Source organism: Roseobacter litoralis Och 149 (assembly GCF_000154785.2).
Taxonomy (GTDB): domain Bacteria; phylum Pseudomonadota; class Alphaproteobacteria; order Rhodobacterales; family Rhodobacteraceae; genus Roseobacter; species Roseobacter litoralis.
In genome coordinates this window covers 3,212,684-3,328,026 of record NC_015730.1, presented here as the reverse complement: position 1 = coordinate 3,328,026, position 115,343 = coordinate 3,212,684, and the positions used below count along the sequence as shown (strand labels likewise).

The following is a 115,343-nucleotide window of genomic DNA, read 5'->3' as shown; positions in this document are numbered from 1 at the left end:
CAAAGAAGACGGCGGGGAGGAAGCAGATGAGAACTTCCCAGTCTAACATGGCGCAGGCGCGAAGATCATTCGTGCCGTTCGCCCAGCGAATGCGCAATTCGGAGTACCTGGCGTGGAAAGGCTTGCCCCCAACCCGGGACTTTATCTGATGTTTTCGAACCGCCCACCGCCCGTCTCCGTGAGTTTTACGAGAGGGTTGGTGGCGTTGGGGGTGTAAGCCAAAAGCATGCAGCAACAAAACGGAGCAGCGAATATGCGAAGAACAAATTTGGCCTTGCTTGTGCTCAGCAGCACCTTTTTGGTGCTGGCGTCATGTACGAGCCCGGACGGACAAAATGAAGCGATGCCCACCCGGGCTGACGGCGCGGCGTTCTTCGCTGCAAACTGCGTGTCTTGTCATGGCGCGGGTGGCCAAGGGGTGGGCACCACCGCAGACGGGCTTGCCGTCTTGCCCCCCAATCTGACGTTATTGAGCGCAGAAAACGATGACCGGTTTCCAGCGGCACGTGCACTGAGCTACATTTATGGCGACCCGCAAAACAGCCATCTTGCGCGCGTCATGCCGCAGTTTGGCGGAGAGATGGCTGAAGATCTTGTTCCGGTGGACATAGAAGGTGTGCTGACACCAACACCCAGAGAGCTTGCTGGCTTGTTGGTCTATTTGGAAAGCATCCAGCAGTAGAGCAACACGTACAGGTCAGAGGCAGGCCATTGAGAAAGATGCTTCAAGCGACAGCCGGCCATTCTGCCAACTCTGGATGCCGCGCCGATGTTCTGCGAGGCGATCAACCCTTTACGGCCATTGAGACACGGACGGACCAAAGCTGACATTTGCCGATTGTCTGGTATGCTGCGGCGGCACTCTTCATAGTCGCCTTTCGCTGCAGCTACTCGATTTGGGTGCTGCCGAAGGTATCAAGAGCGGGACAAAACGAGTTTTCGCTGGGACCGCGCCAATGTCTCCTTTTCACTATCCTCTAGCATTTGAACCGTTTGCTTTTGCAAGTTTGATTAGAAGTTGGTTCAGCTTACGAGCCGCCGTACTGATGATCTTCTCATCGAACGCCGCATAACCAAGGACAAGGCCTTGTGGAGGCTCGGGCAGGATGCAATGCGAAGACAAAGCCTTCACATGCAGACCCTTTCCCCGAGCAGTGTTTGAGATCAACTTGTCCGTTGCGTGATGTCGAAGACTTGGCAAAAGGGATGCGCAAATGTGCATACCCGAAGGATCTGGCGCAACATTGATCAGACTTGCGGACTCCTGCAACTCTGCAATCAGATGTGCTTGTCGCCTCGCATAGGTGCGTCGCATACGTCTCAGGTGAACGGCAAATTCTCCGCTTTCCATGAATGTGGCCAAAGCAGGTTGCGGTACAAGGGACGCGCGCGACCCAAACTGGGCCAGATAGTCCTGCGCGGACGATATCAGCGCATCTGGCAAAACCAAATAGCCAAGACGCAACGCAGGGCTCAGCAATTTCGAAAAACTGCCGAGATAAATTGATCGTTTCAAGCCATCCAGCCCAGCCAGCGACGGCAGGGGGTGGCCCTGATACCGAAACTCACTGTCATAATCATCCTCGATGATAAGCGCGTTTGCCCGCGCGGCCCAGGCGAGCAGCGCCGTTCGTCTCGGCATTGGCATGGAAATCCCTGTCGGATAATGTCGCGACGGCGTGACAATCGCCACTGAAGCTGCGCCTGTAATCTTGTCGGCATCAAATCCATGCTCATCAATGCGAATAGGGTGTACTTGCGCCCCAAGCGAGCCAAGAACGTGGCGCAATGTGTGCCAACCGGGGTCTTCGATGGCGGCATGTGCATCCGATCTGTGCACGCCGCGAAAGATGATCTCGAATGCCTCCGATGCGCCGGACGTCACTAAGACCTGCTCGGGCCGGCAGTCAAGCTCGCGCCAAGCAGACAGGTGATTGCTGATCGCTTGCCGCAAAGGATACCAGCCAAACGGATCGGGCTTGCCAAGCAAAGCGCTGTCAGGCTTCGCCCATGCCTTTTCGATATGCCGGGACCAAAGCCGGTGCGGAAACAGCGACTGATCGGGGATGCCTGATTGAAAGGGCACCCACGCTTGCAGCGGCTCCGGGCGGTCGTTCGAGGTACGCACCGGTGGCGCAAGGTGCGGTATTTGATCCGCCACATACGTGCCGCCGCCCATTTTCGTGTGCAGATAACCTTCACTGATCAACTGGTCATACGCCCCGACAACAGTTGTCCGGGACACCGATAATTCCAGTGACAGGACGCGGCTTGACGGAAGGCGTAGACCAGATGGGGCCTGCGTCTCGTTCAGCAAAGTTCGCAGAGCGCTGATGAGTTGTGCCTGAAGGCTCATGTGCGACGAACGCTCCAGATTGAGCCGAAATAGGGCAGCATCCAAATTGGACTGATTTTTATTTACGATATTGGACATTTCTAAGTATCCAATGAAGCGCTACCTGTCGTCAAGGAAATCAAACTAAAAGGCCCCGTTATGGATGACACCCTGAACGTCACAGAGAAGTCCCGCCTGCGCCGCATTCATCAGCGCGGGCACTTTGATCGCAAGACGATCAACGCCATTCTTGACGCCCAACCCATGTGCAGCGTCGGTTACATCATCGACGGACATCCGTATGTGACACCTACCTTTCAATGGCGTGAGGGAAACCGCATTTATTGGCACGGTTCCTCGGCCAGTCGTGCGTTGCGCCAGTCAAAAGACGCAGAGGTCTGTTTGACGGTGTCCATTCTTGATGGCTTTGTTCTGGCCCGCTCGGGCATGCATCATTCTGCAAACACGCGCTCAGTTATGTTGTTCGGCAAGGCGCAAAAAGTCGAGGATCCGGCGGCAAAGCTGGAACATCTTCGACGTTTTGTGAACGGCCTCTTCCCCGGCCGCTATGACACTCTGCGGCCCGATCACGCACAGGACCTGAAGGCGACGATGGTGTTGGGCATGGATATCACCGAAGGAAGTGCGAAAGTCAGAACAGGTCATCCGGGGGATGAAGAAGAAGATTACGCATTGCCCATCTGGGCGGGGGTTATTCCGGTGACGACCCAGATCGGAACACCGATCCCCGATCCGCGCAATCTGGCCAGCGTGAACCTGCCCGACCATGTGCGCAACTTCCGACTGGAATGAAGCGATGACGCACTTGTCTGTGAATGTGAATGTTGCCGCACTCCTGCGCAATCGCCGCGATCATGCGTGGCCGGATATCGTCGGGCTGGGTCGCACAGCGCTTCAAGCCGGAGCATTCGGCATCACGGTGCACCCGCGGCCCGATCAGCGCCACATCAGGCCGTCTGATGTCTGGGACCTTCGCACGATGTTGGATGCTGAATTTCCTGACCGGGAGCTCAACGTAGAAGGGTTTCCGACCTCCGATTTTCTCGCTTTGGCTCACGACGTCCGGGCGGATCAAATCACACTGGTCCCTGATGATCCGGCGCAAGCGACCAGCGACCATGGGTGGGATTTCACGGCCGAAAAGGCGTTTCTGATGCCCATCATTGCTGATCTGAAATTCAACCGGCACCGCGTCGCTCTATTCGCAGACCCGGATGCGACGCATATGAAAGCTGCAGCCGAAACAGGGGCAGATCGTGTTGAGCTCTACACCGGACCCTATGGAAGTGCTTATGACGATCCGGTCGCTCAAACCCGTGCGCTTGACCGTCTTGAGGATGCGGCGCGTGCTGCTGCAAATGAGGGGTTGGGCATCAATGCCGGCCATGACCTGACAGTTGAGGGAACAGCCCGATTGGTTGGAAGAGTGCCGTCGATTGATGAGGTGTCGATAGGGCATGCGCTCTTTTGCGACGCGCTTTCGCATGGGATGGCAGAAACAGTACGCCGGTATTTGGTGTCCTGTGATGGGCAAATGAACCCCTCGACGAGAGACTGCAGTTGATGACCGATGGTATCGTCATTCGGGATGCAGCCGAGCAGGACTTTGATCTCTGGTGCAACCTTTGGACCCAGTACAACGCATTCTATGGGAGGGAGGGCGCGACCGCCCTTTCGGAAGAAATCACCCTGACAACGTGGCAGAGGTTTCTCAGCCCACAGACGCCAGTGCATTGTCTCGTGGCGCAGCAAGACGGCAGACTGCGGGGGCTTGCCCATTATGTGTTTCATCTCAATACAATCATGATTGACGACACATGTTACCTTCAGGATCTGTTTACAGAACCATCTTCGCGAGGGGGCGGCCTTGGGCGTAATCTGATCACCGAGGTATTCGAACGCGCAAGGCAAGCCGAAATCCACAGTGTTTACTGGCATACGCATGCGTCAAACGAGACCGCGATGCGCCTCTATGACCAAGTTGCCATAGACACCAGTTTTACAGTCTATCGAAAATCGCTCGATACAAGCGCAGTTTGAGGTCATCCAGTCTGACACATCTGCTTGCTATGGAAAAAGAATACTATGCAGACTATCGCATTGGTGGATCCTGACGATCAAGCCTGCGCCACCTTTTCTGCCTACAACGCAGCGCGCTCCGCCTGGAATTGGAAAAGCTACCTTTGCGTTATTCATCAGCACGGGCAAATCGTGGCGGGCGAACGGGGCATCATCAACAAGGGTGCTCACTCAATGCACGGCGTCAGAGTTAAACCCAACAGCGCAGCAGGGACCTTGGAAATCATTCAATCAAGGTCCCAGATGCTGCGTTCGCGGCTCGCACAGCGGGGTTGTTCCGACCTTTGGCGCAGTGTTCCGAATGTCTGTTGCGCCGAGGATGGTCGTGGCCACCTCTCGAACTCAGCCTTGTCTCTCAACATCTTGAATGCGCGCTGCGACATACAATAGAGTGAAAAATCCTACGCCGTAGATCGCTGACGTTGTGAAAAGTAGCGTGCCATGACCGGATGTCTCCAGAACGGACAACAACAAGGGCGTTCCAATAAGATTTCCCAAGTTGCCTGTTTGAGCCATCACACCATAGCCAAGCGTCCGCGCATTGGTTGTATGATTGAGTTGAGCCACCGCTGCGAATGTTCCGCTTTGGATCAGACCTAAGATCGCGAAAAGCATTATTGCGTGCATCGTGGGATCAATCCATACGCCGATGGCTGCGGTTATGCCCGCCAATAGGAAACCCGCAAACACCAGTGTTGTGGCCTTGAAACGTATCAAGGCAATCGGCAGTATGATCAGACCTGCGGCAATTCCGACCAGGGACATCGCCGTCGTGAGTTGTGGCCGCAGTTCTTCGGACAGTTGGGATGGCAAGATGGTCAGCAAGGCCAGAAACGTCAGTGTATAGAAGAGCCATCCGACACCAGGCCAAATGACCCTCGCATCTTGAAAGGCCAAGAACGCAGACATGTGTTTCGGATGTGATCCGCTGCCCGAACTGTCAGATACGTTATGCGTTCTGAGCAGAAACCAAATGAGGGTCGCCACGACAAACAGGCTGACGCCGTGAAGTTGGAGCAGTCCGCTGATACCGAACTCATCTACAAAAGGGATGCCAAACCACCCAAATGCCGCAAAAGAAACGCCAAAAAAAGTGCCCCACAGCGCCATGCTGGTCCCGCGCCACCTTTCGGAGCTGATCTCGGCCATCAAAGCTGGCGCAGTCACGACTATGCCGAGATGTGTGATACCTTCGATCACCCGTGATGCAGCCATGAGCGCAAAACTGGGATAGGTGGATTGCCAGCAAGACAGGCCACCAGCCGCTATCAGTGATGCAATAAGAACGTGTCTTAGTCCAAATCGGTTCGCCAGACTGGCTGCTGCCCCTCCAAAAATGGCACCAACAACGCTTACGAGCGTCAGTAACCATGCGATTTGATCGGTCTGTTCAGGGTACAGCGATCGAAATTCGGGAAAAATGACTGATACTTTTGCAAACTGCCCGCCCGCCAGAATACCAGCGACCCACAGCGCGATGATCAGCGCAATCTTGTTAGAAACTCCAGCCATGTGCGCAAACTACAAGTGTTTGGGCCGCCGACCCACGCATAAATTATGCAGCGTGGCTCCGGCCACTGACGAGCCGTGCCGGAGTGCCGTCTGACAGGTAGACGCGTTCCCACAGGATCTGACCCGCACTGATGCTAATGTCGCGATAATTGGCTTGAGAGGTCTCAAACAATCTGGGTTCTGGCGATACCACTGACCACCAATCAGAGGCCCCTAATTCATGCTCCGCCTTCTGGATCTCCTCAGTGGCAAACTGCCAGAGCGAGATACCTAACATGTCCCTCTGTCCGACCTGCCAGTCGCGGGCGCGAACAGCAGAATAGGCGAGACAGACATGGGTTGCTTCATCGACCAGATGAACACACTCAGGAGACGTTTCGACCAAGCGGCGCAATGCTGCATCATCTGAACGATAAGGCAATAGTGTTTGGAAAACCTTGGCTTGCAAATCAGCCTCTGGCGTTTGGACGCCTCTTTCCCATCTGGACACGGTCGCCTGATCAACGCCAAGCAGCTCAGCCAACCCGTCCTGCTTCAGCCGCACGGCGGTGCGCACGCGTCTCAGCCGCGTGCCAAACACTGGGAGAGCCGCCGATCCCTTCATGCAAGCGTCGCTCCACTGTCAATCACGTTTCATTCCTCCGGTTCTCTTGCAAACATACAATTCAAAGAAACATTTCCCAGCGAAATCTCTGGATGCGGAAAATTGTGCAACGCGCAGCATCCGGAATAATGGGCTCACTACCGTCACCGGAGCAAGCGCAGCATTTAGGCGCTAGGCGTAATTCGCTCGGATGAGGGCGGCCCATTTCAGACCTTGGTCGTGGTCTTCAATTGCTGCGGTTGCACCGCGCTTAGCCGACATTCGTGGCGTGCGCGTATCTAAGTGAAAGGTGAACCAACAACGTGCGGGGCCAAGCAGCCTTATGCGGATGCGGATGCGGCTGTTGCTGTCGCAGAAAACACTCGCATTTGCAGCAACGCTCAATTGGCAGTGCGGCAGATTTCACCAGACCGGTCGTCTGGTCGTTTCTGTCCGATGATCCAGCTCTTGTTCCAAGGCTTTTTTTCGAGGTGGCTCTGAAATGTTGGAAACTTGGCATGGTTGCCCTCCAATTCCCTCCCCCATACATCAGCACTAAGCTGACACTAAGATTGCATCCGCCTGCAAATGACATCCCAGCATCAACTTCGATGGTACTGCTTGGTTGGTGGTTTCCAACACGTTTTGGACGGTAAGCGTTGTGCTACCTCTGGTGTTGGATGAAGCTACCGCACTAGTATGAAAAGGCTGAGTTTCTTAGCTGTTCTCACTCACCTTCTCGAAAATCGACATGCAGGTGATTGCCCATAGGGTCTGTCAGGTTGAACTGCACAATATTGGTGCCGGGGACATCTCGCCGATCAAATGGAACCTCCGATGAGATCAGCTTTTGTTCAAACGCAGCCATTCCCTGTGCCCGAAATGCGAAATGTTCCAGTGAGGACGGATCGCGCGACAAAGGTTGGGTGTCCACGACCAGGTGAATGACCGGCGTGTCATTCAAATACAGCCACACGCCGGGCACCGGAAAATCGGGACGATAGCCCTGTTTTAGACCCAGGACGCTTTCATACCAATCGATCATTTTCTCTGGATCAGGCGTGCAGAGGTTCACGTGGTCAAGCGCTGTCAGCATCAAAGCCTCCTGTTTATTGCGTTAAAAGTGACCGTTAATTTATTTATTGTACGTATGTATAAAAAATGCAAGTGTTTTAAAGAGAGCGAGTCGAAATCCAAATTGGGAGGCTTCGGATACATGTCACAAACATTTTCAATCGAATGCCTGATCCCTTGTGAAAACCATCTGGGAGAAGGTCCTTTATGGGACGGCGAGACGGGTGTGCTTTATTGGGTGGACAGCACGGGTCCGCGCGTTGGCAAGGACGCGATTTGGCGGTTCGATCCCAAATCCGGCGAGGTGACATCTTGGCCGCTGCCCAAAGATGTCGGTGCCATGGCATTGCGTGAAAACAATGGGGCGGTTCTGGCCTTGTCGGACGGGTTCTACGCTTTTGATTTTGTGACCGGAGCGATCGACCTGATCGCCAGTGTGGATGACGATCCAACACGCGCCCGTCTGAATGATGGAAAATGCGACCGGATGGGCCGTTTCCTGGCGGGTGGCATGGACGACAAGGAAGAACTGGGCATTTGCGGGCTGTGGCGTCTGGACCCGGACCTTAGCCTGCACAAAGTCGAAGACGGCATCATTTGCTCAAACGGCCCCTGCTGGAGTCCGGATGATACGACATTCTATTTCGCAGATACGTTCAAGAACGAAATCTGGGCCTATGACTACGATATAAAGACAGGAACCCCCAGCAACAAACGCATCTTTGCCTCAACTGATGACGACGCAGGTTTCGCAGATGGGTCCACCGTTGATGCCGAAGGCTACCTGTGGAATGCGCAAGTCATCTCGGGGGATCTGATCCGCTATGCGCCGGATGGCAGCGTGGATCGCAAAATTTCCATGCCGGTGCGCAACATTACCTCTGTGATGTTTGGCGGACCAGACCTGATGGATATTTACATCACATCGATGGCGCGGGTCAGCCACCCTGCGACGCACGATGGTTTTGCAAAACAAACCAAGCCGCAGTTTGGCGCAGGAAGCCTGTTCCGCATTCGCGGGCTCGGGATCAAGGGTGTGCCGGAGCCGCGATTTGCCGGTTAACCAAGAAGGGGAGAAAGAGTGAAACCATCCGCATTTGAATATGAGTGTCCCACCGATCTAAAGGCCGTTCTGGCGTTCCTGGGGGACGGAACGGATACACGCATTCTGGCAGGTGGGCAGAGTCTGGTTCCGATGATGAATTACAGACTGGCCACACCAGAGCGTCTGATTGATATCAATCGTTTGCCCGACCTCGACTATATCCGTGAGGAAGACGGCGAAGTCGTGATCGGCGCGCTGGCACGTCACGGGGATATCAAAGCGTCACGCCTGATACTCAAGCATCTGCCCATCATGACCGAAGCCTATGCGTGGATCGCACACGCGGCTGTTCGCAATCGTGGGACGCTTTGCGGTAACCTGTGTCATGCGGATCCGGCCTCGGAAATGCCCGCGCTGATGCAAGTGTTGGGGGCGACCATGGTTGTGTCCAAAGCTTCTGGCGCGCGGCACGTCAACGCGCGGGATTTCTTTCTGGGGACATATGAGACGGTGTTGGACGCGGATGAAATGCTGACAGAAATACGCATTCCCATACCCCAACCGGGCACTGGCTGGGGGTTTGAAGAGGTCGCTATGCGCAAGGGTGATTACGCTTGGGCCTCGGTTGCAGCAACGTTGCGGATTGTCGACGGGCGCATCACTGCGCCATGTATTGCCGTCGCCGGGTTGGGCGATCACGCCTACCGGCTTGAAGCGCAGGAAACCGCTTTGGAAGGTGAGATGCCCGACGCGAACGTCTTTGAGGCCGCCGCCAAAGCCGCCGCAGAGGCTGCCGATCCACCTGATGCAGAACATATCAGCGCCGAATACCGTCGTGATCTTCTGCGGGCCTTGCTGCCACGCGTTTTGAGCGCCGCAACACAGCGGGCAGGCCTATAGATGGAGGGGAAGATGACCAAAAAAACGATCAACCTCACAGTGAACGGACGCAAGCGCGCGGCTTTCGTCGCTCCGCGCATGCTGCTGTCTGATTTCATCCGCCATGAACTGGAACTGCCCGGCACGCATGTGGGCTGCGAACATGGTGTCTGCGGGTCGTGCAACGTCATCGTCGATGGCAAGGCCGTGCGTTCCTGCCTCATGTTTGCTGTGCAAGCCGATGGATCAGAGATTACCACCGTCGAGGGTTACAGCACTGAGGGCGGATTGCACCCCATTCAGCAGGCCTTTTGGGAAGAGCATGGGTTGCAATGTGGGTTCTGTACGCCGGGCATGCTGGCCGCGGCCAAGGAACTGTTGGAGGCCAATCCCGATCCAAGCGACGAAGATATTCGCGAGGCGATTTCGGGCAATCTGTGCCGCTGCACGGGCTATGAATTCATCATCAACGCCATCCGTTCTGCCGCCAAGGCGATGCGGGATGCAGATATCAAAAACACGCTTCAGCCCGTCTGAAGCACCCAACGGAGAGATCTTCATGGCATCGCATCTTGATACAAACGTCATTCCACCCAGCCGCCAACGCGAAGCACCGCGCGCGGGCCTGACATGGATCGGTCAAAGCATCAAACGGGTTGAAGACCCACGCATTTTGACGGGCAACGGCGGCTATATCGACGATTTCAAAATGCCCGGCATGGCCCATGCCGCGATGGTGTCCAGCCCGCATGCCCATGCACGCATCATCAGTATCGACACCTCCAAGGCCAAAGCGCTGCCCGGTGTGATCGGGGTTTACACCGGTGCGGACTTGGCCAGCGTGGTTGACCCTTGCCCCAGCTTTGCCTCGCCGCCGGTTCCGCAACACGCAATGGCGATAGGCAAGGTGCGCCATGTGGGCGAAGTGGTTGCCGCCGTCGTCGCGGATGATCGATACATCGCCGAAGATGCAGCGGAGTTGATTGAAGTCGAGTGGGAGATCCTGCCAGCAAATGTCGATCTGGAAGCCTCGGCGGCGGCAACCGGTGATGCTCATTTGCATCCTGACGACCGCGAAACCAATGTCGCTTTGGATGAAAGCTTTAGCTTTGGCCCGGTGGAAGAAGATTTTGCCGCCGCAGATCATATCATCAAGCGCCGTCTACGCTGGCATCGTTCGTCCGCTCAGGCGATTGAAACCAGTGGTGTCGTCGCGCATTACGACGAATTCAAAGGTGGCTATACGATCCACTGCAACTCGAACTTCTATAACTTCATCCCCTTTGTGATTGGTGGCTCGCTGCGCGTTTCGCCGGGTGAGTTGCGCATCGTGCCTGCCCTTACAGGGGGCAGCTTTGGGTCCAAGGTATTCTCGCACAAGATCATCATCCTGACGGGTGGGCTTTCGCGCCTTGCAGGTGTGCCGGTGAAATACATTGAGGACCGGCTCGAGCATTTTACGAACTCGGACAGCCACGGGTCGGACCGACTGTATGATGCCGAACTTGCGGTAGAAAAGGACGGCACGTTCAAATCGCTGCGCTTTACCGTGCTTGATGACTATGGCGCTTACCTGCAATTCGGCGTCGGCACCCATGGCAATGCTATGGCACAGGTGACCGGGCCCTACACAATCGGCAGCTTTGGCATGCGCGTCGTGGCGGTGCTGACCAACAAATGTCAGCAGGGCCCTTATCGTGGGTTTGGCTCCGAGGTGACCAACTGGGTGATGGAACGCATGGTAGATGCCACCGCAGACGAGTTGGGTCGCGACCCGGTTGAGCTGCGCGAACAGAACATGATCCAGCCCGATGCGTTTCCCTACATGATCCCGACAGGTAACATCTATGACAGCGGCAACTTCCAGAAAGTACTGTCTGAGGCCAAGGAGATGTTTGATTTCGACGGCTGGCGCGCAAAGGCCAAGGCGATGCGCGCCGAGGGTCGATGTGTGGGCGTTGGTCTTGCCACCTGTATGGAGCGCAGCGTCTATGGACCAACCGAGTGGTGGTCCCTGAACAACAAAGCGACGCCCGGCTTTACCCTGACCTCCACGCCCGAAGGCATCACTGCGCGGTTTGATCCGTCGGGCAAGCTGTTCATTACGCTGAATTCTCCGATGGTCGGCAATTCGCCCGAAACCGTTGTGACGCAAATCCTTGCAGAGCGTCTGACTGTCGCCCCTGAGGACATCGTGTTCAACTACTCTGACAGCCAATCGGGCTTTAACGGAGTGGGACCGCAAGGCAGTCGCTTTACCGCCATGATCGCGGGCGCATGTGTCAGTGCGTCGATCAAGCTTGAAGAACGGCTCAAACGGTTTGGGGCGCATATGCTGCAACGCCGACCCGAAGACCTAGAACTGCGGGATGGCATGGTGGCAGTGAAAGGCTTGAAAGATCAGGAGAAGAGTTTTGCCGAAATTGCCCTGACCTCCAGCTTTTTCCGCCTTAGCTTTCCCGATGGTGAGGAATTTGACAGTGGTCTGGAAACCACCGCTGTCTATGACCACCCGCTGTCCACAGATCCGGATGAAGACCGAAAGCACCTTGGCATTTTCTATCCCATCGTTGGGCATATCTGTCACATCGTGGCCGTCGAAGTGGACCCCGGCACTGGCAAGGTTGAGATGCTGGACTATGCGGCGGTCCATGACAATGGCACCATCGTCAACCCGCGCACGCTGGCAGGGCAGGTCTGGGGCGGCACGGCAAATGGCATCGGCACGACGCTTAGCGAGCAATTCCACTACAATTCGGATGGTCAGTTTACCAACCCGAACTTTGCAGAATTTGCCATGCCAACCGCCAATGAAATGCCGCGCAACTTCAAGCTGGGGCACGTGGAAACCCCTTCCCCTTATACCGAATACGGCATCAAGGGAGGCGGCGAAGGCGGACGCTTGGGCGCGCCATCTGCCCTGACCAGTGCGATCGAGGATGCACTTCAGGATTACGGCGTTAGAATTGCGGCGTTGCCTGTCACACCGCCCGTTCTGCGTGGGTTGATCCGAGATGCAGAACAGGTTGCGGCCGAGTAGGAGTACGCCCATGGCAAAGCGTCGGCCCGTCATAATAACCTGCGCGATCACAGGAGCAATCCACACTCCGTCGATGTCGCCGCACCTGCCGGTGACATCTGAGGCGATTGTCAGTTCGGCAGTTGAGGCATCACAGGCGGGGGCCGCGATACTGCATCTGCACGCGCGTGACGATGAGACGGGCAAACCTGATCAGAGCGTAGAAGGGTTTGAACGCATCGTTCCCGCTATTGCCCGGCAGACAAACGCGGTGCTCAACCTGACAACTGGCGGCAGCCCCTATATGGATGTTGAGGAACGGGTCAGACCTGCGGCGCATTTTGCGCCACAGCTTGCCTCGCTCAATATGGGATCGATGAACATGGGGCTGTTCCCGATGCTCAAACGCCACGAGGACATCACCGGATGGGAAAGGGACCATCTGGAAGGATCACGCGATCTGGTTTTTCGAAACAGCTATATAGATATAACCTACGTGCTTGAGACATGCCGCGAAAATGGCACGCGGTTCGAGTTTGAGTGCTATGACACGGCCCACCTCTACAACCTTGCGCATTTTGCTGATCAAGGCGCGATTGAACCGCCGTTCTTTGTCCAGACAGTGTTCGGCTTGTTGGGTGGCATTGGGGCGCATCCTGATGACATCTCTCACATGCGCCGCACGGCAGTGCGCTTGTTTGGCGATGATCTGGTCTGGTCGGCACTTGGTGCAGGTGCGCACCAGATGCGCGTGGCGGCAATGGTGGCAGCGTCTGGTGGGCATGTGCGCGTGGGATTGGAAGATTCACTTTGGTCCGCACCCGGCACTCTGGCCTGTTCAAACGCGGATCAAGTGCGCGTCGCCATATCGATTATCGAGGGTGCGGGCGCGCGCGCAGCCACACCTGATGAAGCCAGAGAGATTTTAATGCTACGCCCGCTTAAGGAGCAGACATGAACAACGACATTTCCCATGCCAGCCTGATGCTCGAGACGGCCATCGGGCAGAGTGTCGATGACGGACCGCGCAAACCGGGGCGCCCCAAAGGAGGACGGTCGGAACAGACACGCGAACGTATCCTTGATGCCGCTGAACACCTATTTGCCGATCGCGGCTACGATGGCACGTCGATCCGCGATGTTGCGGCAAAAGCCGGATTGCAATTGCACTCTATCGGGTACCACTTTGGTCCCAAGGAATCGCTGTTTGATACGGTTGTCGGCCGTCGGGCCGAGATCATGACCCGATTGCGCAGCGATGCACTGAATGCGTCGCGCCAAAAGGCTGGCGCGCAAACTATTCCGGTGTGCGACCTCATCCGCAGCTATGTTGGCCCGTTTATCAAATCGGCCAGTCACGGTGACGAGGGATGGCGCAACTATGCAGCTCTGATGGGACGATTGGCCAATTCATCATTGGGCACCGAAATCATTGCAAAACACTACGACGAAACAGCGCGCGACTATATTGCCGAACTCAAACGTTCCTTGTCTGGCGCAGATCCCGAAGACGTCGTTGAAGGATTTTCGGCGATGGTCGCGGCGATGCTGGGAATATGTGCAGCTACGGGCCGTCCAGAACGGCTTTCAGGACGTGCCGCTCCGCGCACGCCAGAAAGCAGTTTCGAAACCCTCGTTCGTTTTCACACAGCCGGCTTTTTGGCGCTGGCGATGCCTTGATGTCAGGATATCCAATGAAACAAGACCTTCAGATTGGTCAGAGCCATACTCTGACATCGACCGTGGACGCCGCGCGCACGGCCGAAGCGCTGGCGGCACAGGGAGAGGCTTTGCCCGAGGTCTTTGCAACACCCTTCATGATTGCTGATCTCGAACGCGCATGTGCAGCGCTCTTGGGCCCCCTCTTGTCAGATGGCGAGGTGTCTGTCGGTGCACGCATCGAGGTCTCGCACACAGCACCTACACCCATTGGCGGGCAGATATCGGCCACAGCAACATTTACGGAGCAGGTTGGCGCGCTTTACTGGTTCGATGTCGTTGCCGCGGATGCAGCAGGACAGATTGGAAAGGGCCGGATCGCCCGGGCCATCGTTGATCGCGCAAGGTTGATGACAACAGCGGCGGGCCGCGCATGACGGACCAAGAGATGCTGCGCGCCCTGTAAAAAAAGGCGCTTTGGCTGGCTTGTTGGATTGTCCATCATGCGACCCACTTGCGCGAACCGGATGAGGTTACGGTCGACGGATATCAGGCGTTGTCTGCCTCGACGGTGTCAATAATGACAGCGCTATAATTTTCAGTACTGCGGCCTGACGGCCGGATCGCGGTCAAGCACCATGGGGGCGCACGAGGTGCGGGACGCGCTGAACCTTCGGGTCAGTCCCGACAACGAGCAGCAGGTCCACCGGATGATCATGACTGGCGCGCTCGCCTAAATCGGGTTGCTGGCTCTTCCTTTCGGTCCGGCCATCGCTCCGATAATCTATTTCTGCACCGTGGCATCCATGATTGTTGCCTAAATCGCGGGGCGGTTTCTGCCCATAGACTTCTTGCAACGCGCTCTTTCGACTTTGCGAATGTACCGCGCCGCTGATCTCGTCGCCCATGCCGCTTCCTTGTCGGGCGACGACCGTGTGGCGATGTTGCTGGATGGAAAATAGTGTCAAAACCCAAAAGCCCATCGATCTTGTTTAGCAGATGGTCTTGGGGATATGTCCGTCAATCCCGAACCGATAGAACAGGTTTCCCTGCGCTTCCAGCCGGACAGCCATCGCCTGATCCCCCCCCCCCCACAATTTTTGGCGACTGGATCACTGTTTTCGGCCCCGATCAAGGGTAGCGTTCTTCACCTCAATCGAGGGTTTCAGGTCGCGACCGATGTGTCTTAGCAGTGGGAGAATTACGTTGCCTTCTTTGTAGAATTGCGTTCTGGATGGTTAACGTAGGTTGCACTGCTTGGCATACTTTGGTGCTGGTTCCTTCGAACACAGACGATCACGTGCAAATAATCTAAAAATAAGTCAACGATTTGAGAGGTTGCGCCCAATGCCCAGTAAATCTGACGATGTCATTGCGTATCTTGCGGGTGGAGCTGGGCCATGGCCTGCCAACGGGTCACCAGCTAGCCTGTATAGGGCTTTGGAGCAGGCGTCAGCGGCTGGCGAGACAGCCGATACGGACGGTGATGGGTTTGCGCTTCAGATCAATCTTGTCGATACGGCCACAGGCGATGTTCTGGGACAGCTATCGGATTTTGGAACGATAGGTCGCGGTGCATTTGAGGAGCGCGGCTTTGAACTGCAAGTCCAGGCAGTGGGTCCGCGCGCGGCTTTTGCGGAAAACATTCAGGTCCATGTCGCGCAGTTAGTGGCGAATGGGGAACCGGCCGAAACACGCCAATTTGAAATTGGGGATACGATCCCGTTTTCGACTTTTCAGGACGGAAGTGCTCTCGATGAAAGCGTCTACCGGATTAGCGCTGAAGGAGCGGCGCGCGGTGGGAAAGAGGCGTGGTCAGAAGAGGTTCACTTTAGTGTCGTTGCGGATCTTGCACCTTATCTCGAAGGGGATGCCGAACCTGCCGCGCGCGACGTCGTCAATCAGTTAGCAACTTTGCGCAATGAGGAAATCGCGGATTACGGTCCCGCAGACGCCCGACCAGAGACGCTGGACCTTGATGGTGATGGCGTCGCGATGGAAATCCGTGTGCGCGACGCGCGCACCGGTGAGCAGGTCACGGCCGTCAGCGATTTTTCCGTCATAGACGTCAGCATGTTTCAAAGCGGGCGATTTATACTTGAAGTGGCAGAAGCCGGGCGCGCGGGAAGCGAGGTTGAGTTTGACCGCTTTGTCTTTGAACGGATCAACAAGAACGAGGTTATTACAGAGACCGAGTTTAAAATTTTTCGACACCGTAACGAAGTGAATATGACTTACTTCGAAGATGATGGAGCCCTTGACGAGGGGCTTTACCGGATCCGGTTTGAAGGGTTGGCGGACAACGAAATCATCGGCCGTGAAGTCGTTACCTTTGCGGTGGTCGGAGATCTGGCAGAGCACGTTCCCGAAGACGGTCCACAAAGTGAGCTGATCGCGAATTTGCAGGTGCTGCGCCATGAGGCCGTGCGTGGGGCTGACGACGATGGCGGAAAGGGTAGCCACCCCCATGACAGCACTGATTTTGTCATTGAGAATAACAACGCGTTTCTGATGGCGATGGGCGAAGGAAGCCGTATCGAAATCCACGCGGCCGATGCGGCAAAAGACAGCTGGAGCAACCTTGCGCGCACCGCCGAGGCCGGATCGAACCGCCTGACGGTGGAAGAGCAGACCGGTTGGGAAATCGGCGATCAGATCGCGATCACATCATCCGATTATGAATATGAGCAGGACGAGACGTTTACCATTACGGATGTCTCGCTCGACGGTCTGACCTTCACACTCGATAACCCCTTGGCGTATATGCACTACGGCGAGACGGAGACCGAAGACAACGGCCTCAACGGCGCGGATTTCCGGGAATGGGTGATCGACGAACGCGCGCAGGTCGCACTGCTCAGCCGCAACGTCAAAATCCAAGGCGACGAGGATGCGCACATAGACGGCTATGGGGGTCACAGCATGGTCATGCGCGGCGCTGAGATGCATATCTCCGGCGCTGAATTCGCCAACATGGGGCAGGAAGGGATACTCGGGAAGTACCCCCTTCACTGGCATCTGCTGGGGGAAACGGGCGCCGGACAATATATCGCGAACAGCTCGATCCATCATTCCTTCAACAAGGGCCTCACTGTGCACGGCACCAGCCACACTGTGGTATCTGACAACGTCGTTTTCGACACGATTGGTCACGGGTATTTTCTGGAGGACGGTTCGGAAACCGGCAACCTTTTCCAAGGCAACATCGCGTTTGGCCAGCATATGGCCTCCGAGGACGACGCGATAATCCAGTCGGATATTCTGAACGTGTCCAGCTTTTGGATCACGAACCCGAACAATGATTTCGTCGGGAACGTTGCGGGTGGCAGTGCAGACGGCGGTTTTTGGTATGCTGTGGGCAGTGAGTTCACGGGCGCCTCGACGGGCAATGCGTTGTTCGACGACCTCACCAAGCCGAATGTTTCTGAAGCCGGGTTGTTTGTAGATAACAACGCCCACTCAAGTTTCTCTGCCCTGTTTCGAACGAAGAACCCGGATCAGGAATTCTATGGCTGGCACAACAGCACTTATGAACTTGAGATTGATGGCTTCAACGCTTTTCGCAATTTCAATTGGACCGCGGATTTGGGCAAGGACGAGGGCTATACCCAGTTTTTCAACTCGACGTTCGGTGCAGCGATTGAGGGGCTGAACTTTCAGGAAAACACGTCGATCCATGGGTCGCTGTCCTATGCAACCAGTGGCAACATTGGCAACCCAAACAGCGCTGCTGAAATCGCAGCAGGTTGGTCCTTTGCCGATGATGATGCGAAACCGAGCGATGGGCTTCTGGGGCTTGCGTTTTATTCGGGCACTTTCCACCTGACCGATAGCCATTTTGCGAATTTCGAAGGCGATGCGCACATCGCACTGAGTTCCAGCCGAGGGACCGGCATTACAAACTATGTCAATGGGATCACGACAGACGAGGGCTTTGTTGCGGCCGAGGACATCGACTTTCCGGTCACCAGAGGGTTTCGGTTTTCGCGCGGGATCTACGATGAAGACGGGAGCCTTTCCGGGATTGAGGGCGCTTGGCTCACCGATGGCGCCTTAGCCTCAAATGCAAGTGCCAAGTCCTATATCCATCCCGACTTTGACGCGCACGTTATTACGGATGCCCGGCTGGCCATCTTGGCCGAGGCAGGGTCGGTGGGTAATGACGGTCCCGCCAGTATCATACGCTTTGAGGCGGTTGATGGTCCTCGCACAGACGGTGATGCCGGGAATGGCACCCGCAACCAGATTGCGGTGATGGGTGATGGCAACGACTACGTCTATGTCTATGATTTCGGTGACCGCGCACTTGAGGACAATCAGAACAAAATTTCTTTTGATGCGGGAATTGCGGGCGAATACGTTTTTATCGAAAGTCCGAACGCAAGCGAAAATCACGCTGTGCAAGGCGCGATCCGCGTTGGTTCTATGGATCAGCTGAAGGTGTCGCCGGTCAAGGCGTACTATTACGAAGACGGGCGCATCTTCACCAAACTTCACGTCGGAGATGGTACACGGTCAGACGATGCCCCGAACCGGCTTAACTATGTCGTGCGTGACGTGCCCGACGATATCACGCGCGTGCCCGATGTCCCTTATACGCCTTTGAAATACAGCGCCGCAGAGTTGCTAAGTTTCTTGCCCGACACGACACGGCCTGAGTTGAGTGATGTGCAGGATCGCACAGCCCATGATCTTGAGGGGATGGACCTTGCGACCTCGGATACCGTCGACATCCGCGCCAGCGATGCACGCTGGTCAGATGAAAACACCTGGAGAGATGGCGTTCCGGATGCGGGTAGCATCATCGTTATCGGCGAAGGCGAACGGGTGATCCTTGATCAGGATGTTATCGTCAAGGCGATCCTCATTCAGGGTGGTGAACTGATTGTCGAAGATCTGCAGGATCTGTCGCTGTCGGCCGATTGGATCCTTGTCAATAATGGCGGGCTGTTTCAGGTCGGAACAGAGGAGCATCCGCACGTCCACGCCTTTGATCTCACGCTTGAGGGGGATGACCCGACCAATGATATTGATGTTGGCGCGCTGCTGCGCGGGGAGGTCGCGGAAGTTGTATTTTTGGCTGACGAAGTTCCTGCGGGCACCGATGCGTCCGAGACCATCAACGGTGGTCCGAATGATGATGTGATCAATGCGCTTGGCGGCGATGATCGAGGCAACGGTGGCGACGGTGACGACACGATCCTGGCGGGTTGGGGCGATGATCGTTTTTGGGGGGGCGCGGGCGATGACCGGCTGTTAGGCAATTCTGGCAATGATTTTCTGTCGGGCCAAGACGGCGCGGACTGGATTTCAGGCGGTCGGGGCAATGACGAGGTGCTCGGCGGTGTCGGAGAGGACCGTCTTTTTGGAAATTCTGGCAATGATTTTCTGTCGGGCCAAGCTGGCGCGGACTGGATTTCCGGTGGTCAGGGCAATGACCAGATGCGCGGTGGTGCCGGGAACGACCAGCTTATTGGCGGCGAGGGCGACGATAAGATTGAGGCCGGGAACGGGCACGACATACTGCGGGGCGGTATCGATAATGACCGACTTTACGGAGGCCTTGGCGATGACAGGCTTTATGGCAGTGACGGAGATGACGTTCTGCAGGGCGGCCTTGGATTGGACTATCTGAACGGTGGCGCTGGAGAGGATACCTTTGTTTTCGCGTCCGCGACGTCTTCTATCGCGGGTGCTGTAGATGTGATCGACGGAATAGACGGTGTTGGCGTGGCCGGGGGCGATCTGATCGACCTGCGGGAGATCGATGCGGATGGAAGGGCGTCAGGCGATCAATCCTTCGCTTTTCTTGGCGTGCAAACCTACGAGAATGGCATGGCTTTTGGCACCAGCGGGCTCTGGGTGATGGATTTTGGCGATCAAACCCGCCTGTTCGGAAATATCGAGGGTCCTGGCTCGGAGGGTAATGACAATCTGGTGTTTTCCCTTCGCATAAATGATGGCGCGTCGGTGGATGCGGCTGATTACACTGTCGATGACTTCATTTTGTAAGACTTGCGCGGGGATTGCGGTGCTGTACCGCTACGCGCCATCTCGGGATGCCGCCGAATGGAAATGGGCATCTGTGGGTGCTGTTGTGGGATGCCTGATGTGGATCGTGGCCTCCGCCGGATTTGCATTTTATGTAAGCAACTTCGGGTCATACAACGAGAGTTTTGGCACTCTGGCAGGTGTAATTGTTTTGCTCATGTGGTTCTGGATTTCGGCGTTCATCATTTTATTGGGCGCGGAACTGAACGCAGAACTTGAGGCCCAGACGCGGGTCGATACGACGCAGGGACACGACGAACCGATGGGCGAGCGGGACGCAGAGAAGGCGGATAAGTTGGGCGAGGCTGTGGGTACATGAACACTGGAAATTGCGCATGCTGAACGCCCTCTTTTGGATTATAGCCCTTGTCGTGCTCCTCACAACCGCGCTGCCCTTTACCAATAGTGTGACGTGGTGGGTGCGCATGTGGGAATTTCCGCGCGTGCACATAGCATGTGTAGCGCTTGCTGTGATGATTGGCTGCTTGCTCTTCGCGGTGTCCTATAAGGTACCGATGCTCGCCATAATGGGCGTCGTCTTGGTCTATCAAACGGCACAGATTTTCCCCTACACCGCCCTTGCCAAAACCGAGGTTGATCTGGTCACCGCACCCGCCTCAGTACGCCCGGTTTCGATGCTGTCGGTAAATGTGCTGATGGAGAATGAGCGGTACGATGACCTTAGGGTCATCTTGGATCGTGAGGATCCGGATGTGCTGCTGTTGATGGAAACAGATCAGGCTTGGGCTGACGCGCTCGACGGTCGTCTGGATCGCTATACGACAGTCAAATCCCACATTGCGGGTGATCACTACGGTATGATTTTCGCGACACGACTTGATCCGGTCAGTGTCGAGTTCCTTTGGCCCGATGCCGACGACACACCGGCCCTCAAAGCGGTGCTGCGTGCGCCGGATGGCACGGCGTTCAACTTTATCGGCTTGCATCCGCGGCCACCCGTGCCGGGGAATACCACTGCGGTCAGGGACAAGCAGATTAAGAACGCGGCGCTGATGACCTCCTCATCTGACAGGCCCACTGTTTGTATGGGCGATTTCAACGATGTGGCATGGTCATGGACGACCAAGCGGTTCAAACGCTACGGCGGTTTTGTCGAGCCGCGCGTGGGGCGCGGGATGTACGCGAGCTTTCATGCTGAACACCCATTGATCCGCTTGCCCATTGATCAGATCTTTTTGACTGAGGACGTCAATCTGGTGTCCTTTAATCGGCTGGAAGGCTTTGGTTCTGACCATTTCCCCATGGCAGTCACCGTCTATTTTGACGAGATCGAAGGGTCCGGGAATGACGGATGAAAGCGACACTTCAAGAAACGGTGATGCCGTGCCAGCTGCAGCATCCAAACGGTTGGAACTCGCGGCGATTGGCATATTCTGCATATTGCTTTTGCAGACTTTGGTGTGGGCCAGTGACTTTCTGATACCGGTTACGGCCGCGTTCCTGGGCTATTTCGTACTGAACAGACCCCGCCGCTGGCTCGCGAAAGCTGGCGTTGCGCCCGCAGTTTCAGCAGGATTGTTTACGGCGATCCTGGCGGCATTTATCGTGGTGCTGCTTGTGCAGCTCAGTGCGCCTGCCGCGCAGTTTATCGAAGACCTTCCGTCGCTGATGGAGCAGATCAAGGAGAAGCTATCGGCTTCGGGCGGAACGCTGGAAGCGATAAATGATGCAACCGTCGCAGCAGAGGAAATCATCGCGGATCAGGGTGCGGAAACAGTCGCTGTCGAGGTGGTTTCCAATACGGGCGTTGCTGCAACGATTTTCAGCATGGCGCCGGGCTTTCTCAGCCGCATCCTTTTCGCGCTGATCCTGCTCTTCTTTCTTGTGGCGTCCGGCGACATGTTCCTGAGCAAAGCCGTGCAGAGTTTTGAGCGTTTCAGCGACAAACGGCGGGCCGTCGAGGTACTTCATGCGATTGAAGACAGGCTGGGTTACTATCTGGGCGGTATAACCATCATCAATGCAGGTCTTGGTATTGCAGTTGCGATCGCGATGAGCCTTTGGAACCTACCAGGTGCGGTGTTGCTTGGGTTCATGGCGTTCGGGCTCAACTTTGTACCCTTTCTGGGCGGTCTTGCCGGTGCGACCATTGCTGCAGCTATTGCATTTGTCAGCCTTGACGGGACATGGGCGGCCGCGGGCGTGTTCGGAACGTATATTCTGCTGACCTCCATCGAAGGTCAGTTCATCACGCCCGTCGTGATTTCGCGCCGGATGCGCCTGAACACAACTGTCGTGTTTCTGTCGGTGGCATTCTTTGCGTGGATCTGGTCCGTCATGGGGATGGTCGTGGCGCTGCCGATCCTGATTGTCCTAAAGATAGCCTGCGACGAAACCCAATCCTTGCAGACCCTGGCGCGGTTTTTGGGAGATGTAGATAATGGTAACATTCGCAAAAAGGCCGATACTATTGAAGAGTAAGCAGGCAAAAGGGCGTTTCACCTGCCTTTCTCAAACTTAGACGAGACCGCGCACCAAGCGGACAACATATATCAGCACACACGCGCCCGCTGCGGCGACAATCAATTGTCCAATCCAGCCGCCGAGTGTCGTGCCGATGATGGCAAACAGCAGCGTCTCATCCGGTGTCGTGAAGATCACAGCTATTCCCTGGACGTTTTCCTTTCCGTAATCGCAAGCGGGTCTGGTGGGACCAATGCGAGGGTATTTACGGCTAGCGTCAGAGATTTCTTCGATTTGGTGATGCACAATAGCTTGCTTAAGTCGCGCGAGCAGCACCTTGCCGTGATCGAGGTTCAGTCCCAAATCCCTTTGATACTGGCCGGGCGGACTAAGCCGTTGAAGTTCTTGCGTTCGCTTCTCTCCCGTCTTAGCCGTCGCTCCCACGATAATCCGAACGTCCATGTCAGCCCCTAGCGATCAAAAAAATCCTCTAGTTTAGACGAACACCCTCAGGTTTTGCCCACTCCGCTCCTAATCCGCAGACTCTGACTAATGGAGGTACAGTGACATGTACCGATGCACTCAGTCGGACAGTTCACGCACTGATGCATAGAAATGTACATAGGGATCATCACGGGACAGGATTTGCAGATCCGTAATGAAAGGGCGCAAAATGGCCAGATCCTCACTCCGGCATAGGCCTTCCAGTGCAGAGGATGTCGTGCCGCTGCGAAACACGGACGGAAGATCGTGTACATCTCTGACCTGCATGAAGATCTGACCGCTGGACCCGTAGTAAGAGATGTTTCCTGGCGAAAACCGTTCTTTCTTGTGCCAGTTGCAGACGAACAAACGACGTTCTGTGTCCAGTGTTTTGGCCACTGACGACAGAACCTCGATCTGTTTCGCAACATAGCTTTCGCGCATCAGTTCCAGCTCCGAGGGCGGTTTGGTTGGACCGCCACTGAACAGGGACACCAGCAGGACTGTCAGTATCCTCGCCTGCATCGACCAGGAAAAGGCGAGGATCGCGCCGGCCAGCATGACGGCGGTCATCGTCGTGAAAAGCAGCGTGTAGCGATGGGAGATGAACCCATCCGAAAAAGAGATGCCAACCGCATAGAAGAGCATAACCAATGGGATCGGCAGCAGGTCGTACCTGCGCAGGCGAAACGGCAGCCAGAAGGCGGCAATGAGGCCGAACAGGCGCACAGCCCCCTCTGCGCCAAACATGTGGCTCAGCACTTCGCGAAGGTCGCGGACCTGTCCACTCGCACTGGAGGGGGCAAGCCGCCCCACGATCTCGCGGCCGACAGCCTGTTGCAGGGCCGTGCTGCCGTGCTGGATGAACTGCAAAAGATGCCATGAGGATACGAGAACAAGCGCCAGCGCGAGGCTCGCCAGAAAGTGCCTGTTACTGATGAATGTCCGAAACCGGTGCCCGTGCCAACGACCAGTCAGGCCCAGTGACACGAGGTAGATCATAGCAAACCCGAAAGCGATGGGCGCTTTTTGTAACGCCCCGAGCCCGATGGAGAGGGCAACCGCGTACCACCAAAGCGGCGCGCGCAATGCAAGGTGGATCGTCGCAAATGTCATCGTGAGAAAGAACAAAGATCCCACGTCCAGAAGCGCCATCGTCGCGGCCCCCCAGAACCGGTCGGAGCTCGCAACGAAAAGCACCGTCACCGGGACTGTCCAAGGCAGCTTTGGAAAGAGGGCAAAGGCAAACAGACCGGCGCCGATCAGCGTGAGCCCGCCGAACATGAAGGAAGGCGCCCGCAGGGCGATCGTCAGATCGACACCCTGCTCGATCAGCCAACCGCTGATCCAGTATTGCAACGGCGGCTTGTTGAAGTTGACCTCATGCGCTGTGTAAGTGTTCCACCAGTCATTCTGGGCTGCAAAGGACGTCGACCGGTCCAGCGTCAGGAATTCATCGTAGTGGCTGATGGCCCCAAGTCCCAGCATGGAGACATGAAAGCCCATGACCCAGATGATCAGAAAGAACGTGGCGATCAGGGGCAGGCGATACGGGTTGGAAGGCATTGCGACATCACTCACGGCTGGCACTCCCGATCAGAAAATCCGCAGGCGCCGGTGTTCAAGAGCCGTCACCGGTGCTGGCAGACAGCGCCGCGGCTTTGCGATGACTGCGGATCAGGAACAGGTTCCTTATATAGATAAACATGCCCAGCGACTGGCCCATGATAAACACAGGGTCACCCCGGTAGATCGCGTAGCTGAGCAGGATCATCGCGCCGCCCATCGAAAAATACCAGAAAGCAACCGGAATGACCGATTGCTTGGCGCGTTCAGACACGATCCATTGCACGAGAAACCGCATCATGAACAGAAACTGCCCACCAAAACCGATAATGATCCAGATGGCTTCCGCGCGGGAGTCCACCCCCAGAAAGGTGCTGATCGTTTGCAGTATCATGACGTTTCATCCTCCGGTCGGACGGTTTTGGCGCGTTTGATCAGCCAGGCGACACCAAGCAGATCCCATACGCCCACAGCGGCGCGCCCGATATTGGTGTATTTCGACTGACCGGACTCTCTTGGGGCGTGGCTGACATCCACATGAACGATCGTCCACCCCTGCGCCTTGAACAGCGCGGGAAGGTAGCGGTGCATGTGATTGAAATAGGGCAGTGCCAGAAAGGTCTCCCGCCTGAACCCCTTCATGCCACATCCGGCGTCGCGCGTTCCGTCCTTGAGCATCCAACCACGCAGTGCATTCGCAAACCGTGACGCGAGTTTTTTTGCCTGTGTATCCTGACGCCCGACGCGCTGACCTGCAACAAGGCCGATTTTCTGATCGGGATCGTCCAGCAGGGGCCTCCAAAGCAAAGGCAGATCAGAGGGTGGGTTTTGACCGTCCCCGTCAAGCGTGACACAAACAGCGGCCCGCGTGGCGGTGACGCCCGAATGAACGGCCGCGCTTTGTCCGCCGGCAACCGCGTGACGCAGTATGCGCAATTGTGTCGCTGTCTGTCGGGCATGGACAAGGCAGGCGAGGGTCTAGTCCGTTGACCCATCGTCCACCACGACGATTTCAAAGGCATCAAGTGACTGCGCCGCAGAACAAATTTCGTGGATAAGCTTGGCCGCGGCACCCTCTTCGTTGTGCATGGGAACGACAATCGACACCTGCGGCATCAGGTCGGAAACGCCCTGTAATTTTTCACTGACCATGGCTTTTTGAGGACCTTTTTTCTGGAGCTTCTGACACTGATAACCTCATAAAGTCAATCAAGGGCGTTACGTAAAAACCGGTATTGGTCGGTCTTGGCGAACAAAGTGCCCCTTCGGTCCAAAAGGCGGCATACGGGTTCTGTCGCAAACCTTTTGAGGATTGAGCAAGGCCATTCAGTTGACACACTTTTCCTGCGAGCGCCTTGAATGGTTGAAAAGCGGAGTCTCCTCAACCGGCAAGTTCGCTTTTTCGGATCATGAGGGTGGTCGCAATCCCAGCCTCCGGCCGGTCCGGCAAAGTGGCTGTAGCGGGTTCCTAAAGAGCCAGCGCAACAAAGGAAACACCGTCGAGGTTCGACAGGACCAAATTGCCCTCCGCGCCAAGCGGCGCCATTCAGACAAATGATTGGGTCGCATCCCATACCAACCCGTCAGCAGCTCATGCTGCCTGATTGCTTCAGTCTTCAATCAGATCAAAGTCATCGTCGTCGGCCGCCGGCTTTTTTCGCGCCCTCGCTTTTCTGGGCGCTTTCGCAACAGTGCTGTCTTTCAACGCTCGCTCAACGAGCCACTCCATGGGGTGGTCGGGAAACCCATCGCCAAAGTGGCGGATGAGCTTTCTATAACGCAGTCCAAGAGCGGATAGTTTGCACAATTGCTCGCCCGTGGCCATGTTCGCAACGATCAAGCCACCGCCCTTGGGCGACAAAGTGATCAAGTGTTTTTCTAACTCGCCGATAAGCTGCTCCCACGTTGTGGTGCTGGAAACGGCGTCTTTCAGGATTGCTTGAAGGTCATCGAGGCTCGGGCTTTTGGCGGCTTCATGTCCGGTAACTTTGACCTTGCGAACCTTTTCTGCGCGATCTCCTGCGCTTACTGGCCCTGAAGTTTCCACCGGCTGAGTGCCCTGTTCATTGGTAAGTTCACGAGATGTGAGATCCGGTGTTCTTTGTCCTCGCTCGGGCTGAAATATCAACTCCGGCAACACCGTTTCCCATGTGTCGCGCCTGATGTGTTGACGGTAACTCTCTTGATTGTCCGTCTTTCGCCACGTGATAATCGCTCCGACATGACCGGAAACGAAGGCATGATGCTCGGGGGGCTGCCATGCTTTCGCCATGTGACCAAGGAGCCGGTTGTTTTTATCCACGAGCATCCAGTAGGGGGCACGATATTCGAGGGATAGCGGATCACCAACTTTGGCTTGGTTTATGGCGCTGAAGATTGCATGACCATCGTGTTTTCGCCCGGCAAATGACAGGTCAACGACGTCCAGTTTCGGCATTTGGTAGATTTTGGATATTGGCGAACTGCGGGGCAAATCAGGAACCACGGGTCTGTGCAGCACGGAGTTAAGACCCCGCTTGAGAAGCGCGTGTTCTCCGCTTGTCAGGACTGTCAGGCTTTGCTGTGCACGGGTCATCGCCACGTAAAAAAGGCGGCGCGGCGCTTCGCGATCTTCATTGCGGGATGCGCGATCCCAGCCCCCGTTGAAAATTGCAACATGATCGAATTCGAGGCCCTTTGCGCGGTGGGCGGTCAGCAACAGCAAGCCGCGCTGTTCTCCCAAAGTGTCTTTTGACCAGTCTGCGACCCATTCGATGATGTCCGGAGCAGGCATGGCCTTTGTTCCCAAGTCCCGTGCCAGTTCAGCGATGCCCTCCGCCAATAGATCGACCCATTTATTGCGATCCTGTTCGTTGAGAATACCCAGGATGTCCTGAACGCCAAGAAGCGCGCCGCGCGTGTTCCGCAATCCGGTGATCAGGGTCTGAGTTTCCCTGAGCCGCCAGATATTCGGCAGATCCTCATTGGCCATTTCCACGTTGAGGCCTTTCGTTTCTGCATAGGTTCGCACCGGCCCCAGACGTTTCCAGTCGCGAGAGATAATCGCCGTGCGGGCCCAGTTCCAATTCGGATCAAGATGAGAGAGCCGGATCATTTCGTCCACCGCTGCGATCGCCTGATGCGTGTCACCGCCCGGAACATCCAACAACTGTACCCTGCCTTGGGCCACCGGATCCGCGTCTGCGAGCCTTCCGCCGGGTACACCCAGGCTGCGCGCTTCGTTGATCCGGATCTCGTGGTCGACCTTCATGCGGTCCGGTGCTTTGGATATGACCGCGTTTGCCGCCTCAATGATATTGGCAGTCGAGCGGTAGTTTTCGATCAGGAAGGCCGGTCTGGCTTTGTAATCCTCCTCAAACATACGGATGAAATCGATGGAGGCCCCGTTGAAGGCATAGATGTTCTGGTCATCATCGCCGACCGCAAAAAGGCTCAGCTTTAAATCTGCGTCTTCAAGCGAGCGCCCCGCTACGGCTGAGATCAGCGCATATTCTTCCGGCCCGATGTCCTGATATTCGTCGACCAGAATCCATCGATACCCCTCGATCAGGCTGTCGCGCTGCGCCTCCGCCTCGGATCTGGACAGCCCGTTGCCGTTCAATTGGCCGACGGCTTCCGTGATGATGTTGTCAAAGTCGGTCGTATCTGCGTCGATTCCACTGAAACTTGCGCCGACCAGACGCATGGCAAGGGAATGGCATGTGGAAATTGTAACACCTGCCGCGTCGTCTCCAACCAGCGCGCGCAGTCTGACACGTATCTCGGCTGCAGCGTGTCGGTTATAGGCCAGCACCAGTATGCCGCGCGAGTCCTCACGCTTCATCCGCAGCAGATAGGCGATGCGGTGCACCAGCACCCTTGTCTTGCCAGAGCCCGGTCCCGCCAGCACCAACACGTTCGTGCGGTCCCGGTCATCGGTCACGATATCCTGCTGAACCTTGTTTTTCAGGTCCTCGACAATTGTTTTCCACGACCTGCTCGTCGTCTGCCTTTTTATTTCGCGCCCCATACCGGGCATCCAGCGTTTCATGAACTGCTCTTTGTTCAGAAGGAAATAGTCCTCTGACAAACGTGTGGCATCCACCATGCTTTTCAGGCCGGTTTCCGCATAGGTCGCCATCACATGGGTTTGCAGCGTCTGCTCGTCATAATGCTCTTCCAGGGGCAGGAAATCGGCCTGCGTGAATTGCCCGCCCTTTGGGTTGAGGAACACGGTCATGGCGGGGCGAAACACGGTGAGGCCCTTGCCAAGGGTCACCACACCCTGTTCGTGTAACCACAAAAGCGATCGCTCCATCAGCTTGGTCATGTCACGGACGCCGCTGGTTTTCAGAAATGCATCCTGCGTGAGTTCGGCCAACAGATTTCCGATTGTCGTTTCGACCTGAAGGTCCTTGCCGCGCGCGCCCTTGTCCAACCGCCCGGTCAGATGATTGAGGAGGAGACTGGCAGCGGCCCATCGAAGTTCCGCTGTTTGGGTGATGATTTTCCAGGAACGTTCCACCGTAAGCCGAAGCGTGTTACGGCTGACCTTGCGCAGCCGGATATTCCCTTTCCCACCGTCCTGTCCTTTTCCATCACGTGAAATTCCGCGCAACAATTTATCCACGACGTTCGGGCGCACTGTCGAATGGCCGTTGTCGCGCAGATTCTGGCAGGTCTCAGCCAAGTTCAGGGGGTAGGGTGTTTTATCGTCCGCCTCCGGTGCCATTTCTTGCATCAGGGTAATCAGGTCGCGTTCAAGCGTGCTGGCTTCGGACAATCGTGCGGAGGACGGATTGGAAACGCCCACATGTACGAAGGCCGTCATCGCAACATCGTTGCTGGCTATCCCAAGCGTTTCGAGGTCGGCCATGGCTTTGGGCAAGGCGCCTGAAGACAAGCCGCTGAGACCGCACAGCACGTCGGTCGAGACGCCCTCATCCGGCGGGGCTGCCATGAGATGTTTTACAATCCCCAAAAGCTGATTGCGATGGGCCGTGGTGATGTCGGCATCCGCAAGCCGTTTCTTGGCTTCTTCGAAAGTCCGGACCCTCAAGGACGAGGGCAAGATCCGCACGCGGTTCTCTTCACGCGAAACCAGCGTGGCTTCTTCGAGCCATGACACGGCCGTTTTGACGCGGGTGTCATCTGTCGTGCTGTCGCGCTCGAACTCCCGATCCTTTTCGGATCGTACGATCTCGCCTGCTGTGGCGACGATCTTGCCGGTCTTGTTGGTTTTCTCGTCGATCCGCCTGAGCGCTTTGAGGATGGCACCTATTTCGTGCCGGGCGAGACGTGAGCTTGCGGTCAACCTGAACTGTCGTTCCACATCATCTGCGGCAAACAGCAAAACACAGCTGGCATCGGCCCTGTCACGACCGGCGCGTCCGGCCTCCTGCAGGTAGTTTTCCAAGGATCCGGGAATGTCGGCATGCACGACAAGCCTGATGTCGGGTTTGTCGATCCCCATGCCAAAGGCATTGGTCGCGGCGATGACCCTGAGATCACCAACCCGGAACCTCTCCTGAACGACCTGTTTGTCATCCGGACTCAGACCGGCATGAAAATGTGCGGCATCCATGCCCTGCGATTTCAGGAAATCAGCAACCCGTTCGGTTTCCTTGCGCGATGCGCAATAGACCACGGCACCGGAGCGGCCATCCGAGGGGATGCCCTCCTCGATGACGGTCAGGACATCGGATAGTTTGCTGCTCTTCGTCGTTGGCCTGACTTCGAATGTCAGGTTCGTGCGGGAAACGCCGCCGTCCAGCGGCAATAATTCGACCCCGGCGCGAGATTGAAAATGCGCCATGATATCCGCAACCACTTCGGGCTTTGCGGTCGCGGTCAGGCAGATGATGGGCGCTGGCGGTTGATCGCCGGAATGCTCTTTGATGAACCGCCCGAGATAGCGGTAATCAGGCCTGAAGTCGTGCCCCCATTTTGAGACGCAATGCGCCTCGTCAATGGCCCACAGACCGACTTCACGTTGGTTCAGTGCTGATCGGATCGACGTACTTCTCAGTTGCTCGGGCGAAATGATGAGGATGCCCGCATCGCCCATGCGCACCTTGTCGAGAGCGTCCTGCCTTTCGGGCATCGACATCATGCCATTCACGGTCACGGAACAGGAAATCCCGGCCCTTTCCATGCCCTGCACCTGATCCGCCATCAGCGCGACCAAGGGTGATATCACAACGGTAAGGGCTCCGATCTTGTCAAAGCGCGACAAGGCGGGAACCTGATAACACACCGATTTCCCTGTACCGGTCGGAAGGATGCCCAAAACGCTGATGCCCGACATCGCTTCGTCAACAATGCGCTCCTGTAGGGGGCGTCCGTCAGGATCGACAGGTTGCGGGCGAAAGCTGTCAAACCCAAACCACTTGTTCAACGCGCGCACGGGATCATTCTGTTCGGCGCACCAATCGCAGCCCGGATCCTTGCAAGAGGTATCCCGCAGGTGCCTCACGATCAGGGACGCTTCCCGAAACTGCGCGCGCACCCAGGGGGGCATCACGGAATCTCCGCCCGCCACGGTAATCCAAGACAGGGCATAGGCCATCGGCCATCCATTGTGTGGGCTGGCAAGACGCCCGAGCGCTTGTTCCATGCGTTTTTGGCAAACACGCCCGCTCAGCATACGCCGAATGGCTTTCAGCGCGTCGTCTTCGGAGGGGCAATCCGCTTGCCTCACATACTTGAAAACGGCGTCAAAACCGCTTGCGCGTTCCATCCTCGTGGTCAGATAGTGATAGGCTGTGAGCGCGTCCTTATCGGTGCTATTCAGCGTTAGAAACGCGTCGAGTTGATTTTCCAGAACTTTGAAAACAAGCTGCGCATCCAGTTCCGGATCGTTGACATGACCAACGGCAAGGCGGCCGTCATGATAATGCTTGACCAGACGATGGTAGGGATTGCGTGGAAAAGCGAGCGGGTTTAGCCACAGCGTATCAATGGGACTCTGCATGAGTTTTGACACGCGCGGCTTTACAGCGATCAGGTACTCCATGTCGTGATGGAGGATGTTATGACCGATCGGATGCGCGATGTCAGCAATCGCTTCTTCCAACTGATTGATATGGTGATCCTGTACGCCTTTTCTGGCGACAAGAGCGGGGCGGTCATCATGCCAGACTGCCGCCATGGCAAAGATCTTGGCAGTTGAAGGATCAACCTCAAGGTCGATGGACAAGCATCGCGCCAGAAATTTGCTGTGTCCGTCGTTCATGATGACATCTACGTCCAACCATTTGTTCCGGCTAGAGAATACTGTTCGGCGGCTCAAGACAACCTGAACTGGCGGATTTTGATGGAAATGTCACACCGCGATTGGGCACCTGCCGGTGGCTATTGTGGTTGCTTCATATCATCGCCTGCACTAACGCTGGCTGAGGTTTCTGCTTAACATCCAGACAAGGCTCGATATGTCCGAACGTGTCAATTCCACACCATTGGAAACCATTTTAAGCAAAATAACGCATAAAAAGGCCGTCGTTGGCATAATTGGAATGGGCTATGTGGGTATTCCATTGGCCGTGGCGGTTGGGCATGCCGGATATCCGGTCATCGGTTTTGACGTGCTTGATGACCGCATCAAACAGTTAAACACATGCCAAAGCCCCATCGGACATATCCCCAATTCAGCGTTGGAAGAGATCACGAAGACCGGCTTTGAGGCCACGAGCGATTTCTCTCGTACGCGCGAATGTGACGCGCTTATCATCTGCGTACCGACGCCGCTGGACAAGAAGCGCGAGCCCGACCTGAGTTTCATCACCTCCACGATGGACACGATTGGGCCGCACCTGCGCGCAGGTCAGATACTGGCGTTGGAAAGCACCACGTGGCCCGGCACCACGGACGAAATTCTAAAGCCCTATGTCGAGCGCGCCGGCCTGACTGTGGGCACTGATTTCTTTCTTGTCTACTCGCCGGAACGCGAAGATCCGGGCAACGTCGATTTCTCTACGCATACAATTCCAAAAGTACTTGGTGGCGATACGCAGGCATGCCGTGACGTCGGTGTCGCCCTCTACAGCGCGTTTATTGCCAAGGTTGTTCCCGTCAGTTCCACGAAAGCGGCAGAGATGACCAAACTGCTGGAGAACATTCAGCGCGCTGTGAACATCGGGCTGATGAATGAGATGAAAGTTGTCGCGGATGCGATGGACCTTGATATCCACGAAGTCATTGAAGCCGCTGCGACCAAACCATTCGGGTTTGTCCCGTACTATCCCGGTCCCGGCATTGGCGGGCATTGCATCCCGATTGACCCGTTTTATCTGACGTGGAAAGCGCGGGAATTTGGCCTGCATACGCGGTTTATCGAGCTTGCGGGTGAGATCAATGCATCGATGCCGTCCTATGTTGTGAACAAACTCATCCGTGCCTTATCCGAGCGTGGCAAGGCGCTGAAGGGCGCAAAGGTCATGGTTCTGGGGATCGCGTATAAACGCGATATCGAAGATGTGCGCGAAAGCCCGTCCGTGCTGATCATGGAGTTGTTGCGCGACTGGCGTGTCGACCTTTCCTATTCTGACCCGCATGTACCGGTATTCCCCGTGATGCGTGAACATCAATTCGATCTGTCATCGACACCTTTGACACCCGAAACCCTTGCAGAGCAGGATGCCGTTCTGCTGCTGACGGATCACACGGGTTTCGATTATGATATGATCGCCGAACATGCGCCCTTGTTGATTGACACACGGGGCGTTTACCGCCGTCGGGGCCGGAGTTTCCCCACGGCGTAATGGCGCGCAGCAGCTATCGTCCTTAACCCAAGGCAGATTTCGGGAAGTAGAAGCTTACCACCCAATTGGGCATGTCCACGATTTCCGATATCCGCAAATCGCCCGCGACGCTGCAAAGCATGTAAGCCTCAACAGGTGCAATGCCGGAGGTCGCGCAGATCCAATCGATCATCTGTCGGACCGCATCACGCGATGACTGCATAAGGTCAGGACCGATGCCCGTCGTGATCCGGTATCCTTGCTGGTCAATGTGATTGGTGACTGGGCCGCTGGTTTCGAGCCGTGGGAAGGGGGATTGCGAGCCTTTTATCAGATCGACCTTGATCTCAACGTCCATCGGGCTTTCGATGGCGGTGCCGCAAATCTCGCCGTCGCCCTGTGCGGCGTGGGTGTCACCGAGTGACAGCAAACCACCCGCCACTTCGACCGGCAGGTAGAGCGTCGTGCCCAGACAATTGTCGCGGATGTCCAGATTGCCGCCCACGCGGCGCGGCGGCACGACGCTGTGCTGCCCTGTTTCGGCCAGCGCAAGCCCGATCGTCCCGACGAAGGGTTTCAGCGCAACCTGACCGAAGGGCGCGAATACGGCGGGTTTGGCAAGCCCCGTGTCATAGGTCCAGACATGCAGGGCAGGATCGGGAAAGTCATCGGCCAGCAGCCCAAAGCCCGGAATATTCGCCGTCCAGCCCCAGCCCGAGGCATGAAAAGCCTGAAAGGTGATCGCCACGGTATCGCCCGGTTCGGCCCCCTTCACATAGATCGGGCCGGTCACCGGGTTGACCTTGTCAAAATCCAGCGCCTTGAGATCATCCAGGGTCGCCTGCGCATGCAATTGCCCGCCCGAGGCATCTATCGTCTCAACCGCGATGGTCTCACCGGGGGCCACGCTGAGCACGGGGTCGATCGCATTGTCCCAGCCAAGGTGATGATTGTGCTTATGGATCGTGTGATTGCAGCTCATTTTTGGCCTCCGCTTCAGTGACGTGCTGATCTTTGTTTGTGCGTTATGGGTTGTGAGCAGATTACCGCGTCCATGGCAAAAGGACAGTGTTCCGGAATGCGGGTCATGCGCTCAACCTCACCGGCCCGTGTTTTTCATAGGCCTCGAGTGGCGAAGGGTTGGCAGGCGAGGGGGTGCCGCCGAAATGGGCGATGATCCCGGCCACGGCATTGAGCGAGGTTTGCACAGCCCCCTCGACCCATGCAGGCGTCCAGCTTACGCCATCCCCGGCGAGGAAAATACCGCGTTCGCTCGCGGGCATATTGCTCTGCACGAAATGCCCGAACATGCGGTGATTATAGCGGTAGTGACCGGGCAAGGCCCCTTTGAAAGCGCCGAGGAAATTCTGATCCGCCTCCCAGCTGACGGTGATCGGATCGCCCAGAATATGGCTGCGGATATCCACATCGGGGTAGATTTTCGCCAAGGCCGCCAGCGCCAGTTCCACGCGCTGCTCAACCGGCAGGGGCAGCACCTTGAGCGCATCGGTCATCCACGCATAGCTGAGGCAGATCACCGAGGGTTTGTCCGGCCCGTTGTCAAACAGATAGGTGCCCCGCGTCATCCGGTCCGTCAGGGTCATCGACATCGTATCACGGCCCGTGACGGGGTCCTTGTCCTTCCAGAAGGGGCGATCCACCATCACGAAGGTCTTGGCCGATTGCATATAGCGTGTCCGGTCCAGCGCCATCCACAGACCTTGCGAAAACAGGGATTCTTCGGTGTCGATCTGCGCGCTCAGCAGATGCGACTGACAGGTGACGAGCACGGCGTCAAACCCTCCCGCACGCCCCCAGGCATCCGTGACCTCGATCTGACCAGTGTCCAGCCGCCGGATGCGTTTGGCGCCCGAGCGCGTCGCCCCGTCATTGAGGGATCGCAGCGATGTGCCGGTGGGCCAGTGGACAAGGCGGTCGGGTTTATGTTGCCAGAGCTTGCGCGGCACCTGTTCCACCCCGCCAACCATATAGCGTTGGTGATCGTCACATTCGGTGACATTGACGCGCAGGATTTCCAGCATGGAATTGGGAAAATCACTGTCCCATCCGCCCGTGCCGAAACCGACCTGTCCGAACACCTCGCGGTGGTGAAACGAAAGCTTCTTGAATGCCTCGGAGGAGGCAACGAAGTCATAAAAGGTGCGCTCGTCCCATGCGGTGACAATCGGGTTCCAGATTTCCTTGATACGCGGGATGTCGCGGTCACGGATCGCCTGTTTCAGGGCGCTGAAATTGGCCTCTTGCTCCAGTGCGGCGTCATAGGCTTGCGCGACCTCATGAAAGAGCGGTGGCAGGTCCTGCAAGGTCTGTGCGTAATAGGTCTTGCCCAGCAGGTCGATCACCGTTGATCCCGCAGCGGCGGTCAGCGGGTTGGGGAAGGGGTTGCTTTGAATGCCGAGCAGATCGACATAATGGTAAAACCCGGTGCTGGAGACGGGAAACCGCATGCCGCCCAATTCTGCGATGACGCCTTGTGCCCCTTCGAAAGGTTGCGAGCGCAGGCGCCCGCCGAACTGACCGGCTTCAAACAGGATCGGGCGCAGGCCAAGCTTCATCAACTCATAGCCCGCGATCACCCCCGCAGCACCCGCGCCGATGATGGCGACGCGCGCGCCGTGCGCCGCGGCAGGCAAAGTGGCCAGCCCATCGGGGTGCGCGATCCAGTCGTCATAGGCAAAGGGAAAGTCGGGCCCAAAGACGGTTACGGGCTTCATGTGATGTCTCCATAGAGGTCCGGGCGACGATCCTGCAGATGGGTTTGCGATTGCCGCGCACGCGTCAGGTCTGCCCGGTCAAGGGTCGCAAAGAGCATCGCTTCTGTCTTTTCTTCTCTCACATGATCCTGCCCGTCCGGCCCGGATAGACAGGACAGGCCATTATAGGTGAATTGCGCTTCGGCCCCGATGTAGTTGCAATAGGCTACATAAACGCCGTTTTCCTCGGCGCGGGCCGGGACCAGACGTGTGTTGATGGTGTCAAAGGGTTCCATATTGGCGGTAGGTGTCAGGATAACCTCGGCCCCGCGCAGCGCCAGCGATCTTATCAGTTCGGGGAATTCAACGTCATAGCAAATCGCGAGGGCGACCTTCCAGCCCGCTAAGTCAAAGACCTCTGACAGCGCCGCACCCGCGCTGAACTGTGCGCGATCGACATCACCGAAAAGATGCGTTTTGTGATAGCGGGCGACCTCTGTGCCTGTGTTGTCGATGACTACGCAGGCGTTATGGGGCAGGGGGTGCGCGGGCAGGGTCAGGCCCACGACCAATGCGATGTCCTGCGTTTTGGCAGTCGACTTGAGGCTGTCCAGCACCTGTGCGGCATGATCTGCATGTGTGGCGATGCGCTCCGGCCCGATGTTATATCCGCCCACGAACATTTCAGGCGTGATCAACACATCCGCCCCTTGCGCGGCGGCGGATGTCGCAGCCTCGCGCAGCGCCGTCAGCGCCGAGGCGATGCTTGATCTCGGATGGGTCTGCCACAGCGCGAGTTTCATCAGGTATCCTCAGTACGTGTTGGCATAGGCGGCACATTTCGCATCGGTGTCCATGTCCGCCAGATGTGCGATCTCTGCCTGTTTATGCGCGAGGTAAACCTCGGCAAATTGCGCCGGGAACCAGCCTCTGACCGTATCACTGGTGGCAAAGGCATCAAGAGCGGCTTCCAGCGTTTCGGGCAATCGCGTGAAACCGCGCGCGCCCAATTCAGCAGGCGACAGCAGCGACAGGTCTTCTTGCGTCGCGGCAGGCGCGGTCAGGCCGTCCTCGATCCCCTGACAGCCCGCATGGACCACCGCAGCCAGTGCCAGATGGGGGCAGGCGGCCGCATCCGCTGCGCGGTATTCGATGTTGAACTGCCGTGCGACAGAGGCGGGGTCCCGCGTTGTGACTGGACACACCCGCAATGATGCCTCGCGGTCGCGAAAGCCAAGATTGTTATAGGCAGCTGACCAGCGGTGCGGCGTCAGACGTTCATATGACACCACAGACGGGGCCGTGAGTGCGAGGATATTGCCCATGTATTTCAAAACACCAGCGGCGAAAGCGTCCGTCAGTTTGGACATGCCGCACGGGCCGTGTTCGTCATGGGTCAGCGGCGCGCCCTCATCATCGCGGAAACTCATGTGTATGTGCACACCGTTCCCTACCGAGGCGACGTCAAGGATTGGGGTAAAGGTTGCGGCCTCTCCCAGATGGGTGGCCGCAGAGCGGGTCAATTCACGCAGGATGACCGCCTGATCGGCGGATTTGATGCCGATTTCCGGGGCGATGACGACCTCAAACTGGTTGGGACCATATTCTTTCATGACACTGTCCGGGGACAGCCCCGCCTGTTTCAGCGCACCCATCAGGGTTTCGAGCAACGCGCGCTGGCGCTCAAAGGCGTTGCGCCCGAAGCCTTCGTTGGGCATTCCAGCGCCCTTCAATTGAAACTCATGTTCAAAGGCGGAAAACAGGTGTGCGCCCGACAGGCGGTGCAGCCTGTTGAGGGCGTCGCGCAAGATGTGCCGGGTGCAGAAATCCCAAGGTGCGCCGTCCAGTGTAACGATATCGCCGAGCATGAAATGCTCCGCCGCGCGCTCACCAAAGGCGACCTTCACGTCGCAAGCGGGATCAGGCACCAGCAGCAGATCCCCCAAAGAGCCGAAAGGGCTGTCGGCGATACTGTCAAAACACGTAATCTGCACGTTCGTCGGCACCCAGCCCACACCACGCTTGAGCCGTTTTTCAAGCTGATCAGCGGGAAAGGCCTTGCCGCGTACCTTGCCCGCGATGTCGCAGGTGGCGGCAAAAATCAAGGGTATCGGGGTCATTCAATACTGTCCTTTGTGGTGACGCGCAGCTTGTCCCAGCTTTCGATCCGGTCCTTTGTATGCGCCCAGTTGTCTTCGGCAATGCGGGTGACGATCGCCTCTGTGATGGCGAGGGCGGAGGAATAGGTGTCCCACAGGGTGCCGGATTCGATAGGCACGGGTAAAACGTCGGAGGCATGGCGCGCTACGGGCGAAATCCACTTGTCGGTCATGACCACAACACGGGCGCCCCGCTCGTTGCGCGCCAACCCGGCAAGGGATGCCAGCGCCTTTTGATAGCGGCGAAAGTCTACCACGAAAAAGATATCCCCCGCCTTCATCCGCAGCAGGTATTCCGGCCATGTTTCCGGGTCAGAGGGCAGATGATAAACACCCCGCCGCGCCTGACGCAGGTGAAAGGACAGATGCGCCGCAATTGTGTCGCTGATCCGCCCGCCAATCACATAAATACTGTGTTTGGGGTTGGCCAGCAGCGCGCAGACCCGGTTGAACTGCTCTTCGGTAATCGCGTCACCGGCGATGGCCATTTGCGCGCTGGCCTTTGTCAGAAAATCAGACAGGTAGTCGCCTTCAATATGGCGATCTCCGGCGTGAACCTCTACCGGGCTGCGGTCGCCGTCTTTCAGTTCGGCAATCAGCGCACGGTGGAATTCCTGATACCCGGTTAGGCCGATCTTGGTCATGAAACGCGAAATCGACGGGGCGGACACCTCTGAGCGTTTGGCAAGATCCTGAATGGAGGATAGTCCCGCATAAGGGTAATCCGACAGGATCGCCGCTGCGAGTTTGCGCTCACCTTTGGTGAAGGTATCGGACGCCTGTTCTATTTTATATCTGATCTGCACATAAGACATGCGATTGCTCCGGTTAGGCGTAGCGTGAGTGAAAAAATAATTTCAGTCAATGCATATCTCTTGACTTTGGAAGTTTTCATTCGTCTACTTTCCAAAGCTTGTGGGGAACGCCTTGACTCAACCAAACGCCATCGACGTGTCTGCAGCGCGAAACGCCGAGCCGGGGACAGGCCCGTTGCTGAGTGCGGATGATCCTGCGCCAATTGAATCCTACCATGCAGATTCTGCTGTACCGCTGCTGCTGTTGTGTGAACATGCCGGTCAGGCTGTGCCGCAAGCCTTGGGTGGTTTGGGGCTGCCTGACGGGGCAATAGACGGGCACATTGGCTGGGACATCGGTGCCGAAAAGCTGGCCCGTGCGCTCGCGGACCGGCTGCGTTGCCCGCTGATCCTGCAGCGCTACAGCCGCCTTGTCATAGATTGCAATCGGCCGCCCGGGTCCGAGGGGTCCATTCCGGCGCTCAGCGATGATGTGCCTGTGCCGGGAAACATGGGACTGACGGCCCATGACCGTTATCTGCGGCAGCGAGAGATATTTGATCCGATGAACGGCGCGATCACCGCCGCTTTTGAGGCGCACCCCCGGCATACGGTGTTTTCCATCCATTCCTATACGCGCCACTTTCAGGGCGAAGACAGGCAGTGGGATGCGGGGTTTCTGACCCGGCAGGATATCAAGACCGCGCAGCGTCTGATGTCGTCGATCTCCAACGCCGCGCCCGAACTGACACTGGCCCTGAACCAACCCTATCAGATTGATGACGCCAGCGATTGGTTCATCCCCCAGCATGCCGAGGCACGCGGGGTGCAACACGCGCTGATCGAGGTGCGCAACGATCACCTGCGCGATGCCGACGGGGTGGCGCGCTGGGCCGATCTGTTGGTCCCTGCGATCCGGTCTATTCTGGAGGATACCCCATGACGCTGACCCGAAATGTGCCCTTGGTACCAGAACAATCCGCGCTGTTGTTCATAGACGTGCAGAACTTTGCGGCGCACCGCGAAGGCGGCGAATTCAAGGATCTGGATGCGGCGGAGTTCACGGCGAAATACCGGTGGTTTTTTGATGAGCTGGACGCGCGCGTGATCCCCAACATGCAAGCGATCCAGACCGCCAGTCGCGCCGCCGGGATCGAGGTGATGTATACCACGATCGAAAGCCTGACGCTGGATGGGCGCGATCGGTCGCTGGATTACAAGATCACCGGGTTCAACGTGCCCAAAGGGTCATGGGACGGCAAGGTGATCGACCAGATCGCGCCGCAAAGCGATGAAATCGTGCTGCCGAAATCCTCTTCCTCGGTCTTTTTGTCGACCCATATCGACTATGTGCTGCGCAATCTCGGCGTCAAGCAATTGGTGCTTTCCGGTCTGATCACGGATCAATGCGTGGAAAGTGCGATCCGCGATGCCTGTGATCTGGGCTATCTGGTCACACAGGTTGTGGATGCATGCCTGACCTACACGCCGGAGCGGCACGAAAATTCGCTCAGCACCATCAAAGGCTATTGTCGTCAGGTGACCACGGCGGATTTGCTGGCAGAACTGGGCGGGCTGTGATGGGCACATTCACTCAGAAGCGACAGACCCACAGGAGGGTCGCATGCTCGAGTTGAACGGCATCGATAAATCCTTTGGTGGCGTGCATGCGGTGCGCAATGTCTCTCTGACACTCGCCGCCGGAGAGGTGCGGGGACTGATCGGGCCGAATGGCGCTGGCAAATCCACGCTCGTCAATCTGATCTCCGGTCTGCTGGTGCCAACGGCGGGTACGATCACGCTTGAGGGTCAGCCTATTACCCGTCAAAGCGCCCATGAGCGTGCGCGCAAGGGCATTGCACGCACGTTTCAGAACCTGCGCGTTTTTCCAAGCCTGAGTGTCGAGCAGAACATTGATGTGGCGCGCTATGCGGGTCGGGGTGCGCCCTTGCCCGAGGCGGCGATTGATGAATTCGGACTGCGGCGCAAGCTGACACAGCGGGCCAATGCCCTGTCCTACGGCGATCAACGACGGCTGGAAATCGTACGGGGGCTCGCGTTGCGGCCCAAGGTTCTGATGCTGGATGAACCTGCGGCGGGCATGAACGAAGAAGAGACCGAAGCCCTCGGGCGGGCGCTCACATGGGTGCAGCGTGAGGCGGAATGTGCGCTGTTCGTAATCGACCACGACCTGAAGTTCATCATGAACCTGTGCGAACGGATTACCGTGCTCGACATGGGCGCGATCATTGCCGAGGGCACCCCCGAAGAGGTCACCAAGAACCCAAAGGTTGTCACCGCCTACCTCGGAGAAGACGCAGGCACTGACGCCTGATTCCAAAAAAACCAACATCAAGGAGAACGTAATGAAAAAGTCCATAATCGCCGCGCTGGCATGCACCGCATTGGTGACACCCGCCTTTGCCCAAGACACCATCAAGATTGGCCTCGGCGTGCCGATGACCGGTGACTATGCGCCCTATTCTGAATGGCAGGGGGCCCGCTGCATGGCTGAAATGATCAACGCAGATGGTGGCGTCGACGGCAAGATGATCGAGATTCTGGTGCAGGATTCCGGTGCTGATACGCAGACCGCGATCTCTCTGGCGCAGAAGTTTCTGGACGAAGGGGCGGTCATGCTGGGTACGATCCCGTTTTCCGACACGATGATCCCTGTGGCCCAGATCGCGCAGGGCTATGGCGTGTCGATCTTTCAGCCACAATCGACACAGGTCGAGATGCATGCAGGCATCGTCGATAATTTCTTTACCGGTGTCTCGCCTGATCCTTTCACCGCGACGGCGGCTGCCAACTATGCGCTGGAAAATGGCGTCAAGAACGTCGTCCTGCTGGCATCTGACGAAGGGGGCAGCTGGTCTGCCAAAACGCCGCTTTGGTTCGGCGAGGTCATCGAAGCAGGCGGCGGCAAGGTTCTGAGCACGCTGAATTTCAGCTTTGGCACATCTGACTGGTCCCCACAGATTGCGGAAATGCGCGCGCTGGGGGAAGAGGTGGATGCGGTCTATATCTCTTCGATCATGCCGGATGTCGGCGTGTTGGTGCGCCAGTTGCGCAGTGCCGGCATAGACGCTTGGGTCGTGGGCTCAGATGGGTTTGATGACCCGTCCCTTGATGCCATCGGAACCGATGATCCGTCGATCCTGGACAAGGTGTTCTTTGCCACACTCGCACCAAGCCATGCGGACAGCGCCGTGGTGCAATTCATGTCTGATTGCAAAGAGATGGGCATCGATGTGCCGGGTCTTTTCCCGGCGACGGGCGCGGACACGGTCAAGGCGCTGGCATGGGCGGTTGAGCAATCGGGCAGCGTGGATCCTGAGACCATCGCGCAGACGATCCGGGACGCGGACAGTATTCCGGTGCTGACCGTGGACAGCATTTCGTTCAAGGAGACCAAGACATACGCGCAGCGCACCATTCCCGTTATCGGGTTTGAAGGCGGTAAAAGGGTGCTGATTTCGAACGAAATCCCTGAAAACGTACCAACCGACTGGTAAGATGGAGCGGGCGCACGGTGCCATTGCCGTGCGCCCCATGATCTCATGTTAGACATTCAAAACCTCTGCGTTTCGCATGGTCCCATCGAAGCGGTCCACGGCATTTCCCTGCAGGTTGGTGCGGGGAAGTGTGTGGTACTGCTTGGGCCCAATGGCGCGGGGAAGACTTCGACAATCTCGGCCATATGCGGCGTGGCTCAGGCCAGTGGGCGCATCATGCTGGAGGGTGCGGACCTCAGCGGTGTCAGCGTTGAAGACCGCATCCAGCGTGGCATCGCGGTATCGCCCGAAGGCCGCCGGATTTTCAGCAACCTGAGCGTGGAGGCGAACCTGCGCCTTGGTGGCGGTATCCGGACGGACAGGGCGGAGGTGCAGCGGGATATCGAGCGCTGGTTTGACACCTTTCCCATCTTGGGCGAACGCCGCAATCAACCGGGTGGCACGCTGTCGGGGGGCGAGCAACAGATGCTCGCCATCGCGCGCGCCCTGATGTCCAAGCCCAAGATCCTGCTGCTGGATGAACCCAGCCTTGGGCTCGCGCCCCGCATTGTCGCACAGGTGTTTGAACTCATCGCGCAACTGCGGGCCGACGGTATGACCATCCTGCTGGTCGAACAAAACGCGCGACAAGCGCTGAAGATTTCCGATTATGCCTATCTGTTGAACAATGGCCGCATTCAGGCCGAAGGCACCGCCGAGGTGCTGGGTGGAAGCAAAGACATGATGGCGAAACTGACGGGGCTGGTCTGAGATGGAATATGCAGCACAACAGATCATCAACGCGCTGTCTTTCGGGGCTGAATACGCGCTTTTGGCACTGGGTCTGGCGATAGTCTTTTCCGTTATGGGACTGGTGAATTTCGCCCACGGAGAGGTCATTGCCGTGGGCGGCTACACGATGGTGGCCTTTGCAGCGCTGGTGACGGCTAATCCGCTGATCATTATCGTGGGGGCTGTGGGCGCTGCAGCGCTGACCTCGGTCGCCCTGGAACGGGTTGCGTTCCGGCCGGTCAGATACGCGGACCCCACCACGGGGCTCTTGACGGCCTTTGGCGTGTCGATCGTTCTGCAAAACCTGTTTTTGCTGTTTATCTCTCCCCGACCTATTGCAGTCACGTCGCTCTATTTTCTGGATGTGCCCGTGACCCTCTTTGGGGTGCAGATTTCCTCGCTGCAGATTTTTGAATCCATCACAACGGTCGTGGTCATCATCGGCCTTGTCCTGTTCCTGCAACGCACCACGCTTGGTCTGGCCATGCGGGCGGCTTCGCTTGATTTCGAGATGGTGCGGCTGACCGGTATCCGCGCGAACCGCGTTTTTGCGCTGGCGTTCCTGATTTCGGGGTTGCTGGCGGGGCTGGCTTGTATCTTCATCATGGCGCGGCGCGGGTCTGTTGATCCGCATTTCGGTTTCAACCCGGTGCTGAAGGCTTTTGTGGCCTGCGTCGTTGGCGGCTTTGGCAGCTTGCCGGGTGCGGTGCTTGGCGGGTTTTTGTTGGGGGCCATCGAGGTCGGCATGCTGGTGTTGCTGCCGCAGGAATATGGGGGCCTCAAGGATGCCTTTGTCTTCGGGATCATCGCGCTGGTTCTTGTGTGGCGCCCCGATGGTATCCTCAGCCCGGTCAAGGAAAAAGGGGACAAGCTATGACCCTGACCCGAGGCCAGAAACGCGGGGTACTCGGCGCATGTATGCTGGCCGCCATCCTTATTGTGATCGGGGTGCTGGCCACGTTCTTTGCCTCCAAATACCAGCTGCGGCTGATTTATAGCGCCTATGTGAACCTGATTGTCGTCCTTGGGCTGCAGGTGTTTATGGGCAACTCGCGGCTCACAAACCTGAGCCACAGTGCGTTTATGGGCATCGGGGCCTATGCGGCAGCCATCTGCGTTACCCCCGTGGCGATGAAACAGATATCGCTGCCCGATGCCCCGTGGGGCCTGAATACTTTTGCGCTGGATCCGGTGACATCCGCGATTGTCGCGTTGCTGATCACCGGGGCCATCGCGTTTCTGGTGGGTATCTTCATCGTGCGGATGACCGGCACCGGGGCCACCATCGCGACGCTTGCCGTGCTGGTGATCGTGCATTCGATATTCCTCTACCGCACGGATATTTTCAAAGGCAATCAGGCGTTCTTTGGCATACCGCAGGTCTTTTCGCTGACGTCGATCGTGGTCCTTGCGGTGGTGGTCGTCTTTATCGTGCGCGGGTTTCGAGAAAGCCCATGGGGCGTGATGCTACGCGCCTCGGCTGATGACGAGACGGGATCAGCCGCGATGGGCGTCAATGTGGTGCGCCTGCGCCTGATCGCTTGGGTGCTGTCTGGTCTGATCCTTGCGGGGGCAGGGATTGCCTATGCCTATTTCCTTGGTACGATCTCTGCGCGCCCGTTCTATTTCAACCATGTGTTTTTGACACTCGCGATGCTGATCTTTGGGGGCATGCGCACGGTGACGGGCGCGGTTTTGGGCACATTCGCGATCTCATTCGGGTTGGAGGTCGTCCGCTGGCTGGAAACCGGCCCGGTGATTGTGGGGATCGATTTTCCCGAAGTGCTTGGCCTGTCCGGTGTGATGCTCGGCCTTGTGATCGTTCTGACTATGGCGCTGCGGCCGGTTGGCGTCATGGGCGACCGCGAAATCGAAGAGCTGGTTCTGAGGGACAAGTGATACCTGATCCCGGTGTTGTTTGCGCATGCGTCAATTCAGATGGACGGTGATTGTGATCCGTCGACGACGTAGCGTCCTTGGTTTTGCCGTGCCAAGCGCGGTGCTTTTGGGGTGACCCCATACCCTGAGCGACTGGCTCTGTGCGCGCTCAAGCGGCGGAGTGAACCACTTTATACGCGGGGCTTTGAACAATGCCTGTATCGAACAGGGAGGCAATTTCAACGTCCGGCAACCCGACCACATCCGCTAATATTTCTTCTGTGTGCAAGCCCAGAGCGGGTGCGGGCGCGGGATCTGTCCGTGGGTGTGCAGAAAAAGCCACTGGAGAACCCGGCACCAGAAAACGACCCAGACCAGGGTTGTCGATTTCCGAAAACATCGGGTTGTCCGTCGACAGATCACTGTCATCCGCCAAGGCCGCTTCAAAGTCGCGAAACAGAGACCACGTGACGCCCTGTTCATCAAACATGATGCCGATATCATCGGACGTAAGGGCTGAAAACCATGGTTTCAGAATGTCGGTAATCGCGGAACGGTGCGTGTAACGGACACCTTCGTCATCCAGATCTACTCCCACACGCGCCGCAAATTTATCCATCTGTGGCTTTGTCTGCGTGACGTGCATGAGGCCATGCCATTGTCGCCGCGTCAAACCGATCACCATGATGCGCTGCCCATCAGCGCAGATGAAATCCTGACCGTAAGCACCATAGAGCGCATTGCCTGATTTTTGGCGTTTGGGTCCCCCCATCGCTGTATCGCCAATTATGCCGAGGTTGCCGAGCATCGCTGCTGCAACGTCTTTCAGTGAGAACTCCGCGTCCTGCCCTTTGCCGGTGCGCAGCCTGTGCCGCTCTGCTGCCAGCAACGTCGACACCATCAACTGTCCAGCGATGCAATCCCACGCGGGCAACGCATGGGCGACCGGCTCAGTTGTTCCTTCGGGACCCGTTATTGCCGGAAACCCGAGGGCGGGGTTCACGGTATAATCCACCGCTGGCCGCCCGTGACGGTCCCCCTTGAGCGAAACCATGATCAGATCTTTGCGGTGTTTTGAAAGCGATTCGTGATCCATCCAGCCACGCACCTTGAGGTTGGTCAGGAACATCCCCGCATCTTCACCGGGTGCCGTGATGATCTGCGTGACAAGTTCACGCCCCCGGTCTGATCGCATGTCCACCGCGATGGAGCGTTTGCCTTTGTTCATGCCCGCCCAAAAATGGCTGTTGCCGTTTGGCGCAACGGGCCAGCGTTTGGCATCCAAACCGCCCCCGATCCTGTCGAACCGGATGACATCCGCCCCCATCTGGGCCAGCGTCATCCCTGCGAGAGGTACTGCGACAAATGCCGAGCCTTCAACGATACGCATGCCTTGCAAAATATTGCTCATAAAGTGTCCTCCCAAGTGATTTCCGCCTGCATGCCCTGATGGCCGTCCACAAGTCCGGTGCAGAGCGTCATGCCATCTGCCGTTTCAGTGCCGAACAAATGAATGTCGTCAAAATGGAACATCGGATGGACACTGCGAAATCTGAATTTTCGCGGTGCGCGCTTTGCAAAACTTGTCGCCGCCTGCATCAAAAGCATGGCCTGCAAGGGACCGTGCACAACCAGACCGGGGTATTTTTCGACGTTTTGTGCATATGGTAAATCATAGTGAATGCGATGCGCGTTAAAGGTCAGGGCGGAAAATCGAAACAACAACGCTTCGTTCACCTCCACCGCTTCAATGAGGGCCGGGGTCGTCGGGGTCGGTTTTGTTCGGGGGGGCGAGAATTCAGCGGGAATATCAAGGTACACGATGTCTTGGGTTTCGCGGATGGCAAGCGTGTCCCCCTCTCGCAACTCATGTGTCACCGTCACGAAAACCATCGGCCCGGCAGCCCCGTCCTTCTGTGCAACCGCGGCAATCGTCGAGTGGCGCGAAATCTCTGCCCCGACATGGAGCGGGGCATAGAACTCCAAGGCGCCTCCTGCCCACATCCGGCGCGGCAGTTGAATGGGGGGAAGGAAACCACCCAAGTTGGGATGCCCGTCTTTTGCCAAACCTGCCATCGGGGTATCCGGGGTGAACGCGCACCAATGGGCAAGATAGGGAATGGGCGCGCCAGTTTTGGCCGCTGTGCCACCCACTGTCGCTGATAGCTTTCTGGCAGCTTCCGAACTGAATGCGCCATGGCATTGCTCAGTGCGTCCAATCCAATTCCCAAACTCTGTATCGAGCATGCGCAACAATCTTTCAAAATGGAGTAATAACCAGTAATTATATGTTGAAAGCTGCAAAAATCAAATGATTTTAAGGGGTTGCTGGAATACAGCGGTATACAACGCCGCGACCCGCGCCGGGGGCAACGTTGTAAGTCCGTGCATGCAAACAAGTTTTGGAAAGATGCTGCAACCGCAGCCTTCGCGCGCAGAATTTGTTATTCGGAGCCCTCAAAGGCATCAATCACATGGGGAAAGCCCATCAATTTCCCCGCAGCTGTCTGGTCCGACCGAGGTTGTCGATCAACGTTGCGAAGAACTGCGAGCGTGCTCGAAAAACCGCAGGCCGTGATCCTCAAAAAGCTTGAATCCCAGCATATGCAAGTCCGCTATATGGACGGGCTGAACCCGAGGATGAGCTGGCGCAGGCCAATGGCGGCGCCGATCATGATGCAGGCAAAGGTAAGCGGCGCGCCGTAGGAAAGCACGGAAAACGCCGAAAGGCCCTGACCGACACTGCAACCGACGGCTATGATGGCACCCGCCCCCATGAGCGCACCGCCGAGGATCTGACGGCGCAACTCTCTGGCATCGTCGCAGGCTTCCCATCTGAACTGGCCCTTGATCAGACTGCCGATCAACGCGCCAAGGACGACGCCGATCACCGACCCTGTGCCAAAGCTGATCGAATTGCCGGAGGATGTCATTGCATAGATCAATGTTTCACCGATGGGGGCGGAAAACGTATGGCTGATGACCCGCGTTGCGTCGTACCCATTGTTTGCAACCCACTGCGTTCCGGCCCATGCGGAGACAATGGTGAGGCCAACGACAGCGCCCCAGATGATATGGCTTGCTGAGGCGCGCAACTCGCGGCTCAGCAGTGTGAGCCCCAGCATCGCGCATCCAATCGCCATCCCGACGCCATTGACGGGAAGGGCCGTCGCCCCGGCAATGATATGGGCGAACGACGGGACAGCGGTGGCGGGCTCTGTCGCCCCGAAAAGCCAGATGCGCAGGCCCGAAAACGGCCCACCGAGGGTCATGTATGCCGAGATGCCCATGACCAACACAATGAGCAGCGAGCGCAAATCACCGCCCCCGACCCGCGCCAAAGCGCCGTAGCCGCAGTTTCCCGCCAATGCCATGCCATATCCAAACAGCAAGCCACCAACGATACTCGCCACAGGGTTCCATGCGATCGAGAGATAGAGTGTCTGTTGCAGATCCAGCAGCCCCATCGCCGACAGGCCAAAGGTGCCGAGGACGGCCACGCCGATGGCGATGCCCCACATGCGTAGCCTCAGCGCGTTTTCGCCGTAGTGGAGATCTTCGATCGCGCCCAACGTGCAAAAGCGGCCTATGCGCGCGGCAAGTCCCAGAAAAATACCGCCCACAAGCCCGATGAGAGCGACGAGGGTGGATTCTGACATCAGATCAAGCATGGTACCTATGGGGCAGGCGTTCGGACGGGCGTCTCACTTGTCCTGACAGAACAGCTCATAAACCACTTCCATGATTTGTTTGGGGCGGTCATCCGCCAGGCTGTAGTAGATTGTCTTGCCGTCACGCCGTGGGGTCACGAGGCCCTCAAGCCGCAAACGGGACAATTGCTGCGAAACGGCGGCCTGCCGCGCGGACAGCAGCGTTTCAAGCTCGGTCACCGATTTCTCACCAGACGCAAGGTGGCACAGGATCATCAAACGACCCTCATGGCTGATCGCCTTGAGAAAGTTGGATGCTTCAACGGCATTGGCTGCCATCTTGTCCAAATCTTCCGCACACATGTTCACGTCAAAAACTGGAAGGCCCATGTTCTGCCCGATGCTAGGTTTTATATCGGCTTCAACAGCCAAGGTTTGCTTGTTCATAAGGGGGCCTGACCTTTCGTACAACGGCCCATTGCGCCGCAGCCCGGTATTTTATTCAAGTATGGCAATATTTGCGTCAACGAGCATTTGCCGCAGGAGGCCCCAGAAGAAATCTTCCCCCGGATACCCTTCGATGCGCGACACTTCTGCGCCGTCCACAATCAGCACGAACGTCGGCGTGTAATGAAGCGAGCGCGCAAAGCTGAGTCCCTCGGGTCGCGGCGCATGGATGTCCATACGCTGCAAAGGGGCGGTCTTTCCTTCGTCGGTTTTCGGATAGATGTCCGCAATTTCCTTGTTCCAGCGGGCGCACCAGATGCAGCCTTTTTCCTCGATCATCACCAACCGTGTCTGCGCCAGAACAGAATATGTACCGGCCAAAACCAGCAGGCTGGAAAAAACGAGGGCGCGCAGGAACATGTCAAATTGACCTTTGATCTACAAATAACGTAATATGAATATGTGAATAACACAAGGCTCGACCGTTGCTATGATGGATATCACCTTTCTGGGCGCTGCCCTTGCCGGTCTGCTGTCGTTTCTGTCACCGTGTATCCTGCCTATGGTGCCTTTCTATCTCAGCTATCTGGCCGGTGTGGGCATGAACCAGATTTCGGCGGACGCACAGATTGACAGTCGCACACGCAGGCGCGCCGTGCTTGCCGCCTGTTGCTTTGCCGCAGGTGTGATCACGATTTTTATGGGCCTAGGCGCGGCAGCGACACTGTTTGGGCAGGTCGTGCGCGAATATTTCGACATCCTGCGCTGGATCGCGGCGGCGATCATTATCGCGATGGGCCTGCATTTTCTGGGCGTGATCCGGATCGGGATTCTGTACCGACAACTGCGTGCGGATACGGGCGGGGCGTCCAGTGTCAGCTATGCAGGTGCTTATGTGATCGGCCTTGCCTTTGCCTTTGGCTGGACGCCTTGTGTCGGGCCGGTCCTTGCGGCCATCCTGTTCACGGCGGCCGGCGCTGATACGGCATCGACGGGAGCTTGGTTGCTGTTCGTCTATGGTGTGGGCATGACTGCACCCTTTGTGCTGGCGGCCTTGTTTATCGGGCCCTTCATGCGCTGGATGCACCGGTTTCGCCGTCACCTTGGGCGGATTGAAAAGGCGATGGGTGTGATGCTGATCGTCTTTGGCCTGCTGATCGCGACAAACTCAATGAATTACATCGCACTGCTGATGCTGGAGGTGTTTCCAAACTTTGGCGTGCTTGGATAAACGGGAGGAAACCTCATGAGAAAACTGTTCACCGCATGTGTTGCACTGGTCATGATGGCCACGGGGGCTGTGGCTGCAAATCTGGGGGATGACGGGCTGCACAAGGCGCCGTGGATGCGCGAGACGTTCAAGGACCTTTCAGAGGACCTTGCCGAAGCGAATGCCGAGGGCAAGCGCCTGATGGTCATCATCGAACAGCGTGGCTGCATTTATTGCAAAAAGATGCATGAAGAGGTCTTTCCGATTGATGAAATCGCCGGGTACATCAAGGAAAACTTCTTTGTCGTGCAGATCAACATGTTCGGTGACGTTGAGGTGACGGACTTTGATGGCGAGGCCTTGCCGGAAAAGGAAATGGTCAAAAAATGGGGTGCATTATTCACGCCCATGATTCTTTTTTTCCCGACACAGGTCGAGGACGGGGTTTCTGCGGGTAAGGCCGCCGTTGCAACAATGCCCGGTGCCTTTGGGCGCTATACGACCTTTAATATGCTGAACTGGGTCGTCGAGGAAGGCTATGACGGAGACGAAGGTTTCCAACGATATCATGCCCGAAAATTCGCAGAGCAGTCGAAATAATGCGCAAAAACAAGCGGTTCTGACCTATCACATAATAAAATTCAATTAGTTGAATTTGTTGTTGCGTCAACGTGATCCTGTGCGCTACGGTATACAAAATGCAGCGTTTGGGAGGACGTATGAGGATTTCCGTAATTTTGGCTTCCGTCGTGGGGCTCACTGGTTCAGGTGCGCTGGCCGAGGAGGTTGCACCCACAGCTGTCAGTTTCAACGAAGGTGCGGTGGAGCAGTCATTGACCGGTGTACCCGGCGATCCTGCCAATGGCCGTCTGATTGTCGGCGACAAGGGGCAGGGCAATTGCGTGGCCTGCCATCAGGTCAGCGATCTGGCGGATGTGCCGTGGCACGGTGAAATCGGGCCCATGCTGGATGGCACTGCAGATCGCTGGTCCGAAGCGGAGTTGCGCGGCATTGTCGTGAACGCCAAGATACTGTTCGAGGACAGCATGATGCCATCGTTTTACAAGACTGAAGGGTTCATACGCCCGGGCAATGCCTACACCGGCAAGGCTGCGGATGAGACGTTTGGGCCGCTTTTGAGCGCCCAGCAGGTTGAAGATGTTGTCGCCTACCTCGCGACGCTCACAGAATAATCCAAACCCTTTCGGATGTTTTCCGAAAGAGAATGAAGGAGATCAAGTTATGGAACTGACACGACGTAATGCAATCTTGATGGGGACGGGGGCGCTCTTGATTGCCGGTGTTCCACTGCGCGTATCCTCTGCGGCCGAAGACGCAATCGCTGCGTTCACGGGCGGTGCCGAAGTGGGCGCGGGCGATATCAATCTGATCGCCCCTGAAATTGCCGAGAACGGGAATACGGTGCCAATCGAAGTCGCCTCGGAAACGGCTGCGGAAATCCTCGTGCTGGCGACGGGCAATCCGACGCCCGGTGTGGCCATCTTCAAGTTTGGACCGCTTTCGGCCTCGCGCGCTGCGTCTACCCGTATTCGTCTCGCTGGTACGCAGGATGTCGTGGCAATCGCCAAGCTTGAAGACGGGTCGTTCGTGCAAGCCTCCAGCACGGTCAAGGTAACAATCGGCGGCTGCGGCGGCTAAAGCGATCAAGGAGATTTAACATGGCGTCAGGTGTAAAACCCCGCGTGAAAGTACCAAAAACAGCGTCTGCAGGTGACAGCATCACCATCAAGACGCTGATCAGCCACAAAATGGAATCCGGTCAGCGTAAAGACAAAGAGGGCAACGTAATCCCGCGCTCAATCATCAACCGCTTCACCTGCGATTTTAACGGTGAAAACGTGGTGGACGTGAAGATGGAACCCGCGATTTCCACCAACCCCTATTTTGAGTTCGAAGCAAAGGTCCCCGAGGCCGGTGAGTTCAAATTTACATGGTACGATGATGACGGCTCTGTCTACGAAGAGACCAAATCAATCGCGATCGGCTGATAAGCGCATCATTCTTGGGAGGGATACCATGCGGAAAATAACAAGCGCTTTGCTGGCGACGTTCATGATAACACCGGGCGCATTCGCTGAACCGGTGGATGATCAGCTGGTGGTGAACGAAGATATTTCCATCGTGACGCGGACTGCGGCACCGGCGCATGTGTCGGACGCGCTGGATGAGGTCATGTCAGGGTGGCTGTTTCGCGGTACGGAAACGCGTGCCATGCAGGCGGATGACTTTGACAACCCCGGCATGATCTTTGTCGAACAGGCACTGGAGGTCTGGGCGACGGCAGAGGGCACCGAAGGTAAATCCTGTGCGGCCTGTCACAATGACATCGACAGCATGGCAGGGGTCAAAGCGACATATCCAAAATGGAATGAAGCCGCGGGCGAAGTGCGCACCTTGCAGATGCAGGTGAACGATTGCCGCACCAATCGCATGGGTGCCGAGGCGTGGAAATACGACAGCGGTGATGCGATCAACATGGAAGCGGCCCTTGCGTCGGTGTCGCGTGGCATGCCTGTGAACGTTGCGATTGACGGTCCTGCGCAATCCACCTGGGAACTTGGCAAAGAGCTCTATTACACGCGCACAGGCCAGTTGGAGCTGTCCTGCTCGAATTGCCATGAGGACAACTATGGCATGATGATCCGGGCGGATCACCTGAGCCAGGGGCAGATCAACGGCTTTCCGGTCTATCGTTTGAAAAACACTAAGCTGAACGGCTCACACTCGCGCTTCAAAGGGTGTATTCGCGATACGCGCGCTGAAACATACAGCCCCGGCAGCGCTGAGTTCGTGGCGCTGGAACTTTACGTCGCCTCACGCGGCAATGGTCTGAGCGTCGAAGGCCCCTCCGTCCGTAACTGAACGAAAAAAGCCCCGCCCGAGAGATCGGCGCGGGGTTTTCTCTCTAAACACTAATTCAATAAACCGCATATGTTCGTGCGACTGGGAGTTCCGGAATGATATCTCGCCGTGATTTTTTGCAAACCAGCATGGCAGCAACGGCGCTTTTGGGTGCCTCTGGTTTCGGGAACTGGTCCCGTCTGGCGGCGCAACAGGCGCTGACGCAAGACAAGCTGCTTGAGTTTGATACCTTCGGCAATGTGTCGTTGATCCATATCACGGACATCCATGCGCAGCTCAAACCCATCTATTTTCGCGAGCCCTCAATCAATATCGGGGTGGGTGACAACAAGGGTGCCGTGCCGCACATAACGGGCGCTGAATTTCGCAAGCTCTATGGAATTGAGGACGGCAGCGCGTCGGCCTACGCGCTGACCTATGATGATTTCACGGCTTTGGCGCAAAGTTATGGGCGTGTGGGCGGGTTGGACCGTGTTTCAACCGTGATCAATGCGATCCGTGCGGACCGCCCTGATGCCCTGTTGCTGGACGGCGGGGACACATGGCACGGCAGCTATACCTGTTTCCAGACGCAAGGGCAGGACATGGTGAATGTGATGAATGCGTTGAAGCCGGATGCGATGACATTCCATTGGGAATTCACGCTGGGCTCTGATCGCGTGAATGAGATTGTCGAGGGGCTGCCTTTTGCGGCCCTTGGGCAGAACATTTTTGACGCGGAATGGGACGAGCCTGCGGAATTGTTCCCGCCTTTCAAGTTCTTTGAGCGCGGCGGCGTTAAGATCGCCGTGATTGGTCAGGCCTTTCCCTATATGCCGATTGCGAATCCGGGCTGGATGTTCCCTGAATATTCATTCGGTATCCGCGATGAGAACATGCAGGAGATGGTCGATCAGGTCCGCGCGCAGGGTGCTGAACTGGTGGTGTGCCTGTCGCATAATGGCTTTGACGTGGACAAGCAGATGGCGGGCGAAGTGACGGGCATCGACGTCATCCTGTCGGGCCACACCCATGATGCGCTGCCCGAACCGGTGCTTGTGGGTGACACGATCATCGTGGCCTCCGGATCGAACGGGAAATTCGTCAGCCGTGTGGATCTGGACGTTCGCGACGGGCGCATGATGGGCTTCCGCCACAAGCTGATCCCGATTTTTTCCGATGTGATCGCGCCTGATCCGGAGGTTGCGAAAGTCATTGATGCCCAGCGGGCGCCTTACATGGACAAGCTGAGCGAAGTCATTGGCCGCACGGGCGAGGATCAACTGCTCTACCGGCGCGGTAATTTCAACGGGACGTGGGATGATCTGATCTGCGATGCGCTGATTTCCGAGCGGGAGGCAGACATCGCGCTCAGCCCCGGCGTGCGCTGGGGGCCGTCGATCCTGCCGGGTCAGGACATCACCCGCGAAGACATCTGGAATGTCACCTCGATGAGCTATGGTGCTGCGTATCGTACCGAAATGACCGGAGAATTCCTGCATGTGGTCCTTGAGGATGTGGCCGACAACCTGTTCAACCCGGACCCCTATTACCAGCAGGGTGGGGATATGGTGCGGGTTGGTGGCCTTGGCTATCGCATTGATGTGACAAAGCCGCAGGGGGACAGGATCACGGAAATGACCCTGCTCAAGACGGGTGAGGCGATTGATCCTGCCAGAACCTATCAGGTTGCGGGCTGGGCTTCGGTCAATGAAGGCACCGAGGGGCCTGCGATCTGGGATGTGGTTGAGGCGCATATCGCCAAACAGGGGGTCATCTCCCTTGATCCCAACAACAGTGTGCAAGTGGTCGGCGCATGAGCGGACCCAAACGACAGGAGACATCAGGCATGGCAGAGCATGACAATAAACCAGACGGCACCTCGCGGCGTGCGTTTTTGCGTGGGGCCGCCGCCGCCGGTGCAGGAGCGCTGGGTGCAACGGCGGCGCGCAGCCAAACACCCGACCCTCTGATCACCGATGTGCAGGAATGGGCGCAGGCCTTTGGCGATGGCGTCGATGAAACCCCCTATGGTCTGCCCATCGCGCATGAAGGCGACGTGATCCGCCGCAATGTCGAATGGCTGACGGCGGATACGGTCAGTTCGATCAACTTCACGCCCATTCACGCATTGGATGGCACGATTACGCCGCAAGGTTGCGCGTTCGAGCGTCACCATTCTGGCGCGATTGATCTGAAGAAAGAAGATTACCGCCTGATGATCAACGGCCTGGTCGATACCCCGCTGGTGTTCACCTACGGCGATCTCGAGCGGTTCCCGCGTGAAAACCACGTCTATTTCTGTGAATGTGCGGCGAATACCGGCATGGAATGGGCCGGTGCGCAACTGAACGGCGCGCAATTCACCCATGGTATGATCCACAATATGGAATACACCGGCGTACCCCTGCGTACCTTGCTGAAGGAAGCCGGGCTCGATACGGCGGGTGATCTCAAGGACAAATGGGTCTTTGTGGAAGGGGCGGATGCCTCATCCAATGGCCGCTCGATCCCCATGGAAAAGGCGCTGGATGATTGTCTGATCGCGTTCAAGGCCAATGGCGAAGCGCTGCGCAAGGAGCACGGATACCCTGTGCGCCTCGTCGTTCCCGGATGGGAAGGCAACATGTGGGTGAAATGGATCCGCCGCATCGAAGTGATGGACGGCCCCGTCGAAAGCCGCGAAGAGACGTCGAAATATACCGACACCCTTGCGGATGGCACCAGCCGCAAGTGGACATGGGCGATGGATGCGAAGTCTGTCGTGACCAGCCCAAGCCCGCAATCCCCCATCACTCATGGCAAGGGACCGCTGGTGATCAGTGGCCTCGCGTGGTCGGGCAAAGGTGCGATCACCCGTGTGGATGTGTCCAAGGATGGCGGCATGAGTTGGCAAACCGCGCGGCTTGCCAAACCGGGCGAGAAAATGGCCCTGACGCGGTTTTACCTCGATACGGATTGGGACGGGTCAGAACTGCTGCTGCAGAGCCGTGCCATGGACGAAACAGGATATGTTCAGCCCACCAAGGCGCAGCTGCGCGAAGTGCGCGGATTGAATTCGATTTACCACAACAACTGCATCCAGACATGGCTGGTACGCGCGAACGGAGAGACTGAAAATGTCGAAGTTTCTTAAATCAACCTTGGCCCTGACCGCGCTGTCCCTGATGGCCGCGCCTGCGATGGCGGACAAGCTTGGCCTTGGCCGGGCGGCGTTGCCCGAGGAAATCGCCGCGTGGGATGGGGATGTGCGCCCTGATGGCACAGGGCTGCCAGTGGGTTCAGGGGACGCGATCATCGGTGAGGAAATATTTGCCACCCAATGTGCAGCCTGTCATGGCGATTTTGCCGAAGGGATTGGCAACTGGCCGAAACTGGCCGGGGGTATGGACACGCTTTACCATGACGACCCGCTCAAGACGGTTGGGTCCTATTGGCCGTATCTGTCGACGGCTTTTGATTACATCAAACGCTCGATGCCCTATGGCAACGCAGGGACACTGAGTGATGATGAGACATATGCGATTCTTGCCTATATTCTTTATTCCAATGATCTGATTGACGATGACTTTGTACTGTCCAATGAGACATTTCTGGACGTGGAAATGCCGAATGCGGATGGGTTCATCGTCGATGATCGGGCCGAGACGGAATACGCGCAGTGGCGCGGTGAACCCTGTATGGAGAACTGCAAACCCGAACCCGTGAGCGTCACGATGCGCGCCATGGTTCTTGATGTCACACCGCAGGAAGAGGCGCAGGCCCCTGCTGAGGAGACGAACGTCGCTGAGACCGCGGCGCAGGCCGAACCCGAGGTCGTCGCGGCGTCATTTGACGCTGCCCTTGCCGAAGAGGGCGAGAAGGTGTTTCGCAAGTGCAAATCCTGTCATCAGGTGGGGGAGGATGCCAAAAATCGTGTCGGTCCGATCCTGAACGGAATTGTCGGCAAGCCTGCGGGCGCGGTCGAGGGCTTCAGATATTCCAAACCCATGACCGCTGCCGGTGAGGAAGGTCTGGTCTGGAGCGAAGCCGAACTGATTGCCTTTCTCGCCAAGCCAAAAGACTACATGAAGGGCACCAAGATGGCCTTCGCCGGGCTGAGGAAAGAAGACGATCTCTTGGCGGTTGTCGAATACCTCAAATCCTTCGAGGAATAAGGCGATGCGCGTGTTCCTTTCGTCTTTGGCCGGTCTTGCCCTTGCTTTGGCAGCGGGGGGCGCGATGGCCACTGGTTTGGGCGACGCGGACAAGGGCCGGGAGGTGTTCCGTCAATGCGCATCCTGCCACAAGGTGGGGGAGGGCGCCGAAAATGGCATCGGCCCCCAGTTGAACGGGGTGTTTGGCCGCACGGCAGGGCGTGTGGAGGGGGTGAAATACTCCAAAAACATGATCCGCATGGGCAATGACGGCCTGATCTGGACGGCGCAAACCCTTGATGCCTATATCGAGAACCCGCGCGCCTTGGTCTCCAAAACACGGATGAGTTTCAGGGGCATCAAAAACGAACAAGAGCGTTCCGACCTGATGGCGTATCTGCGCCGTTACTCCGATGATCCGGGCAACATTCCCGAAGCCGAGCCGACCGCGACGGGCACCGATCATGATCTGGATCCGGTGATCCTCGCCATTCAGGGGGATCCTGAATACGGCGAATACCTCGCGAGTGAGTGCAAGACCTGCCACCAGACAAGTGGCGCAAACGATGGTATTCCTGGAATTACGCAATGGCCGACGGAGGATTTCGTTGTGGCCATGCACGCCTACAAACGCAAGCTCAGACCCCATCCCGTCATGCAGATGATGGCGGGGCGGTTGTCAAATGATGAGATAGCGGCGCTGGCCGCATATTTTCAGGACCTCGAATAACGGGGCCAAACTCTGGGAGGAGAGAACGATGACACTAAAAAGACGCGCCTTTCTGGGCACGGGTGCCGCCGCAATGGGAACCCTAGCAGCGCCCACTGTTTTTGCGGCTGGCCACGGTAAACCACAGGTGGTTGTTGTCGGTGGGGGCGCAGGCGGTGCGACCGCTGCGCGCTATATCGCCAAGGACAGCAAGGGTGAGGTCGGGGTCACCTTGATCGAGCCGACACGCCAGTATTACACCTGCTTCTTTTCGAACCTCTATATCGGCGGGTTCAAAGAGATGGGGCAACTCGGTCATTCCTATGGTGGCCTTGCTGCCAGTGGTGTGAATGTTGTGCATGATTGGGCCACGGGCGTTGATCGCGATTCCAAGACGGTTGCGCTGGCGGGGGGCGGATCGGTTCCCTACGACAAGCTGATCCTGTCGCCCGGCATTGATTTTGTCGACGGCGCGGTTGAGGGATGGGACCTCTCTGCGCAAAATGCGATGCCGCATGCGTTCAAGGGGGGATCACAGACGGAATTGCTCAAGGCGCAACTGATGGCGATGCCGCAGGGCGGGACCTTTGCGATGGTCGCGCCGCCAAACCCCTACCGCTGCCCCCCCGGTCCTTATGAGCGGGTGTCGATGGTGGCGCATTACCTCAAGGCGAACAATCCAACGGCCAAGATCATTATTGCTGACCCGAAAGCCAAGTTCTCAAAACAGGCGCTGTTTGAGGAAGGCTGGGCGGATCACTATGATGGCATGATCGACTGGATCGGTGACGATTTTGGCGGTGGCAACGTAGCAGTTGACGCGGACGCCATGACCTTGTCGATCGACGGTGAAGTGACAAATGTGGACGTCTGCAATGTCATCCCCGCCATGAAGGCAGGTCATATTGCCGAGCTTGCCGGTGTGACAGACGGAAACTGGGCGCCCGTGAATGCGGCCGACATGTCGTCAAAGGCGGATGCGGATATCCATGTTCTGGGCGATGCCGCGCAGCAGGGGGATATGCCAAAGTCGGGCTATTCGGCCAACTCGCAGGCAAAGGTATGCGCTAATGCGGTGCGCGGTGCGCTGACGGGATCCAAAGTCTTCCCGGCCAAGTTCTCCAACACCTGCTGGTCGCTGATCGACACCAACAACGGCGTCAAAGTCGGCGCGACCTATGAGGCAACCGAGGAAAAGATCGCCAAGGTTGACGGTTTCATCTCGGCGACGGGTGAGACCGCAGAATTGCGCAAGACGACCTATGAGGAATCCGAAGGGTGGTATACCGGCATCACCGCCGACATGTTCGGAGCCTAGACTGAAACAGAGAGGGCTTTGATCACGCGCAAAGCTCTCTTTGACCATATCGATCAATTTTCACCATGGAAGGGGACGGATATGCGAACATTCTTTTGGGCGGGGCTGGCCTGCTTGGCCACTTTTGGGGCAGCACAGGCGCAGGATACCTCTGTGGTTTACCCGTTTGACGGCAGTTTTGACGATGCTGCATTCAGCGTGGAAAACGCGATCATCGGCGAAGGGCTGGTGATTGATTATGTCAGCCACACGGGCGAGATGCTCAACCGGACGGCAGGCGATGTCGGCAGTGACGTAAAGCTGTTTGAAGCGGCGGATATCTATGTGTTCTGTTCCGCCGTGGTGTCGCGCAAGATGATGGAAGCGGACCCGATGAACATCGCGCAGTGTCCCTATGGCATCTTTGTTGCCGAACGCGCAGGCGAGGTGATGGTGGGATACCGGACCTATCCCGACGGTCCCATGCAGGACGTGCAATCCCTGCTGGATGACATCGCGCGTGAGGCGGTCGGATTGGACTGAGCGTCTGGGCGCAAATCCGCGCTAGATCGCTGTGGTGTTTACGTCAGGGGAAGCGCGGAATCTTTCCGGTTGCCCCATGGTTACTTATCGGGTGCAAACGAACGGGCAGATTTGCATAACCGGCAAGACAGCCCAAATCCTGGGCGGCGCAAGCGTCGTTGATCTGCATCAGGGCGCTTGAGACGTTGGCGGTGTTAACGGTGGCCAATGTGAGGATGCTGCGATGATTGAAGCACTGCTGGATCAATTCGGCGAGGGTGCCGTTCTTGCCGGGGCGGGCGCGTTAACGGGCCTGCTGTTTGGCGCTATGGCGCAGCATTCCCGTTTCTGCCTGCGGGCGGCGACGGTCGAGGTCTCGAACGCGTCCTTTGGGCCACGTCTGGCAATATGGCTTATCGCGTTTTGCGCGGCGGTCCTTTTCGTACAGGGCGCGATTGCACTGGACATTTTGGATGTCTCTGCCAGCCGACAGTTATCTGCCACTGGCAGCATGTCGGGGGCGATCATCGGCGGGCTGATGTTCGGGGCAGGTATGATCCTTGCGCGCGGCTGCGCGAGCCGTTTGCTGGTGCTGTCGGCCACGGGAAACCTCCGGGCGCTGATCACCGGCCTTGTCCTGACCTTAGTGGCTCAGGCGTCCTTGCGCGGTGTGCTCTCTCCATTGCGCGAAGACCTCTCCGGTCTCTGGCTGATTGAAGGGGGGCAGGGGCGCAATATCATGTCCTATTTCGGTTTGACGCCCGTGTTGTTAAGCGTGCTGGCAGGCATCGGGCTTTGTCTGGCTGTCGTGCTGGCACAGCAGCGCGCGGTCAAAGGGACCCACGCTTTCGCTGCCGCTGGCGTGGGGGCGGCTGTGGGGCTTGGCTGGATGCTGACCTATGCCGTGGCAGAGGTTTCTTTCGAGATCGTGCCGATTGCCTCCGTGACCTTTACCGGGCCTTCGGCGGATACGCTGATGGGGCTGGTGAACAGTTCGGATTTGCCGCTTGGGTTCGGGGTCGGCTTGGTGCCGGGGGTATTCATTGGCGCGGGGGCCATGGCCTTGCTGACCCGCGAGGCCGCATTGGAACGCTTCGGTGCGGACACCCCGATGGAACGTTACCTTGTGGGCGCTGTTTTCATGGGGTTCGGCAGCATGCTGGCGGGCGGTTGTGCGGTGGGGGCGGGCATGTCCGGCGGGTCGATCTTTGCATTGACCGCATGGGTTGCGCTGTTTTGCATGTGGCTGGGCGCGATGGTGACCCATGTCATCCTGACCCGGGTTCACGACCGCAGGGCAACACTGGCTTAAAGCGTCATGCGAAAAACCTGAATCATCCACTGCTGCCTGAAACCAAAGGTTTCAACGCGGCGGGTGATATGCGATTTTCTGGTATTTCGTCAGACGCTGTAAACCCCTATTCGAACTCCATCTGCTCAAAGACGCGACCTGCGTTCTTGGTTGCCAATTCCTCGAATGTGTCCAGATGCGCATAGGGCGACTGATCAACATAATAGGCTTCGGCAAGCCCGCCGCCTTCCTCCAGAAGCTCACCGACCTGCCCGCGTAGATACACGAGGTAATCGAGGGTATAGCGGCGCACCTGATCCATATTCGTCGGATGGCCGTGACCGGGAATGACATAAGTCGCCGCGAGGGGTTCGAATTCAGTTTCCCATGTCTCAATCCACTCTGCGGTCATTGTATCTTCAAAGATCGGCAGCATGCGTTCGTGAAAGGCCATGTCGCCAGAAATGACCATGCTTTGCTGCGGCAGCCATACGATGATATCGCCGGGGCTGTGCGCGGGACCAAGGTAGCGTGCCTCGATCTGCATGCCGCCCATCTCAACGGTGTAATTGTCCTCAAAAGTGATCGACGGGGCGGCAAGCCGGGTTTTGTCCGCCCGTTCCTTGACCCGCGCAATGGCGGCTTGCAAAGAGGCATCGCCATTCTCCTCAAAGGCTGCGGCCGCGTCCACATGGGCCACGATATCGACGCCAAGGTCGGCCCAATACGAATTGCCCAGCATCGCGTGGCCCTGACCGTTTTCGTTGAACACCAGTTTGACGGGTTGATCCGTCACGGCTTTGATCTCGGCATGAAGGGCCTCGGCCAGCAGATATGAGGCGCCTGCGTTGATCACCACCACGCCGTCCCCGGTGACAATAAAGCTGAGGTTGTTGTTATGGCCTGCGTTTTCGTACGTGGGCGGGGCGGTCGCACCGATCGCCGAAAACACATGCGGAATGACCTCGACCGGTTTGGCATAGAGCATCGAGGCGGGGTATTGATCGGGGATGTCTTCGCTGGCCATCACCGGGCTACACAGTAAAGCGAGTGCGAGGATTGCGTGTTTCATGCTCATCCCTCGTTCACAAACGTATACCCGTCCGTGCCTTTCTCTACATGGCCCACGCCGTTGCCAGTCAGGTGAAAACCGATCACGCGGGTCTTTTCCAGTGTTAGTTGATCCATCAGCGAAACACGCGTTGCGGCTGCAGTTTCGGGGTCCTGATCAGACCCGGAATGCCACTGCGGTCGTGCAAAGGCGATATGATCGTTCCCGATGGAATCGCCGAGGATCATCACCGCTTCACTGCCGTCCCGCACCTCAAAGGCCATGTGACCCGGTGTGTGCCCAAAGGTGGCCCGCGCGGCGACACCGCCGATGATTTCATCGCCGTCGTTGAAAAAGCTGATCTGGTCTTCGATCATCTCAAGACGCCGCCTTGCACCCACGGCAAAAGAGGCGCGCGCCTCGCCGATGTCATCCACGGTATTGGGGTTCATCCAATACTCCCATTCCGCTTTGCCGATCATGTAGCTGGCATTGGCAAAAAGCGGATCGTCGAAATCATCCAACAACCCCCACAAGTGGTCGGGATGGGCATGAGTGAAAACGACATCGGTTATGTCCTCCGGGGCCACGCCGAGGGCGTCAAGAGAGTTCAGAATAACGCCCGTGTTCGGGGAGAACCCGGGACCAGACCCCACGTCGAACAGGATTGTCCGGTCGCCCTGTCGCATCAATGTGACGTTGCAGGGCGGCGTCAGCGTGTCGGGCGATTGACCGTAGCGCGCGAGTATAGGCAGAAGTTCGTTTTTCGGCATCGGATCGAAAATAAAGCTGCCCGGCAATGTCAACGAGCCGTCGCTGACGACATCAAGTCTCGTGCTGCCGACCATCACTTGCGCATGGGCTCTTGTTGCTTGCAGGCCAAGCATCGCGGTCGCCGTCATTCCCGCGCTCTGTTTCAAAAACCTTCGTCTGCCAAGCATATTTTGCCCCTACCAATTCTATTATATGAATGTGATTGATTGTAGGGTGTGAAGCAAGCCTTATTGTCTATCGCAGCCCGGGCCGTACCTATTTTCGAACCGCCCCCGTTTTAACCCTAAGAAGGTTGGTCTGGTGGCAGTTGGTAAAGCAGGGCATTGAAATCGCCTGCGTGGCTCTGGTTTTTCAGATGTGGCGATGTGCCAGTTGCTCCAGTTTTGCGGGCTCCAGCAGGTTGACGCGGCCCCGCGCTTGCGCGACCCAGCCGCGCCGCTGGAACTCCTGCAACTGTCTCGAGACGACTTCGCGGGCTGTGCCCAGTTCGACCGAGAGTTTCTGGTGCGTGGTCGTGACCACGCCTTCAGTATTGGCGAGTTTGACCAGCCTGTCGGCCAGACGCACATCCATCTTTTGGAACGCGACCTCCTCAATCATCAGAAACAGATCGGTGATGCGTTTTGAAAACGCCGCGAAAACAAAATCACGAAACGACTTGGACTGAGAGACCAGATCGTCGAACAAATCCCGCGGTATGGCTGCGGCCCGCACCGGCGTCTCCGCAATACCGGCGGCGGCATAATCATCATAGGCCAGCAGGCAAGCCGTGGTCAGCACACAGCTTTGCCCGGCTTCAATCCGGTAGAGCACAATTTCGTGGCCGGACTCCGAAACCTGCTGCACGCGCACGGTGCCATCCAGCAAAAACAACATGTTTTCAGGTGACTTATCCGGCCCGAATAGTGTCGCGCCCTTTGGCGCTTGCACGATCTTGCTGCGCGTCATGATGAGTTTCTTGATTGCAGGCTCGAGCCGCGACAAGCCGGGAAACCGTTCGATCCAATCCTGTAATTCGGTCATGGTGCAGCCTTTTCAACGTCAGGAAATTCCAGTGGTGCAATCCGATCCATCAACTGGCTCCGTTTTGCGGAAACATCGGCAATCGTCAGATCATCCAGCACCGCCACCCCCCACCGCTTTCAGATAGTCCGCCTTGCCCGGTTCTCGCACGACTTTCATAATCTACGGGCGCGATACAAAGTGGATTTTACCACATTCTCAACGGGCACCAAGCCCGAAGGTTTGATCGCGGCCAACTGAGGCGCGCGCGGCACATGCTTGGAGTAACGGGTCAATTTCATTGTGCGTCCTGATGTTGCGGCCAAAAGGTATATCGAGACTAAGTATCTGGTAAGCGCAAGATTTACGTCACCTGCATCATACCCCTGATCTGGGCGTAGAATGTGCGATGAGCCGGAAAAAAGGGAATACTGACCCATGTTTTTGTGCAGACCTAATCGCTTGCGCTACGTTCTTTAGTTAGGGGTCGTGTATTGCCGGGACAACCAGCTGCACAAACCATCGAGACCCGGAAACAAAACCCGTTCGGACACATTGGATTGATCCAGCTTGTCTCTGATCTCCCACTTGAGTTCAGCGGGGATGATGATCTTGGCGGTGAGTTCGGGGTGGCGCAACAGCCAATCGGTCATCGGCTGGCAGCGCCCGATCTGGACTGAGAAGCAGGCAAACTGGTTCACAATACGCGCGCTCAGCGAGGGCGGTTCGAAAAACAATATCTCCGCCTTTGAGTCGATGGAACTTGCCCGGAGTTGATCAAGGCCCGGCAATTTTGACGAAAGCATTTCATCCGTAAAAACATGTGCGCCCTGTTCCGCCAGAATGTCGCGCAGCGGTTGGGGAAGCAGTTCATGAGTGCGGTCAAAATCAACTTTCCAGATGGCACCATCCACATCCATGTTGGATTGCTCGCAACAGGCGAAATGCATCGCGACCAAGGGGGAATACGTCCAGTCCAAAAGGCGGGTCGGCAAGCCGTGATGCTGCGCAAGGGCCATCCAGTGCCAGAAGTTACTGGGCGCGAAACTATCGGGAATGCTGTCGACCTGCCGTGTGCTCGAATCTGCATATTTGCGAAAATTCCGCAGCAGGTGTTTTTCCAGCTCATTGGACCGCTCGCCCAGACGCGCCAAACCGGAGGCCAGTTCGAAATCCGCGCGCCCATGCCCACGGAACACATGTTTGGACCGGTGCCTTTTGATCTTTTCGTTCCAGGAATCTTCGAACAGCATATCCTGAAGTTCGCTCCAAGAACGTATTGTTGTCAGCGGTCTGGTTTCAGACATTTTTTCCTGCTCGCTCCCGCTTTTTTTCGCCGTTCTGAGATCCGAAGTCTCGTCGGCAAAGGGCATCTTGCCAAGAGGGATCGCCGATTTTTGGTATTTTGGCGTCCCTAAAATGTCCTTGACTCAACCCAGCACCTGATGTCTCGTTTGTATACCAACAAAAAAGCGATAACCAACGGGAGAACGACATTGCCTAGATTATTTCAATTTGTCGCAGCCGCCGCGATCTCCGGCGTTGCATTTACTGCATCCGTACCGGCCTATGCCGGAAACAATATCACCCTTTGTGGTGGCAGTCCGGGTGGATTGTGGTCTCTTCTGGGTGCTGGCATCGACGCCGCCGTGCGAAAGGTCGATCCGGAGTCGAACGTGACCTATCAAACATCCAGCGGTGGCTTTGCCAATATTGTGCAAGTCAACCAAGGCAAATGTGATCTGGCCATTGTTCATGTCGGCGAGGTGGCCATCGCCGCGCGCGGGGAAGCCCCGTTCAGTGAGCCGACAGGCGGTGTTGCTGCTGTTGCGCTTCTTTACAACTGGGCACCAATGCAATGGGTCACAGACAAGTCCTTTGCCCAAGAGAACGGCATCGAAACCATCGGTGATCTGGCGGCGATGGACGGTGAATACAATCTGGTGGTAAACCGTCGGGGCATCCTGCCGTCGATCCTCGCGGAAAAATCGCTTGAGGCCTCCGGCATGACCTTTGAGGCAATCGAAGGCAAAGGCGGCAGTGTTCAGTTTCAGGGCTCCAGCACCGCCTCTGAGATCATGCAGAACGGTCGCGCTGACACGTGGGTCAACGCAACCTTCGTCGGTAGCGGAAGCATTAATTCCATCGCGTCAAAGCGTGACCTGACGTTGTTGTCCGTCTCGGATGATGTGATCGCCGCCATGCAGGACGCCTATGGCTCAACGGCTGTGACGATCCCGGCAGGTGCCTATGAATGGCTTGATCGCGACATCAAAACCTTTGGTGCACAGGCGGCATTGATCGCCTCAGAAGGGGCCGATCCGGAAATCGTCGGTCTGGTTGCCAAGGCGATCTATGAAAACGTTGGCGAAATTCAGGGTGTGCACAAAGCCATGGGTGCCTTCAACGCAGACCTTGGGGCGTCGATCACGCTGATCGATTACCACCCTGCGGCGGCGGCTGCGATCAAGGCTGCTGGCAGCTAAACCACGCGATCATACCGGCGCGGGCTTTGTGTCTGCGCCGGTCTTCGTACGTGCGTTGCTAAGACGATCGAAAGGCACCCAATGTCGGCACCTGGAATACTCGGACTTCTCTTCTCCACGGGATCCCGCCGCAGCATCAAGGGGCGTTTGTACTGGCCGATCCGCCTTTACACCGCGTTTTTTTCTGTCTGGGTGATGTGGGCGGCAACGCTGTCGCGGATTGACGCGCTGTCCCTGACGGTCATTTTCCTGTGCCTGATATATGTACCCGCTTTCCTGCTCATCGGCGCCACGGACAGATCGGGGACAAAGGCCACGCTGCCGGACTGGATACTGTCCTTGGCTGCTGCGGCCTGTGCGTGCTATTTCATCATCAAAATCCCTGAAACAGCTTCCCGGATCAGCCTGTTTGAAGAGCTGAGCACCGATCAGTTCATCATGGCCTCCATCCTGATCCTGCTGACGCTTGAGATCACCCGGCGCACGGTTGGCCTGTTTTTGATGTGCATTGTTCTGACCTTCATCATCTACAATCTCTATGGGCATCTGATCAGCGGTCCGCTGGGGCATGGGTACATCTCGCTCAACCACTTTGTGGACATCAACATCTACACCACCGACGGTTTGTTCGGCGTGCCGGTGCGCGTGGCGGCCACATATGCGTTCCTGTTCGTCATGTTCGGCACGTTTCTGGAAAGAGCCAAGGGGGGCGAGTTTTTCTTTAACCTCGCGGCGACGATTTCGGGCCGTTCCGTGGGTGGGCCTGCAAAGATCGCCGTGGTCTCATCGGCTTTGTTCGGCACCATGTCAGGCAGCCCCACATCCGACGTTGTGGCCACCGGGTCGATCACGATTCCGATGATGAAAAAGCTGGGATATGACCGCAGTCTGGCTGCGGGTGTTGAGGTCGCTTCGTCGACGGGCGGCAGCCTCTTGCCACCGGTCATGGGCTCTGCGGCCTTTATCATGGCTGAGTTGATCGGGGTTGGATATGGCGAGATTGTCATCGCGGCTATTTTGCCCGCGCTACTGTATTATGTTGGTATCTCCATTCAAGTGCATCTGCGCTCCGTCGCGCTGAACCTTGCGCCGCTCGATGCGTCCGAGGTGCCCACGCTGGGCGAAACGATGCGTCAGGGCTGGCAGTTTCTCCTGCCGATTGTGGGTTTGATCATTCTGCTGGTGTTGGGCTATTCACCGACAATGGTCGCTGTTTTCAGCGCGATTGCGGTATGGGTTGTTTCGCAATTCAACCGGCGCACACGGCTGGGGCTTAAGGCGACGATCGAAGCCCTGTCAGATACCGCCATTCGCATGATTGGCGTCACCGGTGCCTGCGCCGCCGCAGGGCTGGTCATCGGTGGCATAACCATGACCGGGTTGGCGTCAAAGTTCTCGTTCATCGCTTTTGCAGCGGCGGGTGACAACATCATGATCATCCTGATGCTCAGCGCGGTTGTGACCATCGTTCTGGGTCTGGGCATGCCCACGCCCAGTGCCTATGTGTTGGCGGCTGTTCTGATCGGCCCCACTTTGGTGAACGACTTTGGCTTTCAGGAATTGAACGCGCATCTGTTCCTGCTTTACTTTGCGGTGATGTCTGCGATGACGCCACCGGTTGCGGTGGCAGCCTATGCGGCGGCGGCCATATCCGGGGCCAATCCGCTCAAGATTGCGGTGGTTGCGATGCGCTTGTCCATCGTTGCCTTTGTCGTGCCCTTCATGTTCGTGACGAACCCTTTGGTGCTGCAACCTTTTTCCAGCGTCGAGGCGATACTGGTCAGCGCCGGTGTGGCCTTCGCCTGTGTGCTGGTCGCCTTCGCGTCAGAAGCAAAGTGGCATGACCGTTGGTCAATGCCCACGCGTGTCGGAATGCTCGTCAGCGCCGCGTTGCTGGCGGTTCCGGACACAAACGTCAAAATCATCGGCTGCGTCAGCGGTCTGATGCTGCTCACCTTCGCCATCAAGAAGTTCAAAGACCAATACGGACGCCTCGTTACCTCGTGAAACAAACAACCCGTTATCTGGCCGTCAAAAGAAAGGCATGAAATATGCTCCTAGACCTGCGAAAAATGAACCAACTCATCGACCTTTGGCTGGACGAGGACGTCAACTACTATGACCTGACCGCAAAGATCATGGTGGATGATGACGCGGTAGCCAAATTCGGGATGAACGCGCGTGAACCGATCACCCTTTCTGGGTTGAAGCTGGCGGAAATGGTGTTTCGCAAAATGGACCCTGATTGCACGTTTGAGACTTCCCGAAAGGATGGTGAGCGCGTCGAAACAGGCGAGACCTTTGCCGTGATCACCGGGAATGCGCAGGCGTTGCTGACGGCGGAGAGGGTTGCGCTGAACCTCGTCCAACGGATGTGCGGCATTGCCGGTCTGACGGCGGAATATGTCAAGGAGATCGAAGGTACCGGCGCGATTTTGCTGGACTCGCGCAAGACAACGCCCGGTCTGCGCATGATCGAGAAGTATGCGGTGGTCTGTGGGGGCGGGCGCAGTCACCGGCTGGGACTAGATAATGGCATCATGCTGAAAGACAACCACATCGCCGTCGCGGGCAGTATTGCCGCAGCCGTCCAGCGCGCCAAGGCCAAAGCCCCGATGCTCACCAAGATCGAGGTTGAGGCGGACCGGCTGGATCAGGTGCATGAAGCGCTTGATGCAGGGGTGGATGTCATCATGCTGGACAACATGAGCAACGAGGACATGCGCAAAGCCGTTGAAATCGTGGATAAACGCATTCCGCTGGAATGTTCGGGCGGTGTGCGGCTCGATACGATCCGCGCGAAAGCCGAAACCGGCGTTGATTTTGTATCGGTGGGCCGCATCACGCAATCGGCGACCTGTGTTGATATCGGCCTCGACGACGTCTGATCTGGACCAAGAAAGGGTTAATCGTGCCGGGTACGCTGTTTCTCATTGTCGGTCCAAGTGGCGTTGGCAAAGATACCTTGCTGGAGGGCGCGCGCGATCGTCTGGCAAACAGCCAGTGGTTTTCCTTCCCTCAGCGGGTGGTCACGCGGGCGGCTGATGCGGGCGGGGAGGATTACATTCCCATAACCCCGTCCGAGTTCAAACAGCAACTGGCCGCCGGGGCGTTCTGGCATCACTGGCACGCGCATGGCCTGTCCTACGGAATCCCCATGCAGGTCGCGCGCGATCTCGAAAACGGCGTCAACGTCGTGCTGAATGCGTCACGCAATGAGATTGGCGCGTTTCGCGACAAGGTGGCGCATGTCGTGACCATTGGTATTTCTGCGCCGCCCGGCATCGTTGAACAGCGCCTCTATGAGCGCGGGCGCGAGAGCGAAGAAGAAGTAAAGCGGCGTCTGGCGCGCCTTGTGGAGCAAGCCCCCCTGACAGGCTGCGCGCTGGAAATCGTGAATGACGGAACCATCGAGGAAGGCATTGCCGGGCTTGTCGATCTGATCGCCGGGGCCTGCGATTTGCGCGCAGAAATCGCCCGCTTTCCGGTCACCATCGGGTCCAAACAGGTTTGTCTGATCCACAAGGGCAATCAGATCGCCAGCCGCGTGCTGGCCGGTTCGTCGCGGGTCACCCTGTCTTTGCGGGGCAAATCCGTCTCTGCGGAACTGGGCGAAACGTGGAGCGATGAAATCGTGTCGCAAGACCTCTGTGCTTTGTCCGAGGGGGCAATGGCGGCGCTGGACGCGGTGGAGGGCGATGTCGTTTCAATCGAGCGGTCGCCGACACCCAAAAGCCGGTCCATTTTGCAAAAGAAGGTGCGCGGCGGTGAGTTGTCTCACGCCGAGATGGAAGCCTTCATCCACGATCTGGTCAACGGACGGTTCAGCACCTCGGAAATCGCAGGGTTTCTTGTCGCGGCCTCGAACAACCTGACGATGGACGAAGTGATCTCGCTGACGCAGGTACGTGCCGCCTTCGCGCATCGCCATGATTGGGGCAAGACGATCGTCGTCGACAAACACTCCATGGGCGGGGTTCCGGGCAATCGCATCACACCCATCATCATTCCCATTCTGGCGGCCTTTGGCCTGACCGTGCCCAAGACATCATCGCGGGCGATCACATCTGCGGCAGGGACGGCGGATATGATGGAAGTGCTTTCGCGCGTTGATTTGTCCCCAGACGAAATGAAGTCGGTCGTGGAACAGACAAATGGCTGCATCGCATGGAACGGCAACCTGACCCATTCCCCGGTGGATGACGTCATGAATGCGATAAACCGGCCGCTGGGCTTGCAATCCACATTGCTGGATGTGTCGTCGATCATGTCCAAAAAGCTTGCGGCAGGGTCCACCCATGTGCTGATCGACATGCCGGTGGGTCCAAAAGCCAAGACGCGCACCCAAGGCGAAGCGGGCGCGTTGAAAGACCTGTTTGAATCGGTGGGGCAGGGCATCGGGCTGAACACAAAGGTGCAGATATCAGATGGCACCAAGCCCATCGGGCGTGGCGTCGGGCCTGTGCTCGAAGCTTTGGATGTCTTGAGTGTATTGCGTGGAGAGGCAGGGGCGCCGACCGATTTGCTCGATAAATCCATCGGCTATGCGGCGACGATATTGGAATGGTCCGGGGCTGTGTCTCAGGGGCAAGGGGCGCAGGTGGCCCGCGATCTGGTGTCCAGCGGAAAGGCCGTCGAGAAACTGTTTGAGATCAGGAATGCGCAGGGGCGCCAACACGACCCGCTTCAGCCCGGGCAATTCACCGAAGATATATGCGCTGACAGTTCAGGCCGCCTTGAGGCCATCGACATACAAGCCATTTCGGAAATCGCGCGATTGTCAGGCGCGCCCAAGGACAAAGCCGCCGGTGTGGTTTTGTCTGTTCAGGTAGGGGATGAGATCATGGAAAAACAGCCGCTGCTCAGGGTCCATTCCTCCAGTCTGCGCGGGATAGAAGAGGCAGTCTGTGCCGCTCAGGCGCAGAGCGCTTTCAAAATTCTATAGGTAAAACGCGCGGGCTGCATGAACGTCAGGCGGCGGAGTAACCCAAAGAGATCAGACCCGCATGGCCCCTCTAGTCCTCGCACAGGCACAAGATGCCTGAGCGGTGTTGGTCAGCCCTGTCAGACCGATGCCACGACTTCGGGCAAGGTTGTTGCAGGCGGTGTGTTGCGGCTGCGGTTGGACCGCACGATACCGTCGATGATCGTCATCCCGACGCCGGGCAGGTTGCCCAGTTGCACGGATTCGAGCATGTTCTTGCCCGGCGCATGCTGCGCCTGATCCATGAGCACGAAATCGGCGCTGTAGCCACCCTCCAGCAGGCCGACATCCAGATCACGCTGGCGGGCCGTATTACCATTGGCAAAGCAAAACGCGGTCGCGGCATCGATATTTCCGAGGCTCGACAGCATGGCGACCATGCGCAAAATTCCCAGCGGTTGTACGCCTGATCCAGCAGGACCATCGGTGCCGAGGATGACCTGATCCAGTTTGCTGAGTTCGCGCGCTGTATTGAGCGTCAGAAGTGCGGCGCGTTCGTTGCCGTTATGCACAATTTCAAGCGCTTGTTTGCAGCTTTCGCACAGGCAGATGATCTGATCATCCGGCAAGGCGGAATGGCCACCATTGATATGTCCTACGACATCCGTACCGGTTTCCAGCACCATATCAGCATCAATCAACCCCGAGCCGGGGATCGACGGCCCGCCCGTGTGGATCGTCGACTGGATGCCGTATTTCCGCGCCCAGCTGACCATCTGGTTGGCGGTTTTGCCGTCCTTGACGGTGCCAAGCCCGACCTCGCCCAGATATTTCACACCTGCGTCGGCCAGTTCCTTGAAATCATGTTCTTCCATGCCGTGTTCGATCACCGGCGCACCGGCCAGCACCTTCATCCCGGAGGGGCGGAAATTCTCGTACCAGCGCTGTGCGGCAATCGCCATCGCCTTGAGGCCTACGATGTCACGCGGGCGTCCGGGCATATGCACTTCGCCCGCCGAAATCATGGTTGTGACGCCGCCATGCAGGGTAGAATCGATCCAATGCAACTGCTGCTGGCGCGGGGTATAATCGCCGACGACCGGGTGGACGTGGCTGTCGATCAGGCCGGGGGCGAGGGTGATGCCCTTGGCATCGACAACGGTATCCGCACCTTCGGTGTCCAGATCGCGGGCATAGCCAAAGGCGGTGATGCGACCATCAATCGCAATCACGCAATCGCCATCTGCAATGGGGGCCTCGATCTTGCCCGTCAGGAGCAGTCCGATATTCTTGATTACAAGTTTGTTTTTTTCTGTCGTCATGATCACCTCTTGTAAGTATACTAACAATAAGGAGGTCGAGCGCAAGCCTCTCCATCGACATCCGGGGAACGGTTTCGCGCTTGCACGCAGGGGGGCAACGCATCATGCTCGCGTCGACCTTGGGTGCGATTTTTCACCGTGCCATTCGCCGCCGTACCTGCCCTGACTTCGGAGAGATCAATTGCCAACTGCCCGGGAAAACAAGACCGCCTCCAAGCAACCCTATCGCCTTGATGAACAGGTCGGTTATCTGCTGCGCCTCGCAACGCAACGGCATGCGCACATCCTGCAGGATCACCTGCCGCATGATCTGACGCCGACCCAATTCGCGGCATTGATGCGACTGGCCGAACTTGGCACCTGTTCGCAAAATGAGCTTGGCCGTCAAATTGCGGTCGATGCCGCCACGATCAAGGGTGTCGTTGACCGGTTGCGCAAGAAAGGTTTCGTGGTGACGCATCCGGATGCGGGCGACAAACGCCGTCTGATGTTGTCGCTGGTGTCGGGGTTGGACGATATGATCGCCGCGTTGCATGAAACGGGGTTTCACATCTCGGAAAAGACGCTGGCCCCTCTGGACCCGAAGGAGCGTGCCGATTTCGTGCGGCTTCTGAAAAAGGCCGCATTTGCGGAACATTGAGGCCGGTGAAAAAACCGACGGTCGGCGGCCCTAACGCCTCAAGGAAAAGTTTGACTCGCGTCAGAAAGTGCTATTATTGTTCGTATACAAATGACCAGCGTTAGCGCCGTGATCTGATCGCGGCATCAAGCGGAAATCGAGAGGTGCACAATTGTCCTATGCAATGCCCTTAACGCTCCCCGAAGCGCTTGCCCTGCTGCGTGATGGTTCACCGCGTATCATCGCGGGGTGCACGGATTTCTTTCCCGCGCAAGCGCCGGGTGCGCGCACGGAGAGCATTCTCGACATCACGGCGATCTCGGACTGTCGGGGCATTAGCGAAATAGCAGACGGCTGGCGGATCGGTGCTGCGGCCTCTTGGACAGATGTTGTGCGCGCGCCGCTGCCCCCCGCTTTTGATGCGCTGAAGCTGGCCGCACGCGAGGTTGGGTCGATACAGATACAAAACCGGGGCACTGTCGTGGGCAACCTATGCAATGCCTCACCCGCCGCAGACGGTGTGCCGCCGCTGCTGGCGCTGAATGCAAAGGTCGAGATTGCATCCTGCGACGCCACCCGCACCGTGCCGCTCAACGCCTTTATTCAGGGGGTGCGCAAGGTTGATCTGGCGGCCGATGAGATGGTCGTTGCCGTGATCGTCCCCAAGGTTACTACCAGTGCGCAGAGCGCATTTCTAAAACTCGGCAGTCGGAAACATCTGGTGATTTCCATCGCGATGGTTGCAGCCGTCGTAGAGGTGCAAAACGGTATGCTGTCGGATGTGCGCGTCGCCGTTGGCAGCTGTTCTGCCGTGGCGCAGCGTCTGCCGGGCCTTGAGGCGCGGCTGATCGGGTGCGCTGTCGGTGATGTTCCCACGCTGGATTTCGCGGCACAAGACAGCCTCGCACCGCTTACGCCGATTTCTGACGTGCGCGGATCAGCGGAATACAGAATGGATGTGGCGGCCGAACTGTGTCGGCGCGCCGTGGTTCAGGCCTGTGAGGGAGTATCGTAGATGGATGGGCAAATCCCTGAGGCAGGTGTCACGTTTACGTTGAATGGCGAAACCGTCAACGTGTCGCCAACCACCGGTGAGCGGCTGTCTGAGACGCTGCGCGAACGTCTGGGCGCGCGCGATGTCAAGATTGGCTGCAACGCAGGCGACTGCGGGGCCTGTTCGGTTTTGCTGGATGGTGAAACCGTCTGCGCCTGTCTGATGACGACGCAGCAGGCGCGTGGCCGCGTGATCGAGACCGTGTCGCGTCTGGTGGCAGATGACCCGCTGGCACAGCGTCTGGCGGAGAGCTTTCAGGATCATGGTGCGGCCCAATGCGGCATCTGCACACCGGGCATGATGGTGTCAGCGGTGGCGCTGTTGCGGCGTGACAGCGCGCCGAGCGAAGAGGATATTCAGGATGCGCTGGCCGGTGTGCTGTGCCGCTGCACCGGGTATCGCAAGATCATTGACGCGGTCGCGAACCTGCCCGGTAACCTTGTTGCCGATGGTGGGGCGGGGGCGGCGATCCGCCGTGTAGACGGAGCCGACAAGCTGTCTGGTGCCGAACGGTTCGGCGATGATGTGGCGCCGTCCGGCACGCTTGAAATCCGCGTCGTGCGGTCGCCTTTTGCCCATGCGGGGTTCTCGTTCGGGGATATTGACGCTTGGGTCGCGGCGCAAAATGGGGTCGAGGCAGTGCTGACCGCCGACGATGTTCCCGGCACGAACTGCCATGGTGTGATCCCGGCCTTTGCGGATCAGCCCGTTTTTGCCGAAAATACCGTGCGGTTCCGGGGCGAAGCGGTGGCGGCGGTGGTCGGCACACCCGAGGCGATTGCCCAATTTCGGGCTGAGGATTTCCCGATCACGTGGAGCGAACGCGATTCCCTTATGACGGTAAGCAACGCGCGTGCCGAAGGCGCACCATCCTTGCACGAAGATCGAGAAGGCAACCTGATGTGCGAGGGGTTGGTTGCCTGCGGTGATGCGCAAGCGGCGCTGGCGGCTGCTGATGTGGTGGTCGAAGGTGCCTTTGACAGCGGTTTCGTCGAACACGCCTACATCGAACCCGAGGCCGGTTTCGCCGAAGTGGTCGACGGGCGCGTGGAAATTCACGTCTGCACACAGGCCCCGGTGATGAACCTTGAGGCGCTTGAGATCATTCTGGGCATGGATCGCGATCGCATCCGGATCGTGCCGACGGGGGTGGGCGGTGGCTTTGGCTCCAAACTTGATCTGTCGGTGCAGCCCTACCTCGCGATCGCCGCCCTCAAGACCGGGCGTCCCGTGCGGCTTACCTACAGCCGGACGGAGTCGATGCAATCATCCACCAAACGGCACCCATCGGAAATCAAACTCAAGATCGGGGCTACGAAGGACGGCAAGATCAGCGGCTTTGATTTCTTCGGGGCGTTCAACACCGGGGCCTATGCGTCCTGGGGGCCAACCGTGGCAAACCGCGTGCCGGTCCATGCATCGGGTCCTTACCGCGTCGCTGATTATCGCGCGATCTCAAACGGGGTGCACACCCATTGCCCGCCCGCCGGGGCCTTTCGTGGCTTTGGTGTCCCGCAATCCGCCATCGCGCAGGAAAGTCTGTTTGACGAGCTGGCCGCGAAACTGGGCATGGACGCGCTGGACTTCCGGCTTTTGAACGTCCTGCAAGACTGCGTTCCAACGGTCTGTGGGCAGGTGTTCGAACAAGGGGTCGGTGCCAAGGCCTGCCTTGAAGCGCTGCGCGATGACTGGACAGCGGAACGCGCCAAGGCCGAGGCGTTCAATCGTGATAATGACAACCCAAGGAAACGTGGGGTCGGGATCGCGGCGGGCTGGTATGGCTGTGGCAACACCAGTCTCCCGAACCCGTCGATCATCAAGGCGGGGGTGCGTGCTGACGGCACGATTGTGCTGCATCAGGGGGCGGTGGATATCGGGCAAGGCTCCAACACGGTCGTCTCTCAGATCTTTGCCACCGCACTGGGCGCGCGCGTCAGCGACGTGACCCGCGTGGGGGGAGATACGGACATCACACCGGATGCGGGCAAGACATCCGCGTCGCGCCAGACCTTCGTGTCGGGCAATGCCGCGCGTCTGTGTGGCGAAGCGCTGCGCGCTCTGATCCTGCGTCATGCCAATGCGTCCGAAGATGCTGAACTGCGGTTTGTTGACGGCGCGATTGCCGTGTTGGAAGAGGGCCGGGAACATCGCATCGACACCTCTGCCATGCACGCGGACGCCGAAGGCTACGTGTTCTGTGCGACGGAAAGCTATGATCCGCCCACCAAGCCGATGGATTCCAATGGTCAGGGTGCGCCATACGCGCAATTCGGTTATGCCGCGCAATTGGCCGTGGTCGAAGTCGACACCGCGCTTGGCACCGTCAAGCCGATCCGGTTTGTGGCGGCCCATGATGTCGGCCATGCAATCAACCCGATGCTGGTCGAAGGCCAGATACAGGGGGGCATCGCTCAAGGGCTCGGCATGGCGTTGATGGAGGAATATATTCCGGGACGGACGGAAAACCTGCACGATTATCTTATTCCCACCATCGGTGATATCCCGCCGATTACCTCGATCATCCTTGAGGTGCCCGATGCGCATGGGCCTTACGGCGCCAAGGGTCTGGGCGAACATGTCCTGATCCCGACCGCCCCTGCCTTGCTGAATGCGATCACCCATGCCACCGGTGTGCGGGTGGCTTCGGTTCCCGTCACACCTGCAAAACTGCGCAAGGCCATTCGGAGCAAGACCAATGGATAAACCCGCCCGCGTCAAACCTGAGAAAATCCGCTGCGATGCCTGTCCGGTGCTGTGCTATATCGCGGATGGGAAAACCGGCGCATGTGATCGCTATGCCAATTCGGGCGGTGAGCTGATCCGGCTGGACCCGCTGACCATTATCGAAGGGGCGCGCGAGAAGGGCGTGCAATCGGTGCCCTTTCTGAACGGGGGCGATGGGCAGGATTGGGACGGGGATCTGGTGCAGGCCAACCGGCCGTTTATCACCGCCGTCGGGGCCGGCACGACCTATCCCGATTACAAACCCGCGCCCTTTATCGTCAGCCAGACGGTCGATGATGCGGATATGGTGACCGTCGTGACCGAAGGGATTTTCAGCTACTGCGGCGTGAAGGTTAAGATCGACACGGACCGTTTCCTTGGCCACGAGCGCGAGATCGTGCGCTGTCAGGGGGAACCCGTGGGCCATGTCATGACCAGCGAATATGGCTCAAAGATGTTGTCGCTGGGCGGCGTGGAACACCTGACGGGTGGCACCAAGAAAGAGGGTCGTGTGACCTGTGATGCGTTGCTAAAGCTGTGCAATTGCGAAGCGGTTGAACTGACCATCGACAACGGTGTGACCATCGTGGTTCAGGCGGGCAAGCCGCCGATTGTAAACGGGGTGCCGGAAAAGCTGATGCGCGTAGGCTGCGGCTCTGCTGCCATCGGGATGTTCGCATCGCAATGGGTGGACCATGTGGATGAGGTTGTCGTGGTCGATGACCATATCACCGGTGTCCTGTCCGAACATCAGGCGGGCAAGATGCTGGAAGTGCCCCCCACGGGTATCAAGATCAATGGCCGTCGCTCGACACCGGGGCGCTATTTTCAGGTGGCAGAGCCCGGCACCGGCTGGGGTGGTACCGATGTGGATGACCCCCTGACGATCCTCAAGCCGTGGAATGCCGATGTGGCTTGGCAAGGGCTGCGCCTGCTGATGGTCTCGACCACGGGCGAGCAATTCGCCTATTTCGAGCTTGATGCCGATCTGCAACCGCAACCGCAGCCCTTGCCCGATGCATTGCAAGTCTCGGTCGAACGCATTGCGGAGAACTGCGAACCATCGGTTTGCTCGGTTCTGTTCATGGGGGGAGCCGGCGGATCACTGCGCGCCGGGGTGACGGAAAACCCCGTCAAGCTGACCAATTCTGTCAAGGATTCACTGACCCATGTGTCGTGCGGTGGGGCGAACGCCTATGTCTGGCCCGGCGGCGGGATCACGGTCATGGCAGATGTGTTGGAAATGCCGTCGAACTCCTTTGGCTATGTGCCGACCCCGGCTCTGGTTGCCCCGATCGAATTCACGATGCGCCTGTCAGATTATGCAGCGCTTGGCGGGCATGTCGAAGCCGTGCGCCCGATTGATGAGGTGCTCACACCCAATGTCCGGCGGGTCGATCAGATTGACCCGGACGCCAACCCGACCGCGCGGCATAATTACCGCTGGCGTCCGGAGCAATGAGGCCATGAGCAAACCGGTCGTGGCACTGCTGGAAGGGGGGCGCAGGCTGCATTTGCAGCACGGGCCGATTGATCTGATTATCGGTGCTGACCCTGTGGGCGCGGGGACACGTCAGCAGGCCTTCAAGGCGGCCAAGGAGCGGTTTGACACGATCCTTGAGGGTTTGTGCAGGGAGTTGCCGCAGCATCGCACCCAATTGACGCCCGATACGCCGATGCCTCGGGATGTGACCGCGCAGCGCATGTACCGTGCGGCGTGTCCTTTTTGCAGCACGACGTTTGTGACCCCGATGAGCGCTGTGGCCGGATCGGTCGCGGATGAGGTTCTGGCCGCCATGGTCGCGGCCTGTCCGCTGGATCGGGCCTATGTGAACAATGGCGGGGACATCGCGGTGCATCTTGCCCCGGGGGCGACCTTCTCGGTGGCCATGGCAGGGCTTGAGGGGGGTGATCTTGGACGCTTGCGCTTTGGCGCTGAGGCGGGCATCGGCGGTATTGCCACCAGTGGGGCGGGGGGGCGTAGCCTCTCGCGGGGCATTGCGGATAGTGTCAGCGTTCTTGCCCGCAGTGCTGCGCAGGCCGATGTGGCCGCAACCCTGATTGCGAACGCCGTTGATCTGCCCGACCATCCGGCAATCCGGCGCAGGCCCGCCCATGACGTTCAGCCCGACAGTGACCTTGGCGCGCGGGCTGTTGTAACCGCTGTTGGTGCCTTGTCTGTCATGGATCGCGCACGCGCGCTTGCAGCCGGGCGCGCGGTGGCGGATGACATGCAGCGCGCAGGGCATATTCTTGGCGCGGCCCTGTTTTTGCAGGGCGAAACAACACAAACCGGTGACATGTTCATCCGGACTGAAATCAAGATGGAGATCGAACATGCCTGAGCTTGAAACCCGCAAACGTGCCCTCATCGTTGAGGAAATCTATCACGAAGGCGGTCCGGTGGCTGATACCCCCTTGCTGCGCGGTGCTGCGCTGGCGGTGATCACCAATCCTTTTGCCGGACGGTTTGAACCTGAAATTCAGGGGTTCATGGACGTGCTGCGCCCTCTCGGGCTGGATATGGCGCAAAAGCTGGCGGTGGCGCTTGGCGGTGCTGATCAGATCGAAGGGTACGGTAAGGCCTCGCTTGTGGGATCGGCGGGCGAGCTTGAACACGGCGCGCTCTGGCATGCGCCGGGTGGCTATGCGATGCGCGAAGTCATCGGGGGCACCAAGGCGATCGTGCCGTCAGCCAAGAAAGTCGGGGGCACGGGCGCGCGGATCGACGTGCCGATCACCCATATCAACGCCTCCTATGTGCGCAGTCATTTTGACTCCATGGAGGTCGGGTTGAATGATGCGCCCCGCGCGGGCGAAATGCTGTTGGCTCTGGTCATGACCACGGGGCCGCGTGTCCATTCGCGCTCCGGCGGTCTCGAAGCGGCGGATATCAAGGGAGAGGATGGCCTGAAATGAGTGCGAAAATCCGGAAAATCGCGACGTTTACCGAGGAAACCCACATCGAAGGCGGGCGTGACATTACCCCCTCGACCCGCAAAGCCGTGGCCGTGGCCGTGATCGAGAACCCGTTCGCGGGTCAATACGTTGAGGATTTGACACCCCTGATGGATATCGGTGCTGATCTTGGTGGGCTATTGGGCGCGCGCGCGGTGGCGGCTTTGGGCGTAACTCCCGACAGGATCGAAAGCTACGGCAAGGCCGCGATGGTGGGCGAGAATGGCGAGTTGGAGCATGCCGCCGCAATCCTGCATCCCAAGTTGGGTGCGCCGCTGCGCCAAGCCGTGGAAAAGGGCGCGGCTTTGGTGCCATCGTCGAAAAAACGCGGTGGCTTGGGGCAGGACCTTGACGTGCCGCTGGGTCATAAGGATGCGGCCTATGTGAGGTCCCATTTCGACGGGGTCGAAGTCCGCCTGAATGATGCACCACGCCCGAATGAAATCCTTGTTGCGGTGGCCGTGACAGACAGCGGGCGACCTTTGCCACGTGTCGGTGGGCTGACCCACGACGCGGCGGAAGGCAAAGACGGTCTGCGCTAAACCACCATTCGGCACATCCAACACGCGATGATGCCGAAAGAAGGATACGATGACGTATGCGCCACCGTTTGAACATTGTGGTCTAAGGCGCGTGTCAGTCTTTTTTTTATACAATCTGAACAAGTCCTGTGCCCGAAGAGTGGGCGCGGGGCTTAATCCAATGCGATTTGGTGTCAAACGGTGGGTGCTCTGCCGACGCGGCAAATACATATTGACAGCCACAGTGGGTCGAATTATTGTTTGTATACAAATGATATTTGAAGCTTTTGTATCCGTACCCACCTGAACGTGGCTTTGGCAGGGCAGGGGCTTAACCTGACCGAGTAACGCAGAAATCGGCGTTTCTTTCATAACCATATCGCACCCCATGGACCGTGCGCTGAACAGTGAGGATCGAGGCAGATCATGAACGAATTCACTCCGATTGTGCAGGGCAGCGCTGCCTCCTTCGCGATACCGGCAGGCGTTTTTGCCCAGACCGTCACCGCCGTCGAACATTTCACAGACCGCCTGTTCAAGTTCCGTATCACCCGGCCCGCGAGTTTTCGCTTCCGTTCCGGTGAATTTGTGATGATCGGGCTGCCCAACGCGGAAAAGCCGGTGTATCGCGCCTATTCAATTGCCAGCCCGTCCTGGGACGAGGAGATCGAGTTCTATTCGATCAAAGTGCCGGGCGGGCCGCTGACCGGCCATCTGCAAAAGATCAAAGCCGGCGATACGGTCCTGATGCGCAAAAAGCCCACGGGCACGCTGGTGAATGATGCGTTACTGCCGGGTAAGCGGCTCTATATGTTCTCCACCGGCACCGGGATCGCGCCTTTTGCATCGCTGATCCGTGATCCCGATACTTACGACAAATTCGATGAGGTTATCCTGACCCATACCTGCCGCGAGGTGAATGAGCTGAAATACGGTCAGCAGCTGGTTGCCGAATGCCTTGAGGACCCGCTGGTCGGCGAGTTCGCAACCGGACGCCTGCGCCACTACACCAGCGTCACGCGCGAAGCCTACCCGTTCACGGGGCGGATCACGGATCTGATGGCGTCGGGCAAGCTGTTCGAGGATCTGGGGGTTGCGCCCATCTCGCCCGAGACCGATCGCGGCATGATCTGCGGATCAATGGCGATGCTGAACGACACGAAGGCAACGCTTGAAGGTTTCGGTCTCGTTGAAGGGGCGAATAACAAGCCCGCAACCTTTGTGGTGGAACGCGCCTTCGTCGACTGATCGCAGGGTGGCGCTGCCATCTCATGCGCACTCCCTGAATGCTCGGGTAAACATGGTGAAATCTCGCGCGTTTGGTCAAAACGCGGACCCTTGCGCGTTGTTTTTCGCTGAAAAAACTTGACCTGCACGTCTGTGCTGCGAATGTATGTATGCAAATGAGATGTTCAGGGTGGCCTCCGGCCGAATTCGACGGTGGCCTAAGGACACGGATTTGAATAGTTTCAGGCCATGCAGAATGTATGGCTGTCAGGGAGATCACAAAATGTCGAAATTCACTACGTTCGCGGCTGTTGCATTTGCGGTGCTGGCGCTGCCATTCTCCGCATCGGCGCAGGACCGCGAGTTCCGTCTTGGTCTTATCACGCCGCCGGTTCATGTCTGGAATCAGGAGGTCGCAGCGCTCAGCGATACGCTGTCCGAGATGTCGGATGGCAGGTTTACGGTCGTGGCGTTCCCTTCAGGTCAGTTGGGCAGTGAAACGACGATGCTGCAACAATTGCAGACCGGCGCACTTGATATGGCGTGGCTGACATCGGCCGAGATTACCAACCGCGTGCCCGCCATGGGCGCTCTGCATGCGCCGTTCCTGGTCGATAACATCGGCGATGCCGCCAAAGTGCTACGTTCGGATGTGGCCCGCGAAATCCTTGGCGAACTGCCTCGGGCGACCGGAACGGTTGGGGTCTGCTATGCCATGACGGGCATGCGCCAGCTTTTGACCCAGAACCCGGTTGCAAGTGCGGCTGAACTGGACGGCTTGCGTTTCCGCATTACACCCGCCCCGCCGATCCGAACGTTTTTTGAGATGTTCGGCGCGGCCCCCGCACCCATGCCGCTGACACAGGTTTATGACGCTCTGGCCAACGGGCAGATCGACGCGATCGACATGGACCACGAGTCGATCATCAACTTTGGCTACTACGACCATGCGACATATATGATGGAGACAAACCACCACCTGTTCGGGATGGTGGCGCTGGTTTCTGGTCGCGTCTGGGCTGGCCTTTCGCCCGAAGATCAAATGATCCTGCGCGACGCGATCCAGATCCACTGTGACCGCACCATCGACCGTTTTGTCGAAGGTGAAGACGCCAAGCTGGAGCAGCTGCGCCAAGTTGAGGGCCTGAGCATCACCGAGAATGTGGGCCCTGAGTTTTTTGGCGACATCGTTGCGCGCTGGGACGCGGAATGGGCCGAGCAGACGCCCTATGTCCAGCGTATGCGTGATCTGGTCGCTGATTTCTGATCCAACTCATTTTAGCACACGGCAGTCATCGCGGCTGCCCTGTGCCCATTGAAAAGACGAGAGACGCGCGTTCATGCTCAGTCGATCCATCAGCAGACTGTCTGCGGTTATCGCCAGTATCGAAAAGGTGTTGCTCATGCTGCTGGTGCTCATGATTTTCATTTTCGTGCTGATGAATGTCATTCTGCGTGTCTTTGGCATCACCATCGCATGGGCGGATGAAGTCGCGGTCTATTCGATGATCGTCAGCGGGTTTCTGGGCGCATCGCTTATGCTGCGTGCGCGTATCGACCCGGCTGTGCTTCTGGTCTACGAGTTGACCTCTGCGCGGGTTATCCGGGCGTTGCGAACCGCAGTGTCCTTTGCCACCGTGCTCTTTGGCGTGTTGCTATGTTATTTTTGCTGGCTCTGGTTTGATCCGCTGGCCCTTGCCGCTGCCGGTTTCGACATTCCGACCTTTGAAGGGGCCACGTTCAATTTCACCTATACGGATACGACCCCGGTCATGGGCGTGCCGCTGTTTTACATCTATCTGATCATGCCGTGGTTCGCCCTTGCGATCACCATCCATGCGATCACGAACCTTGCTGAAGACATGGGGTTTGTCGCGCGCCCCAAAGGTCTGTTGTCTGACCTGCAGGCCGGGGAGTAACCCGTGACCGGAGCCGCCTTTTTCGTCCTGCTGGTCATCGGCGTGCCCATCGGCATCGTGTTGTCGCTTGCGGCGGTCGTATTCATCCTATGGACCGGCAACGGCCTGCTTTTGAACAGCTACGGTTTGCAAATGTTCAGCGCGCTGAACAACTTCGGCCTCTTGGCGATCCCGTTGTTCATTCTGATCGGCGAGTTGATGAACGGGGCGGGTATTACCCAACGGCTGGTCCGGCTGGCCGCGACCTTTATTGGCGCGGTCCGTGGCGGGCTCGCCTATATCAACCTGATTGCCAATATGATGGTGGCCTCGATCCTCGGGTCGGCCACGGCGCAGATCGCGATGATGTCGCAGGTCATGGTGCCGGAAATGGAAAAGGAAGGCTACAAACGCGAATTTGCCACCGCCGTCACCGCCTTTGGAGGTTTGCTGGGGCCGATCATCCCGCCGTCCATCGTCTTCGTGGTCTATGCGGTGCTCGCGCAGGTTGCGGTGCGCGATATGTTGGTCGCGGGCATCCTTCCGGGTCTGATTCTGACGGCCCTGTTCATTGGCACGATTGCCTTTCTTGGCATCTGGCACAGCTATCCGAGGGGGCAAAAGGTCACCTGGCCCGACCGGTGGATGGCAGTGCGTAAGGCGTTGCCGATGCTGTCGATCCCCGCGGTGATCATCGGCACCATTCTGGGCGGTTTCGGCTCGCCCACCGAGGCGGCAGCACTTGGCGCGCTTTGTGCGGCGCTGCTGGGTTTCATCACCCGGACGCTCAAGCTGTCGGACCTGCCCAAGATTCTGCTGCGCACGGGCATCAATTCGGCGCTGGTGCTCTTTCTGGTGGCGGCGGCAGGCGTGTTTTCATGGGTGCTGGTGTTCGGGCAGGTGCCACAGGCGGCAGCGGCGTGGATACAAACTGTGGCCACGTCGCCTGCGGGTTTCATGTTGCTGGTGCTGGTCATGCTGCTGCTGGTCGGTACGGTGATCGACGGGATACCCGGGCTGATCATGGTGGTGCCCATCCTGCTGCCCATCGCGACCGAAGTCTACGGCATCCATCCGGTGCATTTCGGGGTTGTGGTGTCGATCAACCTGATACTGGGGCTTTTGTCGCCTCCGGTTGGCATCGGTCTTTACGTGGCCGCCTCCGTGGCGCGGGTCAGTCCGCTGAAGGTCTTCCGCGTGGCGGTGCCCTTTTTCATCGTGACCTGTTGTGTCTTGGTCCTGTTGGCGCTGGTACCGTCAATCAGCCTGTTTTTCCTCGATCCGTAGCGCCGGGCATGCCCACCACGCGGGCTCTGTGTTGAGCGGCGCGTGGTGGTTTTTCAGGTCAAGGGCGTGCTTCAGACGATGAAGTCACCCAAGGTGTAATCTGCCGCCGAGGTGCCCGCACCGTCGTTGATCTGGACGGCGAACTCGATCGTGGCGTCGTTGTCGATGTTCCCGAACAGCAGTGTCGGCCCGCCTGCGTTCTCGACCCAAAGCGCGCCTGCACCAAAGGACAGGGCCGATGCGGTCGTCTGCAGCCCGAGGAAGGTAAAGGCCTGATTTCCCCCGACTGTGGTGTCCGCGTCGATGGCGGAGACGTCGATGATGTCGCCATTGGCCACGCCGATGCCATCGATGCCGACAATCGTGTCTCTGCTGGCAAGGTTGGAATCCGCCACACTGGAGAACACAAACGTGTCGCCCAAGGCCCCGCCGATCAGGATGTCCGCGCCCGTGCCGCCAACCAGCGTGTCGCGCCCGTTGTTGCCCTCAAGCCGGTCATCCCCGATGCCGCCATTGAGGAAGTCAAAGCCATCACCGCCGAACAACCGGTCATTGCCTGACTGGCCAAAGAGTTCATCATCCTGCTGGTTGCCCTGCAGGAAGTCATCGCCAGAACCGCCCAACAGAGTGTCCTCATTGGCGCCACCAAACAGCGTATCGTTGCCCGTTCCGCCATTCAGCAAATCATCGCCGCCGCCGCCGCGCAACTCATCCGCCCCGCTGTCGCCCTGCAGTATGTCGTTACCGATCTGACCTACAAGGATGTCATTGCCATCCCCGCCCTGAATGGAGTCGTCCCCGGCGCTGCCGTCCATCAGGTCATTGCCATCGCCACCGCGCAGGACGTCGTTGCCATCGCCGCCAAAGGCTTCGTCGTCGCCTTCGTCGCCGTCGATAATATCGACCCCAGTGCCACCGCGGAACACGTCGTTGCCGAGGCCGCCCTCCATCATGTCATTGCCGTCGTTGCCGATCAGCAGATCGTCACCGTCGCCCCCTTCCATGTCGTCATTGCCAGTGCCGCCATACATGATGTCGTTGCCATCGCCGCCGTCGATCTCGTCATTGCCGTCACCGCCGTTCAGGATGTCGCTGCCAAGGCCACCGATCAATTCGTCATTGCCCCCAAGGCCGAGAATCCGGTCATTTCCGGCCCCGCCATCCATCTCATTGGCGCTTGACGTGCCAAGCAACTCATCATTGCCACTGCCGGAAATGATATTCTCGAAGTTGGTAAAGACCTCGCCCGCGAAATTCGTCAGCCCGGTCGCAAGATTGACGACATAGGAGCCGTTGAACAAAGTCGTGTTCAGCGTATCAACCCCGGTGCCCCCATCAAGGGTTTCCGGCAAGCCAAGCCCGGCAAAGATCAGGTCATCCCCCGCCTCGCCAAAGATCGTATCGGTCCCCGAAGACGTCGCGGTATCATTGCCATCGCCAAGGAAAATCGTGTCACTTCCTGAGCTTGCCTCTACCGTGTCGTTGCCCGCACCAGTGTTGATCGTGTCATTGCCCGCCCCGGCATTCACCGTGTCATTGCCACTGCCGGTGGTAATGACATTTGCACCGACTGTCCCGGTGATCGTGGTATTGCCGTTGCCGGTGACGACGTTCTCGAAGTTGACAAAGGATTCGGGCGCAAAGTTGGTCACGCCTGTGACGAGGTTGATTTCATAGGTGCCGTTGAACAGCGTGGTGTTCAGCGTATCGATGCCGGTACCGCCGTCGAGCGTTTCAAAGGCGGTATTGCTGGCAAAGATGATGTCATTGCCGCCGCCACCAAAATATTCGCCACCGCCGGACGAGGCATTGATGATGTCATCTCCACCCTGGCCGAATACGGTTTTTGAACCTACACCTGCAAGCACGGTCGAGCCACCAATCCCGGTTGTGATCACGTCTGAATCCAGCACATGCGCGCGTTGGCCGTCAAAATCGTCGGGGTCGATCACCGATGGGCGCGGATCCCAGACAGAGGCAAAAATTTCGCCGCCCTGCGCCAGCCAGCTAAACAGGATGCGACCGTCACCTGTGGTGCCGATATCGATCTGCGTGGTGCCTGTGTTTTCAACCGTGAAGGTGGTGCCGTCCGTGGTCCCGTCAGCTTCGTATCGGCGGGCGAACAGGTTGCCGGTTGTATCGTCGTCCCACGCTACAACGAAACCGCCATCGGAAAGGCCGACCACGACTGGCTCGTTTTGAATGTTCGTCCCGGAGGCGACAGCAAGGGGCCCAACTTGAAGAGTGCCTGTGTTGTCGAAGGTACGGACCAGAACATCGCTGTTCAACGTGTAAACAGCGACAAAGCCGCCGCCTTCAAGCGCTGCGATGTCCACTTCGTCACCTTCACTTGCAAGCGCGCGGGCAGGGCCTACGTCAGCGCCCGTCTGGTCGCGGATGACAAATTCAAGACTGGTCGTACCGTTGTCATCTTCGAGGTATGCCGTAACAAAGTTGCCGTTGCTCAAAACTGTCACGTCACCGAGACGGTCAAAATCAATGCTGTTTTGCGCCGATCCGAATTCAGCTGAGAGCACGTTCGCTTCGTCGATGATCCGTGCGTTGATATTGGTGTTTGTGCCGACATCATCGTCGTAGGCGACATAGATGTCATCGTTGGATGCAATCAGGTTGGCTGCAATTTGCGGGTTGCGCAGGAAGTCTGCTGCGACGTTTTCATTATCGATCTGAAACGACGTGCCCGTGCCGGTCTGACGGTCGCCATCGAATTCGAAACGTTCGTAGTAGACGGTGGTCTGGTTCACGTTGCTGATCGAATCGTCGATGTAGGTCATCGCGAAGCCATCATGGGTGGCTGTCAGGTCGAAATCCAGTTCATCATCGAAATTCCGGTCCGAGTTCAGCTGGAACGAATCGCGCACCACATTTCCCTCGGCGTCAAAAATCTTGGCAACGATATCCGTGCCTCGCGCTGTCGCCACAGCCCCCGCGGGGGCATCCTGCCCTGCCGCGTTTTCCTGCCACGCAACGACGAAGTGTCCGTTATTCAATCCGATGATTTTCGGTTCCGATTGGCTGCCAGTCGCGGCGGTGCCAGTGTTCACCTGAAATGCATTGAGCCATACTGTGGGAGTTGCCATGGTGTTAATCCTTTTTTAACCAATACTAAATGACAACATTGTGAGCGTATTGTGGCGATTCGGTCAACAATCCAAATGTCTTAGGGCGAGCCACTGGAAAAGGTCGAGATGGCTGTGGTCTGATACGGGTACCTGTGAACATAAATCCGGCTGCCTTTATGGATGGTATCGGATGTGCGCGCGGTATTATTCTGGGGTGCCATGTTGCGGCACCGGGGTCGGCCAGTGACAACTCTTATCTGTCCTGTCCTGCGGTGTTTCACGCTTGCGCCGCCTGAGATATTCCGGATTGTGAATTTGCGCTGAAAGTCCCGTATCTTGACTTAAGTCAAGGTGTGCCGCACCGCAGTGTCGGAGTGTCGTTCGGGGAGCCGTCGACATGCCAATAGCCCGTGCCTTGATCGTGATCTGTGCACTTTTTCTTTTAAGTGTAACTGGTGCTGTGCGCACAGCATCCGCCGAGACGCTTGCCAGTTTCCTGCCCGATCTTGCGGCCACCGACTTTGCGGCTGATGCCGATGGTTTTGGCGTGATTGATCCTGATACCAAAGTGGCCCCGATTCTACGCGGTGGCGAGACGTTGGGATATGTTTTCCTCACTTCGGATTTTGTCGGCACGACGGGGTATTCGGGCAAGCCAATCCACGTGGTTGCCGCAATCGACCAGGATGCCAACGTCATGGCGGCGCATCTGGTCAAACACTCCGAACCGATTGTCCTGATCGGCATCCCGGACCGTAAGGTGAAGGCCGTGACCGAAGGGTATCGCGGGCTCGACCTCAAGGCCGAAGTGCAAGCCGGTGGTGCGGGGCATGACCTCGATATCATCTCGGGGGCGACCGTCACGATCATGGTGATCGATGACAGCATCGTGCGCGCCGGGATAAAGGTTGCGCGCATGCTGTCGCTGGGCGGTTTGTCGGTAGAGGTCGCGTTGCCCAAGCGTGAAATCGACCGCAGCAGTACGGCGACTGCCGATTGGATGACGCTGACTGGTGATGGCTCTGTGCGCACGCTGGCGCTGGATGTGGGGCAGGTGAACCGCGCGTTTGAACAGGGCGGCGACGAAAAGGCCGCAGCCCGCCCGGAACCCGGCGCGCCCGAAGATACCTTCATTGAAATGACCGCCGCATTGGTCAGCATCCCCGAAATCGGGCGCAGCCTGCTGGGCGAGGCCGAATATGCCAACCTGACCGACTGGCTGGAAGAGGGGGAAGAGGCGATCCTCGTCACCGGGCGCGGCAAATATTCGTTCAAAGGATCGGGCTATGTCCGGGGCGGAATTTTCGACCGCATTCAGCTTATTCAGGGCGACCGCGCGCTGCGCTTTTTTGATAGCGGTCACAAGCGGCTGGGGCGGTTGGACCCTGCGGATGCGCCTGCCTTCACCGAACTTGATATCTTTAAAATCCCCGTCGATGCCGAGTTTGATCCGGCCGAGCCATGGCGGTTGCAACTGCTGGTGCAACGCGCGACCGGTGCCGTGACCAAAGCCTTTGTGACCGTCGATCTGGGCTATCAACTGCCTGAGCGCTTCATCAAACAGGCCCCGGTCGTCCATTCGGCGGTCGAGGATGAAGCGGCGGCCAAAACCGCCCTGTGGCAACGCGTCTGGCGCGACAAACAGGTCGAGATCGCCGTCCTGATCGCGATGCTGCTCACCCTGTCGGCGATCTTCTTCTTTCAGAAGCAGTTCACCAGAAACGCGCGGGTGTTCTATTGGGTCCGCATCGGTTTTCTGACGATGACGCTGGTGTTTTTGGGCTGGATGACGAACGCGCAACTGTCGGTCGTGAACCTGCTGGCGCTTGGCGGGGCTCTGCGGTCTGGCTTTAGCTGGGATGCGTTCCTGCTCGATCCGCTGGTGTTCATCCAGTGGTTCGCGATCGCAGCGGCGCTGTTGTTCTGGGGCCGGGGGGCCTATTGCGGCTGGCTCTGCCCCTTTGGCGCGCTGCAGGAGCTTTCGAACAAGATTGCGCGGGCGGTCAAGGTCCCGCAGTTTGAGCTGCCTTGGGGGCTGCATGAACGCTTGTGGCCGATCAAGTACATGATCTTTCTGGGGCTGTTCGCGGTCTCGCTGACCTCTTTGCCACGCGCCGAAGCGCTGGCCGAGGTCGAGCCGTTCAAGACCGCAATCATCCTGAAGTTCGCGCGTGAATGGCCCTTCGTGGTCTTTGCGCTAAGCATGCTTTTCATCGGATTATTCGTCGAACGATTCTACTGCCGTTATGTCTGCCCCTTGGGGGCAGCACTCGCGATCCCGGCGCGGATGCGCATGTTTGACTGGCTCAAACGGTATCGAGAATGTGGCAACCCCTGCCATACCTGCGCCAATGAATGTCCTGTGCAGGCGATCCATCCGACGGGCGAAATCAACCCCAACGAATGCGTCAACTGCCTGCACTGTCAGGTGCTGTACCAGTCTGACGCAAAATGCCCGGTCATCATCAAACAACTCAAACGCCGCGCCAAAGCAAGCGCCGGCACGGAAGCGCTGGATGCGTTTTCCACAAAACCACCGGTCTTGGAAAAGACCTGAAATAAAGGAGATGGACTATGTCTGAAGAAGAACGCAAAGCGCAAATGCGCCTGAACCGGCGTCAACTCATGGGAGCAACCGCAGGGGGCGCTGCATTTGCAGCCGCCGGCGGTGCCGGGCTGTTGGGCAGTGCGGGCAAGGCGAACGCGGCAGAGGGCGCATTCAATCTCGCCCCCGGAGAGCTGGACGAATACTACGGTTTCTGGTCGTCAGGCCAATCGGGTGAAATCCGGATTCTCGGCTTTCCGTCCATGCGCGAACTGATGCGGATCCCGGTGTTCAACCGCTGCTCGGCCACCGGATGGGGCCAGACCAACGAGAGCCTTCAGGTGCTAACCGAAGGGTTGCTGCCCGAGACCAAGGAAATGCTCGCCAAGCGCGGTATGAAAACCTATGACAACGGCGATTTGCACCACCCGCATATGAGCTTCACCGATGGCACCTACGACGGGCGCTATATCTTTGCCAATGACAAGGCCAACACGCGGGTCGCGCGCATACGCTGCGACATCATGAAATGCGACAAGATCATCGAGATCCCTAACGCGCAGGACATCCACGGCATGCGCCCTCAGAAATACCCGCGCACGGGCTATGTCTTTGCCAATGGCGAACATGAAGTGCCGCTGGTCAATGACGGGCAAATTCTGGATGAACCAGATCAGTATGTGAACATCTTCACCGCGATTGATGGCGATGAGATGAAAGTCGCATGGCAGGTGATCGTGAGCGGCAACCTTGATAACTGCGATGCGGATTATCAGGGCAAATATGCCTTTGCGACCTCGTATAACTCGGAAATGGGCATGAACCTTGCCGAGATGACCGCCAATGAAACGGATCACTGCGTCGTCTTTAACATCGCGGCCATTGAAGCGGCGGTAGAAGCGGGTGAAGGCCAGATACTGAACGGCGTGCGGGTGCTCGACGGGCGCAAGGCGGCCAATTCGCAGTACACCCGCTATATCCCCATCCCCAACAGCCCGCATGGCTGTAACGCGGCCCCCGACAAACAGCACATCGTCATCAACGGCAAGCTGTCTCCGACCGTGTCCGTCATTGACGTGACGCTGGTGGATGCGGTGTTTGAGGGCGCGGACCCACGGTCCTGCATCGTCGCGGAGCCTGAATTGGGCCTTGGCCCGCTACACACCGCGTTTGATGGGAAGGGCAACTGTTTCACCACGCTCTTCCTCGACAGTCAGGTGGCCAAGTGGAACATGGAAAAGGCGATTGCGGCCTATAACGGTGAAGACGTCGATCCGATCGTCTCCAAGGTCGATGTGCATTACCAGCCGGGGCATAACTCCACCTCCATGGGCGAAACTTCAGAGGCCGACGGCAAATGGCTGATTTCGATGAACAAGTTTTCGAAAGACAGGTTCCTCAATACCGGGCCGCTCAAGCCCGAAAACGAGCAGCTCATCGATATCTCCAGCGGCGAGATGAAGGTGGTGCATGACGGGCCGACCTTTGCCGAACCGCATGACAGTATCATCGTGCATGCCTCCAAGGTGAACCCTGTCAACATCTACAGCCGCGATGATCCGGGCTGGGAAGCGGCGCGCCAGCAGGCGGCAGCCGATGGTGTCGATCTTGAGGACGGGCATCCCGAACCGATCCGGGATGGTAATAAGGTGCGGGTCTATATGTATTCCATCGCGCCGGAATTCAGCCTTGAGAAATTCACCGTGCAGCAGGGGGATGAGGTGACCGTCTATGTCACCAACCTTGATGACATCGATGATGTGACCCACGGCTTCTGCCTGTCCAACCACGGTATCGCCATGGAAGTGGGGCCGCAGCAGACTGCGTCCATCACCTTCACTGCGGATCGACCCGGTGTGCATTGGTTCTACTGCAACTGGTTCTGCCACGCGCTACATATGGAGATGCGCGGCCGCATGTTCGTAGAGCCGCGGGCGACCTGATCCATGCGGTTGCTCAAGGCGTTCCTGTTCCTTCTGATGATACTGGCAGGCCCTGTGTTTGCCAGCGGGACGCCTTTGCAGCCACTGGTTGATGCCACAGCACCGGGCGCGGTGCTGCGGCTTGCACCGGGCCAATACACTGGCCCGGTGCACCTTTCGCGTCCTGTGACCCTGATCGGCGTGCCGGGCGTGCATCTGGACGCGGGCGGGCAGAGTACGGTCCTCACGGTCGATGCTGAGGGCGTGCGGGTCGAGGGCCTGCGTCTCACCGGGTCCGGTGACAGTCACGAGACCAAGGATGCAGGCATTACCCTGACCAAAGCCGCCACCGGCGCGGTGATTGAGGGCAACCTTTTACAGGGCAACCTTTATGGTATCGATGTGCATGGCGCGCGCGATGCGGTGATTTCGGGCAATGTCATCGAAGGCCGTCAGGGCCACCGGATGAACCAGCGTGGCAATGGCATCTACGTCTGGAACGCGCCCGGCACGGTGGTCGAGGGCAACGATGTCCGCTGGGGCCGGGACGGGATTTTCGTCAATACCTCCAAACGCAATGTGTTCCGGGGCAACCGGTTCCGCGATCTGCGCTTTGCGGTGCATTACATGTATGCCAATGACAGCGAGGTCAGCGGCAACCTGTCGATGGGCAACCATCTGGGCTTTGCGGTGATGTATTCGAAAAAAGTGCGTGTGCTGGATAATGTCTCCATCGGGGATCGGGATCACGGGGTGATGCTGAACTTCACCAACCGTTCCGTGGTGCGGGGCAATTACGTGCAGGACGGGGCCAAGAAGTGCCTCTTTGTCTATAACGCGCATAAGAACGAAATTGTGGACAATCGGTTTGAGCGGTGCGGCATCGGCATCCATTTTACCGCCGGGTCTGAACGTAATGACGTCACGGGCAACGCTTTTGTCGGCAACCGCACGCAGGTCAAATATGTCTCGACCAAGTGGCTGGACTGGGCGGCGGAGGGGCGGGGCAACTACTGGTCTGATTTCGTCGCGACTGATCTGGATGGCAACGGGATCGCTGATGGCACCTACCGGCCCAACGACAGCATTGACCAGATGCTCTGGCAGCAGCCCGCCGCACGCTTGTTGTTGGGATCACCCGCGGTGCAGCTTGTGCAATGGGCGCAATCGGCCTTTCCCGCGTTAACGCCGGGCGGTGTCATGGACAGCGCCCCGCTGATGCGCCCGGTTGAGATCGCCGTGCCGGATTGGGGGAATTCCTATGGCGGATAATATCGTGCTGGAAGTCAGCAGATTAACGCGCCGCTTCAAGGGCGCGGATGGTGTGTCTGACGTGTCGCTGAGCGTCAGGGCGGGCGAGCGGGTCGCACTGCTTGGCCACAACGGCGCGGGCAAATCGACGTTGATGAAGGGTATCTTGGGGCTGCTGCCCATCGACAGCGGCACGGCCCTGATCGCAGGGCATGAGGTCGGCAGTACGGCCGCGCGTGCCGCCGTCGCCTATCTGCCCGAAGCGGTATCGTTTCACCCGGCCCTGACGGGGCGCGAACAGCTGCGGCTCTTTGCAAAACTCGCCCGCGTGGAGCGCCGTGACGCCGACAACCTGCTTGCCCGTGTCGGGCTGGAGCACGCCGCCGAACGCCGTATCGGCACCTATTCCAAGGGCATGCGGCAACGGCTGGGCATGGCGCAGGTGTTTCTGGGCAAACCAGCGCTGGCCTTGCTGGACGAGCCGACGAGCGGGCTTGACCCCATCGCGCGCCATGACCTCTATTCGCTGATCGACGCGCTGGCCGCGCAGGGCACCGGCGTGATGATCGCAAGCCACGCGCTGACGGAAATCGAGGCGCGCACCGACCGCATCGCCATTCTGCGCGGGGGTCAGCTGGTTGCGGATGCGCCGCTGCAAGAGCTGTTCGCTCGGGCTAATATGCCGATCCGGTTCCGGCTGTCCGCGCAGGCCGATGCCACCGTGTTGTTTGACCGGTTTGGCGGGCAGCGCATCAATGGTGCGCGCGTGGAGTTCAACGTCACCCCGGATCAAAAGATGGCCCGTTTGGCCGATGTCACGGCCATGGGCGCGCAGGTCGCGGATGTTGAGATTATCCCGCCCTCGCTCGAGGACCTCTACCGATACTATTCAAAACCTGCGGAGGCTTCATGAGCGCTCTTCTCGCCATCGCCGCCACCGAATTCCGCATTCTGCGCCGCAATCGCTGGCTGGTCATTGCCACGGCACTGCTGTCGGTGTTTTCGCTGGCGCTGACCGTATCCGGGGCCACCACGTCCGGGGCATTGGGTGTTGATTTGCTGACCGTCTCCGTGGCCTCGATGACCACACTGGCGGTTTATCTGGTGCCGTTGGTCGCTCTGTTGATGTCGTTCGAGGCCATCGCGGGGGATGCGGAACGCGGGTCGCTGGCCTTGGTTCTGACCTATCCGGTGTCGCGTGGCGTGTTGCTGGCGGGCAAGTTCCTTGCGCATCTTTTGGGCCTCGCCATCGCGGTCGGGATTGGTTTTGGCCTTGCCGGGGCGCTGGCCTTTGCGCTGGGGGGCGCGGGTGTGTCCAGTGGATTGGCGCTGCTGCGGCTGATGCTGGGGGCGGTCCTGTTGGGGGCGGCCTTCATCGCGCTTGGCTATGTCGTATCGGGGTTCAGCCGGTCTGTTGCCGCCGCCGCCGGGGGGGCGGGGTTCATCTGGCTGGTCCTCGTGGTGCTTTATGATCTGGTGCTGCTCGCGCTTGTGGTCTGGGATGATGGCGGGCTGTTCAGCCGTCAGGTGTTTCCGTGGCTGCTGGCGGCAAACCCGGCGGATGCCTTGCGCCTGTTCAGTGTCACGGCGTCTGCCGATCAAGCGCTGGTGACGGGCATGGGGGCTGCGGTTGCGGCCCTGCCGCAGGGCGCGGCTTTGGTGTCTTTGTTGCTGTGGCCGCTGCTGGGTCTGGCGCTGGCGCGCCTCGTGTTTGGACGGAGGGTTCCATGAAGAAACTGTTGCTTTTGTCTTTGCTGTTCCTGATTGCCTGCAAAGAAGAGCTGGCCGAGGCGCCGGATCCCATGCCGTTGACCGCCGAGAATGTGGCGCATTACTGCATGATGAACATCTCCGAACACCCTGGCCCCAAGGCGCAGATATTCCTGAGTGGCGTGCCGGATCCGATCTTTTTTGCGCAGGTGCGCGATGCCTTCACCTATCTCGCCAGTGCGGAGCAGGAAGGCTATGTCGCCGCCGTCTATGTCAATGACATGTCCACGGTGTCCTGGGACACGCCGGGCGCGGAAAACTGGATGTTGGCGCAAAACGCGCATTACGTCGTGGGGTCGGACAAACCCGGAGGTATGGGCGCGCCCGAACTTGTGCCCTTTTCAGACCCCGCCCGCGCTTTGGCCTTTGCCAGCCGCTATGGTGGAGCGATCTACGAAAAAAATGAGGTGCCCGATCAGGCCTTTCTGGCCCCGGTTGAGCTGACTTTCGGGCAGGAGGAAAACGGATGACACAGCACGGATTTTCGCGACGCAGGTTTCTGAATTTTGCAGCGGCGCTGCCGCTCGTCGGGCTGTCCACAGGCGCAATGGCGGCGGCTCCGGTAGCGCGCTGGCAGGGGGTGGCGCTTGGTGCCTCCTCGCAGATCGTCTTGTCAGGGGTAAGCGACGCCGAAGCCGCCCCCCTGTTCGCGCTGGTGCGTGATGAAATCGTACGGCTTGAGGGTATCTTCAGCCTTTACCAAAACCACTCGGCCCTGTCTCAATTGAACGCAACTGGCCGTTTGGATCGACCGGCCCCGGAACTGCTTGAAGTCTTGAGTATGTCGCATAGCGTCTGGGAGGCGTCTTTTGGTGCCTTTGATCCTGCCGTCCAGCCGCTGTGGATTGCGCGCGCAGCGGGCCAGAGCCTCGCGACACCCCGCGGTGATTTTGGCGATCTGACGTTTTCGACGGATGCCGTCGTGCTGCGACCGGGCATGGCGCTGACGTTCAACGGGATCGCGCAAGGCTATATAACGGACCGCGTTGCAGGTCTGTTGCGCCGTGCCGGTCTTGTCGATCTGATCGTGGATGCGGGGGAACAGCGCGCAATGGGCAGCCGTCCGGACGCAGGCGCATGGCGGGTCGGCATTTCGAACCCAGCAGGTGCCGTGCTAAGGGAAGTCCACCTGCGCGACCGGGCTCTTGCGACATCCTCCCCACGCGGGACGGTGTTGGCAGGCGAGCAGGGTCACATCATCGATGCGCGCAGTGGGGTGTCTTCGCAGCGATGGAATACGATCAGTGTGTTTCACGAGAACGCAGCCCTCGCGGACGCGTTATCAACCGCCGCCAGTTGCCTCTCTGTAGCGGAAACCGAGGCGATGTTCGCCCACTTCCCTGAGGCGGAACTCGCTCTGCGCGTTTAGGGCGGTCAATTACTGCTTGCGGATCAAAGCCCGGAGAACGAGCCTGTCTTTGATCATGGCGGTTTGGCCACGTGTTCGCACGCCGTGCTCTCTCAGTTCCAGAAACGTCCGCGACAGCTGCTGCGGACTTGTCCCGATTTTCGCAGCGATCAGGGATTTGCTGAACGGTAGGGTGAATTCCTGTCCGTCTTTGACATGATCAGACTGTTCCAGCAGAAATTTTACCAACCGCTCCCGGATCGTACGGGATTTGAGCCATTCGACGTCATCCACGAGCCCGTGCAATTTCTTGAACAAAGTGGCCAGTGAATGCGTCAGAACAGAGCGGTTATCTTGCATCAAATCGAGCAACATCGCCCCATTTACGGCAAGCGCGCGCAGATCGGTCATGGCTTGACAGGACGCTGGATACGCTCTGCCGAGCAGCGCAGGGGCTTCAGCCAGGCAATCCCCTTTGTGAAAGGCCTCGACGAGCGTGTGTGATCCATCGACCTCATCGCGGGTAATCTGCGCCCAGCCGTTCAGAATCAGAAAGAGATTTTCCGCACGTTCCCCCTGTTCGAACAGGTATTCTGAGCGCTTCAATTCGACGACGCCACCGGGCGCGACAACACTGGACAGATTCACATCGGTCATTGTGGAAAACAGTAAAGAACCTCTGAGCGCTTCACGGTCAAGGTCGTTCAGAAGTGCTATGTTCATAGGGGAGGTTCCTCAGGTGTCCGGTCTGATTTTATCTTACACTTTTGCGCAAGACCGTAAACGCAGCACACCGAAATTCTGTCAGTTTTCTTTTACACTTTCACCCTGCATTTGAGATTCCTCAAAGACACTGCTGCGTTAACGATTAGATTACTATGCACGGTCGGTTTTCTACTCTCAGGGGAATCGCCAGACGATGCGTCGCTAGCCACCTCGCCTTGGAAGCAACAGAAAGAAATGAAATGAGAACCATGTTTGAGATGGCGGGGCGCGCCCCGATCTTTAGGCACGTGCCACCTGCGGATTTAGAGCGTTTACTGCAAAGATCCTCCGTGCGCCAACTCGACCGTGGCGCCTCGGTGTATCTGCAAGGCGAAGAGGCGCATAGCCTGTACGTGGTTCTCGAAGGGTGGGTGAAAACCTATCGGATGACCCCCTGCGGCAACGAGGCCGTGGTCGGCATTTTCACCAAATCCAGCAGTTTCGGAGAGGAAGCGGCGCTGGGGAACCAGAGTTTTGTCGCGGGGGCTGAAGCCGTGTCTGCGGGGATCGTTTTGCAGATCGATGCACAGGTTCTGACGCAGGCCCTGTCAGGGGATATGGTGCTGTGTCAGTCGGTTCTGGCTGGTGCGATGGAAAGCAACCGCTGTCTGGTGGAACATGTCGAACAACTGAAATCTCATACGGGCGGGCAGCGCATCGCTGATTTCCTGATTTCGCTTTGTGGGGATAAAACCGGCAACTGCACCGTGATCCTGCCTTATGACAAAGTGCTGATTGCCGCCTGGCTCGGCATGAAACCGGAATCCCTGTCCCGCGCCTTTCGGCGTCTCAAGGCATATGGCGTGACGATCCAGAAAGATCATGCCATTATCGAGTCAGTCGAACGGCTGGCCCATTATGCAGATGAAGACCCGGCCGAATCCTGGAGTGCGAAACATGACTGCAAAGCTGAACGCTGTATTGGAAGCAATTGATGCGGCTAATCGCGCCGATCCGGTGCAGGAACCTGATGACGCAGGCGTAGATCAACCCGAGGCTTATCTTTACGGGCTGCGCATGACGTCTGAGCTGGACCGTTTGTTTGGCGATCAGGCCAGCGATGTGTTGCGCATCGCCGCACGCGGTCAGCATATCGAACGCTGGATGCTCAAACGGGCGGAGTATCCCGAGGGCCGTGCCGGATATCTGCAGTGGCGGCGTGATCAGGGCAAAGCGCATGGCGCGCGTCTGGCCGGATTTATGCAAGACGCAGGCTACGACGCGAACTCCTGCGCGCGGGTCGGTGTGTTGCTGCGCAAAGAGGGCATCAAACGCGACGCCGAAGTGCAGCAGCTTGAAGATGTGATCTGCTTTACCTTCCTCAAGTGGTATTTTGCGCCCTTCGCGGCCAAACACCCCGACGAAAAGGTATTGGACATCGTTGCGAAAACCGCACGCAAGATGTCACAGGAGGCACGCGTGCGTGTGTTGTCAGAGTTTGATCTGCCAGATTCTCTGGCGGATGCGGTCAAGGCTGCGGCCTAGAGCGTCTGACGAAATACCTGAAACACCAAGTGTCACGTAACGCCTTAGGCTGCCAGAAACAGGACCAGCAGCAACGCGACAAAGCTGAACAGCCCGAACAGGATGCCCCCTGACCACCCTTGCACCCCGCGCAGTTCCAGATAATCCAGCAAGACAAGCCGGGCCTTGAGCCATGCGCTCAGCAGGATCAGACCACCGGCAACTTTGGGCGGCAGGGCGCTGAAATGCAGCGCTGTGCCCAAGGCGGTAAGGGCTGCAAGTGCGAGCCATGCACGGATCAGAGTGCTGCGCGTCATAGCAGGTAGATGACCGGAAAAAGCAGCACCCAGACCAGATCGACCATATGCCAGAATGCAACGCCGGTCTGGATGACGCGGGGGTGCGCGCTCCAACCGACCAGTGCCAGAATGACGATACCCGCGATGACATGGGCTGCGTGAAAGCCGGTAAGCAGGTAGTAAAACGTGTAGAACCCATGCGTTTCAAACGTGATCCCGGCGGCAGATTTCGCGGCATATTCGATCCCCTTGAGCCATAGAAAACCGAGGCCGAGCAGGCTCGCCGCCAAAAGCCAAAGGCGCGCGGCGCGTGTCGTCGTGGCGATACAGGCAAGGGCTGCGAACAGGCCCGAAGTGATCAGGATGATCGTATTCGTTCCAGCCAGTTCAATCATTAAACTATTCTGAGCGCTGGCAAATCCCACCGGGTCGGTCAGGCGCACACCCATGAAGGCCGCAAGCCCCGCACCGAAGACCGCGAGTTCGGAAAAGATCAGTACCCACATCATGACCTCGCCCGGCAGGCCCTTTACTTGCGTGCTCACCCACCATCCCCGACGAGTTGGCGGTAAAGCGCGGGCAGGGTGGTGATCAGATGTTCGGGTTGCGCGATGACCGCATAACCGCCCGGCCCGAAAAGCCGGGGAAACCAGCTTTGCCCTTTTGGATCAACCGTGATGCCAAAGACGGACTGGCCCCGCATCCGCGCCTCACGCACGGCCATGCGGGTGTCTTCGATGCCGTGACGCCCTTCGTAGTGGTCGATGTCGTTGGGTTTGCCGTCCGTCAGCACCAGCAACAGCTTGGCCGATTGCGGTGTGGTTTGCAGGTCCGCCGATACATGCCGGATCGCGGCCCCCAGACGGGTGTAAAACCCGGGGCGCAGGCTGGCCAGCTTGCATTCGACCTCGCGGCTCATCGGTTCGGTGAAATCCTTGCACCGCTCCACATAGACGCGGTTGCGGCGCAATGACGAAAACGCGTGGATCGCCAGCGGATCACCGCAGGCATGCAAACCCCAGGCCAGCGCGGTCAGCGCCTCGCGTTCGATGTCGATCACAGCACGGCCGGTCACAGCACTTTCGGTGCTGCGCGAGGTGTCGATCAGGATGGATACCGCCAGATTGCGCGAAGAGGGCCGCGTCTGACACCAGAGCCGATCATGGGCTGACCCGGTCGCGGCAATGTCGGCGCGCGCGCGGATCACGGCGGACAAATCCAGCGTGTCCCCATCGGGCTGCGATTTCAACGTGACGGGGCGCGGGCGAAAGGTTTCGAACTGACGGCGCACGTTGCGGATGCGGCGTTTGGCGGCGGCATCCTGCGGGGCAGGGGCATCGGCGGGTTCGGTTTCCGAGGCAAAGACCCGGCAGTGATCGGGCAGGTAGCTGTGGCTTTGCACATCCCATTCGTCATAGGTGTGTTTGCCCGAGATCGCCTCGCGGTTCACATCAGACGGGGCCAGATCGAGGTTCAGCTTGAATTTGCTGGCAGGCGCTTTGGAGATATCGGTGAGAGAGAGTTCCTCAAGGTCATCCATGGCCTTTTTCGCCGCCTCCAGATCATCGTCGTCGGTGCGGCGGTTCAGGTTCAGGAAATCGGTAAAACTCAGGATCGCTTCGAATTTATGCAGGATCAGGCTGTCGCGCCGCTCGGTCTGATCGGCGGCTTTGCGTTTGCCCTTTTTGGTCGTTTCCAGCGTTTCCTCGGTGCCTGTTTCGGCGTCTTCGGGGATGTCATCGATGGTCTGAAAAGCACTGGGACCACCGGGCATCAGTCGGGGCCATAGCGGCACGGGGCGCAAGGAGCGATACTTGCGCGGGGCGGCCCCCGGTGGCGCTTCGGGGGCGTCGCCCTCACCCAGAACATAGCGCGCCAGCATTTCAGCGCTGGCCTCTGCGCGGGGCAGGGCGGTGCGGGGGCGGGCGGCCAGATGCGCGTCTTTCAGAGCCACGAACAGTGTCTTGAAACCGGGGTATTGCGTCAGCGCGCGCAGGGCCATTTCCTGCCCTGCATGCAGATAGGCCAGATCAGCGGCCAGCGGATCATCCGGTGTCGCAGGGATGGCGCGCACACCGGCAGCGCAGACCGCCAACCACGTATAAAGGCCGCGGTTCAATGCGCTATCAGCAAACAGATCGAGGGTAATCGGCAGGCGCAGGATACCGCCGTCAAAGCTGGCCTGGGGCGCGTGCTCGACCCAGGTGCCCAGCTTGCGCCGCCAGCTCAGCCGGTGATGGCTGGCCGCGTTCATGACGGGGCGGATTTCGACGGATGGATCACCGCCCAACCCCCGAAACAGCACCGACAGGCGGGCGGTTTCATCTTCCAGATGCACAGCCGCCTGCGGGGGTGTGGGTTCGGGCGCGTCGAAATGGCTGGCCCAGCGGTGCCAGATCTTGCCGATGGTTTCTTCCGGCTCCCAAGGTTCCAACGCGTCCGACATAGGTTAGCCAAAGACTGCTGTGACGATGTCGCTCAGGCCTTGCTGCACGTCCTCGTCATCGGACAGCGGTTCGATCATCGCCGCGTGGATGGCCTGTTCGAGCGGCATGCCCTTGGCGATCAGCGTTGCGGTGTAGATCACCAGCCGGGTTGAAACACCTTCCTCGATATCCTGACCCTTGAGCGCGCGATACTTGCCCGCAAGACGCACGAGGTTCTGACAACGATCGCTCTCCAGCCCGCTTTCCTGCGCGACAATCGCAACCTCCTGATCCATCGGGGGGAAATCGAAAGTGGCTGACAAGAACCGCTGCCGGGTCGAGGGTTTGAGCGTTTTGAGGATATTCTGATAGCCGGGGTTATAAGAGGCCACCAGCATGAAGCCGGGCGCGGCCTCCAACGTTTCACCAGTGCGGTCAATCGGCAGGATGCGCCGGTCATCGGTCAGCGGATGCAGCACGACGGTGACGTCCTTGCGGGCCTCGACGACCTCATCGAGATAACAGATCGCCCCTTCGCGCACGGCACGGGTCAGCGGGCCATCGGCCCAAACCGTATCGCCGCCTTTGAGCAAATAGCGCCCGATCAGATCGGCCGCAGATAGATCGTCATGACAGGCCACGGTATAAAGCGGGCGACCAAGGCGGGCAGCCATATGGCTGACAAAGCGGGTCTTGCCGCACCCTGTCGGCCCTTTAAGCAAAAGCGGCATATTGGTTTCATAGGCCGCCTCAAAAAGCTCACATTCGGAGCCTTGTGGCATGTAAAAGGGGGCGTCAGCCGCCCCCTTGCCAAGTGTGGGAGATTGCATGTTCATTCCGCAGCCACCGGTTGTTTGTCGCTGGGCGAGATGATCTCCTTGCGGGGGACTGCCACGGCGTAGATGAACAGCAGCGCCCCGAGCACAACGGCGATGCCGGAGCCGAACCGCATCCAGTAGAAGATGGTGATCGCATCCTGAACATCCATGAAATAGTCGCCCTGCACGCGCTGTGCATGGGTTTGGACCGTGCCTGCAAAGGTCAGCACAAAGGTCATGAAGGTCATACCACCTGCCATCAGCCAGAAGGACGCCATGTTCAGCACCTGATTGTAGGGATCACGCTTACGCAGGATCGGGAAGGCATAGCTGAAGATCGCGAGGTTCAGCGATACATAGGCCCCAAAGAAGGCAAGGTGCCCATGCGCTGCGGTGATCTGCGTGCCGTGGGTGTAGTAGTTGATCCCGTGCAGCGTATGCAGAAAGCCCCAGACACCGGCCCCGAAGAACGCCAGCGTGGCGCAGCCCAGCGACCACAGGAGAGCGGCCTTGTTGGGGTGATCCTTGCGGCCCTTCCAGACCATGACAAAGGCAAAGGCCATCATGCCAAAGAAAGGAACGACTTCGAGGGCTGAGAATACGGATCCGATCCACTGCCAGTAGCCCGGTGTCCCGATCCAGAAATAGTGGTGGCCGGTGCCGAGAATGCCCGAGAACAGCGCGGTGGCGACGATCAGATAGAGCCATTTTTCGATGATCTCACGGTCAACACCTGTCAGTTTGAGCATCAGGAATGCCAGTACGGAGGCCATGATCAACTCCCACGTGCCCTCGACCCACAGGTGAACGACGTACCACCAGTACATCTTGTCCAGCGCGAGGTTCGACGGGTTGTAGAAAGCAAAGAGGAACAGCAGCGTCAGCCCCCACAGACCCAGCAGCAGCACGTTGGTGATTGCGGTCTTGCGGCCCTGCAACACGGTCATGGTGATGTTGTACATGAAGATCAGCGCGGCCACGACGATGCCCATTTTGACCCAGACGGGTTGTTCAAGGAACTCGCGTCCCTCTTTTCCCAACAGCCAGTTGCCCTCAAAGAGGTTGAACAGATAGGTCACAACAACGCCGAGCGTGCCCAGCACCATGATCGCCAGCTGGATGTAGGCCAGCAGGGGCGAGTGTATTTCACGCTCTGACTCCTCGGGGATGACAAAGTATGCCGCCCCCATGAAACCCAGCAGCAGCCAGACGATCAGGGAGTTTGTGTGCAGCATGCGCACGATGTTGAAGGGCAGGATTTCGGACAGGAAGTTGGGGCTGACATAGATCCAGCCCAGCAGCAGACCCCCCGAAACCTGAATGGCAAACAGCCCGAGCGCTACGGCAAAGTAGACAAGGGCAATGGATTGAGATTGGTACTTCATGGTGTTTCCTTATCCAGCGTCGTTCGGTGGCCAGTCCTGATTGCGGATCGTGTTGGTCCACAGCAGGAAGTCGCTCAACGCGCGGTACTCTTCGTCGTTCAGGCCAAAGTTTGGCATCTGACGGCGCCCCTCGATGCCGGTGGGCATGGCGTCCATCCACCCCTTGAGGGTCTCGAACGCGGCCTCGGGGTCATCTTCGACGCCCCAGCGTGTCATCACGTTGCCCAGCTCAGGCGCAAAGTACGCCCCTTCGCCAAGGATGGTGTGACAGTTCACACAGCCGTGGATTTCCCACAGGTTTTTGCCGTGCTCGACCCCTTCGGTCAGCGTGGCTGCATCCGTCGAGGTGGTCACGATATATCTGTGTGAATGGACCGAAAGTCCGACAAAGATGAGTATGAAAAATAATGACCCGCCATAGAATATGTTACGGGCCATGGAAGTCGTGAGAACGTCACGCATCCTTTGCTCCTTTTGATAGCAGGCCTATGAAAACACGATGGTTAAGGCGGCGCGTTGCCGCCTTAACAAAAGTCAAGCTGGGCTCAGTTGAAGGTCGCGAGATAGGCGATGACGTCCGCGATATCGTCGTCTTTCCGCAGACCCGCAAAGCTCATCTTGGTCTTGGGCATGTATTCCTTGGGTTTTTTGAGGAAAGCCGCCATTTCCTCTTCGGTCCACACCAGACCGTCACCGGCCATCGTCATCAGCGCATCCGAATATTTGAAATCAGGATTAGCCCCCGCAGCGGCCCCAATGATGCCGTTCAGCGTGGGGCCCACCTTGTTTTTGGCGTCTTCGCCCACGGCGTGACAGGCTTTGCATTTGCGAAAGACTTTTTCGCCGCTGGCTGGATCACCCGAGGCGAACGCAGGGGCCGCGAGGGTCAGGGCCAGCAGGCCGATTGTGAGTTTCTGGAACATGTATTTGTCCTTTCAGATCAGGATTATGCCGCGCGATTGCGACGTTTGAGAACCGTACAGGTGTGCGGCTCGTGAAAGATCATCTGACAGCGAAGACAGAGGATGCATTCGTTTGGATTGATGCGCCCGAGCGGGTCGATGGCGCCCACGGTGCATTGTTGTTCACACAGGCGACATTCGCGTCCGCATTGGGGACGCCGGCGCAGCCAGTCAAAGATTTTCAGCTTGGCCGGGATCGCAAGCGCAGCCCCCAGCGGGCAGAGGTAGCGGCAATAGGCCCTCTCAACGAAAAGCCCCACGAACAGGATCGCACCGACAAACAGCAGGAAGGGCCAGCTGCGCACGAACCGAAGGGAAATCGCGGTCTTGAACGGCTCCGCCTCGGCGAGGATCAACGCGTCTTTCATCGAATAAAACGACAGGCCGAGGATCGCCAGAAACAGCGTGTATTTGATGATCCACAGCCGTTCATGCACAGCATGCGGCACGGCGATCTGTTTGATGCCGAGACGGCGCGCGGCTTGGTTTGACAACTCCTGCAGCGCTCCAAATGGGCACAGCCAGCCACAAAAAACACCCCGGCCCCAGAACAGCAAACCAAGGGCCGTGAACCCCCAGAGCACAAAGATCAGCGGTTCGATCAGGAAGACTTCCCACTTGAACCCGTTCAGCAGCGAATGGACAAAGGCGACCACCTGCACCACGGACAGCTGCGCGCCGAGGACCAGCCCCAGCCATACGAATGTGACAGACAGAAAACCCATCCGCGTCCACAACCAGAGGCGCGGGCGTTTCACAAAGGCGTCTTGGAAAAACAGGATCGTAAAGAGCGTGCCAAGCATCACCGCAAGCCCGATCAGGGGCCCTTGCTTTTGCTGCCATGCCGCTTGCCATGCAGGCGGTGGGACTGGCATGGCGGCGGCGGGAGTCACGAAGGCTGCACCCAGCTCAAACGGCACCGAGATGGGGAAAACCACATCGCCACGGGTGGCCGAAATGGTCACGGTGAAAGGTTCGGCGAGGTTGATCTGGTCACGTGGAATGGCAAAGAGGCTGGCCTCTTTCACCTCTGGCGCGTCGTCCGGTTCGAACTGGTTCAGGCGCTGGTAACCTGATGACAGCGGCGTGAATTGCCGCCCGTCCTGTTCGAGCATGACCCGGTCGAAAACCCCGGACCTGCGCCACGCGGTGCCGCGGTGCGAGTGCAGACCCCGGCTGGCGATCAGCAGGGCGTCATGATCTGCGGGCAGAGCGGCAATGGCGCGGCGAAACCCCTGCGCGCCCAACAGGTTCTGCCCGATCGTGGCCGGGTCCAGCACGCTGATCCACGTCTCAAGGAATATGCCGTCCTTGTCGGGGATCGGCGGATTTGCATCGGGCAAGGCGGCGCGCGCATCGCGCAGGCTCACGCTTTGGGTGGCGAAAGCGCCCATCTGGGTCAAACTGGCCCAGTTCGCAGGTTCAAAAGACACACGGTCAATGCCTCCGCGATCCGAATGGGCCAGCAACCGCGCGGTGTGCAGAATTGAATCGCGAATCACCCCCGTGGACACAGTCGCGCGACTGATGATGTCGGGCGCGTCGCCCTCAAGGCCCTGCGCGCCCATGCGCAAGCCCGCGAATCCGTCCACATAATCGGCAATGTCCTGATCCGATATACCCAGCGTCAGGATAGGTTCTGCATGTTCAATCAAACGCGCCCCGGTGATGGCACCTGCACCGTCCACAGCGACCAGAATATCCAGCGGTTTGCCTGAATAACCGGTGGATTTCAGCACTTCCCAAGTGGATGCGATGTGCCCCATCACGCGGCGGTCGCCCGCGTCCAGAACTTGCCAGAGGGGCAGAGGTGCTTCTTGTCTTTGCACCAGCACCTGCGCTGTGTCCGCCCCCACCAATGCGCGGGCCATTTCAGCGTCGGGAGCCGTCTCGCCCCACGCGGAACATACGCTCAGAAAGAGCGCGAAGATCGCGAACATCAAAGGTCTTGCCATGGCTCTTTCCACCTTGAAAACAAGACTGACAATGATCGGCGCGCCGCGTCTTGATCAAAGTCAAGGCGGCCCCCCGCCTGTATCCGCCAGCCTTGAGCATATCGAATTTACTGCAATTGGAGCCGATATATGTCCCTATCCATTCTCACACGTTCTGTTGCTGTCAGCGCGCTGTTGTCGCTGTCCGCCACATTGGCGCTCGCACAGGATAAGCCTGCGGATCACGGCGATGATGCGTCCGCTGCCTACCAGCCGTCCCTGACAACACTGGGTCAGATTCAGGTGGAAATTCCTGGCCGCAAGCCCGGTGATCCGGTCATGACGCCCAGCGAATATCAGGACTCGAACACAATTTATTTTCAGCGGTGTGCGGGCTGCCACGGGGTTCTGCGCAAAGGCGCGACGGGCAAGGCGCTGACCACAGACATCACGCGTCCGAACGGGTTCGAATACCTGCGCGATTTCATCACCTATGGCTCGCCTGCGGGCATGCCCAACTGGGGCACCTCGGGCGACATGACCGAAGAGCAGGTTGATGCCATGGCGCGTTATCTGCTGCTGGAACCGGCCGTACCGCCGGAGTGGGGCATGGCCGAGATGCGCGACAGCTGGAAAGTGATCGTCGCCCCCGAAGACCGGCCCACTGAAAAGATGAACGACATCGACATCGACAACCTGTTCTCGGTCACGCTGCGGGATGCGGGTGAGATCGCCCTGATTGACGGCGCGAGCTACGAGATCAAGACGATCATCGAAACCGGCTATGCTGTTCACATCAGCCGGATTTCCGCATCAGGTCGCTATCTTTTCGTGATCGGTCGGGACGCCAAGGTCGTTATGATCGATCTGTGGATGGAAACACCCGGCCCCGTGGCCGAGATCAAAGTCGGATCAGAGGCGCGGTCGGTCGAGACCTCGAAATTCAAGGGCTATGAGGACAAATACGCCATCGCCGGTGCCTACTGGCCGCCACAGTTCGTCATCATGGACGGTGACACGCTGGAGCCACTGCGCATCAAATCCACGCGCGGCATGACCTATGACGAGCAGGATTTCCACCCCGAACCCCGCGTCGCGGCGATCCTCGGATCACACTATAAGCCCGAGTTCCTTGTGAACGTGAAAGAAACCGGCAAGATCATGATGGTGGATTATTCCGACATGGACGCGCTGAAAATCACCGAGATCAACGCGGAACGCTTCCTGCATGATGGCGGTCTGGACAGCACGCAGCGTTACTTTCTGACGGCGGCGAACGCCCGTGGCAAGATCGTCGTGATCGATACCAAGGAAAGCAAGAAGGTCGCCGTAATCGAGACCGAAGGCGAGACACCGCACCCCGGTCGTGGCGCCAATATCAACCACCCGACCTATGGACCCGTTTGGGCCACCTCGCACCTTGGGGATGACACGGTTGCATTGATCGGGACGGACCCAGAAGGCAACCCGGATCACGCCTGGAAAATGGTGCAGCAGCTTTATGCCCTGGGTGGCGGGTCGCTGTTCGTGAAATCGCACCCCACGTCAAATCACCTCTATGTGGATGCGACGCTGAACCCGGATGCGGAAACGTCCGGCTCGGTTGCGGTCTTCAAGATCGACGAGTTGGGTCAGGAAGAGCCGGAGTACACCGTTCTGCCGCTGGTTGAATGGGCCGGTATTGCCGAAGGCCAGCCGCGTGTTGTGCAGGGCGAATTCAATCAGGCGGGCAATGAGATCTGGTTCTCAATCTGGAACGCCGCTGATCTGGAATCGGCCATCGTTGTGGTCGACGACAAGACCCTCGAAATGAAGCACGTCATCAAGGACGAACGTCTGGTCACACCGACCGGCAAGTTCAACGTCTTCAACACCCGCGCGGATGTCTACTGACACCGTCTGCGCAAACCGGGCGCGGCAGGCCTCTCCCTCCTGCCGCGCCTTTTCCGACACTGCCGTCCTGATGTGCAACTAAACTGGTAAGGATCTGAAATGCTGAAGAAAATGAACCAAGGTCAGGTCTTTTTGGTCGGTGCAGGGCCGGGCGATCCCGACCTGCTGACTGTGCGTGCTTTGCGGATGATGCAATCGGCAGATGTGGTGGTACATGACCGGCTGGTGTCGCGCGATATCATGGCGCTTGTGCCTGCGGGTGTGCGTCGGATTGACGTGGGCAAGAAGCCTGACCACCATCCGGTGCCTCAGGACGAAATCAATGCCCTGCTGGTGCGACTGGCCGAAGAAGGATCAACCGTCGCCCGCCTCAAAGGGGGCGATCCGATGATTTTCGGACGCGGTTCCGAAGAGGCTGCTGTTCTGCGCGCCGCCGGCATCAAGGTGAGTTACGCTCCCGGTATCACAGCCGCCCAAGGCGTGTCTGCATCGACAGGCGTGCCGCTGACGCATCGCGGGTTGGCGACTGGTGTGCGGTATGTCACCGGCCATTGTCAGGCCAATCGTCCGCTCGACCTCGACTGGGACGGGCTGGCGGATGCGGATACAACGCTGGTCGTCTATATGGGCCACGCCAATATGCAACAGATCGCGGCTGGTCTGATCGAACGCGGGCTGCCTGCGGAACATCCGGTTCTGGTGGTCGCCAATGGCACGCGGCCCAATGAAACCCGTCTCGTGACGCAACTGGGGGCCTTGCAGATCAAACGTGCCAATATTCCCGTGCCCGGTCCGGTTCTGTTTATCGTGGGCCGCGTCGTCACCCTGATCGACAGTGAGGACAGCACGGCGGCGGACACACTTCTTCAGGCCCCTGAACTGCAGCGGGTGTTGCATGGCTAGGGCGGTCGCATTGCTGGCGATATCTGTGCTTGCCGCGCCCTCTGTCGGTGCCGAAGCGCTTCCGCAAGCCGAACAAGACCGCCTTGCGCATTTCGTACAACAGGATTGCGGGTCATGCCATGGTCTCAAGGTGACCGGGGGTCTCGGTAGTGCGATTACACCTGAGGCCCTTGAGGGGCACACGGTCGATGGTCTGACGTCGATCATTCTGGATGGTATTCCGGGGACGGCCATGCCGCCGTGGCGTCCGCTCTTAACCGAAATCGAGGCACAATGGATTGCCGAATACCTGCTGGAGGTCAGCCCGTGATGCGCCTGATGAGTTTCCTGTCCCTCTTGTTGTCCCTTGCCCTGCCCGCCAAAGCCGAGGTGGAGGTCCACGCCACGGGCGATCTGGGCGTCGTGATTGAACGCACAACCGGTTCTGTGCTGATCGTGGATCAATCCGATATGGATGTGCTCGCCCGGGTCGAAGGGTTTGGCGATCTGTCCCATGCCAGTGCGGTATTCTCACCGGATGCGCGCTTCGCCTATATCTTTGGCCGTGACGGCGGGCTGACCAAGCTTGATCTGGTCACACAATCCATCGCAGGCCGGGTCATGCAGGCGGGCAATTCCATCGGCGGTGCCATTTCCGACGATGGGCGTCTCGTGGCGGTCTCCAACTACGAACCGGGCGGTGTGCGGGTGTTTGATGCGCAAACACTCGATCTGGTGGCGGATTTCCCAACGCAGTCGAAAACCATTGGCCTTGTGGACGCCCCCGGCGGACGGTTCGTCTTTTCCATGTGGGACACGGGCGAAACGTGGATTGTCGACATGTCGGATGCCACGCCTGATGTTACTAAAGTCTCCGGCATGGGCGCAAATCCCTATGATGCGCTGATCACCGGCGACGGGCGTCGCTACATTGTGGGGCTGTTTGGCGAGGACGGGATGAGCACGCTTGACCTGTGGTCCGATGCGCCGGTGGCACAGCGTATTCTGCCCGGTTATGGCCGTGGCGAAGAACCGTTGCCGGTCTATAAAATGCCCCACCTTGAGGGCTGGGCGCTGGCGGGGGACCGTTTTGCCCTGCCTGCGGTCGGACGCCACGAGCTGCTTTGGCTGGATGCACAGAAACTGACAGAACTGGGGCGCACGAAAACCCATGGCCAGCCTGTTTTTGCCGTGGCCCGCCCCGACGGGCGGCACGTCTGGGTTAATTACGCCCACCCTCACAATGACACGGTTCAGGTGATCGAGGCCGCATCGGGCGAAGTTCTGCACACCCTCAAACCCGGCCCCGCCGTATTACACATGGAATTCACCGCACGCGGGCATCAGGTCTGGGTGTCGGTGCGCGATGCCAACCGTATCGACATCTACGACACGCAAACCTTTGAAAAAATTGGCGAGGTCCCGGCAGAAACACCATCGGGCATCTTTTTCACTGCAAGGGCCCATCGCATTGGGCTTTGAGAGGACACACATGACGCTGGATGCGCTCGACTGGAGGCTGATGAACGACTGGCAACGTGCCTTGCCACTTGTGTCGCGCCCCTTTCAGGAGATCGCGCGCCACCTTGATACCACTGAGGCACGCATCATCGAACGCTTGAAAAAGCTGCTGGAAACCGGCGCGATCAGCCGTATCGGCGCCACCTGCCGACCTAATACCTTGGCGGCGAGCACGCTTGCCGCAGTTGCAGCCCCCGACGATCAGATCGAAGAAATCGCCGCCGTGATCAATGCGCAGGAAGGGGTCAACCATTCCTATGAGCGTGAAAACAAATGGAACATCTGGTTTGTCGCGACCGGGCCCACGCGCGCTTTTGTCGATGATATCCTGCGGCGCATCACCGAACAGACGGGCCTGCGGGTGCTCGATCTGCGGCTTGAGCGGCCTTTCAACGTGGATCTCGGATTTGCGCTGGATGGCTCGAACGCGCTGCCGCAACCGCGCGCGGTCGACACGGACATCAAGATCGAAGCAAGCGACCGCGCGATCATGCAGGCCCTGTCCGAAGGGATGATGCCCACCGCCTGCCCGTTTGCCGACCTCGCCGCGCGGCTGGGTCAGACCGAGGCTGAGGTGCTGGAGCGGGTCCGCGTGCTGGCGCAATCGGGGATCTTGTCGCGTATTGGTCTGATCGTGCGCCACCGGGCCCTTGGATGGCGGGCCAATGCGATGTGCGTCTTCAAGGTGCCGCCGGACGAGATAGAGGCCTGCGGGCGTGCGCTGACCGCCGTGCAGGGGGTGACGCTGTGTTACGAGCGGCGCGCCGTGCCGGGGGTCTGGCCCTATACGCTTTACTGCATGATCCATGGGCGCAGCCGGTCCGAAACGCTGGATGTTCTGAGCCAGGCCCGGGTGGCCGCGCGTCTGGTGCCCTATGAATACCGCATTCTGTTCAGCACCCGCTGTTTTCGCCAGCAGGGCGCGCTGATCGTTGCGCCATCCGACAAGACCACAGGAGAAACAGATGCAGATTGACGACACCGACCGGCAGATCATCAACGCGCTGCAAACCGGGTTTCCGATTGCGCCACGCCCCTTTGCGCTGGCCGCTGAGCGTCTTGGACTGGCCGAGGACGATCTGATCGCACGGCTGGCCCGCATGAAGGACGCAGGCATCATCACGCGTTTCGGCCCGTTTCTGGACGCAGCAGCCATGGGCGGTGCCTTTTGCCTTTGTGCCATGGAAATCCCGCCCGCGCAGTTCGAGGCGATGACCCAAACCGTCAACAGTTTCGATGAAGTGGCGCATAATTATGCGCGCGATCACCGGCTGAACATGTGGTTTGTGCTGGCCACTGAGACCCCCGAGGGGATCACCGAGACCGCCGAGCGCATTGAGGCGTCGACCGGCCTGCCGGTGTTTCAGTTTCCTAAACTCAAGGAGTTCTTTGTGGGCTTCCGGGTGGCGGCATGAGTATCGCAACCCAAGACCGCGCCCTGATCAAAGCCTGTCAGGCAGGTCTGCCGCTGGTGCCGGAACCCTACGCGCAGATCGCCGATCAGCTGGACATGGCGCAGGTGGATGTGATGAACCGCCTTGAGGCGCTGTTGGGGCAGGGTGTCATCCGCCGTGTGGGCATCGCGCCCAATCATTATAAACTCGGTATGGCCGCCAACGGCATGACCGTCTGGGACATCGACGATGCCGAGGCCGAAGAGTTGGGCGCACTGGTCGGCGCGATGGAGGACGTGACCCATTGCTATCTGCGTCCGCGCAAAAGACCCGTCTGGCCTTACAACCTTTTTGCCATGCTGCACGGATCCACCCGCGACGAGGTCGAGGAAAAACGTCAGCATATCCTGCAGCTGCTGGGCCCTGCGGTGCGCGCGCATGACGTGCTCTATTCGACGCAAATCCTCAAGAAAACCGGTCTGCGACTGGCCAGTAAAGGAGCCACCTGATGTTTCGACTGACCCAATATATGGAACAGCTGATCACCCCCACGCCACCCCGCGCCCGGCGTGGTCCGGTGCGGCCTGTGGTGATCTGGAACCTGACGCGGCGCTGCAATCTGAAATGTCGTCACTGCTATACGACCTCTTCGGACAATATCTTCCCCGGTGAATTATCCACGAAACAGGCGCTGGGTGTGATTGACGACTTGGCGGAATTCAAGATCCCTGCGTTGATCCTGTCGGGCGGTGAGCCTCTGTCGCGCGGGGATATCTACGAGCTTGCTCAGTACGCCCGCAAAAAGGTCCGCTATCTGGCTTTGTCGACCAATGGCACGCGCATCGACGCCGAGGCGGTGGAAAAGATCGCCGACATCGGGTTTAACTATGTGGGCATCAGCATCGATGGCGTGGGGGCTACAAACGACTGGTTCCGCGGTCAGGAAGGCGCTTTTGATGAGGCGCTCGCCGGCGCGCGGCTGTGTAAGGAAAAGGGCATCAAGGTCGGCCTGCGCTTTACCCCCACCGAGGATAACGCTGAACAGCTGCCCGCGATCCTTGATCTCTGCGAGGCGGAAGGCATTGATAAATTCTATATGTCCCATCTGGTCTATGCCGGGCGCGGCAACAAGAACCGGGGCGAAGATGCAGGGCATGCGCGCGCACGGTCCTGCGTTGATCTGCTGCTTGATCGCGCGTGGAGCGCGCTGCAACAGGGCCGTCATTTCGAGATTGTCACCGGCAACAATGACGCCGACGCCGTGCGGTTCCTGAACTGGGCCAGCGACCGCTTTGCCCCCGAACAGATCGACCATCTGACCTCGCATTTGCAAGCCTGGGGCGGGAATTCCTCTGGCGTCGGCGTGGCCAATATCGACCCCACGGGCAAGGTGCATCCTGATACCTATTGGTCCGATTATACCGTGGGCAATGTGAAATCCGACACGTTCTCGAACCTCTGGACTGGTTCTGACGAGATGCTGGCCTTGCTGCGTACGCGCCCCCGTCCGCTCAAGGGGCGTTGCGGGGCCTGCGCGCATCAATCGGTTTGTGGCGGCAACACCCGCATCCGCGCGCTGCAACTGACGGGTGACCCGTGGGAGGAAGACCCCGCCTGCTATCTGTCAGACGCCGAGATCGGGTTGAACGGGGCCGAGGCCCCACGCATTGAACTTCGCAAATTCACCGGGAGGCGACATGATCCGGCGCATAATTTCACTTAGTCTGCTGGCGCTCACACCGCTGAGCGCTCAGGGCGAACCGGCCGTTCTCTATGCCACCCATTGCGCGGTCTGCCACGGCGATGACCGTCTGGGCAGCCTTGGCCCCGCACTGATCCCCGAAAGCCTGCGCCGTCTAAAAGGCGAAATGCTGGAGGCGGTGATCGCAAAGGGGCGCATCAGCACGCAGATGCCGGGCTTTGACGCACAGATCAGTGCGGCGGACATTACCGAGCTTGCCGCCTATCTGCACACACCCCTGCCAGAAATGCCCGTCTGGGACGCGGACCGCATTTCCGGAACGCTTGAGGTAAACCCTGATTACGTCGCACCCGACGCGCCGCAACATGATGCCGATCCGCTCAATATCTTCGTGGTGGTGGAAACCGGTGATCATCACATCAGCGTGCTGGATGGCGACACATTTGACGTGCTCGCCCGGCTACCCACACCGCTGGCCGTGCATGGCGGGCCGAAATTCACCCCCGACGGGCGGTTCACCTTTGTGATGTCGCGCGACGGCTGGGTGCAAAAGATCGACCTTTGGTCCATGCAGGAGGTCGCGCGTCTGCGCGCGGGCGTCAACAGCCGCAACATCGCCATGTCCAAGGATGGCAAATACCTCGCCGTGGCCAATTACCTGCCCCATAGCCTGACCATTCTGTCGACGGCGGATATGTCGGTAGAGCGCATCTTTGATGTGGTGGGC

Annotated in this window: 104 protein-coding genes and 1 pseudogene (2 of these 105 running past the window's edge); 70 read left to right on the top strand and 35 right to left on the bottom strand. The window is 58.2% G+C overall.

The genetic code is table 11. From position 1 onward, the window contains the following. Positions 1-46, top strand: the final stretch of a protein-coding gene (locus RLO149_RS15755; RefSeq protein ID WP_013963101.1) for a SpoIIAA family protein. The gene continues 368 nt to the left of window position 1, outside the view; only the last 46 of its 414 coding nucleotides appear in the window; its start codon lies beyond the left edge, outside the window; its stop codon occupies positions 44-46. Between the two features lie 207 nt (positions 47-253). Continuing rightward, on the top strand, positions 254-682 hold the full coding sequence (locus tag RLO149_RS15750) for a c-type cytochrome (RefSeq protein WP_013963100.1): 429 nt from the start codon (positions 254-256) through the stop codon (positions 680-682). Between the two features lie 288 nt (positions 683-970). Here RLO149_RS15750 and pdxR read toward each other — a convergent pair whose 3' ends face one another. Next, the gene (gene pdxR / locus RLO149_RS15745) at positions 971-2,434 is read right to left on the bottom strand and encodes a MocR-like pyridoxine biosynthesis transcription factor PdxR (protein ID WP_013963099.1); all 1,464 of its coding nucleotides are present in this window, start codon (positions 2,432-2,434) and stop codon (positions 971-973) included. Between the two features lie 60 nt (positions 2,435-2,494). Between pdxR and RLO149_RS15740 the strand changes: the two genes are divergently transcribed. Genes RLO149_RS15740 through RLO149_RS15730 form a run of 3 tightly spaced genes read left to right on the top strand, consistent with a single transcriptional unit; the run spans position 2,495 to position 4,396 of the window. Beyond that, positions 2,495-3,148 (top strand): pyridoxamine 5'-phosphate oxidase family protein, encoded by a 654-nt coding sequence (locus RLO149_RS15740; protein ID WP_013963098.1) that lies wholly within the window; start codon positions 2,495-2,497, stop codon positions 3,146-3,148. A gap of 4 nt (positions 3,149-3,152) precedes the next feature. Further along, the gene (locus RLO149_RS15735; RefSeq protein WP_013963097.1) at positions 3,153-3,920 is read left to right on the top strand and encodes a pyridoxine 5'-phosphate synthase; all 768 of its coding nucleotides are present in this window, start codon (positions 3,153-3,155) and stop codon (positions 3,918-3,920) included. Next, positions 3,920-4,396: a GNAT family N-acetyltransferase gene (locus RLO149_RS15730; RefSeq protein ID WP_013963096.1), complete on the top strand. Its 477-nt coding sequence runs from the start codon at positions 3,920-3,922 to the stop codon at positions 4,394-4,396. The genes RLO149_RS15735 and RLO149_RS15730 overlap by 1 nt, the downstream gene beginning before the upstream one ends. 381 nt (positions 4,397-4,777) lie before the next feature. Here RLO149_RS15730 and RLO149_RS15725 read toward each other — a convergent pair whose 3' ends face one another. The 3 genes from RLO149_RS15725 to RLO149_RS15715 all read right to left on the bottom strand — a co-directional run bounded on the left by RLO149_RS15725 (position 4,778) and on the right by RLO149_RS15715 (position 7,626). Beyond that, on the bottom strand, positions 4,778-5,947 hold the full coding sequence (locus RLO149_RS15725) for an MFS transporter (RefSeq protein ID WP_013963095.1): 1,170 nt from the start codon (positions 5,945-5,947) through the stop codon (positions 4,778-4,780). A 43-nt stretch (positions 5,948-5,990) separates the two neighbouring features. Further along, positions 5,991-6,551, bottom strand: coding sequence for a helix-turn-helix transcriptional regulator (locus RLO149_RS15720; protein ID WP_013963094.1), 561 nt, complete (start codon positions 6,549-6,551; stop codon positions 5,991-5,993). Positions 6,552-7,257: 706 nt separating this feature from the next. Continuing rightward, positions 7,258-7,626 (bottom strand): VOC family protein, encoded by a 369-nt coding sequence (locus RLO149_RS15715; RefSeq protein ID WP_013963092.1) that lies wholly within the window; start codon positions 7,624-7,626, stop codon positions 7,258-7,260. 120 nt (positions 7,627-7,746) lie between these two features. Here RLO149_RS15715 and RLO149_RS15710 point away from each other — a divergent pair, with 120 nt between their 5' ends. Genes RLO149_RS15710 through RLO149_RS15680 form a run of 7 tightly spaced genes read left to right on the top strand, consistent with a single transcriptional unit; the run spans position 7,747 to position 14,643 of the window. Beyond that, positions 7,747-8,667 (top strand): SMP-30/gluconolactonase/LRE family protein, encoded by a 921-nt coding sequence (locus tag RLO149_RS15710; protein WP_013963091.1) that lies wholly within the window; start codon positions 7,747-7,749, stop codon positions 8,665-8,667. Between the two features lie 18 nt (positions 8,668-8,685). Further along, the gene (locus RLO149_RS15705; RefSeq protein WP_013963090.1) at positions 8,686-9,549 is read left to right on the top strand and encodes an FAD binding domain-containing protein; all 864 of its coding nucleotides are present in this window, start codon (positions 8,686-8,688) and stop codon (positions 9,547-9,549) included. 12 nt (positions 9,550-9,561) lie between these two features. Next, positions 9,562-10,065, top strand: a complete 504-nt coding sequence (locus RLO149_RS15700) for a (2Fe-2S)-binding protein (protein ID WP_044025695.1) — start codon at positions 9,562-9,564, stop codon at positions 10,063-10,065. A gap of 22 nt (positions 10,066-10,087) precedes the next feature. Continuing rightward, a complete protein-coding gene (locus RLO149_RS15695) occupies positions 10,088-12,568 on the top strand; it encodes a xanthine dehydrogenase family protein molybdopterin-binding subunit (RefSeq protein WP_013963089.1) in 2,481 nt (826 codons plus the stop codon). Positions 12,569-12,578: 10 nt separating this feature from the next. Continuing rightward, positions 12,579-13,505 (top strand): 3,5-dioxohexanoate:acetyl-CoA acetone transferase, encoded by a 927-nt coding sequence (kce, locus tag RLO149_RS15690; RefSeq protein ID WP_013963088.1) that lies wholly within the window; start codon positions 12,579-12,581, stop codon positions 13,503-13,505. Continuing rightward, positions 13,502-14,227: a TetR/AcrR family transcriptional regulator gene (locus RLO149_RS15685; RefSeq protein ID WP_013963087.1), complete on the top strand. Its 726-nt coding sequence runs from the start codon at positions 13,502-13,504 to the stop codon at positions 14,225-14,227. The genes kce and RLO149_RS15685 overlap by 4 nt, the downstream gene beginning before the upstream one ends. A gap of 14 nt (positions 14,228-14,241) precedes the next feature. Next, positions 14,242-14,643 (top strand): thioesterase family protein, encoded by a 402-nt coding sequence (locus RLO149_RS15680; protein WP_013963086.1) that lies wholly within the window; start codon positions 14,242-14,244, stop codon positions 14,641-14,643. 192 nt (positions 14,644-14,835) lie between these two features. Here the strand turns inward: RLO149_RS15680 and RLO149_RS23590 are convergent, their stop codons facing one another. After that, positions 14,836-15,114 (bottom strand): hypothetical protein, encoded by a 279-nt coding sequence (locus tag RLO149_RS23590; protein ID WP_148264374.1) that lies wholly within the window; start codon positions 15,112-15,114, stop codon positions 14,836-14,838. A gap of 439 nt (positions 15,115-15,553) precedes the next feature. Between RLO149_RS23590 and RLO149_RS22930 the strand changes: the two genes are divergently transcribed. The 4 genes from RLO149_RS22930 to RLO149_RS15655 are packed head-to-tail and all read left to right on the top strand — an operon-like array spanning position 15,554 to position 22,699. Beyond that, positions 15,554-20,218, top strand: a complete 4,665-nt coding sequence (locus RLO149_RS22930; protein WP_013963085.1) for a G8 domain-containing protein — start codon at positions 15,554-15,556, stop codon at positions 20,216-20,218. Further along, on the top strand, positions 20,181-20,576 hold the full coding sequence (locus RLO149_RS15665; protein WP_245538069.1) for a YihY/virulence factor BrkB family protein: 396 nt from the start codon (positions 20,181-20,183) through the stop codon (positions 20,574-20,576). The genes RLO149_RS22930 and RLO149_RS15665 overlap by 38 nt, the downstream gene beginning before the upstream one ends. Positions 20,577-20,592: 16 nt before the next feature. Next, positions 20,593-21,573 (top strand): endonuclease/exonuclease/phosphatase family protein, encoded by a 981-nt coding sequence (locus RLO149_RS15660; RefSeq protein WP_013963083.1) that lies wholly within the window; start codon positions 20,593-20,595, stop codon positions 21,571-21,573. After that, positions 21,563-22,699, top strand: coding sequence for an AI-2E family transporter (locus RLO149_RS15655; RefSeq protein ID WP_013963082.1), 1,137 nt, complete (start codon positions 21,563-21,565; stop codon positions 22,697-22,699). Before RLO149_RS15660 ends, RLO149_RS15655 begins: the two co-directional genes overlap by 11 nt. Positions 22,700-22,735: 36 nt before the next feature. On the opposite strand, the gene RLO149_RS23985 is transcribed toward RLO149_RS15655, so the two are convergent. The 5 genes and pseudogenes from RLO149_RS23985 to RLO149_RS15630 all read right to left on the bottom strand — a co-directional run bounded on the left by RLO149_RS23985 (position 22,736) and on the right by RLO149_RS15630 (position 31,943). After that, on the bottom strand, positions 22,736-23,143 hold the full coding sequence (locus RLO149_RS23985; protein ID WP_013963081.1) for a GlsB/YeaQ/YmgE family stress response membrane protein: 408 nt from the start codon (positions 23,141-23,143) through the stop codon (positions 22,736-22,738). A 120-nt stretch (positions 23,144-23,263) separates the two neighbouring features. Next, positions 23,264-24,745: an ArnT family glycosyltransferase gene (locus RLO149_RS15645; RefSeq protein ID WP_148264373.1), complete on the bottom strand. Its 1,482-nt coding sequence runs from the start codon at positions 24,743-24,745 to the stop codon at positions 23,264-23,266. Between the two features lie 40 nt (positions 24,746-24,785). Further along, positions 24,786-25,124, bottom strand: a complete 339-nt coding sequence (locus tag RLO149_RS15640) for a lipid-A-disaccharide synthase N-terminal domain-containing protein (protein ID WP_013963079.1) — start codon at positions 25,122-25,124, stop codon at positions 24,786-24,788. Continuing rightward, positions 25,121-25,846 (bottom strand): annotated as a pseudogene (locus RLO149_RS15635) (glycosyltransferase family 2 protein). Before RLO149_RS15635 ends, RLO149_RS15640 begins: the two are co-directional and overlap by 4 nt. 493 nt (positions 25,847-26,339) lie before the next feature. Beyond that, positions 26,340-31,943: a RecQ family ATP-dependent DNA helicase gene (locus tag RLO149_RS15630; RefSeq protein WP_013963076.1), complete on the bottom strand. Its 5,604-nt coding sequence runs from the start codon at positions 31,941-31,943 to the stop codon at positions 26,340-26,342. 196 nt (positions 31,944-32,139) lie between these two features. Between RLO149_RS15630 and RLO149_RS15625 the strand changes: the two genes are divergently transcribed. Further along, the gene (locus tag RLO149_RS15625; RefSeq protein ID WP_013963075.1) at positions 32,140-33,468 is read left to right on the top strand and encodes a nucleotide sugar dehydrogenase; all 1,329 of its coding nucleotides are present in this window, start codon (positions 32,140-32,142) and stop codon (positions 33,466-33,468) included. 22 nt (positions 33,469-33,490) lie between these two features. Here RLO149_RS15625 and RLO149_RS15620 read toward each other — a convergent pair whose 3' ends face one another. The 5 genes from RLO149_RS15620 to RLO149_RS15600 form a co-directional block, all read right to left on the bottom strand. Then, positions 33,491-34,429, bottom strand: coding sequence for an acetamidase/formamidase family protein (locus RLO149_RS15620; RefSeq protein ID WP_013963074.1), 939 nt, complete (start codon positions 34,427-34,429; stop codon positions 33,491-33,493). A gap of 103 nt (positions 34,430-34,532) precedes the next feature. Next, complete coding sequence (locus RLO149_RS15615; protein ID WP_013963073.1) at positions 34,533-36,182, bottom strand: flavin monoamine oxidase family protein; 1,650 nt, start codon at positions 36,180-36,182, stop codon at positions 34,533-34,535. Continuing rightward, complete coding sequence (locus RLO149_RS15610; protein WP_013963072.1) at positions 36,179-36,964, bottom strand: carbon-nitrogen hydrolase family protein; 786 nt, start codon at positions 36,962-36,964, stop codon at positions 36,179-36,181. The genes RLO149_RS15615 and RLO149_RS15610 overlap by 4 nt, the downstream gene beginning before the upstream one ends. A gap of 9 nt (positions 36,965-36,973) precedes the next feature. Then, positions 36,974-38,281, bottom strand: a complete 1,308-nt coding sequence (locus RLO149_RS15605; protein ID WP_013963071.1) for a type I glutamate--ammonia ligase — start codon at positions 38,279-38,281, stop codon at positions 36,974-36,976. Further along, positions 38,278-39,135, bottom strand: a complete 858-nt coding sequence (locus RLO149_RS15600) for a MurR/RpiR family transcriptional regulator (RefSeq protein WP_013963070.1) — start codon at positions 39,133-39,135, stop codon at positions 38,278-38,280. Before RLO149_RS15600 ends, RLO149_RS15605 begins: the two co-directional genes overlap by 4 nt. A gap of 112 nt (positions 39,136-39,247) precedes the next feature. Between RLO149_RS15600 and RLO149_RS15595 the strand changes: the two genes are divergently transcribed. The 7 genes from RLO149_RS15595 to RLO149_RS15565 are packed head-to-tail and all read left to right on the top strand — an operon-like array spanning position 39,248 to position 45,302. Then, a complete protein-coding gene (locus tag RLO149_RS15595; RefSeq protein ID WP_013963069.1) occupies positions 39,248-40,057 on the top strand; it encodes an N-formylglutamate amidohydrolase in 810 nt (269 codons plus the stop codon). After that, positions 40,054-40,695: a cysteine hydrolase family protein gene (locus RLO149_RS15590; protein WP_013963068.1), complete on the top strand. Its 642-nt coding sequence runs from the start codon at positions 40,054-40,056 to the stop codon at positions 40,693-40,695. The genes RLO149_RS15595 and RLO149_RS15590 overlap by 4 nt, the downstream gene beginning before the upstream one ends. A gap of 43 nt (positions 40,696-40,738) precedes the next feature. Next, positions 40,739-41,449, top strand: coding sequence for an ABC transporter ATP-binding protein (locus RLO149_RS15585; RefSeq protein WP_013963067.1), 711 nt, complete (start codon positions 40,739-40,741; stop codon positions 41,447-41,449). A gap of 31 nt (positions 41,450-41,480) precedes the next feature. Further along, positions 41,481-42,632, top strand: coding sequence for an ABC transporter substrate-binding protein (locus RLO149_RS15580; RefSeq protein WP_013963066.1), 1,152 nt, complete (start codon positions 41,481-41,483; stop codon positions 42,630-42,632). 45 nt (positions 42,633-42,677) lie between these two features. After that, positions 42,678-43,382 carry an ABC transporter ATP-binding protein gene (locus RLO149_RS15575; protein WP_013963065.1) on the top strand — a complete coding sequence of 235 codons (705 nt, stop codon included), beginning with the start codon at positions 42,678-42,680 and terminating at the stop codon, positions 43,380-43,382. 1 nt (position 43,383) lies between these two features. Further along, positions 43,384-44,280 (top strand): branched-chain amino acid ABC transporter permease, encoded by an 897-nt coding sequence (locus tag RLO149_RS15570; protein WP_013963064.1) that lies wholly within the window; start codon positions 43,384-43,386, stop codon positions 44,278-44,280. Continuing rightward, the gene (locus RLO149_RS15565) at positions 44,277-45,302 is read left to right on the top strand and encodes a branched-chain amino acid ABC transporter permease (RefSeq protein WP_013963063.1); all 1,026 of its coding nucleotides are present in this window, start codon (positions 44,277-44,279) and stop codon (positions 45,300-45,302) included. The genes RLO149_RS15570 and RLO149_RS15565 overlap by 4 nt, the downstream gene beginning before the upstream one ends. A 148-nt stretch (positions 45,303-45,450) precedes the next feature. On the opposite strand, the gene RLO149_RS15560 is transcribed toward RLO149_RS15565, so the two are convergent. From RLO149_RS15560 to RLO149_RS15540, 5 genes are all read right to left on the bottom strand, one after another. After that, positions 45,451-46,692 carry a CoA transferase gene (locus RLO149_RS15560; RefSeq protein ID WP_013963062.1) on the bottom strand — a complete coding sequence of 414 codons (1,242 nt, stop codon included), beginning with the start codon at positions 46,690-46,692 and terminating at the stop codon, positions 45,451-45,453. Then, positions 46,689-47,528: an HTD2 family dehydratase gene (locus RLO149_RS15555; protein ID WP_013963061.1), complete on the bottom strand. Its 840-nt coding sequence runs from the start codon at positions 47,526-47,528 to the stop codon at positions 46,689-46,691. Before RLO149_RS15555 ends, RLO149_RS15560 begins: the two co-directional genes overlap by 4 nt. A 368-nt stretch (positions 47,529-47,896) precedes the next feature. Next, complete coding sequence (locus RLO149_RS15550) at positions 47,897-48,952, bottom strand: YeeE/YedE family protein (RefSeq protein WP_013963059.1); 1,056 nt, start codon at positions 48,950-48,952, stop codon at positions 47,897-47,899. A 33-nt stretch (positions 48,953-48,985) separates the two neighbouring features. Further along, a complete protein-coding gene (locus RLO149_RS15545; RefSeq protein ID WP_044025691.1) occupies positions 48,986-49,321 on the bottom strand; it encodes an ArsR/SmtB family transcription factor in 336 nt (111 codons plus the stop codon). A 108-nt stretch (positions 49,322-49,429) separates the two neighbouring features. After that, positions 49,430-49,798 carry a thioredoxin domain-containing protein gene (locus RLO149_RS15540; protein ID WP_013963057.1) on the bottom strand — a complete coding sequence of 123 codons (369 nt, stop codon included), beginning with the start codon at positions 49,796-49,798 and terminating at the stop codon, positions 49,430-49,432. Between the two features lie 70 nt (positions 49,799-49,868). On the opposite strand from RLO149_RS15540, the gene RLO149_RS15535 reads away from it, so the two are divergent. The 13 genes from RLO149_RS15535 (at position 49,869) to RLO149_RS15475 (ending at position 61,426) form a co-directional block, all read left to right on the top strand. Next, on the top strand, positions 49,869-50,609 hold the full coding sequence (locus RLO149_RS15535; protein ID WP_013963056.1) for a cytochrome c biogenesis CcdA family protein: 741 nt from the start codon (positions 49,869-49,871) through the stop codon (positions 50,607-50,609). Positions 50,610-50,624: 15 nt separating this feature from the next. Beyond that, a complete protein-coding gene (locus tag RLO149_RS15530; RefSeq protein WP_013963055.1) occupies positions 50,625-51,188 on the top strand; it encodes a thioredoxin family protein in 564 nt (187 codons plus the stop codon). A 119-nt stretch (positions 51,189-51,307) separates the two neighbouring features. Continuing rightward, positions 51,308-51,781, top strand: a complete 474-nt coding sequence (soxX, locus tag RLO149_RS15525; RefSeq protein ID WP_013963054.1) for a sulfur oxidation c-type cytochrome SoxX — start codon at positions 51,308-51,310, stop codon at positions 51,779-51,781. A gap of 49 nt (positions 51,782-51,830) precedes the next feature. Continuing rightward, entirely contained in the window at positions 51,831-52,247 is a 417-nt protein-coding gene (soxY, locus tag RLO149_RS15520) for a thiosulfate oxidation carrier protein SoxY (protein ID WP_013963053.1), read from the top strand. Positions 52,248-52,267: 20 nt separating this feature from the next. After that, complete coding sequence (gene soxZ, locus RLO149_RS15515; protein ID WP_013963052.1) at positions 52,268-52,597, top strand: thiosulfate oxidation carrier complex protein SoxZ; 330 nt, start codon at positions 52,268-52,270, stop codon at positions 52,595-52,597. Positions 52,598-52,625: 28 nt separating this feature from the next. Then, positions 52,626-53,471, top strand: coding sequence for a sulfur oxidation c-type cytochrome SoxA (gene soxA, locus RLO149_RS15510; protein ID WP_013963051.1), 846 nt, complete (start codon positions 52,626-52,628; stop codon positions 53,469-53,471). 95 nt (positions 53,472-53,566) lie between these two features. Beyond that, complete coding sequence (soxB, locus tag RLO149_RS15505; protein WP_013963050.1) at positions 53,567-55,270, top strand: thiosulfohydrolase SoxB; 1,704 nt, start codon at positions 53,567-53,569, stop codon at positions 55,268-55,270. Positions 55,271-55,299: 29 nt separating this feature from the next. Further along, positions 55,300-56,586 (top strand): sulfite dehydrogenase, encoded by a 1,287-nt coding sequence (gene soxC, locus RLO149_RS15500; RefSeq protein WP_013963049.1) that lies wholly within the window; start codon positions 55,300-55,302, stop codon positions 56,584-56,586. Continuing rightward, entirely contained in the window at positions 56,570-57,607 is a 1,038-nt protein-coding gene (locus tag RLO149_RS15495; protein ID WP_013963048.1) for a c-type cytochrome, read from the top strand. The genes soxC and RLO149_RS15495 overlap by 17 nt, the downstream gene beginning before the upstream one ends. A gap of 4 nt (positions 57,608-57,611) precedes the next feature. Beyond that, entirely contained in the window at positions 57,612-58,316 is a 705-nt protein-coding gene (locus RLO149_RS15490; protein ID WP_013963047.1) for a c-type cytochrome, read from the top strand. Positions 58,317-58,344: 28 nt separating this feature from the next. Continuing rightward, positions 58,345-59,613, top strand: coding sequence for an NAD(P)/FAD-dependent oxidoreductase (locus RLO149_RS15485; RefSeq protein WP_013963046.1), 1,269 nt, complete (start codon positions 58,345-58,347; stop codon positions 59,611-59,613). Between the two features lie 81 nt (positions 59,614-59,694). Further along, entirely contained in the window at positions 59,695-60,135 is a 441-nt protein-coding gene (locus RLO149_RS15480) for a DUF302 domain-containing protein (protein ID WP_013963045.1), read from the top strand. A 223-nt stretch (positions 60,136-60,358) separates the two neighbouring features. Beyond that, positions 60,359-61,426 carry a YeeE/YedE family protein gene (locus RLO149_RS15475; protein WP_013963044.1) on the top strand — a complete coding sequence of 356 codons (1,068 nt, stop codon included), beginning with the start codon at positions 60,359-60,361 and terminating at the stop codon, positions 61,424-61,426. A gap of 106 nt (positions 61,427-61,532) precedes the next feature. Here RLO149_RS15475 and RLO149_RS15470 read toward each other — a convergent pair whose 3' ends face one another. From RLO149_RS15470 to RLO149_RS15455, 4 genes are all read right to left on the bottom strand, one after another. Continuing rightward, the gene (locus RLO149_RS15470) at positions 61,533-62,477 is read right to left on the bottom strand and encodes an MBL fold metallo-hydrolase (protein WP_013963043.1); all 945 of its coding nucleotides are present in this window, start codon (positions 62,475-62,477) and stop codon (positions 61,533-61,535) included. Positions 62,478-62,479: 2 nt separating this feature from the next. Next, positions 62,480-63,358 carry an MBL fold metallo-hydrolase gene (locus tag RLO149_RS15465; protein ID WP_245538068.1) on the bottom strand — a complete coding sequence of 293 codons (879 nt, stop codon included), beginning with the start codon at positions 63,356-63,358 and terminating at the stop codon, positions 62,480-62,482. Positions 63,359-63,581: 223 nt separating this feature from the next. Continuing rightward, complete coding sequence (locus RLO149_RS15460; RefSeq protein WP_013963041.1) at positions 63,582-64,253, bottom strand: Crp/Fnr family transcriptional regulator; 672 nt, start codon at positions 64,251-64,253, stop codon at positions 63,582-63,584. Positions 64,254-64,708: 455 nt separating this feature from the next. After that, positions 64,709-65,539 carry an FRG domain-containing protein gene (locus RLO149_RS15455; RefSeq protein ID WP_013963040.1) on the bottom strand — a complete coding sequence of 277 codons (831 nt, stop codon included), beginning with the start codon at positions 65,537-65,539 and terminating at the stop codon, positions 64,709-64,711. Positions 65,540-65,728: 189 nt separating this feature from the next. On the opposite strand from RLO149_RS15455, the gene RLO149_RS15450 reads away from it, so the two are divergent. The 4 genes from RLO149_RS15450 to phnN all read left to right on the top strand — a co-directional run bounded on the left by RLO149_RS15450 (position 65,729) and on the right by phnN (position 71,663). Further along, positions 65,729-66,718: a TAXI family TRAP transporter solute-binding subunit gene (locus tag RLO149_RS15450; RefSeq protein WP_013963039.1), complete on the top strand. Its 990-nt coding sequence runs from the start codon at positions 65,729-65,731 to the stop codon at positions 66,716-66,718. 81 nt (positions 66,719-66,799) lie between these two features. After that, positions 66,800-68,725, top strand: coding sequence for a TRAP transporter permease (locus tag RLO149_RS15445; RefSeq protein WP_013963038.1), 1,926 nt, complete (start codon positions 66,800-66,802; stop codon positions 68,723-68,725). Between the two features lie 44 nt (positions 68,726-68,769). Continuing rightward, positions 68,770-69,606 (top strand): carboxylating nicotinate-nucleotide diphosphorylase, encoded by an 837-nt coding sequence (gene nadC / locus RLO149_RS15440; protein ID WP_013963037.1) that lies wholly within the window; start codon positions 68,770-68,772, stop codon positions 69,604-69,606. Positions 69,607-69,629: 23 nt separating this feature from the next. Next, positions 69,630-71,663 carry a phosphonate metabolism protein/1,5-bisphosphokinase (PRPP-forming) PhnN gene (gene phnN / locus RLO149_RS15435; protein ID WP_013963036.1) on the top strand — a complete coding sequence of 678 codons (2,034 nt, stop codon included), beginning with the start codon at positions 69,630-69,632 and terminating at the stop codon, positions 71,661-71,663. A 119-nt stretch (positions 71,664-71,782) separates the two neighbouring features. On the opposite strand, the gene RLO149_RS15430 is transcribed toward phnN, so the two are convergent. Next, complete coding sequence (locus RLO149_RS15430) at positions 71,783-72,964, bottom strand: amidohydrolase family protein (RefSeq protein WP_044025380.1); 1,182 nt, start codon at positions 72,962-72,964, stop codon at positions 71,783-71,785. Between the two features lie 181 nt (positions 72,965-73,145). On the opposite strand from RLO149_RS15430, the gene RLO149_RS15425 reads away from it, so the two are divergent. From RLO149_RS15425 to RLO149_RS15375, 11 genes are all read left to right on the top strand, one after another. Continuing rightward, on the top strand, positions 73,146-73,604 hold the full coding sequence (locus tag RLO149_RS15425; RefSeq protein ID WP_013963034.1) for a MarR family winged helix-turn-helix transcriptional regulator: 459 nt from the start codon (positions 73,146-73,148) through the stop codon (positions 73,602-73,604). 151 nt (positions 73,605-73,755) lie between these two features. Then, the gene (locus RLO149_RS15420; RefSeq protein WP_013963033.1) at positions 73,756-74,598 is read left to right on the top strand and encodes an FAD binding domain-containing protein; all 843 of its coding nucleotides are present in this window, start codon (positions 73,756-73,758) and stop codon (positions 74,596-74,598) included. Continuing rightward, complete coding sequence (locus RLO149_RS15415; RefSeq protein ID WP_013963032.1) at positions 74,599-77,340, top strand: molybdopterin-dependent oxidoreductase; 2,742 nt, start codon at positions 74,599-74,601, stop codon at positions 77,338-77,340. After that, entirely contained in the window at positions 77,333-78,823 is a 1,491-nt protein-coding gene (locus RLO149_RS15410) for a hypothetical protein (RefSeq protein WP_013963031.1), read from the top strand. The genes RLO149_RS15415 and RLO149_RS15410 overlap by 8 nt, the downstream gene beginning before the upstream one ends. Positions 78,824-78,827: 4 nt before the next feature. Beyond that, positions 78,828-79,706, top strand: coding sequence for a UPF0280 family protein (locus tag RLO149_RS15405; protein ID WP_013963030.1), 879 nt, complete (start codon positions 78,828-78,830; stop codon positions 79,704-79,706). Continuing rightward, positions 79,699-80,280 (top strand): amino acid synthesis family protein, encoded by a 582-nt coding sequence (locus RLO149_RS15400; RefSeq protein ID WP_013963029.1) that lies wholly within the window; start codon positions 79,699-79,701, stop codon positions 80,278-80,280. Before RLO149_RS15405 ends, RLO149_RS15400 begins: the two co-directional genes overlap by 8 nt. Further along, entirely contained in the window at positions 80,277-80,861 is a 585-nt protein-coding gene (locus RLO149_RS15395; protein ID WP_013963028.1) for an amino acid synthesis family protein, read from the top strand. The genes RLO149_RS15400 and RLO149_RS15395 overlap by 4 nt, the downstream gene beginning before the upstream one ends. A 405-nt stretch (positions 80,862-81,266) precedes the next feature. Beyond that, positions 81,267-82,088: a ferredoxin--NADP reductase gene (locus RLO149_RS15390; protein ID WP_013963027.1), complete on the top strand. Its 822-nt coding sequence runs from the start codon at positions 81,267-81,269 to the stop codon at positions 82,086-82,088. Positions 82,089-82,350: 262 nt separating this feature from the next. Beyond that, the gene (locus tag RLO149_RS15385; RefSeq protein ID WP_013963026.1) at positions 82,351-83,334 is read left to right on the top strand and encodes a TRAP transporter substrate-binding protein; all 984 of its coding nucleotides are present in this window, start codon (positions 82,351-82,353) and stop codon (positions 83,332-83,334) included. 73 nt (positions 83,335-83,407) lie between these two features. Continuing rightward, positions 83,408-83,986, top strand: coding sequence for a TRAP transporter small permease (locus tag RLO149_RS15380; protein ID WP_013963025.1), 579 nt, complete (start codon positions 83,408-83,410; stop codon positions 83,984-83,986). 3 nt (positions 83,987-83,989) lie between these two features. Then, complete coding sequence (locus RLO149_RS15375; protein WP_013963024.1) at positions 83,990-85,252, top strand: TRAP transporter large permease; 1,263 nt, start codon at positions 83,990-83,992, stop codon at positions 85,250-85,252. Between the two features lie 71 nt (positions 85,253-85,323). On the opposite strand, the gene RLO149_RS15370 is transcribed toward RLO149_RS15375, so the two are convergent. Beyond that, complete coding sequence (locus tag RLO149_RS15370; protein WP_013963023.1) at positions 85,324-88,353, bottom strand: calcium-binding protein; 3,030 nt, start codon at positions 88,351-88,353, stop codon at positions 85,324-85,326. 379 nt (positions 88,354-88,732) lie between these two features. Here RLO149_RS15370 and RLO149_RS15365 point away from each other — a divergent pair, with 379 nt between their 5' ends. Genes RLO149_RS15365 through RLO149_RS15335 form a run of 7 tightly spaced genes read left to right on the top strand, consistent with a single transcriptional unit; the run spans position 88,733 to position 97,192 of the window. Next, on the top strand, positions 88,733-90,892 hold the full coding sequence (locus RLO149_RS15365) for a NosR/NirI family protein (protein ID WP_013963022.1): 2,160 nt from the start codon (positions 88,733-88,735) through the stop codon (positions 90,890-90,892). Positions 90,893-90,909: 17 nt separating this feature from the next. After that, a complete protein-coding gene (gene nosZ, locus RLO149_RS15360; RefSeq protein WP_013963021.1) occupies positions 90,910-92,823 on the top strand; it encodes a TAT-dependent nitrous-oxide reductase in 1,914 nt (637 codons plus the stop codon). A 3-nt stretch (positions 92,824-92,826) separates the two neighbouring features. Next, positions 92,827-94,074: a nitrous oxide reductase family maturation protein NosD gene (locus RLO149_RS15355; RefSeq protein ID WP_013963020.1), complete on the top strand. Its 1,248-nt coding sequence runs from the start codon at positions 92,827-92,829 to the stop codon at positions 94,072-94,074. Further along, positions 94,064-94,966 carry an ABC transporter ATP-binding protein gene (locus RLO149_RS15350; protein WP_044025379.1) on the top strand — a complete coding sequence of 301 codons (903 nt, stop codon included), beginning with the start codon at positions 94,064-94,066 and terminating at the stop codon, positions 94,964-94,966. Before RLO149_RS15355 ends, RLO149_RS15350 begins: the two co-directional genes overlap by 11 nt. Beyond that, the gene (locus RLO149_RS15345; protein ID WP_013963018.1) at positions 94,963-95,784 is read left to right on the top strand and encodes an ABC transporter permease; all 822 of its coding nucleotides are present in this window, start codon (positions 94,963-94,965) and stop codon (positions 95,782-95,784) included. The genes RLO149_RS15350 and RLO149_RS15345 overlap by 4 nt, the downstream gene beginning before the upstream one ends. After that, on the top strand, positions 95,781-96,293 hold the full coding sequence (locus tag RLO149_RS15340) for a nitrous oxide reductase accessory protein NosL (protein WP_013963017.1): 513 nt from the start codon (positions 95,781-95,783) through the stop codon (positions 96,291-96,293). Before RLO149_RS15345 ends, RLO149_RS15340 begins: the two co-directional genes overlap by 4 nt. Beyond that, positions 96,290-97,192: an FAD:protein FMN transferase gene (locus RLO149_RS15335; RefSeq protein ID WP_013963016.1), complete on the top strand. Its 903-nt coding sequence runs from the start codon at positions 96,290-96,292 to the stop codon at positions 97,190-97,192. Before RLO149_RS15340 ends, RLO149_RS15335 begins: the two co-directional genes overlap by 4 nt. A 9-nt stretch (positions 97,193-97,201) precedes the next feature. Here RLO149_RS15335 and RLO149_RS15330 read toward each other — a convergent pair whose 3' ends face one another. Further along, entirely contained in the window at positions 97,202-97,894 is a 693-nt protein-coding gene (locus tag RLO149_RS15330) for a Crp/Fnr family transcriptional regulator (protein ID WP_013963015.1), read from the bottom strand. Positions 97,895-98,136: 242 nt separating this feature from the next. Between RLO149_RS15330 and RLO149_RS15325 the strand changes: the two genes are divergently transcribed. Next, on the top strand, positions 98,137-98,871 hold the full coding sequence (locus RLO149_RS15325) for a Crp/Fnr family transcriptional regulator (RefSeq protein WP_044025378.1): 735 nt from the start codon (positions 98,137-98,139) through the stop codon (positions 98,869-98,871). Continuing rightward, positions 98,834-99,421 (top strand): DUF4202 domain-containing protein, encoded by a 588-nt coding sequence (locus RLO149_RS15320; RefSeq protein ID WP_013963013.1) that lies wholly within the window; start codon positions 98,834-98,836, stop codon positions 99,419-99,421. The genes RLO149_RS15325 and RLO149_RS15320 overlap by 38 nt, the downstream gene beginning before the upstream one ends. 44 nt (positions 99,422-99,465) lie before the next feature. On the opposite strand, the gene RLO149_RS15315 is transcribed toward RLO149_RS15320, so the two are convergent. The 8 genes from RLO149_RS15315 to RLO149_RS15280 form a co-directional block, all read right to left on the bottom strand. Further along, positions 99,466-99,717 (bottom strand): cytochrome C oxidase subunit IV family protein, encoded by a 252-nt coding sequence (locus RLO149_RS15315; protein ID WP_013963012.1) that lies wholly within the window; start codon positions 99,715-99,717, stop codon positions 99,466-99,468. Beyond that, on the bottom strand, positions 99,714-100,205 hold the full coding sequence (locus RLO149_RS15310) for a cytochrome c oxidase subunit 3 (RefSeq protein WP_013963011.1): 492 nt from the start codon (positions 100,203-100,205) through the stop codon (positions 99,714-99,716). Before RLO149_RS15310 ends, RLO149_RS15315 begins: the two co-directional genes overlap by 4 nt. A 35-nt stretch (positions 100,206-100,240) precedes the next feature. Further along, positions 100,241-102,145, bottom strand: a complete 1,905-nt coding sequence (locus RLO149_RS15305) for a nitric oxide reductase activation protein NorD (protein ID WP_013963010.1) — start codon at positions 102,143-102,145, stop codon at positions 100,241-100,243. 3 nt (positions 102,146-102,148) lie between these two features. Next, entirely contained in the window at positions 102,149-102,961 is an 813-nt protein-coding gene (locus tag RLO149_RS15300; protein ID WP_013963009.1) for a CbbQ/NirQ/NorQ/GpvN family protein, read from the bottom strand. Beyond that, positions 102,958-104,328, bottom strand: a complete 1,371-nt coding sequence (locus tag RLO149_RS15295) for a cbb3-type cytochrome c oxidase subunit I (protein WP_013963008.1) — start codon at positions 104,326-104,328, stop codon at positions 102,958-102,960. The genes RLO149_RS15300 and RLO149_RS15295 overlap by 4 nt, the downstream gene beginning before the upstream one ends. A 9-nt stretch (positions 104,329-104,337) precedes the next feature. Continuing rightward, positions 104,338-104,790, bottom strand: coding sequence for a c-type cytochrome (locus RLO149_RS15290; protein ID WP_013963007.1), 453 nt, complete (start codon positions 104,788-104,790; stop codon positions 104,338-104,340). Between the two features lie 83 nt (positions 104,791-104,873). Next, complete coding sequence (locus RLO149_RS15285; protein WP_013963006.1) at positions 104,874-105,251, bottom strand: c-type cytochrome; 378 nt, start codon at positions 105,249-105,251, stop codon at positions 104,874-104,876. 23 nt (positions 105,252-105,274) lie between these two features. After that, on the bottom strand, positions 105,275-107,245 hold the full coding sequence (locus RLO149_RS15280; protein WP_013963005.1) for a NosR/NirI family protein: 1,971 nt from the start codon (positions 107,243-107,245) through the stop codon (positions 105,275-105,277). Positions 107,246-107,374: 129 nt separating this feature from the next. Here RLO149_RS15280 and RLO149_RS15275 point away from each other — a divergent pair, with 129 nt between their 5' ends. From RLO149_RS15275 to RLO149_RS15235, 9 genes are all read left to right on the top strand, one after another. Then, positions 107,375-109,117 (top strand): nitrite reductase, encoded by a 1,743-nt coding sequence (locus RLO149_RS15275; RefSeq protein WP_013963004.1) that lies wholly within the window; start codon positions 107,375-107,377, stop codon positions 109,115-109,117. Positions 109,118-109,216: 99 nt separating this feature from the next. Further along, entirely contained in the window at positions 109,217-110,020 is an 804-nt protein-coding gene (gene cobA / locus RLO149_RS15270; RefSeq protein WP_013963003.1) for a uroporphyrinogen-III C-methyltransferase, read from the top strand. Further along, complete coding sequence (locus RLO149_RS15265) at positions 110,013-110,330, top strand: c-type cytochrome (RefSeq protein WP_013963002.1); 318 nt, start codon at positions 110,013-110,015, stop codon at positions 110,328-110,330. The genes cobA and RLO149_RS15265 overlap by 8 nt, the downstream gene beginning before the upstream one ends. Beyond that, complete coding sequence (locus RLO149_RS15260) at positions 110,330-111,481, top strand: cytochrome D1 domain-containing protein (RefSeq protein ID WP_013963001.1); 1,152 nt, start codon at positions 110,330-110,332, stop codon at positions 111,479-111,481. The genes RLO149_RS15265 and RLO149_RS15260 overlap by 1 nt, the downstream gene beginning before the upstream one ends. A gap of 10 nt (positions 111,482-111,491) precedes the next feature. Continuing rightward, complete coding sequence (gene ahbB, locus RLO149_RS15255) at positions 111,492-112,496, top strand: siroheme decarboxylase subunit beta (protein ID WP_013963000.1); 1,005 nt, start codon at positions 111,492-111,494, stop codon at positions 112,494-112,496. After that, positions 112,486-112,935 carry an Lrp/AsnC family transcriptional regulator gene (locus RLO149_RS15250; protein WP_013962999.1) on the top strand — a complete coding sequence of 150 codons (450 nt, stop codon included), beginning with the start codon at positions 112,486-112,488 and terminating at the stop codon, positions 112,933-112,935. Before ahbB (RLO149_RS15255) ends, RLO149_RS15250 begins: the two co-directional genes overlap by 11 nt. Then, positions 112,932-113,423 carry a siroheme decarboxylase subunit beta gene (gene ahbB, locus RLO149_RS15245; protein ID WP_013962998.1) on the top strand — a complete coding sequence of 164 codons (492 nt, stop codon included), beginning with the start codon at positions 112,932-112,934 and terminating at the stop codon, positions 113,421-113,423. Before RLO149_RS15250 ends, ahbB (RLO149_RS15245) begins: the two co-directional genes overlap by 4 nt. After that, the gene (gene nirJ / locus RLO149_RS15240; protein ID WP_013962997.1) at positions 113,423-114,637 is read left to right on the top strand and encodes a heme d1 biosynthesis radical SAM protein NirJ; all 1,215 of its coding nucleotides are present in this window, start codon (positions 113,423-113,425) and stop codon (positions 114,635-114,637) included. The genes ahbB (RLO149_RS15245) and nirJ overlap by 1 nt, the downstream gene beginning before the upstream one ends. Then, on the top strand, positions 114,612-115,343 hold the start of the coding sequence (locus RLO149_RS15235; RefSeq protein WP_013962996.1) for a nitrite reductase. The gene runs 816 nt beyond the window's last position; only the first 732 of its 1,548 coding nucleotides appear in the window; its start codon is at positions 114,612-114,614; its stop codon lies beyond the right edge, outside the window. Before nirJ ends, RLO149_RS15235 begins: the two co-directional genes overlap by 26 nt.

Bases quoted from the DNA above. Each gene is read 5' to 3' on its own strand.
- RLO149_RS15750 (WP_013963100.1), top strand. From the start codon at position 254: ATGCGAAGAACAAATTTGGCCTTGCTTGTGCTCAGCAGCACCTTTTTG.
- pdxR (WP_013963099.1), bottom strand. From the start codon at position 2,434: ATGTCCAATATCGTAAATAAAAATCAGTCCAATTTGGATGCTGCCCTA.
- RLO149_RS15740 (WP_013963098.1), top strand. From the start codon at position 2,495: ATGGATGACACCCTGAACGTCACAGAGAAGTCCCGCCTGCGCCGCATT.
- RLO149_RS15735 (WP_013963097.1), top strand. From the start codon at position 3,153: ATGACGCACTTGTCTGTGAATGTGAATGTTGCCGCACTCCTGCGCAAT.
- RLO149_RS15730 (WP_013963096.1), top strand. From the start codon at position 3,920: ATGACCGATGGTATCGTCATTCGGGATGCAGCCGAGCAGGACTTTGAT.
- RLO149_RS15725 (WP_013963095.1), bottom strand. From the start codon at position 5,947: ATGGCTGGAGTTTCTAACAAGATTGCGCTGATCATCGCGCTGTGGGTC.
- RLO149_RS15720 (WP_013963094.1), bottom strand. From the start codon at position 6,551: ATGAAGGGATCGGCGGCTCTCCCAGTGTTTGGCACGCGGCTGAGACGC.
- RLO149_RS15715 (WP_013963092.1), bottom strand. From the start codon at position 7,626: ATGCTGACAGCGCTTGACCACGTGAACCTCTGCACGCCTGATCCAGAG.
- RLO149_RS15710 (WP_013963091.1), top strand. From the start codon at position 7,747: ATGTCACAAACATTTTCAATCGAATGCCTGATCCCTTGTGAAAACCAT.
- RLO149_RS15700 (WP_044025695.1), top strand. From the start codon at position 9,562: ATGACCAAAAAAACGATCAACCTCACAGTGAACGGACGCAAGCGCGCG.
- RLO149_RS15695 (WP_013963089.1), top strand. From the start codon at position 10,088: ATGGCATCGCATCTTGATACAAACGTCATTCCACCCAGCCGCCAACGC.
- kce (WP_013963088.1), top strand. From the start codon at position 12,579: ATGGCAAAGCGTCGGCCCGTCATAATAACCTGCGCGATCACAGGAGCA.
- RLO149_RS15685 (WP_013963087.1), top strand. From the start codon at position 13,502: ATGAACAACGACATTTCCCATGCCAGCCTGATGCTCGAGACGGCCATC.
- RLO149_RS15680 (WP_013963086.1), top strand. From the start codon at position 14,242: ATGAAACAAGACCTTCAGATTGGTCAGAGCCATACTCTGACATCGACC.
- RLO149_RS23590 (WP_148264374.1), bottom strand. From the start codon at position 15,114: ATGGGCGACGAGATCAGCGGCGCGGTACATTCGCAAAGTCGAAAGAGC.
- RLO149_RS22930 (WP_013963085.1), top strand. From the start codon at position 15,554: ATGCCCAGTAAATCTGACGATGTCATTGCGTATCTTGCGGGTGGAGCT.
- RLO149_RS15665 (WP_245538069.1), top strand. From the start codon at position 20,181: ATGCGGCTGATTACACTGTCGATGACTTCATTTTGTAAGACTTGCGCG.
- RLO149_RS15660 (WP_013963083.1), top strand. From the start codon at position 20,593: ATGCTGAACGCCCTCTTTTGGATTATAGCCCTTGTCGTGCTCCTCACA.
- RLO149_RS15655 (WP_013963082.1), top strand. From the start codon at position 21,563: ATGACGGATGAAAGCGACACTTCAAGAAACGGTGATGCCGTGCCAGCT.
- RLO149_RS23985 (WP_013963081.1), bottom strand. From the start codon at position 23,143: ATGGACGTTCGGATTATCGTGGGAGCGACGGCTAAGACGGGAGAGAAG.
- RLO149_RS15640 (WP_013963079.1), bottom strand. From the start codon at position 25,124: ATGATACTGCAAACGATCAGCACCTTTCTGGGGGTGGACTCCCGCGCG.
- RLO149_RS15630 (WP_013963076.1), bottom strand. From the start codon at position 31,943: ATGAACGACGGACACAGCAAATTTCTGGCGCGATGCTTGTCCATCGAC.
- RLO149_RS15625 (WP_013963075.1), top strand. From the start codon at position 32,140: ATGTCCGAACGTGTCAATTCCACACCATTGGAAACCATTTTAAGCAAA.
- RLO149_RS15620 (WP_013963074.1), bottom strand. From the start codon at position 34,429: ATGAGCTGCAATCACACGATCCATAAGCACAATCATCACCTTGGCTGG.
- RLO149_RS15615 (WP_013963073.1), bottom strand. From the start codon at position 36,182: ATGAAGCCCGTAACCGTCTTTGGGCCCGACTTTCCCTTTGCCTATGAC.
- RLO149_RS15610 (WP_013963072.1), bottom strand. From the start codon at position 36,964: ATGAAACTCGCGCTGTGGCAGACCCATCCGAGATCAAGCATCGCCTCG.
- RLO149_RS15605 (WP_013963071.1), bottom strand. From the start codon at position 38,281: ATGACCCCGATACCCTTGATTTTTGCCGCCACCTGCGACATCGCGGGC.
- RLO149_RS15600 (WP_013963070.1), bottom strand. From the start codon at position 39,135: ATGTCTTATGTGCAGATCAGATATAAAATAGAACAGGCGTCCGATACC.
- RLO149_RS15590 (WP_013963068.1), top strand. From the start codon at position 40,054: ATGACGCTGACCCGAAATGTGCCCTTGGTACCAGAACAATCCGCGCTG.
- RLO149_RS15585 (WP_013963067.1), top strand. From the start codon at position 40,739: ATGCTCGAGTTGAACGGCATCGATAAATCCTTTGGTGGCGTGCATGCG.
- RLO149_RS15580 (WP_013963066.1), top strand. From the start codon at position 41,481: ATGAAAAAGTCCATAATCGCCGCGCTGGCATGCACCGCATTGGTGACA.
- RLO149_RS15575 (WP_013963065.1), top strand. From the start codon at position 42,678: ATGTTAGACATTCAAAACCTCTGCGTTTCGCATGGTCCCATCGAAGCG.
- RLO149_RS15570 (WP_013963064.1), top strand. From the start codon at position 43,384: ATGGAATATGCAGCACAACAGATCATCAACGCGCTGTCTTTCGGGGCT.
- RLO149_RS15565 (WP_013963063.1), top strand. From the start codon at position 44,277: ATGACCCTGACCCGAGGCCAGAAACGCGGGGTACTCGGCGCATGTATG.
- RLO149_RS15560 (WP_013963062.1), bottom strand. From the start codon at position 46,692: ATGAGCAATATTTTGCAAGGCATGCGTATCGTTGAAGGCTCGGCATTT.
- RLO149_RS15555 (WP_013963061.1), bottom strand. From the start codon at position 47,528: ATGCTCGATACAGAGTTTGGGAATTGGATTGGACGCACTGAGCAATGC.
- RLO149_RS15550 (WP_013963059.1), bottom strand. From the start codon at position 48,952: ATGCTTGATCTGATGTCAGAATCCACCCTCGTCGCTCTCATCGGGCTT.
- RLO149_RS15545 (WP_044025691.1), bottom strand. From the start codon at position 49,321: ATGGGCCTTCCAGTTTTTGACGTGAACATGTGTGCGGAAGATTTGGAC.
- RLO149_RS15540 (WP_013963057.1), bottom strand. From the start codon at position 49,798: ATGTTCCTGCGCGCCCTCGTTTTTTCCAGCCTGCTGGTTTTGGCCGGT.
- RLO149_RS15535 (WP_013963056.1), top strand. From the start codon at position 49,869: ATGATGGATATCACCTTTCTGGGCGCTGCCCTTGCCGGTCTGCTGTCG.
- RLO149_RS15530 (WP_013963055.1), top strand. From the start codon at position 50,625: ATGAGAAAACTGTTCACCGCATGTGTTGCACTGGTCATGATGGCCACG.
- soxX (WP_013963054.1), top strand. From the start codon at position 51,308: ATGAGGATTTCCGTAATTTTGGCTTCCGTCGTGGGGCTCACTGGTTCA.
- soxY (WP_013963053.1), top strand. From the start codon at position 51,831: ATGGAACTGACACGACGTAATGCAATCTTGATGGGGACGGGGGCGCTC.
- soxZ (WP_013963052.1), top strand. From the start codon at position 52,268: ATGGCGTCAGGTGTAAAACCCCGCGTGAAAGTACCAAAAACAGCGTCT.
- soxA (WP_013963051.1), top strand. From the start codon at position 52,626: ATGCGGAAAATAACAAGCGCTTTGCTGGCGACGTTCATGATAACACCG.
- soxB (WP_013963050.1), top strand. From the start codon at position 53,567: ATGATATCTCGCCGTGATTTTTTGCAAACCAGCATGGCAGCAACGGCG.
- soxC (WP_013963049.1), top strand. From the start codon at position 55,300: ATGGCAGAGCATGACAATAAACCAGACGGCACCTCGCGGCGTGCGTTT.
- RLO149_RS15495 (WP_013963048.1), top strand. From the start codon at position 56,570: ATGTCGAAGTTTCTTAAATCAACCTTGGCCCTGACCGCGCTGTCCCTG.
- RLO149_RS15490 (WP_013963047.1), top strand. From the start codon at position 57,612: ATGCGCGTGTTCCTTTCGTCTTTGGCCGGTCTTGCCCTTGCTTTGGCA.
- RLO149_RS15485 (WP_013963046.1), top strand. From the start codon at position 58,345: ATGACACTAAAAAGACGCGCCTTTCTGGGCACGGGTGCCGCCGCAATG.
- RLO149_RS15480 (WP_013963045.1), top strand. From the start codon at position 59,695: ATGCGAACATTCTTTTGGGCGGGGCTGGCCTGCTTGGCCACTTTTGGG.
- RLO149_RS15475 (WP_013963044.1), top strand. From the start codon at position 60,359: ATGATTGAAGCACTGCTGGATCAATTCGGCGAGGGTGCCGTTCTTGCC.
- RLO149_RS15470 (WP_013963043.1), bottom strand. From the start codon at position 62,477: ATGAAACACGCAATCCTCGCACTCGCTTTACTGTGTAGCCCGGTGATG.
- RLO149_RS15465 (WP_245538068.1), bottom strand. From the start codon at position 63,358: ATGACGGCGACCGCGATGCTTGGCCTGCAAGCAACAAGAGCCCATGCG.
- RLO149_RS15460 (WP_013963041.1), bottom strand. From the start codon at position 64,253: ATGACCGAATTACAGGATTGGATCGAACGGTTTCCCGGCTTGTCGCGG.
- RLO149_RS15455 (WP_013963040.1), bottom strand. From the start codon at position 65,539: ATGTCTGAAACCAGACCGCTGACAACAATACGTTCTTGGAGCGAACTT.
- RLO149_RS15445 (WP_013963038.1), top strand. From the start codon at position 66,800: ATGTCGGCACCTGGAATACTCGGACTTCTCTTCTCCACGGGATCCCGC.
- nadC (WP_013963037.1), top strand. From the start codon at position 68,770: ATGCTCCTAGACCTGCGAAAAATGAACCAACTCATCGACCTTTGGCTG.
- RLO149_RS15430 (WP_044025380.1), bottom strand. From the start codon at position 72,964: ATGACGACAGAAAAAAACAAACTTGTAATCAAGAATATCGGACTGCTC.
- RLO149_RS15415 (WP_013963032.1), top strand. From the start codon at position 74,599: ATGGATGGGCAAATCCCTGAGGCAGGTGTCACGTTTACGTTGAATGGC.
- RLO149_RS15410 (WP_013963031.1), top strand. From the start codon at position 77,333: ATGGATAAACCCGCCCGCGTCAAACCTGAGAAAATCCGCTGCGATGCC.
- RLO149_RS15405 (WP_013963030.1), top strand. From the start codon at position 78,828: ATGAGCAAACCGGTCGTGGCACTGCTGGAAGGGGGGCGCAGGCTGCAT.
- RLO149_RS15400 (WP_013963029.1), top strand. From the start codon at position 79,699: ATGCCTGAGCTTGAAACCCGCAAACGTGCCCTCATCGTTGAGGAAATC.
- RLO149_RS15395 (WP_013963028.1), top strand. From the start codon at position 80,277: ATGAGTGCGAAAATCCGGAAAATCGCGACGTTTACCGAGGAAACCCAC.
- RLO149_RS15390 (WP_013963027.1), top strand. From the start codon at position 81,267: ATGAACGAATTCACTCCGATTGTGCAGGGCAGCGCTGCCTCCTTCGCG.
- RLO149_RS15385 (WP_013963026.1), top strand. From the start codon at position 82,351: ATGTCGAAATTCACTACGTTCGCGGCTGTTGCATTTGCGGTGCTGGCG.
- RLO149_RS15380 (WP_013963025.1), top strand. From the start codon at position 83,408: ATGCTCAGTCGATCCATCAGCAGACTGTCTGCGGTTATCGCCAGTATC.
- RLO149_RS15370 (WP_013963023.1), bottom strand. From the start codon at position 88,353: ATGGCAACTCCCACAGTATGGCTCAATGCATTTCAGGTGAACACTGGC.
- RLO149_RS15365 (WP_013963022.1), top strand. From the start codon at position 88,733: ATGCCAATAGCCCGTGCCTTGATCGTGATCTGTGCACTTTTTCTTTTA.
- nosZ (WP_013963021.1), top strand. From the start codon at position 90,910: ATGTCTGAAGAAGAACGCAAAGCGCAAATGCGCCTGAACCGGCGTCAA.
- RLO149_RS15355 (WP_013963020.1), top strand. From the start codon at position 92,827: ATGCGGTTGCTCAAGGCGTTCCTGTTCCTTCTGATGATACTGGCAGGC.
- RLO149_RS15350 (WP_044025379.1), top strand. From the start codon at position 94,064: ATGGCGGATAATATCGTGCTGGAAGTCAGCAGATTAACGCGCCGCTTC.
- RLO149_RS15345 (WP_013963018.1), top strand. From the start codon at position 94,963: ATGAGCGCTCTTCTCGCCATCGCCGCCACCGAATTCCGCATTCTGCGC.
- RLO149_RS15340 (WP_013963017.1), top strand. From the start codon at position 95,781: ATGAAGAAACTGTTGCTTTTGTCTTTGCTGTTCCTGATTGCCTGCAAA.
- RLO149_RS15335 (WP_013963016.1), top strand. From the start codon at position 96,290: ATGACACAGCACGGATTTTCGCGACGCAGGTTTCTGAATTTTGCAGCG.
- RLO149_RS15330 (WP_013963015.1), bottom strand. From the start codon at position 97,894: ATGAACATAGCACTTCTGAACGACCTTGACCGTGAAGCGCTCAGAGGT.
- RLO149_RS15325 (WP_044025378.1), top strand. From the start codon at position 98,137: ATGAGAACCATGTTTGAGATGGCGGGGCGCGCCCCGATCTTTAGGCAC.
- RLO149_RS15320 (WP_013963013.1), top strand. From the start codon at position 98,834: ATGACTGCAAAGCTGAACGCTGTATTGGAAGCAATTGATGCGGCTAAT.
- RLO149_RS15315 (WP_013963012.1), bottom strand. From the start codon at position 99,717: ATGACGCGCAGCACTCTGATCCGTGCATGGCTCGCACTTGCAGCCCTT.
- RLO149_RS15310 (WP_013963011.1), bottom strand. From the start codon at position 100,205: ATGTGGGTACTGATCTTTTCCGAACTCGCGGTCTTCGGTGCGGGGCTT.
- RLO149_RS15305 (WP_013963010.1), bottom strand. From the start codon at position 102,145: ATGTCGGACGCGTTGGAACCTTGGGAGCCGGAAGAAACCATCGGCAAG.
- RLO149_RS15300 (WP_013963009.1), bottom strand. From the start codon at position 102,961: ATGAACATGCAATCTCCCACACTTGGCAAGGGGGCGGCTGACGCCCCC.
- RLO149_RS15295 (WP_013963008.1), bottom strand. From the start codon at position 104,328: ATGAAGTACCAATCTCAATCCATTGCCCTTGTCTACTTTGCCGTAGCG.
- RLO149_RS15290 (WP_013963007.1), bottom strand. From the start codon at position 104,790: ATGCGTGACGTTCTCACGACTTCCATGGCCCGTAACATATTCTATGGC.
- RLO149_RS15285 (WP_013963006.1), bottom strand. From the start codon at position 105,251: ATGTTCCAGAAACTCACAATCGGCCTGCTGGCCCTGACCCTCGCGGCC.
- RLO149_RS15280 (WP_013963005.1), bottom strand. From the start codon at position 107,245: ATGGCAAGACCTTTGATGTTCGCGATCTTCGCGCTCTTTCTGAGCGTA.
- RLO149_RS15275 (WP_013963004.1), top strand. From the start codon at position 107,375: ATGTCCCTATCCATTCTCACACGTTCTGTTGCTGTCAGCGCGCTGTTG.
- cobA (WP_013963003.1), top strand. From the start codon at position 109,217: ATGCTGAAGAAAATGAACCAAGGTCAGGTCTTTTTGGTCGGTGCAGGG.
- RLO149_RS15265 (WP_013963002.1), top strand. From the start codon at position 110,013: ATGGCTAGGGCGGTCGCATTGCTGGCGATATCTGTGCTTGCCGCGCCC.
- RLO149_RS15260 (WP_013963001.1), top strand. From the start codon at position 110,330: ATGCGCCTGATGAGTTTCCTGTCCCTCTTGTTGTCCCTTGCCCTGCCC.
- ahbB (WP_013963000.1), top strand. From the start codon at position 111,492: ATGACGCTGGATGCGCTCGACTGGAGGCTGATGAACGACTGGCAACGT.
- RLO149_RS15250 (WP_013962999.1), top strand. From the start codon at position 112,486: ATGCAGATTGACGACACCGACCGGCAGATCATCAACGCGCTGCAAACC.
- ahbB (WP_013962998.1), top strand. From the start codon at position 112,932: ATGAGTATCGCAACCCAAGACCGCGCCCTGATCAAAGCCTGTCAGGCA.
- nirJ (WP_013962997.1), top strand. From the start codon at position 113,423: ATGTTTCGACTGACCCAATATATGGAACAGCTGATCACCCCCACGCCA.